Origin of the sequence: Paenibacillus thiaminolyticus (assembly GCF_007066085.1) — a bacterium.
In the GTDB taxonomy this organism is placed as follows: Bacteria; Bacillota; Bacilli; order Paenibacillales; family Paenibacillaceae; genus Paenibacillus_B; species Paenibacillus_B thiaminolyticus.
Map to the genome: position 1 here is coordinate 3,710,561 of NZ_CP041405.1, position 115,343 is coordinate 3,825,903.

Below are 115,343 nucleotides of genomic sequence, written 5' to 3' on the forward strand. Positions count from 1 at the left end.
CTGGCGATGACCTCCAGATTTTCTTTTATCGATAATTTGGAGGCCACCGCCGTTTCCTGCGGAGACACATTGATAATTTGTTTGACGGCATTCGAATTGGTGACCAGACTGTTCCCCATCATCAGGGCATCTCCGCTTGTAGGCTCGAGCAGACAGGATAACATTTTGATCGTTGTCGTTTTCCCGGCGCCGTTGGTCCCAAGCAGCGCAAAAAATTCACCTTGTCGGATTGTCAGATTCAGCGAATCAACTGCTGTCCGTTCTTTAAACTTTTTCGTCAGGCAGGTTATTTCGATTCCGTTCATTCACCTCCCTCCTTCTCCTGCGCGCCGAAAATTTTATTGGCTAACTCCGTAAACATATCGCCCTTCATAATGGCTATGCCTTGCTCCTCATCACCAAGAAGAAGCAGGGTATCGCCGGGTTCGATGCCAAAGATATCCCGCGCTTCCTTCGGAATGACAATTTGCCCTTTCTCACCGACTTTTGCTGTCCAAGCATGTTTGCCTTTCGGTCCTTTCATAGTTCAATTCCTCCAATATAAAATAGTTAGTCAAGTAAGTTTAGTTATACTTAGTATAACAAATCATACCTCTGTAAAAACGGAAAGTCAATCAGACTTTGCAAAAAGCGCCGCCGTTTACGCAATCATGCGGGTGAGCGTTAGTGTATACGGGATAGGGTAGCGTTCTTCCACTTCTGACGCGGCACATGATCCAGCGCCGGGTAACTCGGACGAAAGTCAATGCCGTGAAAACGGTCTTGATACAGTTAGGCTCATCTGTCGCGGGAGACACCCAGGCTTCCCGCCGGATAAGTTCCTTCAGCATCCTCTCACCCAGCAATGTATAGATTTGTGTCGATTTCGTCTCCGGAATCCGAGGGACAGATGGCAAGGCATTGGCAGCGCACTCCTTCCTTAATTGGTATGGTCAAAACGGTCTTAAAGTGGTATGTTGATACCAATCTAGCATGATACGATAGACCATGCCGCCAGAATGAGGATGAAGCGGAGGGGGGCGATACAGCCTATAGATGTCGCCGAGGGCATTGCCGCGCTGGAAGAAGCGGCGGCCGAAATACCGGAGCACGTTATTCTGCGGTACGGAACGCTCTATGGCCCGGACACCTGGTATGACAAGACGGGAGCGATCGCAAAAAAAGTTCTGGACAGGCAGTTGGCTGCCACCGACGGGGTCTCCTCCTTCCTGCATGTCGAAGATGCAGCCCATGCTGCCCTGTTGGCACTGGATTGGCCTGCGGGCCCAGTTAATATTGTGGATGACGAACCTGCGGCAGGAACGCAGTGGCTGCCTGTATATGCGGAGATGCTGCAAGCCCCTGCGCCGCAGTACGAGCCGGGAAGCAACCGGGGCGAACGCGGCACATCGAATGCAAAGGCACGGAGTGAGTACGGCTGAACCCCGCTGTACCCAACATGGCGAACCGGATTCAAGCAGAGCCTAGAATAACTAGAGTCTAGTCACATAAGAACCCGCACAGGCATTACCCTTAAGGCGGGTTCTTTCTTCTTCTTGTAAGCTCCTCTATCCCCGCTTCCTCTTTGATATGAGCCTTTTAAACAGCGGTCTTGTACGCTCGATTCGCTGGGGCCAGTCATGAACCGTCCCTGTCCTGCTGCTGGCCGGGGATTTCAAGGCTGGTTGCTCGCGCGATAAGATTTGATAACGTAGGAGGTAATAACGATCTGATGATCAAAAAATTGTTCAAGTGGCTGGCCTGGATCGTGCTCACGCCCGTTGCTGCGCTCGCCATTTTTCTCATCTATATGACAGCGGTTGATTATAAGCCCCCTGCTCAAGTAGAACTTCTAACCAATAATACCACCACCTCTACGCTGAAGCAGGGTCAGCCGTTCACCGTCACGACATTCAATCTCGGCTACGCAGGCCTCGACCAAGGGCAGGACTTCTTCATGGACGGCGGAACGGGATCCCGCTCCAGCAGCAAGGAACAAACGGAAGCCAACCTGCGGGCTATTGCCGATTTTCTACAGGGTAGCCGCTCCGATTTGTATATCCTGCAGGAAGTAGACGTTAATTCTTCACGCAGCCATCATATTAACGAGGTTCAGATGATTAGCGACAGCCTGCCGCGATATAGCAGCACGTTTGCCTATAACTATAAGGTGGCTTGGGTGCCCGTGCCGCTTACCCATCCGATGGGTGCGGTGCAGAGCGGATTGCTGACGTTATCCACATTCTCCAGCGCCTCTCATATCCGCTTCGATCTGCCGGGCAAAGAGAGCTGGCCTGTGCAGCTGTTTGAACTGGATCGCGCATTTATCGAGAGCCGCTTCCCTGTCGATAACGGCAGAGAACTCATATTGATTAACCTGCATTTATCGGCCTTCGACAAGGGCGGCACCATCCGCAAACAACAGCTTGATTTTCTGGAGAACTATATTCAGCAAGAAATGAAGAAGGACAACTATCTCATCATCGGCGGCGATTGGAACCACTCCTTGCCGGGAACCGACCACAGCCGCTTTCCCTCGCAGCAGGAATGGCCGCAGTGGCTGCAGCCCTTCCCCGATACCTTCGCTCCGGCTGGGTTTCAATGGGCGGTAGACCCGAGCACGCCTTCCGTCCGCACGCTGGACAGCGCGTATCGGCCAGGGGTTACCTTCCTCGCGGTCATCGACGGCTTCCTCGTCTCTCCGAATGTCGCAATCGTCGATGTGACCGGACACGATCTGAACTTCGAGCACAGCGATCATAACCCGGTGACCGGGAGATTTGTTTTGAAATAAACCTGACGAAAAAGAATGCCAGCGTTTCTGATGTTCGGAGACGCTGGCTTTTTTGCGGTTCCGATAGGCATTGGTGGAACAAGAACAACTTGGACAATTTAAATAGTGGCTTCCGCTTCTATTTTGCCAGCTTAATTTCCGGATGTTCTTTTGCTTCAAGTTTAATTGGACCTTCAAGCTTCCAGGACAAGATGCGTTTCCGCCGGAACGGGAATCAGCCGCCTGCCGGAAATGATGCAAAAATACAAGAATTCTACAGGGGCCGATCATTTGAAAAAGGAATCCTGCAAAAATGCAGGAATTTCACTCGGTTTCGCCTGAATATGTCGTCGTTTGAGGAAATTGATGTAGGTGTGCAGCAATTTCGTGCAATTTTCGCTGACTTAGCTTAAAATGCTGCACTTTTGCAGGAACTGGAGACTGGCGCTTTGCGCTGTGCTGCCGCCTTGGCAACGTTATGCCGTTGCCCTGTTTACCGCCGCTTCTTGGCGTTATGCTGCGCTAGCGCGGTCAGTCTGCGGCCAGTCGAGAGTGTTTACGGTGCTGTTTCGCTTCCCTTTGGGCCCGTTTATGCCGTGCATTCGCTCGGCAGCAATATTTTAGCCCGCCCCGAGCCGCTGAATACGGTCCTTCAAGAACTGCGCGAGTACCATGGGTAAAAAGAAAGGCCACCGCTTATACTTCCAAGAGCAGTGGCCCTCATAACTGCCGAAAAACAAAAAAACCGCATACCCGCGGTTTCATTGTTCGGCATTATATTCTTACCGTATGAGCCATAATGCCTTTGGCCTGCAGCGCAGCTTCCGTTTCCGGATTGGCCGGGCGGTAGCCTTTCTCCATCATCTCTCTAATGTACATCTGATTGTAAATGAATGAAAAAATAATACCCGGAATCCATGCTCCTAAACCAAGGGTAAAGAAACCAATAAAACAAGAACTAATGAACATAATAGCAGCCCATTTGAGATCACCGCGGAATAACGCAGGAAAAAATCCGAAAAAGAAAGTTGTCCAACTAAAGCCAAGTTTCACATTCTTGATAGCGCCTTGCGCATTCACTAACTGTACATGCATCGAGTATCTCCCCCACTGATGAAATATCTGACAATCGACACAATTATAGCCGCGAGCGCAAAATTTGTCGAGGAATTATTTACCTATCCACAAAATTATTCATGTTCTTATATTCTTCAACAGAGATTGGAACCGCTCCTTGCCGGGAATCGGTCATACCCGCTTTCCCACGCCGGAGAAGCCATGATCTGGCTTCTCCTGCATAGAGGAAAACCGAGGCCAACAAATCTATAGACCCGCCCAGACATCTTTCGCATACCTCCCGGATGTCTGCAGATTCTCCAACCATTTATCCGCTTCTTGTTCTTTACCCCCGTGGATAACCAGATATGCCTTCTTTAATTCGTGCTCTACATCTGGGGCCATTTTACTGCCGTCTCCACATACGTAAAGCCGCCCTTCGCCGTCGAGAATGCGAAGGATTTCGGACGCATTATTCGCCATCAGGTGCTGCACATAGGTTTTGGGCACGCCTTCCTTGCGAGAAAAAGCGGTATGGAGCGTAACCACTCCGTCCCTGTCATATTGTTCAAGCTCTTCACGGTAAAGAAAATCCGCTTCGTTCCTGCATCCAAAGTAAAGATGGGCTTCGCCCAGTGCTTGTCCTTCCCGCTTCATCGCAGCACGAGCTTGCAGAAACCCGCGGAATGGGGCTACCCCCGTCCCCGGCCCTACCATGATAATCGGTGTCTGTGGATCTTCGGGGAGTTGGAATCCAGAATCCGGTGTCCGGACGAACATGACAATATCGTCTCCCGGCCTGCGCTCTGCCAAGTAATTGGAGGCCACGCCAAGATATTCGCCTCGTCCGCTCCAGGCCTGGCCCCGGACGACACCAACCGTAATACTGGCATGTGCATGGTTCATCCGTGGGGAACTGGATATCGAATAATATCTCGGTTTAAGCGGAGGCAGGAGCTCCACGAACTTCTCGAACGGGATCTCGCACGCTTCATATTTTTCAACGAGATCCAGCATTGTAACCCGCTTTTTCAAGATTTGCTCCTCGTAGGTTCCCTCCTCTAACAAAGCTTCCACTTCACGCTTATGAGGAGGACACACCGTGAAAGCGGCCACTTCGCGTATTTGGGCCCGAGTTGCGGCTTCCTGTACCTCTACGCTTTGACTAAGCAGGTCAAGAAGAGAGATTGGCCGATCTAAAGGCAGATGGGTTGCACTGACTCCACTCGCTGTCAAAATCACTTGATCTTTTTCACGCAAACTAAACCGCCACAGAATGCGAGCAATATGATCTTTGCTGTTGCTCGGAAACACTCCAAGGTGATCGCCCTCCTGATAAGTCATCCCTTCCGGCAATTCAATCTCGATATGTCGTGTGCTTCGTTCGCTGCCAGGTTGCTGCAGTTCACGATTAGCCGCGATGGTCGAGTGAACCGCTTCGTATGATTGGGCGAGAGGAGTCTCTGTCAAGCCACTGACAAACTGAATGCTTAGTGTGCTCCGTTCTTTTTCCGCATTTTCATTCAATTTTAAATCAAAAGTCTTTATCGCATCGGCCCACATTTGACTTTTCCATGCTTCCAGCTGCTTTTCAAAGTCTCCGCTCGCATCGGCCTCCCCACGAGGGGAAAATCTCGTCGCTCCTTTCTCGGCAAGCTGTTCGTCAATAAGTCGGGGTACCGCCTGATACGTAGCCGCCCAATTGTGGTCCCCGCAACCAAATACGGCATAGTGAACACCGTGAAGCTCACCCGGTTCGACCTGTTCCAACCATTGCACAAACTGTTTTGCATTGTTGGGCGGTTTCCCGTTATACGAAGAGGTTATGATGATCAGAGCACCTTCCTGCGGCAAGTTGCCTAACCGCTCATTAAGGGTTGCCGCTTCGCTTCGGATCCCGTGTAATCGGGCAAGATCCGCCAGTTCCTTTGCAATGCGCTCTGCTGTTCCCATATCTGAACCGTAAAGAACGAGCAAGGGCCGATTATTGACTCCGATGATAGAAGCTGTCTCTCTTTTATTCTCCAGGACAGGAGCACCGCCAAGAGTGTCTACCGGTGGGAAGGGATACGGATTGATGAGTTTTTTATCCCTTACTTGCACACGGATCTTGAAGTCGGCTGGCTTCAGCGTCAAGGTTTGCTTTACTTTCAACTGATAGTTCAAATGATCCATCAGTTCAAATTGCTGAAGGATCAAGCCGAGAACTAAAGTCGCTTCGTGAAGCGCAAATTGCATCCCGATGCAGGCCCGTTGCCCATTCCCAAACGGTTTATAGGCATGGTTGGGAACTTTGGCCGGGTCTTCAAACCGCTCCGGCCGGAAGAGTTCCGCATCCTCCCCCCATGCTCCCTTATCCCGGTGAAGCTTGGGTATAATAATGGAAACGGCCTCCCCCTTTTGGATAGGATATTTCCCTCCAATCACGGTGTCCTCCTTGGCGAAAAGACTAAATTGGGGCGCGGTCGGCCATAAACGTAAAGATTCATTTAGAATCATTCGTACATATTTCAGCTTCAGAACCTGCTCATATGTAGGCAACGGGCCGGTTAATACTTCATCCACTTCCCTGTACGCCTTTTCCAGAACTTCCGGGTGCTTCAATAAAAAGTAAATCGCAAACGACAGCAACCCGCTTGTCGTTTCATGCCCCGCGATCAGGAACGTGATAATTTGGTATCGAATATTTTGATCATCCAGTTGTTGTCCAGTCTCGGGATCCTTGGCGGTCAGCATTCTGGCTAGTAAATCCGTTCCTCCCTGATCCCCGCTTGCTTTGCGCTCAGCGATGATTTTGTCGACTAAGGAAAACATCGACTGAATATCCCGCTCGTACTGACGTTTGCTGATTAGCATCAGCTTGTTCTGAATCGGCAGCCTGCTGCCATAATGCATAGCCTCATCCAGAGCTCGAACCATACTGACGATAAAAGGATTTGGGGTTTCTCTGTAGTAACTATTGAAACGATAGTCAAATCCGCATAAGCCAATGGTGTCTAGCGTGAGCCGCGTCATATCGTCCGCAACGTCAATACTTTCGTCCGGATTCAAGCGTGCCCATTTTTGCACAAGCTGCAAAGCGATGTCCAGCATCCTATCATGATAGCCCTTCATGGCTTGCAGGCTGAAGGAAGGCATCAGGATGTTGTGCGCTTTTGGCCAATTGGGTTCATCCGTCAGACTGGTGAACAGTCCGTCTCCCGCAAAATCACGTACTTTGAGCAAATGACCTATCGCTTTGTCAAAACGGGACTGATCACATACTTCGGCGACGAATTCAGGACCGGAGACGATAATTACGGATCTTCCCATTAACTCGAATCTAAAAATAGGGCCGTACTCATCAGCAAGTTTGCCGAAAGACAACGTCGGTGAATCCTTATCAATCAAGGGCAAATTCCCGAGAACGCCATAGGTTTTGGGCTGCGGTATCGGCATTAGCTCTTCCATATAGAAAACTCCTCTGCAATGACGTTAACCAATGTAACGGCAAGCTCTTTCGAATACCGTTAGCGAAGAAAATCGGAATTGGTGAGTTCCTCCCCACTAATCTCCCCAATACGGATGAATTAAATTATCGAATCGGGAAGATCAGCCTCCTGAACATCCCGCGGCGGTATAGGCTTAGTCATCCGGCATTACTTATCGAATACTACGCGAGGGAGTTTAACATACCCAAGCATGAAGCTGTGAACCATGTGAGACGGCTCAGCTATAATTTCCCTTCAAATACTTAACCCAAAGACCGTGTAATTCCGATTCGCTAACTCCAAATATACGTTTATAATCTTCCGGATGCCTAACAAAATCATTTAATTTTTCGTAACCGTACTCGAGAATCAAAAATTCTACAATGGTATAGGAATACGGGTATCCGTGCCTATATACGAATGCAGGTCCGTCTATCTCATCGAAGCTAGGGATTTGACCGCTGGAAATCAAGGGCGGGAGTACTTTGAGGGCATCAAGATCGGTCTGTCCGAAATAATTGGCAAGCCCTTCTTCCAACCACGTAGGCCTTGTACTGTCAATATGCGATAGTATGACGTGTATAAATTCGTGAACGCTCGAATTATACATAGCGGGCCGGTTTTTAGGGGACAGAATAAATAAAGTGTCTTCATTAAAAACACCAAGTGACCAAAAATTCGAAAATTGTCCGAGCGAATAAATGAAATGAATTTGGCTCGGAAATACGATAACCTTCGTTTTCGTCGTTGGCTCCACTTGAAGTGCTTCTGTTACACGTCCATAGTTCTGTTCAAGCCTATTCGCAAGCTGTTCAGCCTCTGCGTAATCCGCTTTAGAGTTGTAAACCATGAAATGCTCTGTTTCAAACTGTTTCTGATAAAAACTTGATAGTAATGAGGATAGATTCACATAAATAAAGCTGGAGGCAATCAGCATCATAACGGGAAGAGCTGCCAGCTTCCATATCTTTTGTGGAAATAGAGGAGCCCCCTTCGTTTTTTTAATTAGCCGATAAGATGCATACACGACAAGGGGTGTCCATAATGCACCGAATAGGGTCATGGCTTTATTGAACTCCCCAATCCAGAAAAATATAAAATAAGATGCTGTAGTCAACAGACAGGTGACACTGCCCGCCAAGCTTGAGCCACTGGATTTCCAGACCCACAACGTAAGCAGACCCGGTATTACTAAATTGGTGATAACCAAATCAATAACCAACATTCAATTGCCCCCGTTTGTAATGGACACTGCTAGCATCTACTCCATCACGACAATGTCGCTCCTATTTTTGAGGCCCTTGCCAGGCCGCTTGCCGACAATGCCCCCTTGATTTAAGTCAATGAACCATCATAACTCTCGGACTACAATCAAATCAATACAGAGTACTAGGAGGTTAATTGATGGTTACTTCAACAATACAACGAACGGATCAGCGAAAGACTGCTCTGGCGGCGGGCATATCGCTTATCATCATGACACTTGCTTCCTTTTTTGCGTATGGATTTGTCCATGCAAGCCTTGTGATACAAGGAGATGCCAGCGCCACATTTCATAACATCATGTCATCAAGTATGCTTTTCAAAGCCGAAATCTTCGGTTGGGTCATCATCCTGATTTGTGACATCGTGGTCGCCTGGGCTTTCTATATTTTCCTGGAGCCCATTCATAAAAGCCTGTCATTGCTCGGCGCGTGCTTCCGGCTTACCTATACGGCTATATTGGGAATCGCCATATTGAATTTAATATTCGTGTTGCTGCTCTCCAACAGTGCAGATTATTTATCGATATCCAACCAACTTCAAGCGCAGGCCATGCTGTATTTAAGAGCTTTTGACTCCATATGGTCGATTGGTTTAATCATTTTTGGCGGGCATTTGCTGATTGTGGGCTATGTGGCCTTGAAATCATGCGGTATACCCAAAATCATTAGTATCTTAATGCTCCTTGCTGGTGCAGGCTACATTCTCATTCACCTATGTAACGTCTTTCTCCCACAATACGATGGGATCAAAACAGTACTCACCTTTGTATTTACCGTGCCCATGATTGCAGGCGAATTGGGCTTTGGGTTATGGATGCTGATCAAAGGCGGGAAAGTCTCAATAACGGCCTGACATTCGCTTACTTATCGTCTTGGTGGACTCGCTTCTTGATTCTGCTCAAAGACTCCGGGGTGATTCCGAGATAACTTGCCAACTGATGTTGGGGCACGCGGTCGATTAAATGCGGTCGTTGCCGTAATAGTGACTTGAAGCGTTCTTCCGGTGTAGAGGCGATAAACGCAGCATATTCATCTTGGACTTGACCGAACTTTTCCTCGATCATCATGCGCGTCATCGATTCCAATTGACCGTATTTGTTATACATGTCCTTTTCAACAGCCAGGTCACCCACGACCAATACCGAGTCTTCAAGACAGGTAAGAGTGTACTCGAATGACTTATCTTGTTTATGCGAATTGAAAATCGAGATGGCTTGCTCTTCGGTGTAGAAATTGGATGTGACCTCTTTTCCCGCTTCATTAATCGAATACTGCCGTACGCATCCCTTCAACACGAAATAACATGTTGTGGGAACATCTCCTTGTCTAAGGAGAACTGTTCCTTTTTTATATTCTTCAACCACGATATCTTCAACGATAGCCCGTTGCTCTTCTTCGTTAAGGGATGTAAATCTAGTCATGTACTTGAACAATATTTCTTTCATGTTTTCTTTCCCTTTCATTTCGCAGATAAAGTCTTCATCTATTCTCCACTTTAGCACGATTTAGAATGCAGTTCACCGTCATTTTTATTATGAATAATACTTGGAAAGAACGAGAATAATTCAAATTAAGCATCCAGCAAAACCCTTTACAACTATAAAAATTAATGAAGATATACAATGTAACTTTAAAAAAATCAAAAAAAATCATTTCAATACAGTCCAATTTCAATTAAACTATAACTGTCTTCATGAGCTCTCAAAAATCAATAAAGACTTAGTCTTCCCCTCCATACAGCAAGCATCGAAAAGAGGAAAGGAAACAGAGAGGGTTGAACAGCTTTCCTTTTTGATACTCGAAAGCCAAATAAGAGACGAACTAGAGAAATTCACATCATCCTACAATCAGTTTCATATACTTACATACGGACTTGATGAGGCATACCAGATATCTGAAATCATACACTATTTGCCTAATCCAAATGATAACATCGCTTACTTCGTTGAGGATCTTTCCGACTTTATCTCCGGAGCTGAGTTAACTGAAGAGGATCGCGATGTAGTGGCACCTGAAATGAACGATGATGTTATGGATCCAGCCGCGTTTGATATCGGGATATATGAGGATGAACAGCAAAATTCATAACTTAACAGAATTGTGTTGGTAAACAAGGAGGGAATAGGCATGTTCATTGGTAAAAATCTAGCCAATTTACGGATCATGCATGGATATTCGCGAAAGCAGCTCTCCGAAATGTTAGGTGTTACAGAACAAGCCGTCTGGCAGTACGAGAACGCTTATACATCTCCGAAAATGCAGATCGTGAACGAGTTAAAACGAATTTTTAGCGTAAAAAGCAAATACTTTTATACGGAAGACATGCTTGCACGGTACATAACGCCTGATAATGTCGACGTAATGAACATCGCATATCGTTCAAAACTGTTGAATGTCATTTCGAAGACGCAGGCAGAAGCGAAGCATGTCGAATATTTAGATACTTTTGTCAACTATGTAACGGCCAAAGTCAGCCTTCCTACCCTAAAAATCATTAGGTTAAGGGACGAGGTTATTGAGTATTTAAATCATACAGAGGACGACAGATCTACTCAAATATATCATGTCGCTCATTTAGCGCGAAAAAGACTCGACTTATCGAATTCTAATAATGATGATCTCATGTTCCTGATCGAAAAGAGCGGAGTGTTCGTTTTTGAGAAGGCAATTGGCGAGGAGATTGATGCTTATAGCCTCTGGACCCAAAACGATCGCCCCTATATCATTCTAGGTAATATGAAACGCTCGGCTGTTCGGAGGAACTTCAATATCGCACATGAACTGGGTCATCTGTTGCTTCATTATCGCCTTGAGTTCGCGAACTTAGACCGGAAAGAGCACAAAATGATTGAGAATGAAGCGGATATATTTGCCGGAGCATTATTACTGCCGGAAGACGACTTCGCACTTGACATGAGGGATGTTTCCCATATCACAAATCCAGATGATTACTTAGATTTGAAAAAGAAATGGAAAACTTCGTTGCAAGTGTTGGGATATAGGGCAGCTAATCTTGGGATCATCGAGCCAAAAGATCATCGGAACTTTTACGCGGCAATGCACCGGAAAGGTTATTTAAAAATTGAACCGCTTGATGATGTCATTCCGATCCAGAAACCAATGAAAATCAAAACAATCATTGACTTTGTTTCCAAAAAGGGGCTCGTAGACATTGGTCAAATGATTGAGGACGATTGGAAAGTGGAAGTATCCTTCTTTCATCATATGACAGGAATTGATCCAAGCTTTTTTAATAAGTACATGACGAGAAACTTAGATTTCGGATTCCAGAATGTTATTAAAATACCTGAGCTGTGAATGAGCAGCATCCCCTTCAAGCCGTCACTCCAAAGAGCCTCAAGATATCATGAGGAAGCGAGTGAGCTTGAAGGGGATATTTTTATGGGATGAATAGTAATCAAGACGAAGGCCGCTTCACTCTTTCTATCTTTTGAACTGTCTACAAAACGGGTTGCAGTTCACTGTGTAGACCAAGCGTCCGCGCTTTTGCCGTACGAATGTCACGGATAAGCTCCGGGTTTTCTACTAAGGACACCCCATAAGAAGGAATCATTTCTTTTATTTTCGGTTCCCACTCTTTCATTTGCTGCGGGAAGCATTTTTCGATGACCTCAAGCATGACGGACACGGCGGTCGAAGCACCCGGAGAAGCACCGAGCAAGGCGGCTATCGATCCATCGGAGGCACTAACCACTTCCGTACCGAATTGAAGCGTCCCTTTACCGCCGGCAACTGTATCTTTGATAACTTGCACACGCTGACCCGCCACCAGCAGATCCCAATCCTCGCTTTTGGCGTTCGGGATAAACTCTCGCAACTCTTCCATGCGCTTTTCCTTCGATAGCATAACTTGCTGGATTAGGTATTTTGTCAACGACAGGTTTTTCGCACCTGCCGCCAACATCGTGAGCACATTATTCGGTTTTACAGAACCTATTAAGTCAAACATGGAACCGGTTTTTAAGAACTTCGGCGAGAAGCCGGCAAACGGCCCAAAGAGCAATGATTTTTGATTACCGATAAATCTGGTGTCAAGATGCGGAACCGACATTGGAGGTGCGCCAACCTTGGCTTTACCATATACTTTGGCATGATGCTGTGCCACTACTTCCGGATTATTGCACACCATAAATAACCCGCTTATCGGGAATCCTCCAATATGTTTTCCTTCAGGAATACCGCATTTTTGAAGTAAAGGAAGACTTCCTCCCCCGCCGCCGATAAAGACAAATTTAGCCGTATGGCGTTCGACTTCGCCTTTATCATTCCGTACTTTCAATTCCCACAAGCCGTCGCTAGTACGATTCATATCCTCAACGCGATGTTTGTAATGGATATCGACGTTTTTATTCTGCAAGTGATCGAATAATATGCGCGTTAAAGCGCCAAAGTTGACATCTGTGCCGGATTCGATTCGTGTTGCCGCTATCGGTTCATTGAAGGTCCGGTCTTTCATAATAAGAGGAATCCAATCCTTCAATTTTGCCGGGTCATCGGAAAATTCCATCCCGTGAAACAAAGGATTGTTTGAGAGCGCTTCAAAACGTTTTTTCAAAAACGCTACATTTTGCTCCCCTTCTACTAAGCTCATATGAGGCAATGGCATGATGAAGTCTTGCGGATTCCGAATCAGATTGCTTTTTACAAGATAAGACCAAAACTGCAGGGAAACCTGAAACTGTTCATTCACTTTTATCGCTTTGCTAATATCGATGGACCCGTCCGGTTTTACGGTTGTGTAGTTCAGTTCGCACAGCGCAGCATGCCCTGTTCCCGCGTTATTCCATTCGTTAGAGCTTTCCTCTCCTGCACTTGCCAGCTTCTCAAACACTGTTATTTCCCAGTACGGCACTAATTCTTTCAACAATGTCCCCAAAGTCGCACTCATGATTCCGGCACCAATTAAGATAACGTCTGTTTCGGTTTGTCTGCTGCTCATTTTTACCGCCCTTATACGCTGATATTTGAAGAAAAGATGTAGGCGCTCCTGCCTGCTCCCCCTTCACAGCAAGCCAGAGTGTGATCGGAATCATACACCTTTTCTAATATTACCTGATCATAGTATACCACTATCATTGAAAGATTAAGTTATTTACTATTATATGACAGTTACAAAGTAAATAAAAGCCAGTAAATTTCGGTGAGGATTTTGCGGTAAAGAATAGGAAACCGCTTACAATTCCACTCTCATCGAATGCATTTGCAGCCGATATAGCTATCAGTCTAGCACTTATTTCGGTGTCGAGCCATATGATAAGCATGCAAGTTACATTATTTTTATAGGAGGAGGACGATTTGTCTTTAGAGAAGTTTGTAGATGCATTACCTATTCCCTCCATCTTAAAACCAATTGATAAACGCGGCGGCATCCCATTCTATGAAGTCACCATGAAACAAGTCAAACAGAAGCTGCATCGCGATTTGCCGCCAACTACCGTGTGGGGCTACAACGGGATGTATCCTGGCCCCACATTCGAAGTTCGAAGAAATGACCCCATTTTGGTTAAGTGGATAAATAAACTGCCGTTTGAACACCTGCTGCCCGTGGATCGAACGATTCATGGAGCAGAACCAGACACCCCTTCTGTCAGGACGGTTGTACATTTGCATGGAGGCCGTGATTGGCCGGAAAATGACGGGTATCCAGAGGCGTGGTTTACGCGAGATTTTAAAAATGTTGGACCGAAATTCGTTCATAAAGTCTATTATTATCCAAACTGTCAACGCCCGGCAACGCTATGGTATCATGACCACGCCATTGGCATCACACGTTTGAATGTGTATGCAGGCCTTGCGGGCTTCTATCTCCTCAGAGATAAAAAAGAGAAAAAGTTGAACCTGCCTAGTGGAAAATTTGAAATTCCGCTCGTCATCCAGGATCGTTCGTTCTATCCAAATGGTGAACTGTTCTATCCTACCCAGCCAGGCCACGAGCCGCCTCCAGCACCACAGCCGCCTCCACCATTAGATCCGACATTGCCAAACCCATCCGTTGTCCCGGAGTTTTTCGGCGACACCGTTCTCGTCAACGGAAAAGTATGGCCATATCTTGAGGTCGAGCCACGGAAATACCGATTCCGCATCCTTAATGGTTCCAATGCTCGGTTTTACCGTATGCGATTGAGTTCTGGCCAAGATTTTGTCCAAATCGGTACAGATGGAGGGCTTCTGAAAAACCCGATCACCGTATCCCAAATCATCCTTGCACCGGCTGAACGAGTCGATATCATTGTCGATTTTTCACACCATAAAGGCCAAAGCATCATCTTAACCAATGACGCCCCAGCCCCATTCCCTGACGGCGACCCGCCTTCTCCGGACCTTGCGCAAATTATGGAATTTCGTGTCAAACAAAGACTCTCCAAGCCTGATAAAAGTGAAATTCCAAACAAGTTGAGTTGCCTGGAACAACTGAACCCTAACGATGCGATAACCGTTAGAAAAAACACCTTAATTGAAAGTACGGATGACTTCGGACGTTTGAAGCTTTTGATAAATAATTTGGAGTGGAATGAGCTGCCGCTTACGGAAACCCCGTACAATGGTACGGTAGAGATTTGGGAACTGTACAATACGACGCCTGACACCCATCCGATGCACGTGCACCTTGTTAATTTTCAAATTTTGAATCGTGCTGAGTTCACGGGCGATCCCAATGGTCCAGACCTGATCGTCGGACCACCGAAGCCACCCGATCCAAGCGAGAGGGGCTGGAAGGATACCGTTCGTGCCAATCCTGGGGAGGTTACCCGTATCATTGCCCGTTTTGGGCCATTTCCAGGAATCTACCCATGGCACTGTCACATCCTGGAACATGAAGACCATGATATGATGAGACCATACGAAGTTCTCGATAATCAGAGCTTTAACCCGTGTGAACCGATCCCCGGAGAATGTTCGGATGAATCATTCTCGCAATGCTTTGACTGCGACACACATCATGAACATGACGAGGATTGAACCAAACACTGCCTATTAGACATGCTATACCATCTTAGGACGTAAGCAAGCTTTAGAGGCCATCCTATGGCGGGATGGCCTTTTCGTTTTAGGCAGGCTTTACGTATCTGTAGAATTCATATCGTTCCCCCAATGAGGTACACCTTCTCCGTTACAGTCCCAGTGATTAACAGGCAACACCCCCATATTTCCTGCATAGTTATAGATCAGCGCGGCAAAAAGCCCCTTCCCAAGAAACACGGAAACGTTGGCCCTAAGTAACGGCATTAAGGAGGTGTTTTCAATGAAGTCGAAATATGTAAAAGAGTTTTTCTTTTTCCCCGATATCTGCATCATGTGCGGAATCTGCCTGGTCAGTTTTGGCTTTCTGATTCCGAACCTGGCAACCATTGGCTCATGGATTGCTTTTGCCATAGGCATGGCCGCTTATGCCGCTACCGAGTATTTCACGCACCGCTTCCTTTTTCACCTAAGAACTCCGAAGAACCCCTTCTTCTTAAAATTACTTAAGCGTTTACATTATGATCATCACTCCAATCCGCATGACCTGCATTTATTGTTTCTGCCTTTGTGGTACACTCTGCCGAATATCCTCATCGCGGGAACCATTGCCTACTTTATTTCAGCAAGCTTCGTGATTGCAAATGCTTTTATCGCTGGCGTGATCCTATTCCTCCTATTTTATGAGTGGAAGCACTATATCGCCCATCGTCCGATTACCCCCGTCTCCCCATGGGGCCGTTGGATGAAGAAAGTCCATTTATGGCATCACTATAAAAATGAAAATTACTGGTACGGCGTGACAAACCCGGTGTTTGATCTCGCATTGGGAACCTTTCAGGATCAAAAAAATGTCGAACTAAGCCAGACGGCCCGCAACCTTGAACAACGCGATAGTAAAAAACTCGACCTGTAAAGAAAAAACAACCCGCCAAACGCCAAAGTTTGCGGGTTGCTTCTATAAGCGGTAATCGAATTTTTCTTCTAAGATAGCCTCACGGAAAATCCAGTTCGTCATCGATGATGCGAAACATTTCCCTAGTCCGTGCCGGGTACCGGGCGTCCAGTTCCTCCCCCTGTTGATTCGGTAAATTTGATAGAATTCATCAACTCGAAGAAGTATTTTGGTTCATGAGTCTGATAGAGATTGAACCATGAATGTAATGTTTCTGGTGCAAATACATCCAGCACTTTCAACACATGCATCGTAAATTCCAACGGAGCTATTCCTGATGCCGTAACTAAATTCCCATCAGTTACTGCTGGTTCCATTTCATAATATTTTTCTCCATTATAATTGGGACAGATCATTTTCATATATTCTAGATTGTTGCTTGTATGCCTTCTTGAGTTTAGCACTCCCATCTTTGCAAGTCCCAGTGTTGCACCACAAATCGCCGCAACAACAGTACCTTCTTTTAAAGATGTAGAAGCTTTTTGCAATAAAGGTTCGTGAATTGCTTCTGTCCAAGTATTCCCGCCCGGAAGAACTAGAACATCAGTACGTTCCAAAATACACTCATCAATAGAAATACTAGGCAGTATTTTCAATCCTCCCATTGTAGTAACAGGATTCTTATCAACGCCTACTGTAACCACCTCTAAAGGCGCTAATTCCTTTTTGAAATACCTTCCCGAGTTGAGTTCCGCATTTAAATAACCTACCTCCCAGTCTGACATCGTATCAAATACATAAAGATACACTTTTTTTGTATGCAAGACACACACTCCTTTTGTAATGGATCAATCGATATACCCTAATATAAAAAAACTTTACTGACATCCTCCGTCAGTAAAGTTCATCAAGCTTGATAATAATCAATTAACTCATAAAGAACTTCAATAAGCTTTTGCTTCAAACTTAGTGGTTCAAGTACTTGAATAGATTTGCCGTAAGGTAAAAGTAAATACGGTACATACGTATGCATTGCTTCTTCTTCTAGTAGAAATATCGCTTTCTTTGAAGTCCGTTCTTTGAAATGATGCCCTAAAAACCAATGCTGGCATAAGTTATCCAACGCACTTGTCGTACCACCAACAACGAAAGGCATAAGTACTTGCTTATCTTCTACTTCGGGTAGCAGGCTTTTCATAAAAAATTCACCTGCCGAAAAAGGCTTTGGACGATTGAAGGTAATTTCTGTTTGCATAATACTGATAATTCGCCCTACTCTAAAACTGCGGATTTCATTCCTTAAATGACAAAATGCAGTGACATACCAGTTATTATTCCAATAAATGATTCCATATGGATCAACAATCCTGCGCTTGGGTTCCTCTTCACGACTTGTATGGTATTCAATTTCTACAGATGATTCGTTTACAATACCTTGCTCCAATTTCTTCAATATTGGCTCCATAGATGATTTTCCAGTTGGACTTATGACTTCAAGCCCATTTACATGTTGCTCGATCATTCTTTCCTGCTCTTGATTGGAATACATGGTTAGCTTTGATGTTGCTCGGTTTAATGCCTCCCCTAAAAAATATCCAGCTTCTTGGGCAAAAACAGCAGCATGCAGTAATGCGGTTTTCTCGTCAATATCAAAAAGAAGAGGACTTTTAATAAAATTATTCAACAGGGTATACCCACCATGATGACCTGTGTCCGATATAATCGGCACACCACTGGCAGAAAGTGCATCAATATAACGGTAAACCGTCCTTATATTCATCTCTAACTTTTCAGATATTTGTTTTGCAGTAATTTTCCTGCCTGAATTCAACATCCATAGAATCGCCATCATATTGTCAATTTTAGACATAATACTTTACCTCATTATTCCGCTCTATACGAACGTATTCAATCGAAATAAATTTATTTTGCTTAACACAGTTTGATTCCGCCAACCACCAACCACATAAAATTAAAACCGCTTATGTTTGCGGCGTTGATCCTCCCTTCCACTTCTCCTTCAATGCTGTCAAATCCTCTACGAAGAACCTTAGTAAATTAGGTCTCCTTCTTACGGCAAGCGGGTGATAGGTAAAGCTGATCGGGATACCCTGAAACTCATACCAGCTCCCTCGCAATTCCTTGACACTGGCATTCTCCTTCTGTGGGAAGACTGCTTCCGCCACGACATTCCCAAATCCAAATAATATCACCGGCTGCTTCTGAAGGATCTGTAACTGTAGATGGGGGAGACATGCTGCTCTGGCCTGCGGCTTATTGTAAGCACGCATCGGCCGGCATTTCAGCAAATAGGTGACATAAACCGAGTTCGTATCTATACCCGCTTCCCTCATGCCGAGTTGGAGTGTTTCCCGGGTGCCGCACAAAAACGAACTTCCTTGCCGATCCTCACGGGCTCCCGGATTATCCAGGATCATCATCAGCTTGGCTTTCGGATTTCCTTCACCCCAGATGACACGAGTCCGTTGCTTAGATAGCTCGCAAAGCTCACAATGCTGAATACCTTCGGGCGCTTGTTCTTCAGGCAAGATTACAAAGGGATGATCCATTTCCGTGTCACGCAGCTCCTTCCTTTCTTTTGTACGCAATGATTTCATTATGCCCACCCAAAGCAAAAATTTGCCTTTATTTATGAGGCGGTTCACCGTAACGTCTGAAATGGCGAAAAAAAGAGACTGTTATTTATACAGCCTCAGTGATGTGGTGGTACGTGTAAAAACCATATCAAAAATTAATGTTTACTAGACTTAATGATAATACGCCACCTTACTGTCAGTACAATCATAAGAATTGCGATAAATCTTCTTCGACAGTCATGTATTTCCTGGGTGGGAGATAAATACAATCAATACGTTTTCTCCAGAACCCATTCCTGCCATGGTTAAGACCAGGTAAATTCCCCCTTGAGCCCATTTGTCTTTAACAACGGTTCAAGCCGCTCCTCCATGATTTTGCTGTTAGTTCCGCCGCCGAAGGATGGGGTATACCACTTAGGAACAATGAGTGATGGATAGGTTCTCCTATTAATAAATCCACTTTCCTTCATAAGTTTGTCAGGCGTGTCCACACGAGCAAAATCAATATATTCGGCATCGTGTTTCACTAGCAATTCCAAGAAGCCATCCAAACACCCACTTAGTGCATCATGAGCTCCAAAATAATCAACAATTCGAATACATGTAGCAGATTCGTTCGCCACAATAAAATGCCTACAATGTCAGACGCTTCATTGCAAACTTTGGTTGCTTGATAGTGGTAGAGGGGATGGTGAAAATACGATCCGTTTTCCAATACATGTTAATCAATGCGACTACATCGTTGATTCAATCGACGGGGCAAATTTCAAATGTATTCTATCCTCAAGTTAAGGCAAGTACCTTGTGAATTGTGATTGACTCATAGGTCCTTAACCCATATAATTGAGAATATCTTGAACAGTTGTAAATGAGCGGATCGCATCACCCGACAGAGGTTTCTTGCATTCTTCCTCCATTATTACGATTAAATACAAGTTTGCCAGGAAGCCCCAACTCTCAATAGCATCCATCTGCGTCTCGGCCCGAATTGTTCCCGCTTCCACTTCAAGTAGTTGCGTAAACGAATATTGGATCATGCTCCGAGGCCTACACCGTAGAAGAATTTCAAGGGATTCATTTTAATAAGTACTGGTATATACCGCTAAAGCAATGTGTGTGATTAAATACCCCACTTTTTCGTATTTACAACAGCCTCAACTCTGCGCTTTACCACTATTCGTGATGGTTCACCGTAGCACCCTAACTGCAAACTCATTAGCTCCTCAATTTTCAGTGGCGTTTTGTGGAAGAACAGCATGAAGAACTGAAAACGAATACTAGTTACTCGATTGAAAATTCATGAATGTAGCCTGCTTCCCCATGTCCGGGAAATATAACAGAATCTATAGGTAAGGATTTCAAAAACGGCAACGTGATTTCTGCATATTTTTTTTTGCTTCCTCCAGGTAACCTTGTAATGGTTTGTTTCCCTTTTATAAGGCTATCGCCAGTAAATACAAATATATCATCTATTAAAATACATACACTTCCATCAGAGTGCCCCGGTGAATGAATAATTTCGATTTTGTGATTTTCCCAGTTAAAACACTTATAATCATTAAAAGTCTCATCCGCTTTACAGCTATATGGTTGGATATTTTCCCCTGATATTTTGGTCTCGGATGAGTAAAAAAATAAAAGTGCATCAAAATAGGCAGAAGCATTGCGTCTAGGATCAGACAAATTTTGTGCACATTGATCTATAGCAATTACCTTACCGTTAAAATTCCCCCTCACCCAGTTAACCCCAGATATATGATCATAGTGTTCGTGTGTGAGCAATACGATTACGTCTATAATGTTTTTATCCTTCAACAACTGTAATGCATCAGTATTCACGCAAGGGTCTATAATGAGGGCCTTATCATTTGAAATCAGAAGATACATTCTTGAGTCTATAAGATCAAATGAGAAACTATACAGTTCACAATCAATAATCTGAAATAAGCATTTCACAATAATTCATTCTCCCTAGCTCAATAGTCATTGCTCCCCAGGTTAAACCAGACCCAAATGCAGACAAGCAACATTGATAGGTGTTGTCAACGACGGCTTGTCCCAAGTTATGTACGATATTTATAGGGATGGATGCACCACTGGGATTCCCAAAATTCTCAACAATATTCATAGGAATCTTTTCATCGGGGATTTCCAGTTTATCCGCTAGTTTTTTCAGCATAAACTTATTAGGTTGGTGGAATAAAAACCAATCGATATCCTCTTTTCTTTGTTCAGCAAAATTTAGGGTTTCATCAATTAAAGCGGGGACTTCCGTCTGGACAAAAGTAAAAACTTCAGACCCTTTCATCTTCAAGTTGTCCAGACTGCGCAAGTTCCCATCATTGTCCAGATCCCTAAGGACTGCTGTTTCTTCAGAACTTGCCAATCTTGAACCTCCGGCAGGTATGATCAATGCATCTCTGCGGCTCCCGTCATTATACATAGTAAAATGAATATCCTTCGCATTGAGATCATTCTCCACAACAGCAATCCCTGCCGCATCTCCTATTAATGGATAACTGTTTCTGTCCTTCACAGATACTTTTTTGCTTAGCGTATCTGCTGTAAATAGAATAACCTTTTTATCCCCCAAGTGTTCCAATAACATAAAGGCTTGCATCAATCCATGTAAGAATGCAGCACAGCCCTGATTGGTATCAATGCAGATTACGTCATTCGCCAAGCCGCATTCACCGTGGATCACGTTGCTTACATGGGGCAGAAGGTAATCGGGTGTCGTCGTGACGACTATAATGCCGCCGATTTCATCCTTTTTTACAAGTTCTTTTTCCAACATATAATTTAAGCCAAAGACACAGAAATCAGAACTTGCTGTAGTCTCCTTCACGATCCGGTGTTTCTCAAACCCCATAATTTTTTTTAAACGTAGGGTCTGCTTTTCAGGAAAATTATAATTGTGGACCTCATCTTCAAACCTTATTTCGGTTTGTGGAAGTACACCCAACATACCTGTTATTTTCTTTCCCCGAAAAATGGTTTTCATATCGCTCCCCCATGTTTTCGAATTACATTAGCGATGGATTCAACGCTGATGAAATTTTCAGGAACAATAGCAAGCGCATCGATAATTACATCATATTCCTCTTCAATCATAGTCACCAAAGAAATGATATCGAATGAATCCAAAACCCCATCTTCAATAACTCCCTCATTGGAGATAAAGTCATGTTCTGGATACAGTTCATTTAAGAATTCATATATTTTTTTCATTTTCTAATTACTCCATTTCTTGGTTTAAACCTATCAGTTTTATTGATTCTCCGTCTTTACTAATTAATAGGTAGTTTTCATCTTCATTGACTATTAACTCATCTCTATTTTTACCTTGATTCAAGAACACCGTTTTATCCCAAGTATGTTTTACATTATTAATTATTACTTTTGGTTGTCCCATTCTTCGAAGAGCGCCATAATCCATAGCTCTCAAAAACGCTTTGATTTTATGGATATCCCAACTTATCTCCAAAAATCCACCATTGGGTATATCCTTGGATAAGTGTAACTTGCCTCTTAATTCCTCATTCTGCTTATAACTACTGATTCCCCCAATTAACAAATCATTTATAATCAATTTAAACGTATCGAAGGCTATCTGGTTTTGTAATCTTAAGAGTGATAACGATGAAAATGAATCATCCAATTGAATTTCCCTTTGAATAATGATTTCCCCTGCATCAATTCTCTCATCAACATAATGCCATGTGATTCCAGTCGTGCTGTCTTGTTCATAGATTGCCCAAGCCTCAGCATTCCTTCCAGGATGTTTGGGAAGTAATGAATTGTGGTAGTTGATGATGGACAAACACCGATTTCCGATAACCTCCGCAGGAATGATGTAATAACACCCTATTACAAATATAAGTGTACTTTTTCTAATCGCAGCTAAATCCAGAAAAATTTCTTCCTTGGGAACATCGATATACTTAATTCCATTACTCGCTGCTAAACTTTCTAGTGTGGATATATTTGTAATGTTTGTTTCATAAATCGTCATTGGAATAGTGATATGCATCTGAAGTAAATGTAAAATACAGTTGGAAGCAAGTGAACCCGAACCCATTACCATAACTTGTTCGTAGTTAAGATTCATGGATAAACTCCTTTAGTTTTAACCTGTCAATCTTACCGTTTGTATTCCGAGGTAATTCTCCTAATTTAATATAGATAGAAGGTATCATATACTTGGGCAAAACGGTTCCAATCCGTCTTCTCATATCAGCAACTGAAAGTTCTTGTTCGGATTCATAGTAAAAAATAATCTCTTTCTTTTCGAAGTTATATACAATACAACCATTTTCCACTAATTTTAACGTGTTTATAATCACATGTTCAATTTCGCCAAGTTCAATTCGATATCCGGAATGCTTAATGATGGAGTCCTTTCGTCCCTTAAAGATGAGTTCGCCTCTATCATTTTCTAAAACAATATCCCCAGTTCGATAGATGATTTCAGGATAAGAATGATTTAACGGGTTTTGAACAAAAGCCACAGCCGTCTTTTCCGGATTATTATAGTATCCCATAGCTAAGGAGGTCCCTCTAACACACAACTCTCCTTCTTCATTCACACCGCACAGCTTATTTTCTTCGTTCAGGATAAAAACATCGGTATTCTTGCAGGTAACCCCAATGGGAATCGGTTCATCATCGGATAATTCTCGATCCACAATATAATAAGTGCAATCCAGCGTGATCTCGATGGGGCCGTACAAGTTGATGAATCTTGCTTGTTTTAAATGCTTCTGCCAATAATTGAATTGTTTTGTAGGAAATACTTCACCCGCAAACCAAACTGATCTTAAAGAAGGCAATGAAATTCTGGACAATAGATCCATGTTTGCAATATTGACCATGATCGTGGGCACCCAGAAAATATACGTTGCCTTATGTTCCTGCAGTAATTGTAATAAACGAGCCGGGAATGCCGATAATCCGTCAGGCAAAATCAGGATTGTACTTCCAAGTGCCATTAACATGCACAATTCAAAGCTGTAAATATCAAAAACGCTGGGAGACAAACTTCCGATAACTTCGCCATCACTAATTCCTGTCGTATGGATCGCCCACTCTGTAAAATCGATAAAGCTTCTGTGATTCAATACCACACCCTTCGGCACGCCCGTCGATCCGGAAGTATTGATAATGCACAACGGATCGGTATCTATGATTTTCCCCAATATACCATCAAGCACATCTTGTGAATAAGTTTCGTTTCTAAGATCAATCTGGTCCATGTTCAGCACCTTCTCGCTGGGCCAGATACCCTCAAGCTTAGGCATAAATTTGTTATTGGTTATAATCAATTCCGGTTCAATTAACTTAATAATGTTGCTGATTCTTTGAACGGGCGTTTTCGTATCCAAGTTCATATATGCATTTCCGGAGAATATAATCGATATATTCGCTACAATCGTTTCTATTTGCTTGTCCAATAATACGGCCACCGGTTTGCGAATAATTCCGTTGACTTTTCGGTTTATGATCCCACTCAATTTTTTCGCATCCTCTGATAAATCAAGGAAGGAAATATTTCGATCTCCGTCGATAACAGCAGTTCTAGCCGGAACCCTTTCGGATGTAACCTTTAGGTAATCTAATAAGTTCGTATGCAAAATAGGAGCTCCTTTTTTCATAATACTCAACCATTAAGGAGGAGACATATCATTAGCAAGAAACTATTCTTTCTCCATTTTTACCTTTTATATATTCATGAACTAGATCTTCTGCTGTAAAAGGCTGCTCTAAAAAGTAATGGATATCATTTTCTAATTTTTTTCGAATCTCTCGATAAGCATCCTCTTTTGAAATACAAGTAATAGGCTTATTACCAATATGGGTCTTTTGTAAGAAACCATTTTCAAATAAATAATCCCCAAAATAATATGAACATGCTGGCTTTACACCAGCACACCCAGCATACAATATATAGTCATCCTCATATTGGTTTCCTTCTGCATCAATTATTGTTCCACTAAAATGCATATCAAAACGATAAGGAACTCTCATTATATCTTCAACATAATGAATGTAAGTAAAGCATTCGCCTATTTCCGCACCCAAAAAGAGAAACTTCACATTTTCTTGTTGATGTAGAATATCATAACCACTATTTTTACCGAGTGAGCTTTTTCCGACCTTTTCAAACATATTTGCTTTGTCTCCAACGGCTATCATCGACAAAATTGGATCAATAGATCGTACTACTCCCGGCTGATTCCTAATATATTCATTTAATGCTCCCATTGATGTTCTGCTATTTTTCACATCATATATTTCTTTGTTGCAGAAACTAAAGGTAAACGCAGGAAATACCAGCGTTCCAACATTTAATTCTTGCAATATTTCATATAAATAACCCAAATATTTCTTTCTCTTCAACTCCGGATTTAAAGTGCCAAATGCAACGTCCGTATGTACAAATAAGGTATCGCATTCATGAGCTCCTACTTCTTTCAGCTTATCTAAAATATCCTTCGTGGTATACCAAATTCCATTACTATCTTTAAATAGTCTCACATCATTCATAGTAGGCCTCCATCCGCATACATATTTCTTCCTGTGATGAATCTAGCCATATCGCTCAATAAAAATGCGCATACACTTGCAATATCATCAGGCTTACCCAAGCCGAGCAAGGATTGTTCGATAACTTTATTAAAATTTTCTTCGTTAGCATACTCTTTAAGTGTTTCTTGTACCATCTCCGTCATAATATTGCCTGCAATAATTCCATTGATTCGTATTTCTTTTTTAGCTAATTCGAATGCCAGGCTTGTTACAGCAGCATTCATTGCGGCCTTGGAAGCAATATATCCAGTCTCATATGCGCGCGGTTGTACAGATAATATGGAAGAGATACAGACGATACTTCCTCCGCTTGAATATTTCTTTTTAACATATTGCCTAACAAGCTCAATAAACGGAAAAAAATTCGTTTCCATCACATCAGATAAGCGTTTTTTATTAAGACTCTGTAAAGGCATTACATAGGGAATCCCCGCACAATGAACCATCCCGTTCAATTTTATTCCGTCTTGAACCATTTGATCGAAAAATGGACTCAATTCTTCTTCTTTTGATAGATCTAAAGAAAGAATCTGATGATTTCTCCCCACAAGCTGGAGCATGGTCTCATTTAATCGCTCTTCATTGCGGCCACTCAGTATAATTTGTGCACCTAGCTTTGATAAGTAAATGGCAGTTGCTCTTCCAATTCCAGACGAGGCACCGGTAACAAGTATCTTTCTCCCCGCAAAATCAAGAGGGTTAAAATTACTGTTCTCCATAATACGCCTCCTCAAAGTAACTATCAGAATAAACCATTGGAAGTACGTCCTTGGTTTCAACTTCGAAAGATACAACACCCCAAGAAAGCCCAATACCAAAGCCGGATGTGATTAATTTCAGCTTATCCGCGACAGCTTCTCTGCTGCATAAATTAACAATCGTAATCGGAATGCTTGCGCCATTTGTATTACCGTATCTGTCAATTGAAATCGGCAGCTTCGATTGATCGACCTTCAATTTTTTCCGAATATGGTTCAACATAAATAAATTGGCTTGATGTAAAACACAGTAATCATAATCATCCATAGACCCGTCAAATGTCTTGAAATACTCATCAAATGCCTGTGGTACTTCTGTAATCGTAAATTCAAAAACTGCCGCCCCATCCATTTCCGGCTTTGTAATTTCCCAATAGGATTCATTATCCTTAAGCGGCCTTCTAGTATTTCCTCCCGGTGTGATTAAAGCGGTGTATCCTTCACCATTTGAATGTAACAGGGAACGGACAGTTGTATTGCCTCTTTCAAGAAGAGTGGCAGAACCTGCATCTCCAAACAACATCTCATCTTTAATATTGGTTTCCTTGTTTTTTCTTAGGATATCCCCTGTCAGTAAAAGAATGCGATTTACAGCACCGCTTTGTATAAGACTTGAAGACAAAAACATTCCATAAACGTATCCGGAACAGCCTAAGTTAACATCAAAGGATAAACAATTTTTCGATAACCCAAGACGTTTATGCAAAACATGCGAAGTAGCAGGTTGAATATAGTCTGGAGTTTGTGATATAAAAATAATCGCATCTATACTTTCTGCTGAATATCCCTTATGGGCTAAAAGATTTTTTGCGGCTTCATAACATAAATCTGAGGTTGTTTGTTTCTCGTGAGTGACATGCCTATGTACAACTCCAGTGTTTTTAATAAACTTTTTAACGTCCTCTTCGCCTAATACTTCTGCATAATTGTTATTGTCCATTTGTTTGGATGGAACAGCACAAGCAATTCCGCTTACTAAGATATGATTAAACAATGCGCTTGGCATTGTGACTTTCCCCCTTTCACCTTACAATAGAAGCTACTTAAAATCGACCTGCATCAAAATACAGGTTTCTTCCCGTAATAAATTTAGCCATATCGCTTAGTAAAAATGCTATCGCACCAGCTACATCATTCGAAGGAATCAATCCAAGTAATTGCGGACTCGCCACCTGAGCCAAATGATCATCTACCGTGGCATTCTCCGGCATCACTACTCCGGGGAAAATAGTATTTACTCTAATATTCTTTTTTATTAACTCAAAAGATAATGATTGTGTTGCAGCATTGACAGCGGATTTGGATGCAGAATAGATAGTCTGACACGCTTCAGGTTGTACACTGGCAACTGAGGATACTGCCACAATACTTCCGCCATTCGTATATTTATTCTTTGCAAACTGTCGCACCATCTCTATATAAGAATAGAAATTTATATCCATGATTGCCCGCATTTTTTCACGGGTTAATTGTGGTAAAGGTATGATAGGAATTATACCTGCACTATAAACTAACCCATTCAATTTGACCCCATCAGATACAGCTTGCTCAAAAAGATCCCCCGCATTGTCAACTTCAGTCAAATCAGCATCTATCAGAATGTGATTTTTTCCGTTCAGAAGCTCTTTGGTTTCGTACAACCTTTCCTTATTTCTACCATGCAAAACTAGCGATGCACCCAAGCTGGATAGGTAGATTGCTGTTGTCTTTCCAATTCCGGATGATGCTCCGGTGACAAGTATTTTTTTGTTAGAGAAATCCAGCGGATTTATCATGTTTGCTTATTGTTCTCCCTCGTTTCACATTTGTAAAAAGTCCTACGCTTTCCCCTACACCTCTGTTATTATGAGAAACTGCCGCCATCAACAAATAGCCGGCGGCCAGTAATAAATTTTGACATATCACTGATTAAAAATGCACATGCACCAGCAACATCATCAGCCTCTCCCAACCCTAATAATTGGATTTTTCTCACATCATCCAGATCAGGGCCGATATATTCATCACGTAGAACCATTTCTGTACGAAGCAAACCAGGCAACACCGTATTGATCCTAATGCCCTTCTTGACCAGTTCAATGGATAACGTTTGAACGGAGATATCCATAGCCGCCTTGGATGCGGCATAACTCGTTTGGCATTGTCCAGCCCTATCCCCTGCAATTGATGAAATGCCCACAATACTTCCCGCATCACTATATTTCCTCTTCGCGTATTGACGGACAAGTTCAATAAACGTAAAGTAATTAATATTCATTTCCTCAAGCATCTTCATTCTAGTCAGCCCATTTAACGGTATTACTTTTGTAATACCCGCACAATGAACCAACCCATTCAGTTTTACGTCATCTTTCGTTGCCTGATCAAAAATTGAACCCATATCTTCCAATTCTGATAAATCGGCAATTATCTGAAGATGACCGCTTCCCGATAATTGCTGCATCGTATCATTCAGTCGCTGTTGGTTTCTTCCCGTAATGACTAATCTTGCTCCTAATTTTGATAAATATATGGCGGTTGCCCGTCCAATTCCAGAAGATGCTCCTGTAACGAGTATTTTTCTGTTTGATAAATCTAATGGATTAAAAGTACCTAGATTACCCACGATAGGCCTCCTCGTAATAATCACTGGTATATATCATAGGTAAAACATTTTTAGATTCCACTTCGAAACTGGTTACTCCCCACGATAGACCTACGCCAAATCCGGATGTGATGAGTTTAATCATCTCCGGAACCTGCTCTCTTTCGCATAAATCAACAATCCCCAATGGTATAGATGCACTGCTTGTGTTAGCATATCTATCTAAGGAAATTGGCATTTTTTCAAGAGGCAGCTTTAATTTTCTTGCTAGTTGTTTAAGAATTAATAAATTGGCCTGATGAAATACGCAATAATCATAGTCATGAATATCTCCGCCGTAAAGGTCGAAAAATTCTTTAAAAGCTCTTGGTATTTCAGTAATCGTAAATCCAAAAACATCTGCCCCCTCCATATGCATGGCTGTTTGTTTATAATAGTTTTTACCATCCATAATTGGATTTCTTACGGCTCCGCCTGGTATGATTAACGAACTGTAGCCTTCTCCATTGGCTTTCAGCAAGCATTTCATTTCCGTATTTCCACGCTCGATAATTGTAGCTGTTCCAGCATGTCCAAAAAGGATTACATCCTTAATGGAGGCTTCCGGATTTTCAACTGACATTTCTCCGGCTAGAAATAATATTCTCTTAATACTTCCACCTTGCAGCATGGTAGAAGCTAAATACAATCCATATACATATCCCGAGCAGCCCAAATTAATATCAAATGCTATACAATTCTTTGATAATCCAAGTCTTTTATGAATGACATGTGATGTCGCAGGTAGAGTATAATCTGGAGACTGTGTAAGAAAAATTAATGCATCTATGCTCTCCTTATCAATTTGTTTCTCTTTCATTAATTGTTCAGCTGCGACAAAGCACAAATCCGAAGTAGTCTGATTACCAGACACACAGTGACGTTCCTTGACTCCGGTCGTTTCTATAAATTTGTAAACTTCATTTTCCCCTAATTGGTCTATATAATCGGTAATTTTCTCAACCTTCTCAGGCACAGCACACGCTATGCCGCCAATATAAATATTATTAAAAGCAACATTTGCCACTAAGCTCTACTCCTTCTAGGTTAACGATTCTTTTCTTTCATTTTTTTGATAAAATGAAAAATGCTCCAAATCCTTTACTAGAGTGATGTTTGTTGAGTAACATCACTCAAAGAAAGATAGGAGCACCATCAAGGTTAAGCTAAATATCCAAGAGGATTGCTGTAAACTAAGCATCAAGGACATACCTTGAAAAGTTTTCCACTGAAGCCTCATTCCATTATATTTATAATATCCTGTACCGTTTTAAACTCTTTAATCATCGCTCCAGTTATTGTCTTATCAAAATGTTCATCAACAAGAGCGATTAAAGAGATTGCCGCAACTGAATCCCAATCTTCTAATGATTCAAGGCTTGTCGTTACCTCTAATGAACCTGGATCAAGATCTAACATATCCTCTAATAAGTTTAGTTTTGTTTGCAAATCCATATTAAAATCCTCCTTAATTGTCTGTCACCATACAATGACGTTAAAATACACGATATCGCAAATATCTACAAGCTTAATATCGGCAAATATTGTGAAAAATTTAATACTTACCTATCCTTTATAATAACTTTATTTTCGATTCAAACTCAAGTTATGATATAGCAATTGATATGTAGCCATTGTGCTTTACCGGATCATGTATCCATGATATTATCTCCCTGAATGGATAAGAGGGGTATGCCATATTGAAATGCTGTGAAATAGATGTCGGTGACCGAAATTGCGGAGATCAATTCGAAGAAACCCTGTAAGAACTTATATAACAAACTCAATAGCCAATCTGTCTTAATCAGAAGTAACGGTTTATACTCACTCGCCACTAGTTACTGTTGACAGCACTTTCATCGTAGATATATGCCTATATTCAATAATTACCCATTTCTATAATCAATCTGAATTCATGAAGAAGGGGTGTGAGGGAATAATGGAGATCAGGCTGTTTAAAAAAGATGAAACTGCTATGTACATGAAAGCAATCGATCAAATATGGAAGAAGGGGCACATTTTAAGTCGTGATCAGACTTTGCTTGATTTCATGTTTTATAACAATCCTATGCATGAAAAGTATATTGGAAAGGAAAACTATGGTGCCATAGGGGTGTGGGAAGATGGTAAAATTATAGGGATAGGTGGCTTGATGCTATATGAATTTAACGTAAATGGAAAAAGAGAGCTGTCATCTAACATAACAAATATTATAGTATTGGAAGAATATCGAAAATCCATGGCTGGTGTACTAATATATGGAAAAATCCTTGAATTATATCCTATTTTCTGCAGTTTTGGCGTAGGTCTTAGTAACTTTGCAATGCGTATTTCTCCACCTACGATTACAAAAGATTATGTTATGCAGCCTATACATAAACTAATACGGATGATTGGCATTTTTAGCAAGAAAAAAACCACCGAGGTATTATTGGAAGGCAATGAATATCTTTTGAGAAATTACAATGAAATTCAAAAATTCCCCCAGCATGGTAATAAAATAGTTAATCAGGACTTGGATGAAGAAAAATGGAATACATTTTACTATACGCATATCGCTCCCAAGACTATCGGTGTTTCACGTAATTATGAATTCCTTAATTGGAGATATTTAAACCATCCAACCTTTGAATATTTAGTGTATACCGTTCAAGACCAACTTGGAAATTATGAAGGCTTATTAGTCGCAAGGGTTGAAAGAATAGTCAATAATACTGCAAAAATTTTGCGTATTGTTGAATTTATTTCTAAGAATCAGGATGCTTCTATTACACTGGCTAACAAGATTGTAGAAATTGGATCTGAAAAGGATGTTCTTTTCGCAGATTTTTATTGCACGACAGATATGTTTAATTTTGGGCTAGAGTCAGTTGGTTTTAAGAAAGAATTTACATCAGAGGATGATCAGCTCGTCCTGCCATCCAGATTCCAACCCGTAGATTTGTCTGTTGTAAATTTAAATGCAGTTATGTCATTTTATGGAAAAAAGGTGCGAAGATTAAATCTTTTTGATAACAATATATATTTTACCAAAGGTGATTCAGACCAGGATAGGCCTAACTAAAAACGTATTGCATATACTAGGACTTGCATATGGAAGTATTACAGACCAACCATTTAGGACGATAACATTAGAAATCAAACCCATCAATGCAAAAAAAGGGGGACCCGCGGCTGAAGGCCTTTACTGTCCGGCCCTACAAAGGGCTTTGAATGGATCTTCACAGGTAACCCCTTTATACCATAACATTCCGCTTTTATAACGCTGTTTTATATTAACAGTCGATTAGATTCATTATATAGGATTCATTTGTCCGCAAAAATTTAGCCATCACTTGTGGTATGGTTCACCGTAACGGGGCTATCGGCGAAAAATACGAAAGGAGCTTGTCGCGGCGCATAGTAGCCCTTCAATATCCGATTCTTCATTCTTAATTCCACACAGAAAGCCGCCGAAGTAATCGGCGGCCTTATTATTGATGATTAAACTATCGTTCCCCGTTAACGTAATGAACTCTATCGAATGCCCAATACGCGCGCGGTAGCCCTCAGCGGTCTCATAGTCTTTCTTGTTTAACGTTTCGCTTAACATTCGCTTTAATTCTTCAATGTTATCGCGCTCATATGCATACCGCTGAAATTCAAGGTTAAATTGTGCTTCATCCAGCGTATTAAGGTTTGTAAAGAGCGCGGCGGTGTGATCGGGTCCAAATAGGTTTGCCTGCTGTCTATTCCTCGATTAAGTAGGATTGTGAGGCTTGTGATAACCTGCTGTTTCTCCATGCTTTTCCTCCATATGAAAATCGTATATCAATTCAGTGTACACAATTTCCTTTAAACATGATTATTTCCCAGTTTGAAATAGGAGTAATTCGTTACTATGGCTTTTACTGTTATCACTTATCGGATGCCCGTTGTGTGCATCACAAAGAGATCGAGCTAACCTTTGATGAGAAGATTGAGGAATATTTCCAAACTATTGCCCCTTCCGCTAATGAAGCAGAGGGGGCTAAGTGGAAGATTATGCTAGCAATCTAATTTTTTATATCGTATGATTCTTCATATACAATAAGATTTTGCAATAATGAGCTTCATAATATATATCTTATTACACTTTAAGGCGTACTGCGGATTATTTACCGTACGGGAGTTTTTTCGGAATGGAGAGACTATGAAAAAAAATATTGTCTTTATGATTGCATTACTTATACTGTTCACCGGATTCGCAACACCAAGTTATGCATTATCAGATTCGCAATCTGATTCAATACAAACATTGTTGGATGATGCAAGCCGTATATCAGGTGTACCGGGAATGTCAATCTCAATACTTGCGAACAATGAAGTGCTCTACTTTTCTTCCGGGTACGCAGATCGTGAAAAGGGACTGTCGGCAAGTGAAAATACTCTATATGAGCTGGCTTCGGTAAGTAAAGCCTTTACCGGCATGGGTATTCTGCTGATGGAAGAACAAGGGCTGCTGTCAATGTCAGACTCTATCCAGAAATATTTGCCTTGGTTTACGTTAAAGTATCAGGGGAAACACGTTGATATGCAAAGTATGACACTCAATAACTTTTTACACCATACTAGCGGCTTAACAAATGGCCGTCACACTCAAAACATTCCACAAGGCAATACGCCGGATATGTTGCAAAAAACCGTAGAAATGCTCGTAGATTCTGAATTGTCGTTCTATCCTGGTGAGCAGCATAATTACGGAACTGTTAATTATGACGTATTAGGTCTGGTTATTGAGATTGTGTCGGGGCAAAGCTATGAAGACTTTATGAGGGAACAGGTATTTCAACCGTTGGGTCTTCACCAGACGTATGTTTATAAAGAAGATGCTCAAGCCACCGGACAGTTGGCACAGGGCTACCGTTCTTCCTTTTTTATGACAACCCCATATAACGCGCCGGATTATTCCGGGAATAAACCCGCAGCCTACATCATTTCTAATACAAAAGATATGGCGCGTTGGATGGGCATACAGATGGGTATTGTGCAGGACATACCCGAAATATTCCATACGGTTATCGAGAAATCACATCAGGGTGATAGGTCTGTTCCGGCTGTCAACGAAATGTATTATGCGGCGGGCTGGTCGGTAAACGCCAACCAAACGATTATAGAGCACCCAGGGGGCAATCCCAATTTCGGAACCGAAATGGTCATACTGCTAAATGAACGAATAGCCATCTGCTTGCTGACCAACGGCGAAAATATCAATAGAAGCATGGTACTAAAAGTTAAAGATATATTAGACGGCAATCTGACGCAGTCATATGGAATAAGCGGCACACAGCTTTTGGACATCATTTTGTCGTCTACCACAATTATTCTTTGCCTATTGGCTGTTCTGTTCTTTCTCTTAGGATTACGCAGAAGGAAAACGAATGAGCGGCAGCCAATGACAAAAAAGCGAATAATCGTAACAGCTATTTTGCTGATTGCTACGATTGTCCAGTGTATAATATGCTATGCATTAGATTGGTCAGAGATACTTATTTGGCGAACATATAGTGTTCTTACAGCTTTGATTTCGTCGGCATTATTAACAGCAAGCATTACATGGTTTGTATACACTCACCGATATAATGCCTCGCTCCGAAAATAAGCATTTCATTCGTTCGCCTTATTGAAAAAACGCGAAGATTTCTTTAAATGAGAGAACAATATCAGAAAAAAGGAAGTGCCAGGCACAATGTCATTAAGATAAGGCGTGGAAACCATAATCAAGCACAAGAGCAGGTTATCGAAAAGATAGCCCGCTCTTTTTTTGAAAGAAAATCAAGACTTAACAGGTAGATGGATATGTGTGGCGAAGACCCTTGAAACACGAGGAGGCCACGTCCATGAATGAGTATGCGAATTCGCTAAAAAAAACGCTGACATCCCTCATACGAGAAATGGCAGCCGCACCAGCTCCTTATGTCAAAAACCCTGAAAAAGATTTTACCCGAAAGAAAAAGCTGCCCTTTGAAACGGTGATGCAACTCCTGATCTCCATGGGAGGGAACAGCCTATATAAGGAACTTTTGGAATCACAAGGCTATGACGTAAACACCGCAACCACTTCCGCTTTTGTCCAACAGAGGAATAAAGTGCTGCCGTCTGCTGTGGAATTCTTGTTTCACGCATTTACGCAATCGGTTACGGATATCAAGGACTACCGAGGGTATCGGCTACTTGCCGTTGACGGTTCGGATTTGCATATCGCAACTGACTCTGCGGACACGGACACCTATTTTCAAAGTCAACCGAACACGAAAGGCTATAACCTTCTGCATTTGAACGCTGCCTATGACTTGTGCAACAGACTGTACGTGGATGCCATTGTTCAGCCACGAAGGTTATGCAACGAGGGAAGGGCGCTGGCTGCTATGGTTCACCGTTCTCCAATCAAGGGCAAAACCATTGTGATTGCCGATAGAGGTTATGAAAGTTACAACAATTTCGCGCATCTTGAACGCAAAGGGTGGAACTATGTCATACGGGTAAAGGATTTGGATTCCAATGGTATTCTTTCGGGCTTGCGTTTGCCCTCTAGCGGAGAGTTTGATAGGAACGTTCATCTGACACTCACCAAAACAAACCAAAGAGGTCAAGGCTAATCCCGAGATTTACAAGTTCGTTCCTTCCACGTCAACCTTTGATTTTTTGGATTTGCATGAGAACTTGTTTTACCCGATTTCCTTTCGGGTGGTTCGTTTCGTCCTGCCGAGTGGCGCTTTTGAGACCGTCATTACGAATCTTACCGCCACGGATTTCCCACCGGGTGAAATCATGTCAATGTATAACATGCGATGGGGCATTGAAACCTCATTCCGGGCATTAAAGTACACTGTCGGTCTGACGAATTTTCATGCAAAGAAACGAGAGTCCATCACCCAGGAGATATTCGCAAGAATGATCCTGTACAATTTCGCTGAAATGATAACCTCGCACGTCGTCATTTCCCAAATGGAGAAACGGCACCCCTATCAAGTTAACTTCACGGTTGCCGTTCACGTGTGTAGACACTTCCTGCGCTCAAGGGACGATGAACCCCCGCCTGATGTTGAAGCGCTGATTCGCAAAAACATTTTGCCGATTCGACCCATTCGCCCAGGGCAGCAGAATACGCGCAAAATACGCTACAAATCAGTGGTTAGCTTCGTCTATAGAGTAGCATAATTTGTTTCATATGAACATTTTTTTAAGCGGATCATCCCTCCGCTTTGTTTGCTGTACACTTTTTTCCTTGCTTGTATACAAAAAAGAAACGGCACAGGGCTTTTTCCCATGCCGTTTCGGATTCCATTTTTATTTCCGCTCTTGTCTTGGAGCTAAACTTAATGACATTGGTGCCAGGCACCCCCAATTTTTCGCCCTACTTATGATAAGGTTCCCCCCGATTAATCTTCACCGCCCGGTAAATCTGCTCCACGAGCACCAGACGCATCAGTTGATGCGGCAGCGTCATGCGGCCGAAGGACAGCTTCGTCTGGGCGCGGCGCAGGACGGCACCGGACAGGCCATTGGAACCGCCGATGACGAAGACGATATGGCTTGTCCCATAGGTCGTCAGGCGATCGATATGGGAGGCCAGGTCCTCGCTCGACCAGAGCTGTCCGTCGATGGCCAGCGCCACCACATGCGCATCCGGCTTGATGTGGCCGAGGATGCGGTCGCCTTCCCGCTCCTTCACCTGCTCCACCTCGGCGTCGCTCATTTTCTCGGGCGCTTGCTCGTCAGGGACCTCGACCACCTGGAATTTCGCATAGGGTGCCAGCCGCTTGCTATATTCCGCAATCCCCTGCACCAAGTATTTCTCCTTCAGCTTCCCAACGCATACCAATTGAATGAACATTCGTCTCGCTTACCCCGTTTCGTTTTGTTTACTTTATCCAAAAGAGAACCATCGCCTCTTAAAGTTCCATCCTTGCTTCTAGTGTACCCGACAATTCCTCAGCCCGTCTATTCAGCGCCACCATTTATCCCCTCCCGCTCACGTTGATGTCGGCAGCACCCCATGAGCAGCTATAACTTTCCACGGCGCTTCCGCAAAAACCACCTCGATAGTCACCTCACCTCAAGCTCTGTTCCCGGTATCCTGACCGATTGGGAGAGTGACGATAAGACCTTGAGCATACCCACGAACCCCCGACCTTCATCTATTCTCCATAAAAAATACCAGTCATAAAAAAGACGCCCTCACACAGAGAGCGCCCAATCCAGACCTTCACTACCCTTTCCTGCTACTTAATATCTCACTCCTGTTCCTGAACCAGTGCCAACACCCGGTTCAAGAAGACCGCGACTTCGGCCCGGGTCGCGTAACTGTCCGGACGCAGCTTGCTTCCACTGCCTTGAATAAGCCCTTCCTCCAGCAAGGCGGCGAGCGCCTCCCTCGCATAGCCGGAAGTCTTCTCGTAATCGGTGAACTTGGTTAACACGGCCGGATCGCTCATCAGCTTCAGCTTGCCGATGTGCTCCAGCGCGCGGGCTATCATCGTGAACAAATCTTGGCGGGTGACCGCATATTGTGGACCAAAGAAACCATCCCGCTTGCCCCGCACCAAGCCCAGTTCCTTCGCGACCGCAATCGCGTCCGCATAATACGCGCCAGCGCCCACATCAGCGAAGCCCGAGCTGCTTCCCCCTTCGCGGCCAGCCGCTTGAAGCTCCAGCGCCCGCACGAGCATCACTATGAAGTCTGCCCGGGAAATCTCCGACTGCGGCACGAACCGTTTGCCGCCGATCCCGGTAATGATGCCTCTCGCGGCCAAAGCGTCAATCGATGTCCTCGCCCAGCCAAGCTGTCCGATATCGTCGAACTCATCCGCATAGAAGGTAACTGCCGCAACACCCAATGTGTTCACCGTAAAAGACACCATCCCCATCTTCGTATCATATCTCGCATTCGGAACCGCGGTAACTCGGCCGTCCGCATCTACTGTCCGGACCACGATGCGATGCGGCTGCGCCAGCTCCTGCGCAGTCGGCTCATATGGAACGGCGACAAGCACGCGTTCCCCAAGCTTCCCGGCGGACAGCGGCTTCCCGGCCGCCAGCAGCGATAGCTTAACCGCAGGGCGGTCGCCTGCCTGCGCAGCCAGCCCCGCCGGCCATGCGCTGCGGTCGGCTTGGGCGATGACGATGCCTACCGTCTTCGCATCGTCGGCCAACGCTCCTCCCGGCACCAGTCCCGACGGTGCCGTCACGGTCGCCTGCGGCGTCACGATCTCGTATTCCTGCCGCAGGCTCGAATCCGACACCGCCGCCGCAGGCAGCGACAGCGCGACGCCGGTCGCGTCCTTGTCCGCATCCACCTCAATGCGGACCCTCTTCACGCCGCGCCCATCCGGCGCGACGCCCTGCAGCGCCTGCTCCAGCATCGCAGCCGTCACCTCCGCCCGGGCGAGATCGCCGCCCGGATCCCGCTTCGCCTTCACGCCAATCCGGCCCGGCTCCACCTTCGCGGCCGGCTCCGGCGGCTTCGGCGTCACGCTCGGCTCCGTCCAGGAGCCGCCACTATCACTCGGCCGTTCCGGATCCGGCTTTGGCGGCTCCACGGCCGGCGTCACCGTCAGCCGGAAGTCGGCGTACTTCGACGCATCCGCCTGGCTCAAGGCGCGGATGACCGCCGTCCCTGGCTTCACGGCCGTAATCAGGCCGTGATCGCTAACCGTCGCTACGCCTTGCGGCACAGAGCGATACACCGACCAGATGACCGACGGATCAGCCGTCTCCGGCAGCACGGACGCGTTCAACTGCAAGGTCTCGCCCGCCTTCAAGGTGCCCTCCGTCCGGTCGAGCCGGACCTCGTCAACAATAATCTCCGGCAAGCGGTCAACCGTAATGATGCTATCGGCATAGACTGCCTCGACGACGCTCGTCGCCCGAACGACCGCCGTGCCGAGCGCATGAGCGGTCACGACACCGTCCGCCGTGACCGAAGCGACGCCATCGGCGGAAGAATTGTAGACGGACCACGTCACCGTCTTGTCACTCGCCTCGGCCGGCAGCACCGTCGCCTGCAGCTTCACACTCTCCCCGACGGCCAGCTTCGCCTGCGGCGGATCCAGCACGACCTCGGCCGGAGGGACCGGCTCCGTCGCGCCCTTGCGCAGCGTGAACTGATCGACCAGCCGGTCGCCGAGCGTCTTCACCGTGAACGTCAGCTCGCCGCCGCGAATCTCCACAGCGCCGTAAATCTGCGTCTGCTCGCCGTCCACCTTATACTGCCACTCACGCTCCGTCACGGCGTAGAACTTCGGTCCGGTCGAGCCGCCGACGACATACGTCGTCCCCTCGCCTTCGCCGACCGGCTTCCCGCCGCGCATCGGATAAGAACGGACATAGACATGGTCATGCCCGTTCATCGCCAGATCGACATGGAACTCGTCGAACGTCGACGTCCACGCCTCGCGGATATGGGCGGAGTCATAGACGCTGCCGTACGGACCGCGATGGAACGTAACGATCTTCCACGTCTTGTCCGTGGCGGCCAGGTCGCGGCGCAACCACTCCTTTTGCGCCTCGAAGTCATATTCGCTGTTCAGCACCACGATATGGGCATTGTGATAATCGAAGGAATAATTGCTGCCCTTGAGACTGTCGATTCCATTTTGCGGGTTATTGAAATGCGCGAGGAAATCGTCATTTTTCCGGGTGCCCGTCACCTCGTGGTTCCCGACCACCGAGACGATCGTCGTATCGGTCAATATATCCTGCGCTTCCTTGAACCACATATTCCACTCATTCTCCTTGAAGCCATCCTCCACCATATCTCCGGCTTGCAGAATGAAATCAAAATCCGGATGATCAGCGGCCGCTTTGCGAAGAATATCGCCCCACAGCTTGAAGCCGGCGGCATTGGAGGCCTGCGAGTCGCCGAAGAATAAGAACTTGGCCGGATCTTCCGCCGTTCCCGCCGTCCGGAACGAGCCCTCGCTCACATGGCTGTCGCCGTCACCGACACGATAGGCATACGCGGTGCCAGGCTCCAGCCCATCCACGACCGCTTTGTGCACGCGGACGGTACCGATATCCCAAGTGTGATAGAGGCTGCTCGTGCCGTTCACCTTGATGACGCCGGCTCCGTCAAAGCCGGAAAATCCGTCCTGCTTCGCCACCTCGACCATCGTCGCTTCCACGTTCGCATGCGTATGCCAGGTGAATCCGCGCGCCGTGGCCGGATTAGCGCCCATCGCGACACTGATATTGTACGGCTCGCTGTCGCCCGCAAGCGGCGATACCTTGAACTTCACGACCGGACTGTAGCGCTCATCCTTCATCGCCTGCAGCGCATATTCCTTCACCGTCTCGGTCAAGGCGCGGGTCGCAAGCTCGCCATCCGCATCGGTAACGCCAATCTCCTGCCCGTCCGCCGTCATCAGCCGGGCGCCTTCTACCGGCTGGCCCTGCTCATCGACGACGCCGAACACCGTCTCATTGCCTTGGGCGATGCCGTCCGGGTTCCAGGTCAGCCGCAGATGGTACTGCACCGCCGCCACGAGCGGCAGCCCGAAGAAATCGAAGTCGGCGTCATTCTGATCGGCGAACGCGATCGACCCCGATCGGAAATTCACCCGCAGCTCGCCCTCGGTGTTCGTCTTCACCCGGTACCGGATCTGGGCCAGCACATCGTCGTTGGACAAGGACAGATCGGATAGGCCGGTGAACCTGAGCCCCACCGCGCCGCTGGCCTGATCCGCCGTTGACGCAAGCTGCCCATCCTGGAGCTTGGCCCCAGGCACGACCTCCAGCCCTTCCGCCTGCGCCGGATCGAACTCGAACGCGATGCTTGCCCGGCGGATGCCGGAAGTGTGGAGACCGGTAACATCGACCGTATACGTGCCGCCGGCGTACACATTATCCGGACCGGTATACGTTAATTTCGGAGCACCCGTATCGATCTCGAACCTCCACTCCTTCTCTGTCGGGTTGCCAGACAGATCCTTGACCCGCACCTTCACCGTATGCACGCCGTCCGCAAGCGGCACCGACGGGATATACGTGATTTTGCCCTTAGGCGGGTACAGACTATGCGGCACGAGCTTCCCGTCGACCATCATCCGGATCGACTCGGGATCGATAAGCGTCGTGCCCGGATGGGCCACCGGATCATACCCGGCATCCTCGGCGTACACATGAATCTCCGGCGTCGCCGTATCCACCGTGCTGCCGTCAGCCGGGGCGAAGTCCTTCAAGATCGGCGGATCCAGATCATCATCAGCCGGCCCGTACAGCGCCCGAATCTGATCGATATAAATAACCCCTGCCGTCTTGTTGTCATTCTTCGTCTCCATGTACCGGATAGGGCGATCCATCGTTAACGGCAGCGGCCTTCCCTTCGGCACCTCCGCCTCCAGGTAGCGCCATCCGACGAAATCAACGCCGACCTTCTCTTCCGTGAAATCAAGGGCCACTGCCGCATTGTTGCCGTCGCGGATCTGGCCGCGCAGCCAGTGTGCCTTGCCGTCGCCGTAGACCCAGACACTGATCTTCTCCGGATACCCCGGAATCTGGATGCGCGACGCATCATCCTTCACGGCCAGGTAGGCGCCGGATATGCCAACTGTATCGGTGAAATCATATTCCAGCTTGGCCGAGGAAGAACCGAAGCGGACGAAATCCTCGTTCGTCTCTGGACTGACGCGGACACTTTGGTACCGGTCCCCGCTCGTCGTCAAATACCGGGCCATGCCCGATTCGAAATCTTCCAAAATGACCGGAGGCAATCCGACATTAACCTCCATCGAAGCTTCAATACCTCCGTAAGCGGCGACAATACGTCCGCTCTTGTCCGTGTCGTCGGTTGCCATGAAGACGCCGTCCTCATCGATCGTCCCGATCGGGCCTTCCACTCGCCAAGTGAAGCGGTTGTTATCGGCCGCGATCTCCTGCCCGTCCCGCAGGGCGCTCACCTGAAGGGCAGCCTTCTCGCCGGAAGCGAAGGTGCGTACAGCTTCCGGGAAGCGCAGTTCGGTCAACTCCTTCACCACCTCGACCTCCCCTTGACCAGTCAAGCCGCCGAGAGCGACCTTCACCACGGCGGTTCCAGCAGACTCCCCAGCCGTGAACAAGCCGTCCGGATCGATGATTCCCCGTGCCGGATCGACGCTCCATTGCGGCGCACCCGCAACTTGAGCCGGGTGGCCGTTCCCATCGATGCCCGCCGTCTTGAACGTGTAGGATGACCCGGCCAGCACCCGCTCCAGATTCGGCTGCACCACCAGCCGCGCCTCCTCGCCCTCCGGCGCCTTATTCACGAGCAGCAGCCCGTTGGCCGTCTTCCGCTCTCCGCCGTCTGACGGACGGTTCAAGATGCGGCGCTCCGGCACGCCCGGCAGCCGCGCCACGAACGTGGAGGAGCCGCCGCCATCGAGACAGAGCGCGTTGACGACGCCGATGTCCTTCATCACCTTCGCCAGGTCATCATACGACACGCCCTCGCTGAAGCCCGGCGCCCGGCCGTCAATCTCGATCATGACCAGCGAGCCGTCAGCCTTCGTGCCGATGGCCACGCGCGGATTGAGCGCCTTATCGCTCTGCGGCTGCACCTCGCCGTCCTTCAGCAGCTGGGCCACGCCGCCGATGGCCATTTTCACGTCGCGCCACGCTTCCTCCAGCTCGAAATCGATCGTGACTTCATCTCCAACCTGAAGTCCCTGCAGCAGCTCGCGGTAAGATCCCGACGCCGACAAGACCGCCTTGCCCTCGGCGAGCGGCGTATCGCCCGCATGCAGCCGCAGCTCGGACACCTTGAGCTTGAGCGTCTGCCCGCTCTTCACCTCGCCTGAGAGCACGTCCAGCACCACCTCGTCCCCAAGCTGATTCGTCATCGTCGACGTATGGAAGGCGGACGTGTACAGCATCAGCTTGTCTCCCGTGCCGCGCATGCGGTTGATATCCGATAGTTCCACATCCTTGCCGCCGATATGCAGCGTCCGCTTGAGGGTTGGACTCAACCCATAGATGGTCGTGCCGTCTTCCTTCAGACCGAAGGCGTACCAGCTGGCGGGCTCGGGCGGACTGACGAGAATCTCGCCATCCCCCATGAAGAGGCCGAGCGGCACGCCGGTGGACATATCATAGAAATCGCCATTGATGGCCGCAATCACCCGATTCCCCTGCTTGTCCGCATCGCTCGCCATCTTGGTCACCCCCTGCATGCCGTACACTTTGCCGTCCGTCGTCCCCGGCTGCAGATCGAGCGCCTCATTCTTCGGATCGAATTCGATGAAATGCACCTTCTCCAAGCCTTGCGGAAGCTTCATGTTGTACCAGTTGTACGTGGCTCCCGGGCCAATCTCCATCTGCCTCCGATCCAGCACCTGCCCGAACTCGGTCTGCGGCAGCCCGGCAGCCAGAGCTTGTCCGGCTGGAGCGAGCAGCGACCAGATCAGGCACAGGCTCAGAAGCAAGGCCGGCCTCTTTCGTTTCCATTTCATCCCTCATCCATTCCTCCTAAAATAAAATTTCAGAGAGCTCCCTTAAGACCCTATATGTATGCGGCCGAGAGCAGCGATATGTGTTTCATTCAGCTCGTATGTCCTTCTAAATTGTCAAAATTAGCAGAATGTCCCCACCTGCCTTTCGCACTGCAATCTGATTTCAAATTAGCACAAAAAACCCGCTCCCGGGCCGTTCGAAGCCCATTCTTATCAAAATCTTATCAATTCGTCGGGCTCGCTCTGCATGCTTCAAAATTAAAATAACAAAAATAATGTTAATTTTATTATAATATGTACTTACTTTTAATAAGTAATGGTGGTAAAATAGGACCATCAACGATTTTCGAGGAGGACGGTTCACAATGACACAAGATTTCGAAGCTATCATCAAAGAAAGACGATCCGCCAATAAGTTTATAGAGAACATGGCTATCTCCGAGTCGGAGCTGGAAGAGATCTTCTCGCTGGTTAAGTTCGCTCCGTCCGCATTCAATTTGCAGCATGCACATTACGTTACCGTAACGGATGGAGAGCTCAAGGAGCAGCTGTACGAAGCAGCGAACAAACAGTACAAGGTGAAGACGGCTTCCGGCGTCATCGCCGTGTTGGGAAGCACGGAAGCTCATCTGAAGGCACGGGAGCTGAACGAAGGGTTGGTCCATCTCGGCGTGCTGAGCCAGCAGGAAGTGGACATGATGGCAGAGGATACAATCCAATTCTATGAAGAACGGGGAGACACGTTCAAGCGGGATGAAGCGATTCGCAATGCCAGCCTGTCCGCTATGCAATTCATGCTCGCGGCCAAAGCCAAAGGGTGGGATACCTGCCCGATGATCGGCTTCGATCCGGACATGGTGCGGGCGATACTGAATATTCCCGACAAATACATCCCGGTCATGCTGATCACGATTGGCAAGCAAGATACGTCCAGCCTGCGGCCGCGCGGTTACCGCAAGCCGGTGCGGGAATTTGTGACTCAGCAGCGCTTTTAACCGGGACTATTCGATCACGAGCCACAGGCGGGAAGCTTTATTTCAATACATATCCACGCCACATAGCCATGCCAAAAAGGGACTTTCCCATAGGCATTGAATCATGACGCAGGGCAAGACGGGACAAGAGAGACTAGAGGTGGAGAAGACGGCGGCGGGACTGGCCGCTATCTGATACCATTCTTGCAAATGGTCAGGCAGGTGGAAAAACCCAGTTTTTTACGAAGGGGTGGAGATGTCTATTTAACTTGGCACTCAGAGCGTTTTAAGTCGATTTTTTCAACGGAGAGACGAGATCCACCATATAAAAAATGAAGTGGTGAAAATTCCCATGGACTTCTCAACGGCCTGATTTTACGGGATCCAAGAGACCGCGTCGGATCCTGGGGGCATCATCGCATTCTGGAGGCATCATCGCATTCTGGAGGCATCGTTGCCTCCTGGGACTTGAACATGTGGAGGGAATTGTTGCTATTTTACAGGAATTTCGACTCAATGAGTCCACATCCCGAGGAATTGCTGCAAATCTACATCATTTTAGGCCTTTTTGCTTCAAGTCGAAGCGAAACGGGTGAAATTCCTGCCGTTTTGCAGGATTCCCTTTCTGGTCAAGTCGTCCATATCGAATTGCTGTATTTGCGCAGGATTTCGCTTACCGAGTAGGCGTGTCTGGAGAAAAGTCGCGCTGTGGAGCAGGGTGGGGCTGTCCCACTGCAGTTAAAACCTACTTATGGAACAGCCCTTCCTCTAACCTCGTTCGATTCATATTTCCCCGCCGCCTTCCCGGCTTCCGCCAAGAAGGTTCAAGAGCCGCTGCTGCAGCCTTTACTCTCCGGCGCCCGATAGCCGCGATGATCCCCTTTCCGCAGACGGTGCTGGCGCAGCCACTCCTCGAGGGCGCCCGAGCCAAAGAGGACGCCGATCAGGATGAGCACGAAGCCCGACATTTGCACAATCGTGACGGCCTCGCCCAACAGGAGCGATGACCCAATCAAGGCGAAGAACGGATTCAGATTGATGAAGATCGACGCCTTTGCGGCACCGACCTGGCCGATCGCGTAATTGTACGTCATATGCCCGACGGCCGTGGCGATGACCGCCGAACCGAGGAACACCGCCCACAGCCCGATATCGGTCTGCGCCATGCTGGCCATCCCCTCCGGCTCCAGCACCAGACTTAACGCGTACAATCCGAAAGACCCGAAAAACAGCATATATCCCGTCATCAGCCGCGGATCGAGCGTGGCTGACATCTTTTTAATCAGAATAAAGCTTATCGCCTGCGCCAGAATGGCCAGGAATACATACACATCCCCGATCGAGACGCCGCTCATCCCCGAGCTGCCATGCGTAACGATGAAGGCGACGCCGGACAAGCCGAGGACGATGCCGGTCATATTGAACCAGGTCATCCGGGTGCCCAGGAACAGAATTGCCATCAGCGTCGTTAATAACGGCCCCAGGCCGAGAATCAAGCCGCCGTTGGAAGCCGACGTATTGGCCAGGCCAAGCGACAAAAAATAATGATGCCCCACCACATTGAACAAGGAGGCGACCAGTACATAACCCCATTCCTTGCCCCGCAGCAGCCGCAACTGTCGCATCGGAATGAGCAGCAGGAACACGCTCAGCGCCGCCGTCATAATGCGGAATGCGGTCATCGTGACCGGCATGAAATTCGACACCAGCACCTTCGTCGCGATGACGTTCAAGCCCCATGCGACCATCACACCGACCAGCATAAGATAGATGGCGTATTTTTTCACGCGAACACACTTCTTTCTGTCTGACTTCGGAAGAATCATGAATGGTTTCTTCAGTAACTCATCTATCCTCTCATATCCGCGCCATTTGTCAAGATCGCGGAACGCCTCCCATTTTCCATGAAGACATTCCGTGCACACGCAGCAAGCGCATACATTTACCACGTATACGGATCGATTCCTCCGACCTCGCCTTCCCTTCCGCATGATTGCATTTCCTTTGGCAAATACTGAAAACATTACCTTGGAAGCGGAGGCCATCATGAGACATATTTTTTCGATTTATGCGAACGACCTGAAGCGAATTGGATCCAATTGGGCCGCCACCGTCATCATTCTCGGCTTGAGCATTCTTCCCTCCCTGTATGCGTGGTTCAATATTGAAGCGTCATGGGACCCGTACAGCAATACGCGCGGCATCAAGATCGCGGTCGTCAACCTCGATCAAGGGGCAGAAATTATGGACAAGCCCGTCAATATCGGGAACGAGGTCGTTGACAATCTGAAGACCAATACCCTTATCGGCTGGACCTTCGTCGACAAGGACAAAGCAATGAGGGGCGTAAGCCACGGCGATTACTACGCCACCATCATCATTCCGGAGGAGTTCTCCGCCCGTATCGGTTCCATCCTGTCGAAGGAACCGATCAAGGCCGAGATTCTCTATTTTGTGAATGAAAAAATAAATGCGGTCGCTCCGAAAATTACGTCCAAGGGCGCCACCGGCATCATCGAGGAGGTCAGCGATAACTTCGTCAGAACGGCCAACCGGACGATTTTCAAAATCTTCAATGAACTCGGGGTTGAGCTGTCCAATGAGCTTCCGACGATTGAGAAGGTGAAGAGCCTCGTGTTCAAGCTGGAAGCATCGTTCCCTCGCTTCTCGGATGCGGTGAACACCGCGATGCAAGACGTGAATACGGCGAACCGGATCGTCAATGAAGCGCTGAAGAATCTGCCTACCGTCGCTCAACTGGCGAAGGACGCGCAGCAATTCTCCTCCAAGCTCGCCGATCTGCTCCAATACAGCCGGCAAGGGATAGAGACCATCTCCCCGTTCATTAAGCAGGACTTGAGCACCCTGCAGCAGGCAGCCGAATCGGTGAATCAGGTTACAGCGATTCTCCAGGACATCACCGCCGATCCGTCACTGGCCAGCACAGGGCTCGGCCGGCTGTCGGAGAAGCTGGGCGCCGCAGTAAAGATTGCGGACAGCACGGCGGACTGGTTCAACCGGCTCAGCCAAGCGGTCACCGGCGGCAAGCTCCACGGCGTCACCGACAGACTGCGGCAGCTCTCGGACAAGCTTGCCCAGCAGGTCGCGACCGTCAACGAGATGAAAGCGGCCGTCGATCGCGGCGAAGAGGTCGGCGCCGATCTGCTGGACCATCTGAATCGGCTGTCCCAGGATGCCGGAGCGATCGCGGGAGACTTGCTGAACCGGTACGACAGCGAGATTAAGCCTGCCATGCTCCAGGGCGTGGACAAGGCGGCCGAGGATATCGCCAAAGTGCAGCAGGTACTTCAGGATGCCATCAAGAATATTCCGGACATCGAGACGTTGTTGAAGGATGCTTCGAAGGTGACCGCGATCGGTACCGAGCAGATTCCGGCGATTCAAAAGAACCTGCCAGCCGTCCAAGCCAAAATTACGGAATTTGCGGACAAAATTCGTGCGTTCGAGGAACAGGGCGATATTACTGAGATTATCGATCTGTTGAAGAACAACTTCGAGAAGGAGAGCGAGTTCTTCGCGGAGCCGGTCATCCTGAAGGAGAACAAGCTGTTCCCGATTCCGAACTACGGATCGGCCATGTCTCCGTTCTTCACGACGTTGTCCTTGTGGGTCGGAGCACTGCTGCTCGTCTCGCTGTTGACGGTGGAGGTGCATGAAGAGGATACGCATTACACGAAAGTTCAAATCTATTTCGGCCGGTACTTCACCTTCTTGACTATCGCCCTGCTCCAGTCGCTATTCGTGACGACCGGCGATATTTATCTGCTGAAGACCTATGTGCTGCATCCGGGCTGGTTCGTCGCCTTCGGCCTCATCATCAGCGCCGTCTTCATGCTTGCCGTCTACACGCTGGTCTCGGTCTTCGGCAACGTAGGGAAGGCTCTTGCCATCGTGATGCTCGTCCTCCAGCTCGCCGGCTCCGGAGGCACCTTCCCGATTCAGACGACACCGCCTTTTTTCCAGGCGATTCATCCGTTCCTGCCGTTCACCTACGCGATCAGCATGATGCGGGAAGCGGTCGGTGGCATTCTATGGGATATCGTGCGGCGCGACATCATCGTGCTGACGGTCGTCGCCGGCCTCTTCCTCCTTATCGGCCTCGTCCTCAAAAGCCCGATCAACAAGGCTAGCGCGGGGCTGGTGCGCAAAGCGAAGGAGAGCAAGCTGATCCATTGACCTGTAATTTCCACCATACCGGGGAGGTCTTTCCCACCAAGGCCTCTTTATTCCCGCATCCCCCCCTGTTACAATGAGAGAGGCAGCAAGAAAAATGGGGGCGTGACACAAATGCGCTTTTTTCATCATGCAACGACAGAGATTCGAAGCTGGAACCGCAATATCCAGCTGTTTTTTATTGCCAATCTTCTCTATCAGATCGGAACCGGCATGTTCTCCGTTCTGTACAATCTATATATCCAATCACTCGGCTATAACGATCAGATGAACGGGACCATCATCAGCTTCCAGTCCTTGGCGACGGCGATCCTGTTCATCCCGATCGGACTGCTTGGCGACCGATCCAGCCGCAAGCGGATTCTGATTGCCGGGTCATTGGTGACCGGCATCAGCTTCATGCTGCGGGCCTTCGCCGAAGCGCCGCTCAGCCTGCAAGTACTGGCCGTCTTTACCGGCATATTCGCGGCCTTTTTCCAGGTGATCGCGATTCCTTTCCTGGCGGAAAATACGCCGAAGGAGCAGCGTCTGAAGCTGTTCAGCTATCATTCCTCCATGGTGCTGGCCGCGCAGGTGCTGGGGAGCATGGGCGGCGGCTATCTGGCCGACGTCCTGCAATCGTTCGGCTGGAACAAGATCATCAGCCTCCAGTCGGTGCTGCTCATCGGCGGCGCCGCCAGCTTCGCGGCCTTCCTGCCGCTGCTGCTGGTGAAGGAGAGCAAGCGGGCCGCTCAGAAGCCGGAACCCGCTCCCGCTCCGTCATCCGTGCTGGCGTCCGAACCGGCGCCCGCCGCGGCGAAGCAGCAGGAATGGAAGGTCATCCGCCGCCTGACGTTCTGCCAGCTGCTCGTCGGCCTCGGCTCTGGCTTGGTCGTGCCGTACTTGAACCTGTATTTCACGAACCGGTTCTCGGTCTCGCTGACCGCCGTCGGATTACTGATCTCGCTCGGCCAGGTGATGACCATCGTCTCGATGCTCATCGGCCCGACCCTTGTCAACCGCGTCGGACAAGTGCGCGCCGTCGTCTTATTTCAGCTGATGTCCTTGCCGTTCCTGCTGCTAACCGGATTCACGAACCTGCTGCTTATCGCATCCATTAGCTTCCTGTTCCGGCAGGCGCTCATGAACGCGGCCAATCCGATTCAATCCGCCATCATGGTCGACCGCATATCGGATTCGAGGCGTGGTATCGCTAACTCCCTTACCCAGACCGCCTTCATGCTCGGGTGGGCCAGCATGGGCTCCGTCCAGTCGTACCTCGTTACCTCGTACGGCTACTATTGGGGCTACGCGATGACCTTCTCCATCACCGGCGTCCTCTACGTGACCTCGGCCATATGCTACTTCTTCATGTTCCGGGAGGACCGCCCGAACCGCACGGGCCGATTCCGCCGCCGGCCCCGCACCGGCAACGCTCCCGCCCTGTAAGCGGAGCGAATGCAACCAACCGGAGATATCGTCTCCGGTTGCTGCTTTTTGGCGCGGGCCCGTATTCCCTGCCTGTTTTGCCTATCCCGTCGGCTCAGCGGCTTTATCACTGCTGTGGGGTTCTCTCTTTACCTCAATTTTCAGCTCAGTCTTCACTCCAACCTTCACCTCTCTCTTCACCGGTATTCCTGCTCTTACGGTTACTCTCCCACTCGCTCAGGCCCGTCGCCAGCTTTCATTTCGGCAAAACCTGAATTTGCGATGAATAGCCCAATAGCCCTGAACGACGGGGATATTGAACAAAAGGGCCGCCACCCCTGCCTCCCCAATTCCTTCCCTTTCCCACATCCTGTGCAGCGCCGCTTCTTGTGGATAACCAGATTCACCGGCTTCGGCCACCTTATCCACATGTGGACAACCTCCCTCTGGTTTACTTATCCCGTTTATCCACAGCGATACGCACAAAAAAACAAGGGCTGCCGAACTCCCGGTTCAGCGCCCTTGCTCTTCCGTGCTGCTCACGATATTTTTCTCCTGTCCTCACACGATTAGAAACTTGGCCTCCCGCTCACAATTCATGCAGCATTTGATCGGCTTCTGCCAATCGCTGAATTCGACCTCGTCCAAATCAACCAGATCGGGAGCATCCTCGTACTCATCTACGAATTTATCGATTGCCAATTCTACGTGTTCTTTACAGACGACATACATGCATGTTCCCTCTTTCTTGCCTAACCTGCTGTCAGTATTGGAAAAGTCATTGCTCCGATTGCGGTGCCCCCAACGAGTTCACATCGCCGCAGACAGGCACCGTTCTCTTGTCATTGTGTCCCGATTATTCCGGCTTATCCGCCAATATCACGGTCACCGTCATAAGCACGCCGTCGCGATAGAACTGAACGTCCATGCTATCGCCAATATGCTTCTTCTCGTACAAATATTTGCGCAGCTCCAATGTCGAACCGATCTCCTGCTTATCGAACCGGACGATGACATCGTTCAGCTTCAAGCCGGCCTGCTTGGCGGGACCGGATGCTTCCAGCACGATTACGCCCTCCCTCACGTCCTTCGGGAGCCGGATGTCCTCGCGCTGTTCCTCGGTAATCGGCGCGTACGGATTGGTGACATCAACGGTATAGACGCCAAGGTACGGCCGCACCACCTTGCCGGCGTCCATAATCTGATTCACCGTATCCATCACTTCATTGATCGGAATGGCGAAGCCCAATCCTTCCACGCCTGTAGTCGCTATCTTCATCGTGTTGATGCCGATCACTTGGCCGTTCAGATTGACAAGCGCCCCGCCGCTATTGCCTTCATTGATCGCGGCATCGGTCTGAATCACCATCTGCTCCCAGTCGTATACCCCGTCCTGGTTCAGCGAGACCGGAATCAACCGGTTCGTATACCCGACGATTCCAGCCGTCAGCGACCCGCCGAAGCCGAGCGGATTGCCGAGGGCAATGACTGTCTCGCCGCGCCGAATCGTGCCGGAATCGCCGATCTCGGCGACGGCCGTCACGCCGGCGGCGTCAATCCGGACCACCGCGACGTCCATCACGCGATCCTTGCCGACGAGCTCGGCGGTCTTGCGCTGTCCGTTGTCCAGCACAACCTCCAATTCGTCCGCGCCTTGAACGACGTGCTCGTTCGTCAGCACATACGCCTTGCCTCCGTCCTTCTTGAAGATGACTCCGGAGCCGAGATTCATATCCTGTGCCACGCCGTCTTCATCGCCGATCTGCTTCTGCTTGTTGACCATGCTGACGACGGCCGGACTGACCTTGTCCGCAGCCTGGACGATCCGCTCGTACGGATCGTTCGTCATCACATTTCCGGCGACGGCCACGGCCGGAGAGCCTGCCTCTCCCGAGCCGATCAGCCAGCTGTACAGCATGATGGCGACGAACGCACTGATGATTGAACTGACCACGGCGACCTGCGCCGTGGACCACTTGCCGCTTCCTGACCGTCGAATCCGCTTCCAGCCGTCACGGGGAGCTGTGGCACGCCGATACCACCATCTGCGCTCGATCCGCCGTCTCACCCTCGGTGAGAAAAAATCATCCTCAAACAAGCTCATCCGAACCCACTCCCCTCAACCCCGGGCTCTCGCCACGTTCGGCTGCTGCTCCGACTCTATGCATCCTACTACCCATTACACAGGAATGCCAGGCTTTCAAACGGTCAACACTATATATGAGATGCCTGCAGCGGACACTTCATGCATCAGGCATGTCATCATTTCATTTCCTCGTACATATTCTATCATACATCGTTCACGTTGAGAGAAAAGAGACGGCATTGTAACTCTTTACCATCCTATTCCCTTTTGAAGGAGGAAATGCACATGAAAACAGCCTCTTCCGCTTGGTCGGACATAAATATTGTGGGGCAGCTTGCCGATTTGAAGGAAGACCAGTACCGCCTTACGCTCGCCTTGTCCACCTTGATGGAACTGCTGATCGAGAAAGGGCTCATCACCGATGAGGACATCGCGCGCAAAGCACATGAAGTCGATCGGTGGCTTACAGACGAACCGGAGACTTCTCGTTAACCTTATCCCATGCGGTCGGACGGTCATAATACGTATCTTTCAACTGGAACTCGCTCTCTTTGAAAAAATGGCCCTTGCTTTCCATCACGTCCTGCACCGTCAACCGGGCCAAATCCTGCATATTGTGATCCAGGCTCAAATGCGCCAAATATGTACGGCGCGTGTTGCCCGTGACGACCTCGCACAGCGCCTCGCCCGCCGCTTCGTTCGACAAATGGCCGAGATCGCTCAATATGCGTCGCTTGATGTTCCATGGATACCGCCCGACGCGAAGCATCTCGACATCATGATTCGACTCCATGACGAGCACATCGGAATCGGCGATCGCGTCACGGACCTTATCGCTCATATAACCCAAGTCGGTCGCCACCGACAGTTTCGTCTCCCCCTCGAAAAAGCGATACGCTACCGGCTCGGCCGCATCATGTGAGATGCCGAACGACTCCACGCGCAGATCGCCGAAGTCGCGGGCTTCGCCGGTCTGCATGACGATGCGGTTCTCCTCCGCGATATTGCCGACATGCTTCTCCAGCGCGGCCCACGTCTTCTCGTTGGCATAGATGGGGAGATCGAATTTCCGCGCAAACGCGCCCAACCCTTTAATATGATCCGAATGCTCGTGCGTGACGAAGATCGCGTCAATTTGCTTGCCGGAGAGTCCCTGCTCCTCCAGCAGCTGCTCGGTCCGCTTGCAGCTCAGACCGACGTCGATCATCACCGCCGCATCGTCATTTTGGATTACGGTCGCATTCCCCGTCGAACCGCTCGACAACACTGAAAATCGTAAACTCATTTCTCGTTCTCCTTCTTTCCCGCTTCCGAACTGTCCACCGCTCCATTCATCGCGTTCACATAGTACACTTCGCCATTTTCGAGCAAAATCCGCCAGGAAGGCGCCGCCACCTGGGTATCGGCCTCGAAGAGCTGGCCATGATAGCCCAACTGAATATCCTTCACGATCGAGCCGGGCGCCAGCACATTGTCGATCACGCTCTGCAGCGCTTTGGACGCGGACAAAATCTTTTGCTCCTGATTGACCTTAGGCTCGATCAATTCTACATATTGCTGCCGGTAGGCCGTAATCTTCTGGCTGCGGGTACTCAACTCAAGCGTTACATCGAATATGGGCAGCCCGTTCGCCAGCCGCTGGTGAAGCAGGAAGGTATCGACGCTTCCGCTGAACGAATCATATCGGTACATTTCAATATGGGGAATCTCTCCCTGCAGCCCGCGCACCAGATCCTTCTCCGCGAAAATAATGGTGCTGTCCTGCGGATCCTCGAGCGGCACCGGTTCCGGGTCACGCCGGACGAACCGGTACGTAATCTCGCGCAGCGCCGGGGTTTCCGCCGGTATTTTGGACGTAACCTGAATTCTCTTCACATCCATCATCTGGCGCGTCTCCTCAGATAGCGATGTCCAGTCCAGATCGGAATGGAGCTGCTCGCGAATATCCTGCCACAGCTGGTAGCCGAGCACGATATTCAGCAACAGGAACGCGTATATCAAAATATTTTTGGCCCTACTCCAGTCCATGCCGATCCTCCTTTGCGCTTCATGATTCCGGTTCCGCATCGAGCAGGATTCGCCCTATTGCAGCAGCGTCGTGGATCCGTCATTGAACTTCACCTGCCACGTAGGCACCAAGTGAATCGTCTCCTGGCTGTAATGCGGCACGTAGACGGGATCGACGCTGACGATCTCATTCAGCCGCCCGAGCGTCTTCAGCTTGTCCAGCAAAGCGTCGCCGGCCGGAAGCTTGCGTATCTCCTTCTCCGCGGAGCGATTGAACAGCTGAATGAGCGATCGCTCGTAACTAGTAACCGTTCCTTGCTGTATCGTGACCTGCATATAGCCGAAATGGAATTCCGGCGTGCTGATGACCGGATACGAGCCCCAATATTGCTCGAACCGCATGACGACCCCGCGTTCATTCACCCCGCCGAACGATCCAGCCTGTCTCCCGTTCGGGTTCGGCAGCGTGAAGCGGTATTTCCCGTTCCATCCGCCATGCTGGTTGATGAAGCGAACCGCCGATGTCGCATCTGCTGCGACATCCTGCCTCCCTTCCGTCGTCACCGCCGGATCGGAATAGATAATCCAATTCTCTCCCCGGTTAATCTCCAGGCCGCGCTTGGCGTCGGTATAAATCTCGGAGTTGCCGGCGACGATATTTTTCGTCAAGGTTGGGTCAAAGAATAGACTGCGCTGCATCTGCTCCACCGTAATCTGTTCGTACGGCAGCTCCACCTCCACCGCCTCCAGCGGTTCCTCCGGCAGATAGAACATGCCGCCGACCATGCGGTACGGTGTCCAGGTGCGGCCGAATTCGACCTGCTGCGTGACATCCTGCACCGTAAGATCGGCCCGTGTCGATTCATAGACGGCGTCTCCCTTCGCATTGAAGAAGTACACCCTCACCTCGTTCGATTCGGGATTCGCATACACCCACATCCGCTTGATCGTCTCCTCCAGGAAGGTGGTGTCATCCCCAAGCGGAAATACCCGCTGCAGCAGCTTCGCCGGAACCGGCGAGTTGAATCTCAGCTCGATCCCTTCATTCTGCTTCCGTACCCGTTCCCATTCGACCGATGAGACCGGACGGTATTGGAAGTCGTCATACGTCCGCCCCTGCAGACGCTTCATGATAAAATTGTAGAACGTCGTTCCCGGATACAGCATCGTATGCTTGTCTTCTCCCAAGTGAAGAATCATCTGTTCCGGGAAAACGAGATTTTCCAGCCGTTCCTCCGGTCCGAGCGGCTCCGCTTTGATATAGTCGCTGGTCGTCTTCTTCTCAAAATTATAATACGGCATGCTGTACATCAGGAAGAAGCTTTGGAGGAGACTAAGCAGCACAAGCACAGTGAGTACTATCGTCTTCAGCCGCTCAATCATACGCTTGGGTCACTCCCTTCGGCCGACACCGGAAGAGTGAAGGTCACCTTCGTGCCTTCATTCCATTCCGACTCGATTCGAATATCCCCGCCATGCGCCCGCACAATTTCCCGGGCAATGGACAACCCCAGACCGGTTCCTCCCATATTTCTTGATCTTGCCTTATCGACGCGGTAGAAGCGTTCGAAGATACGCTCCAGATCCTTTTGCGGAATACCCATACCGTTGTCGCTCACGTTCACCTCAACGCTCGGCTTATCTTCCCGGAAGAGGGCGGACAAGGTGACTTCGCCGCCATCCGGCGTATATTTCAACGCATTCGACACGAGATTGTCGAGCAGTTGATCGATCTGATCGCGGTCGATGACGACCGGAGCGTTGGTTCCCTCGACCGATGCCTTCGCCGTTATCCGCTTCTTGCGGAATTGGAACGAGAAGCGGTCCAGCACATCCTCCAGCATCTCGGCAATATCGGTCGGCTGCTTGCGCATAATCGCCTGCTTCGAATCAAGCCGCGACAGATGAAGCAGATCCGTCACGAGCCGGATCATCCGCTCCGTCTCATTGCGGATGACGCCGACGAAGCGCTCGGAGAGCTCCTTCTCCTCCAAAGCGCCATCCTCCAGCGCTTCCGCATAGCTCTTGATCGTCGTGAGCGGTGTGCGCAGCTCATGCGACACATTCGCGACGAATTCGCGGCGCGATTGCTCCAGCTTCTCCTGCTCGGTTACATCCTGCAGGACGACAATCGAGCCGGTCATGCCTTCGCCGCGGCGATGAATCGGGGTGAACGAGATACGAAGCACCGTATCGCTGCCCGGCTGGGCCGCTTCATCGTCCCCGCTCGCCGGGAGCAGCATCCCGTTGTTCTCACTGCTGACGAGCTGCTCGACCTGCTGATCGGGAATGCTGAGCAGCCCGGCGATCGACCGGCCCAAGGCATCGGCTTCCGGGATCCCCAGCATCAAGCAAGCCCGGCGGTTCACGAGAATGACTTGTCCTGCATCGTCCGTCGCGATAACGCCGTCGCTCATATTGGTCAGGATCGAAGCCAGCTTCTCCTTCTCTTCCTCATTCGCATTGAGCGCTTCCTGCAGCCGCCGTGTCATATAGTTGAACGCCTCGCTCAGCTGTCCGATCTCGTCCGTGCCGAGCACCGGGACTTCGCCATCGAAGGTCCCCTCCGCCACCTTCGTCGCCTGCTTCGTTATCTCCTTGATCGGCTGCGTAATCGTATGAGCGAGAATGATGCCCAGCACCGCCGTCAAGCCGAGCGCGATCGCCATCCCCGAGAAGAAGATGCGGTTGATTCCGTTAATCGTCTCGTACAGTTCCTTCATCGACGCGACGATATACAAGGCGCCGACGAGCTTCCCGTTCGAGTAGACGGGTTGGGCCACAATCTGCTTGCGCACGTTCTTGTCGTCGATGATGACTTCCTCGTTATAGCTGATGCCCTGCAGCGCGCGGTTCACGACCGGCTCCGTATTTTTACGGCCGACATATTCCATATTCGTCTGGGACGAGGTCGTCAATACCCGGCCCGTCGCATCCAGCACCTGAATCTCCATGCCGTTCATATTGATGAAGTTGCGCACGAACCGATCGATCTCTTTAATCGTATTCGGATTGTCTACCGTGTCGTCGCCCTTTAACGTCTGGCCCGTATACAGAGACAGCAGCCCCGCCGTATTGCGCAGATCCCGGGAGAAATTCAGCGTCAACGAATTCTTCATCGAGCTGACGAAGTACACACCGATTAATTGCATCGCGATCAGAATGAGCAATACGTAAATAATGATCAGCTTCGCCTGGATGGTGCGAAAAAAACGGCCGATCCCCCACTTCATTTAGAAGCCCCCGTTACGCGGGTTGCGCATCATATAACCGAGGCCCCGCCGCGTAATGATATATTCCGGCTTGCTCGGATCATCCTCGATCTTCTCGCGCAGGCGGCGAATCGTCACGTCTACCGTACGGACATCGCCGAAGTATTCATACCCCCATACGGCCTGGAGCAGATGCTCCCGGGTCATGACCTTCCCCGCATTCCGCACCAGATAATGAAGCAGCTCGTACTCCCGGTGGGTCAGATCGAGCATTTCCTTGTTCTTGTACACGACATACATGTCGGTATCGATCAGCAGCTCATGCAGCCGCATGCCTTGCTTCTCGCCGTTATCCGTACTCTGCTCATCGGCCGCGGCCAGAGCGGATGCCTTGTTCTGCCGCCGCAGATGCGCCTTGACCCGCGCCAGCATCTCGCGCGTGCTGAACGGCTTCGTCACATAGTCATCCGCGCCCATTTCCAGCCCCAGCACCTTATCCAGCTCCGTATCCTTCGCCGTCAACATAATGATCGGCATATGAAGATGCTGTCTGATCTCCCGGCATACATCCATTCCGTCCTTCACCGGCAGCATCAGATCAAGCAGGATCAGGTCCGGCTTCTCCGACAACGCCAGCTCGACCGCCTTACCGCCATCGAAGGCGCAGATGACCTCGTACCCTTCCTTTTCCAGATTGAATTTGAGAATATCCGCTATCGGCTGCTCATCATCCACCACGAGAATTTTCCCGTGCATGAAGCCACACCTCTCTCTATCTTGAAAATGTCCCCTGTTATGATCGGTTCCAACTTGCCATGAATTCGATAGAATCAGTTCCACACTATCCATGTCCCTCTATATTACCATATTTGCCGGCACATCCCGAATGTCAACCCCGGATTGGACAAATTTTATAAATTGTTCTCCTTTGTCTGTTTTCCTTCCGGCTCTGCCATGGATGCACCAAAAAGAGGCGGGAGTACTTCTCCCGCCTCGGTATCGTTCATAGTAGGTTGTTCAACTACTCGAATTATAAATATTTTAAAGGGTTCTGGACTTCGTCGTTCACATGGATCTCAAAATGAAGATGCGTGCCCGTCGAATTGCCCGTATTGCCCATCACGCCGATATCTTGTCCCTTTTCCACAATATCGCCGACATTCACGCCAATTGAGTTGAGATGACCGTATAGCGTCTTGTAGCCGTTATTATGGTCGACGATGATGGCATTGCCATAGCCGCTCTTCTGTCCGGCAAAAACAACGACGCCTTCGTCCGCTGCCATGATGGAGCGATCGGACGATACGAGATCGATCCCTTTATGCGTCCGGCCCCAGCGGCTGCCGAAGCCGCTGGTCAGCGTAGCGCCGTTGACAGGCCAATCGAAGGTTCCTGATCCTTCGCCGCGGACCACCTTCGTTCCACGCAAAATAATCTCGGGAACGGAAGGCTCGATAACCTCCTGCTCAATCCACTCTTCATGAGTCAGCTTGCCGTTATCCTTCGTCAGACGGTACGACATCCGCTTCAAGCCCTGCTTGCCCTTGCGCACGACCTTCGACTCGCCGGCGCGCATGTCCGGATCCTCCTTAATGATCCGCTGCGGCTCCGTCACCAAATATTCGCTGTATGCTTCTACGGTCTTCACCGTAATCATCGGCTTCGCATCGGTCAGATCCAACTCCTGCCCCGGCTTCAGCACTTCTTCCCCGACATTCGGGTTGTTGCGGTAGATCGTCTCCAGCGGCACATTCTGCTTTTTGGCGATTGAAGAGAGCGTCTCGCCCTCCTTCACCGCATATTTGACCGGCTTGGAGACGCCAGTCGTCAGCATCCGGAGCGCCTCCTCCGGCTTCAGCACCTGCTGCGGATCGGTATTGCTCTCCTCCATGCTTACCCGCTCGCGGAACTCGACCGACTCCACGCGGGACATTGCCTTCGTCGCATTCGCGGAACGAACCGGCGCGGCCAGCACTTTGACCTCCTTGGCCGACGTGCCTGCGCCCGCCTTGCCGGAATACTTCGACTTAATCTGGGCGAGAATCTTCTCTGCCGTCGCTTCATCCTTCACGATGCCGATGTTCTTGCCGTTCACCTTGAGCTGGACGCCGGCCGCATACGGCTTCAGCGCACTATCCAGCTTGGCAATCGTCTCTTCCGTCGCCGGCTTCGCCTTGAAGCCGGAGTCCGGCTCCGTGCGGATATTCTTCGTATCGATCTGAATATGCGCGTTCGGATATTTCCCTTGCTCTTCCTGCTGCTTCTTCGCATAGAACGACTCCAGTTCGTCCACATTGGAGACCGTTCCCAACCATTCACTATTGTTATATACGTGAAAATACGTTACCGTATTGGCATGAACATAGGCGGTTCCGCCCCAAATCGAAGCAGCGATAAGCGCCACTCCTCCCAGAGTCAGACCGAGTTGCTTCTTATGAGCAGCGATCCACGGCTGGGCGGATTCCGGCATCATCCGACGCCACGCTGCCTTTATTTGTTGCCACCGGCTGGCTGAGTCCGAATGCTTCTCATCCGTCCGGTGCTCGCTATCGTAACGTTCCATGTCAGTCTCCTTTTTGATTCACATCTGATATCAAGACTTCTGCGCCGATTACAACGGGACATCGAACGGTGGCCATACATGCCTGTATGCGGTGTACCGGCAAGGCTCGATTCCCTGTATCCGTATCCATTCTGTCTCTGCATCATGCTGCGGACCCCGACAAATGGTTAAAGTTTTGTCATCTTTTTTCCACCTTTTCTACTGTAACATAGGTCGAAAGAACAATGCAACTGACGAAAAAAATGGGCAAAATTAAGGAGCTTTCCGGTTTTTAACGAAAAAACACGGTTACGGCGCACCTGCTATGCAAGATGCGCCATAACCGTGTTTTTTATTCATGAATTGGCAAGCTGCCGCTCCTCGATTTAGCAGCCCGGCCGGTGAAGATCTAAGGCGTCCCTTCTGGATCGCCCGCTTGGCCCTTTGTTTCTGATGAAGTAGGCGGCTCTTCCCCCGTGTCAGGCTTGCCTTTCAACCATTCGAGTATCTGACCGTATTCCTCGTCATTCAAATATTTCGCCAATATCTGCTCGGCTTCGGTCAACTCCGCCGCCGTCAAGCCGTCCTCCATCAGCGTGGACAACCGCTGCATCTCCTCTTGGGGCAGCTTCTTCATCAAAGCCGCGAACAACTGCTCCTTGCCGGATGCCGGAATCTCCTCTTTATTGCGTGTCAACGCATCGGGGGAGATGACGACCCGCTCCCGCTCAGCCGCTTCGGCGGAAGAGATTCCGCCCATCACAGGCAGCGCTCCGTCACCAGGCTCCTCCTTTGGCGGATCGGATGTTTCCTTACCTGCTGCCGGGGCTTGCGGAGTCTGCGGCTTCTGCTTGCTGTTATCCGGCTGCGCCTTGCCGCCGCCTCCGAACAGCTCCCCCCACATCGTGGTGAGCGTGAGAGAAGGCCGCTCAATCGGAATCTGGAACGTGTTCAACGCCGATTGAATATAGCGATCGACGACGACCGCCGTCGTGGCTATTGTGATGAAGCCGGATAATACGCTGACCATCACGATGATGGCGATCAGACGGAAAATGCGTAGCGTCATACGCATAGATGATGCCTCCCAGCCAGCTACCCGTCGTCTAGCAATGGAAGAGAGAACGGGTAGAGTTGCATTTGTGTTACTTCCTAGTATGCCCACAAATGCACAAAAAAAACCGGCCGTTCCTCTCGGGAACAACCGGTTAGCATTACTTCTCTTCATTCATTAACTTAACGATAGATTGGGCGAACTTGGTTCGTCTGTTCGCGATTGCGCCCGACCGAGAAAATCGAGATCGGAATGCCTGTCAGCTCCGATACCCGCTTCACATAGTTGCGGGTGCTCTCCGGCAGATCTTCCATCGTCTTGCATTGCGAGATGTCTTCCATCCAGCCTGGCATTTCCTCGTAGATGGCTTCGCATTCCCCGAGCATGTTCAAGTTCGCGGGATAATGCTCAATCACCTGGTCGCGGTATTTGTAAGCCGTGCAGATTTTGACCGTCTTCAAGCCAGTCAGCACGTCCAGCGAGTTCAGGGACAACCCGGTAATGCCGCTTACCCGGCGCGCATGGCGCACGACGACGCTATCGAACCAGCCGACACGGCGGGCACGGCCGGTAACGGTGCCGTACTCATGTCCCGCTTCGCGGATGAAGTCTCCCGTCTCGCAGTTCAGTTCGGTCGGGAACGGACCGTCGCCTACACGTGTCGTATAAGCCTTGGCCACGCCGATAACCTCTTCGATCTTGGAAGGTCCCACTCCCGAACCGATGCAGACGCCGCCTGCCGTCGGATTCGAAGACGTAACGAACGGATAGGTGCCTTGGTCGATATCGAGCATGACCCCTTGCGCCCCTTCGAACAGCACCTTTTGGCCGGCATCGATCGCGTCGTTCAGGACGACGGACGTGTCGACGACATACTTGCGGATCGCATCCGCATATTGCAGATATTCGTTCAGCGTCGCTTCAATATCCAGTTCTTCGCCGCCGTACATTCGGATCAATTCGTTCTTCTCTTTCGCGAGATGGCGGAATTTCTCTTCAAATACGTCCTTGTCGAGCAAGTCGACGATGCGAATGCCGTTGCGCGCGGCTTTGTCCATATAGGCAGGGCCGATCCCTTTGCGGGTCGTCCCGATTTTGTTCGGTCCTTTGCGTTCTTCCTCCAACCCGTCCAACACCATATGATATGGCATAATGACATGCGCGCGATCGCTGATGCGGAGATTGTCGGTCGAGAAGCCATTATCGTGAATATATCCAATTTCTTCGATTAACGCCTTTGGATTGACCACCATGCCGTTTCCGATGACACAGATTTTGTCCGTGTAGAAGATTCCGGATGGTATTAGGCTCAGCTTATACTTTTTATTATTGATTAGGATCGTGTGCCCCGCATTGTTACCGCCTTGATATCGCGCTACTACATCTGCGCTTTCGGCGAGGAAATCGGTGATTTTCCCTTTCCCCTCGTCACCCCATTGGGTTCCTACGACGACTACTGTAGACATTTTCATACCCCCGTCGGGTGTTCACACACCAATTTTCGCTGCATTCTTCCGAAGGCAGCATTTTAAGTGTATCAGCGTTAGAAGATGAAGTCAATAAAAAAGCGAACGTTACGTACCGGCCACATATCAATGTTCGGAAAAGTAACGCTCGCACGCTATGAATTCCATTAAATGTCTAACCTGTAGGCATTTCATGATGATTGCGTTCGTAGCTTACGAATTTATTGAAATTTTTGAGGAAGACGAGCTCGACGGTTCCAACCGGACCGTTCCGCTGCTTGGCGATAATGATCTCGATGATGTTCTTTTTCTCGGTTTCCTTGTCGTAGTAGTCATCGCGGTACAGGAACGCGACGATATCGGCATCCTGCTCAATCGAACCGGATTCCCGCAAGTCGGACATCATCGGGCGCTTATCCTGGCGCTGCTCCACGCCCCGGCTGAGCTGCGAGAGGGCGATGACAGGAACCTCAAGCTCCCTGGCAATCTGCTTCAGCGTCCGGGAGATCTCGGATACTTCCTGCTGCCGGTTCTCTCCCGGCTTGCCGCGGCCATGAATGAGCTGCAGATAGTCAATCAGAATCATACCCAGCCCGCGCTCTTTCTTCAGGCGCCGGCACTTCGCCCGGATATCGGCGACGGTCACGCCCGGCGTGTCATCGATATAGACTTCGGCCTCGGACAGCGCCGCAATCGACATCGTCAGCTTCTCCCAATCGTCATCCTCCAGTTGTCCGGTGCGCAGCCGGCCCGCATCCACGTTCGACTCCGCGCAGATCATCCGCTGAACGAGCTGTGAGGCGGACATCTCCAGACTGAAGATCGCCACCGTCTCCTTCGCCCGCACGCCGACATTCTGGGCGATATTGAGCGCGAACGCGGTCTTCCCTACCGAAGGACGAGCCGCCACGATAATGAGGTCGCTTCGCTGGAAGCCGGAGGTCATCTTGTCCAGATCGGGGAATCCCGACGGAATCCCCGTCGTCCCGCCCTGATGCTCGCTCAGGAACTCGACCCGCTCGTAGACATCCATCAGCACATCCTTAATCGCGATGAAGCCGCTGGACGAACGGCGATTCGATATTTCCAGAATCCGCCGCTCCGCATCGCTTAGCAGGCCGGAGACATCCTCGCCGCCGGAATAGCCTTCGCTCACGATCTGGGTCGCGGTCCGGATAAGGCGGCGCATCATCGACTTCTCTTCGATGATCTGCGCATAGTAATCGACATTGGCCGCGGTCGGCACCGCGTTGGCCAGCTTCGTCAGATACGAGATGCGGCCGACATCCTCCAGCTGCTGCTTCGCCTGCAGCTTGGCCGTCAGCGTAATCAGATCGACAGGCTGATTTTCCTCGCCGAGTTCAATCATCGCCTCGTAGATCATTTGGTGAGCCGGATCGTAGAAGTCCTCCGGCTGAATCCGTTCCATCGCCGTAATCAAGGCTTCGGATTGCAGCAGAATCGCCCCGAGTACCGCTTGCTCCGCCTCCAGATTTTGCGGCGGAATTCGATCAACGAACAAGTCGTTCATCTTATTCCTCCGTGACGTGAACCTTCACTGTCGCCTTTACATCCGGGTGCAGCTTTATGGTTACATTCGTATAGCCGAGCGAACGAATCGGTTCGTCCAGTTCGATCTTACGCTTATCGATTTTGAGCTTCATCTTGCTGAGCGCTTCCGCGATCTGCTTCGTCGTAATCGCCCCGAACAGACGGCCGCCTTCTCCGGCCTTCGCCGACAGCGGTACCGTCGTCTCATTCAAGGTCGCAGCGAGCTTCTCCGCATCCAGTTTCTCCTGCTCCTTGCGTTTCTGCTCCGATTTATGCTGTTGCTCCAGGGTCTTCAGATTGCCGTCCGTCGCCGGACGCGCAAGTCCCTGCTTGAACAGGAAGTTCTGCGCATATCCTTCGGAGACTTCCTTGATTTGCCCCTTCTTGCCTTGTCCTTTAACATCCTGCAACAAAATGACTTTCATTCGAACAACCCCTCTTCCGCATCAATTTCTTCGAGCACGCGTCTCAGCTTGGCTTCCGCTTCCTCCAGCGGACACGTCAACTGCACGGCCGCATTGGTCAGATGGCCGCCTCCGCCCAGCCGCTCCATCACCACCTGGACATTCATTTGCCCGAGCGATCGCGCGCTAATCCCGATGAGTCCGTCCGGACGTTCGCTAATGACGAACGATGCCAGCACATCGGTCATATTCAACAGCGTATCAGCTACCTGCGCGATGAGCAACTGTGAATATTTGCGTCCTGGCTCCGTTACCGCGACCGCAATATGCCCGTACAGCATTTCCGCGCGCCGGATAATCTCGGCCTTCTCGATATACTCATCGAGATCCTGCTTCAATACGCGCTGCACGAGCAGCGGATCGGCGCCTTGACGGCGGAGGAAGCTGGCCGCATCGAAGGTGCGCGAACCGGTCCGCAGCGTGAAATGCTTCGTGTCCACCGTTATCCCCGCCAACAGTGCCGTCGCTTCCAGCGCGCTCAAGTTAATCCGGTTATGGATATATTGCAGCAGCTCCGTGACGAGCTCGGCCGTGGATGACGCATACGGCTCCAGATAGACAAGCACCGCATCATTGATGAATTCTTCGCCGCGCCGATGATGATCGATGACGACAATCCGTTCCGAGCGCAGCAGCTTCGGCTCTTCCACCAAGGAAGCTTTATGCGTATCGACCACGACGACCAGGCTGGCCTCGGTAATCATCTCGACGGCTTCGCCCCGGGTAATGAACCGGGACCAGAGAATCTCATCCCTCCGCAGCTGAGCCACCATCCGGTCGATGGACGGATTGCTGTCCTCCAGTACGATAAACGCCTCCACCTCAAGCATCCGGCACGCATGCAGCACGCCGATTGCCGAACCAATCGCATCCGTATCCGGCACTTTATGCCCCATAATGAACACGGCGTCGCTCTGCTGGATGAAGTCGCGCAGCGCATGCGCGATGACGCGGGCACGCACTCGCGTCCGCTTCTCGACCGCGTTCGACTTGCCCCCATAGAAAGACAGCCGCTGGCCCATGCGGACAGCAACCTGATCCCCGCCCCGGCCCAAGGCGATGTCGAGGCTCGATTGAGCCATTCGGCCGAGCTCGGCAATGCTGTCTGCTCCGGCCGCAATCCCCATGCTGAGCGTAACCGGGAGCTTATTGCCGAACAGCACCTCTCTCACTTCGTCCAGAATCGCGAACCGCGTCTGTTCCAGCGCCTTCAAGGTCTGTACATCCATGATCAGGAAGTACCGCTCGGAAGAAAGCCGCCGAATCAGAATCCCGTTCTCTGCCGCCCATTCCGTAATCTGGCCGGCGACCCGCGCGATAAGCCCGGTCCGCTGCTGGTCCTCCATGCCTTGGGTCGACTCTTCCAGATTATCCATAATGACCGTTCCGACGGCGATCCGTTCTTCCTCGTACCGCTTGCGGAGGGTCCATATCTCGGTAATGTCCGTGAAGTAGACGACCCGCTCCCCAGGCACGATATCCGCATGGACGATGCGTCCGCCGATGAACAGCTCCTGTGAGTGCTCCGAATCCTTGCCGGACTGGAACTGAGGGAAGACCTCCCCGAGTTCCTTGCCGGCCAGTACGTCCTGCTCCACAAGCTGCGCTACATAAGCATTATGCCATTCGATGACCCGGTTCTCGCTATACAGGAGAATGCCGTAGGGCAGATCGACGATGGCGCTCTCTCCGGCCCGCTTGACGCGAAGCCCCAGCGTGGTCAGATACAATTCGGTTTCTTGCCGGAATTTGTGTTCCGCCGCCAGCGAAGCCACGGCCAATGCGGCAATTCCGGCGAAGGCAAGCAAGCCGACCATCCAGTTGTAATAAGCGAGGACGCCCGTGACCACGACCAGCAGCACGAACGTCCAGATGATATGCTTGAAATACCAGCGTTGGAACAACATTTTAGGCATAGCTTCTCACCCTACGCTTTTGGCTTGGACATGGCCTGTCGAAGCGGAAAGGCCAGATCCACGATTCCGATTATTCGCAAGATGCCATGGAGCATCGGCACAAAGATGACGGCAATGGTGATAACGACCGGAATGACCTTGTTCCATTTGCGCGAATGCGCCAAGAAGAACAGGAAGCCGATGCCTTGGACCATGAAAGCAATTTGAAGCAGCGGGACCAGGTTGATCAGGATCAGAGTCAGGAAGCTTCCCGACGACTTCTGCACGACCAGATCCAGAATGATCGTAATTAAGTAGTACCAGATCAAGGCCCGCGGCAGCATCCACTGCCGGACCGGCTTCAGCTTCTGCACCGGGATGCCCTGCGCCGTCAGCAGCGCCCGGCTAATCGCATACGTGATGGTACCCATATAGAGCGCGCCGATAATCAGCATGAACGGGATCATCTGGCTGAGCAGGATAACGAATTGCTCCTTCATCTCCTGCGTCAGATCCGCCGGGAACAGCGAAGTCTGCTGCAATCCGGCCATGCTCTCGTTCATCACTGACATAATGTACTGATACACATTGAAGTCGAATGCGAGCTTGGCAAGCGCCAACAGCAGCAGCGATTCCACGAGGAATGTGGCCGTTCCCGCGACATATACGTTCAAGGCCGGTCTCTTCTGCTTGAACATATGACCGAATACGATTCCCGGAATCATAAAATATACACCCGTCAGCGCGCCTGCCATCCCGAAGCCGCCGAGCAGAAAATAAACAATCAATAACAATGCCGCCCCATGCAGAATAAATCCGCGCAGGGATTGTGTTGCGTAGAGCATGACAAACGGCACCGCCATAAGACTCATCGTCAACACCATAATCGGTTGTAGGATGGATAATAACAATACGAGCGCCGCAACCGCCCATGCTAACGATGACCAGCGATATTTCAACCTATTCACCTCTTGAGAAGCTCTTCTTCCCTCTTGGTTCTATCCCGTTCGTCACGCAAGAACCGGGGCTAACTTCCTTATTTTTTCCCTGTCCCCAATAAAACCGTCATTCTTCATTATACCATATTTACTTGATATTCATGGCTTTCGACGTGAACTGCTCGCAATATTCAATAATTTGGCTGCGCCGGACAATGCCGATGAAGCGGTTCATATCGTCAACGACCGGAACGAAGTTCTGCACCTTGGCCAAGTTGATCAGATCCTCCATATTCGAATCGATGCGCACCGTTTTATGGCGCACATTCAAGGGCACATCCTTCAGCACAAAGCGCGATGCGTTCTCGAAGGTGATGCTCCCATTCGAATTCTTCATATGCCACAGCAGGTCTCCCTCGGTAACCGTCCCCACGAATTCCCCTTCATCATTCAATATGGGAACGGCGGTATAGCGATGATGCTCCATTTTTTCCAAGGTTTGACGCAAGGTGGCGCTCACCGTCAAACATACGACTTCATGTTTGGGTGTCAAGAAAAAAGCAATATTCATCCGCGTGGTCTCCTCCTCATGTCAAGCAGGGGCCATTTTTCTCCCTAAGATTAAATTAACACATTTCCCTTATCAAAAACAAAGAGTCAGCCGCATTCACGACTGACTCTATCCGTTTTAATCTTCCTTCACTTCACGCGGTTCCATCAGATCGGCCTTCTTCGTGTTCGGATCCAGCCAATTATCAAGGAGCGTCTTCACATAATCCATATCTTCTTCATCGACCATATAGTACCACACATTGCTCATCATCTTGCCGTCGCCATGCAGCATGTAGCTGCTCATTTGCGGCGTATCCGACTGCGTGAACATCGTTTTCGCCAGGTCAATCATGAATTTGGGACGAATATCGGTCGAGAAATTATTACCCATAATTTGAATAAGTTCTGGAATTCGGCCGATTTTGTCCATTTCGATTGCCCGGTGCATGACGGCATTCAAGAAGATGCGGTGGCGCATCGTCCGGTTCATGTCGGAATCCTCACGATAGCGGACGTAGTATAATGCTTCCTGTCCGTTGTAGATTGGCTTATTGGCCTCGATCCGGAATTTCTCATGGTTCGGATCCTTGTTCACAATGTCTTCCTTAATCGGAAGCTCTACGCCATCCAATGCATCGACGACATCCTTCAAGCCCTCGAAGTTAATGGTCGCGTAATGATCGACTTTATGCTTCAGCAGGTTCTCCACTGAGTCCATGCTCATCTTGGCCTGCCCGTAGGCGTATGCATGGTTCAGCTTCGTCTCGAACCCTTTGCCGATAATCTCGGTGTACGTATCGCGCGGAATCGACAACAGCAGCACTTTATTATCTTCCGGCCGCACGACGGAATAAATGATGGTGTCCGAACGCCCCACTTCATTGCCGCGGGCATCGATGCCTAACAGCAATACCGAGAACGGCTCGGTAACCTTCCGGATAACTTCCTCTTTTCCTTCAATCGGTTTGTACGAATTCTCCAGTGTCTCCTCCACATGCCCCGACAGGAACATGTCGAACGCCAAGACGGCGATCTGTTTGCGGAAGAAAAATCCTCCGAATCCGATGATGGCGATGACCAGGAAGGCTATCCACCATTTTTTATATTTTTTCATGCTATCAACTTCTTCCTTTTTGATGAATTTGTAGCGCCCTGCCCGCTGCCTTGTTTTCTCTTTGCTGTACTTTCTTGGGCAAGTTCGTTTGCCGCACCCCTTTGCCGGATGATTACACAACTGATCAACAAATGAAACATCGCTTCTTCCACCGCGTCTTCCCCATTAAGACGCAATTCGCGCGATGCATTCCTTTAGCATATTATGCTCCGGGACACGCCCTTGATGAATGGCGCATCCTGCCGATCGACACTCGTTCAATCCGGTTCCCTCTTCCCGGTGAAGCCAAGAAGCGGAAGCCTGCCTTCACTTATGTTCGGCTTACCCCTAGCTGCTCATGATCCGATTTATCTATTTTTTACCCTGTCGCATGAGTTGGAACCATGAGGTATTGCATTGGATCTTACCATACAATGTCGAATTACAGAAAACAACAAGTTTTATTTTACATGTATTTGATCAAAAAATAAAATACAGATTCGTCACAGTTATGGTGTATATATTGAAAATATGGGAATAATTAATAGATTTTTAAGGAGAAATTTATAATTTTTTTGAGGTCAGACATGTAAATGAAGACATAAAAAAACAGCCGAGTCGTCGACCCGGCTGCTCTCTTGGATTACTCCGTTGTGTATGGCAGCAACGCTACTTGACGGGAGCGTTTGACCGCTACAGTCAACAAACGTTGATACTTTGCGCTTGTTCCTGTTACACGGCGAGGCAGAATTTTACCGCGCTCGCTGATGAATTTCTTCAACAGATCCGTGTCCTTGTAATCGATGTGCGTAATTTTGTTCGCAGTGAAGTAGCACACTTTACGGCGCTTGTTGCGTCCTTTACGGCCGCCAAAACGACGCTCGCTGCGTTCGCCGCCTTCATTTTGCTTGAAGCTCATTCCATTCAGTCCTTTCCCTATTAAAATGGCAAATCATCATCAGATATATCGATCGGTCTGCCGTCGTCAGAGAATGGATCCGCTGCCGGACCGCGGGACTGGGACTGGGGCTGGTTAGAGCCTCCTCCGCCATATGGCCGTGAGTTATTGTTCGGCTGTCCGCCGCCATAACCTCCGCCCATATCATCACGACTTCCTCCGCTGTCGCGGTTGGACTCCAGGAATCGTACGTTATCGGCGATAACCTCCGTAACGTAAACGCGCTTCCCTTCATTGTTGTCGTAATTGCGGACTTGGATTCGGCCTTCCACTGCCGTCAGCCGACCTTTACGCAAGTAATTGGCGCAAGTCTCTGCCAACTGCCGCCATGTAACCACGGGAATGAAATCCGCCTCGCGCTCGCCGCTCTGATTCGAGAACGGACGATCGACCGCCAACGTAAATTGCGTCACAGCAACTCCGGATGGCGTATAGCGCAATTCAGGGTCACGGGTTAGACGACCAATCAAGATCACGCGATTCAACATGTAATCCCCTCCTTCGACGTATCCTTACGAAATACGATGGTTGGCAATTAAGCCACGTCTGTTGTTACGAGATGTCGGATAACTTCGTCGGAGATCTTCAATTGACGCTCCAACTCGGCAACCACTGCAGGTTGTGCAGTGAAGTTCACGAGAACGTAGATACCGTCGCGGAACTTCTTGATCTCATAAGCAAGGCGGCGTTTGCCCATCACGTCGTGCTTCGTAATTTCCCCGCCTTCGTTAGAGATGACGCCTTGGAATTTGTCGACTGCAGCTTGGACAGCTTCTTGCTCGATGTCTGGACGAATGATGTACATCAATTCGTATTTGCGCATTTCACGTTCACCTCCTCTTGGACTTCAGGCCCCTGATCGGTGTGTCAGGAGCAAGGAGCGAGAAAACTCGCACTAAATAAATATATCAAAAACAGGGCTATGGTGCAAGCCATTCCTTTGCTGTCTTGACATTTTTCATCCCGGTTTATCGTCGCCCCATGTAAGATGGGTTCCATGCGAGCCGCTTCTCTCCTACATTTCTCCACTCATGAATCTGTAACCGGACGCGAACAATACCATTGAAGAAGAGACAATTCTGCCGATGTCAGGAGGTGGAAAGGATGGGTGAACGCACCGAATTCGAGCCGGGAGACAAAGCGCCGAACGACGGTATCTACATGGAGGTAGGCGAAGCCAGCTTCCATACCGAGATCCAGGATCCGAAGCAGATTCGATTGAAAAAAGGCGAGACGTTTCCGGAGACGACCAACAAAGATCGCAAATGGAAAAAGAAATCACACGCTCTTACACACTAAAATCTTTTTCCTCCGCATAAAATCGGCATGAACAGCCATAATAACGACTGACGGTGCAAAGCGAGGTGGGTTCCGTTGAACATTGCAGCGAAACAGCCAAGTGATGACGCACACTTTACGGTAACATCATAAGAGAAGCGAGGGGATGTGCCAAAGACACTTTAGTCTGAATCACAAATCTTGTATGGTCTGCCATATTATGATGAACCTGAGCCATCTGAAGAAGTGAAGTAAAGAAAGTCTAATCATGCACCGTCAACCAGGAAAGGACTCTGCAGCTGCAGAGTCCTTTCATTTACGTACGTTTGCTGTGGGCCAGAGCCACGGATTCGCACAAATGCCAAATAAAGTAGACGTATAATAATCGCTATGCTATCATATAAATAAGAAAAAGAGCCGTGCTGCAACACGACTCTTTCGCAATAGCCGCTTCAAAGGCGGTGGCTTACAACCAAGGTAATACCTGAATAGGCCGTGACCTTAGCTTGGGGGCGGCCTATTTTTTTGTGTGCAGGTATATCAGCAGCGTCACGACAAACGTCAGCAACGCGAATATCCAAAGTCCAAATTGGAACATAACGGATAGCGCTTCGTATACGCTCACTGGCATCACCTCCCTTCCGGGAGATTAGCCGACCGCCCATAAAGCCATTCTATTGCATGGCAATTATATCCTATTTATTGGACGGGGTAAACCATATTGATGTCATAAATAAAATACCTCCTACGCTTAATCACGTAAGAGGTTCCGTATCAGTTAGCCGTTAGGCAAGCAGCCAACGCGCTAACGTATGTATTAGCCATTAATTCCGGTATCATACCAGTAGGTGGAACTAAAGTGAAAGTGGCGGAAAGGGTGGGATTCGAACCCACGCACGCTTTGACACGCCTAGCTGATTTCGAGTCAGCCCCCTTGGACCTCTTGGGTACCTTTCCACAGCACAATTCATTCTACCACATGGAATTTAAAAATGCAAGATGTTTTGCTCCACTTTTTTTAAGTCTCCGTCTCTGCCGAACGAAGCACTTTTTTCATGCTTTTTTCGAACTTGGCCCGCGGAATGAGCACGCTGTGTTTGCAGCCTACGCATTTAATGCGAATATCCATCCCCATACGGATAATTTCCATTTCATTCGTGCCGCATGGATGCGGCTTTTTCATTTGCACGATATCTCCCAATTCAAATTGCTTACGTTCCATTCGTCGAAATCCCCTTTCCTTCATAGTTTTCGATCACTGCCGCTTCCTCCTCTTTCCGGTGCTCCGACTTTCTGACCTCCAGATTGATGAGTCTGGACACCTGCGCCTGGGTGAACGGCTTGCATTCCGCGATGATGCGTATCGTTGTCTCGGTGCGGGTCATCGTCTGAATGCCGAGCACTTGCGGCTGTCTAATCACATTTGGCTCGTGCTCCGGTAAAGCTGCCAATATCTTCTCCATTCCCTGAACCGCCGTATCGACATCCTCATCCGCGGCGATGACGACATCCACCACCGCTAAAGAATTGCTGATCGAGTAGTTGGTTACGTCCGTAATGCTTCCATTAGGGATAATATGTATCTCCCCTGTCCAGCTGCGTATCCGCGTAGACCTTAGCCCGATCATTTCAACCGTGCCCTGGAACTGTCCGACCTTGACAACGTCCCCTACGGCGAATTGATCCTCGAAGATGATGAAAAATCCAGTCATCACGTCCTTGACCAAGCTCTGCGAGCCGAAGCCGATCGCAAACGTAACGACCCCTGCCCCTGCCAGCAGCGGCGCCAGATTGACGTTGAACTCCATTAAGATGAACATAATCATCGTGAAGTTCAGTGTCAATGAGGTGACGTTTTTGAGCAGCTTCACAATCGTGAGCAGCCGGCGCGGGTTCAGCGTAAGACTGCCCCTTCCCTTCTTGCTTATGGTTCGGTCAATCATGCGGAATAGCACCTTGATTGCAATCCGGGAGATGAGAATAATGAGCACGATCCGAATGGACTTGATAAGAAGCCATTCCCATGTGGAAGGATCCGTTATCCAGTCCATCATCTGATGCTGCCATTTCTGAAATATGCCGACCGTCTGTTCGATGTTCTGCTCCATCATGTTGGTATCTGCCGGTTCTGCCATCAGCATCGTCTCACTCCTCTACCGATTCTATCAATTGAATATATTGACCTTCCTGCTTATAGAATATCCCGCGAATCTCAACCCGCTCGGTTCGAATCAGCGTACGGACCGCCTCCAGATCGTCAGGCTGGAACTGAATGGACAGCGCGCATCCTGCCGTTATCTGCGCCGGCGTCGGACAAGTGTCAATGTCCAAATCGAGATACTCCATCAGCATTTCCATTCGCAGTGCATGCTGGGTAGAATCAAAGGCCAGCAGCCATTCTTCCGCTTCGATTCCATTCATAACGGCGCATCCTTCCTTAACAGTATGATTTCCTTCTTGCGAGTATAAAACTCCTCTTTCATCCATATACTAGTTACTACTATTTCGTAGAAACGGAGGTTGCGCCGTGAGTTATTCTCTCTTCAATTCTCCCGCTCCAATAGATTGTCCGCCGTGCAAAGTGGATTATAACACACCGGAAGCGCTGACGACGCTGGTCCGTTCCTGCCGCGAACACTTGCGTATGCGCGCGCCTTATCAATCGCTGACGGTTGTATGCATTGGGACCGATCGTTCCACCGGAGATTGTCTTGGCCCGCTTGTCGGCACGTATCTGGGCAAGGTAGCCACTTCCCAGTACCGTGTCTTCGGGACGCTGCAGCAGCCGGTCCATGCCATGAATTTGCAGGACAAGCTGGATGAATTGCGGCAGAAGGATCCGACGACCTTCATCTTGGCCGTCGATGCTTGCCTTGGCCAGAGCAGCAGCGTTGGCGCCGTTCAGATCCAGCATGGTCCTGTCCAGCCGGGCGCAGGGGTGAACAAACAATTGCCCCCGGTCGGCGACATGCACATAACCGGCATCGTCAACGTCGGAGGCTTCATGGAATATTTCGTGCTCCAAAATACTCGGCTTCATCTGGTCATGAGCATGGCCGAACTGATCGGAGAAGTGATTCATCAATCGATAGCAGGGATAACCCCGGTCAACTAATCTCTGTCTGCCTTCGCCGAGGCGGATTGTCCACGGCTGAGTGCCGCCGCTTCAAGGGCTTGCTTTTCTTCTGGTGATAAGGAATACGTGGATTGGCCTTTCTCCACGGGCTTCGCGTATACATAGGAGTGATCCCGGCCATGAATGCCTGTCAGCACAATGCCGTCTTGTTCATCATTGATCCAGGCAACCGAGAAGCTCAGTTCGCTCCCATGCTCTGCAAAGGCGTTGTAACGCTGAATGCCGACATGGGACTTCATTCTGGCCGCGGCTCCCTCCAGCTCCTGAATGCGCCGTTGATGCTGCTCGATTCCGCTCCGCAACCGGTTCATGTCATCATGCATGCTGGACAGCACCAGATCGAGCTGCTCGACTCCGCTCTCCCCCATGATGGACATGTATTTCCGCCTCAGCTTACGAAGCTTCACGCCCTGAATCCATACTAATAAAAGTAACATAAGAGATAACCCTGCCGTACACAGTACGACCAGCGGTAACCATTCATTCCACAATTCATTCGTCATAGGTTTCTGTTCTCTCCTGCCTCTAGCTTATCCGATGCATAACCAATGTAGAGCTTCCGTTACCTTTTCGATATCTGCCTCTGTCGTATTCCAACCGACACTAATGCGCAGAGCGCCGGACTCCAACGTCCCCGCTGCCCGGTGGGCCGCAGGAGTGCAATGGTATCCCGCCCTCACCGCAATGCCGAATTCGCGATCGAGACGATGAGCCAGGACGGAACTATCGATACGATCACTGATCAGCGATACGATTCCCGTCCGTGGCTGCCCGAGCGCAGGTCCAAGAACATGCAGGCCTGGCAGCCGTTCGATCGATTCCATCAGCTTCTGAGCCAGTTCCCACTCCTTCTTATACCTGGCCTCCACCGTCTCCTGCAGTACATATCGTACCCCTGCTTCCAATCCGGCGATACCGATCGTATTTGGCGTCCCCGCTTCATAACAGTCCGGCCGTGTGGCAGGGTGAACCGCTTCATCGGAATAGCTTCCCGTGCCGCCTTGTACGAGTGGATGGACATCGAGATCCGGGTCAATGTATAGCCCGCCGGTTCCCTGTGGTCCAAGCAGACCTTTGTGGCCGGGAAAAGCAAGCATATCAATCCCAAGCGCCGCCACCGAGATAGGCAGCAGACCTGCCGACTGGGCAGCATCCACAAGCAGCTTCGCGCCATAATCATGCGCAATGTCCGCAATCTCCCCTACCGGCTGAATGGAACCGAACAGATTGGAGCTATGATTGCAGATGACGAGCCGGGTATGAGGCTTCATGGCCTGCCGAATCTGATGAAGATCAACCGTTCCGGATGCATCCGCTTCGACATAAGTGACCTGAACCCGATGATGGCGCATCAGCCAGTCCAGCGGACGAGTAACCGAGTTATGTTCCACACCGGTTGCTACAACATGATCCCCTGGCCGGACGTAGCCATGAATGGCGGTGTTCAACGCCATCGTCGTGTTGGCCATCCAGGCAATATCTACCGGGTTAGCCACCTGGAACAGCTTAGCCACCGCTATTCTCGCATGAAGAATGCGCCTGCCTGCCTTCACGGACATCCGATGCCCGCCTCTTCCCGGATTGCCTCCTTCTTCCAGCACCGACCGCTGCATCGCTTCCATGACGCATGCTGGCTTGGGCCACGAGGTGGCTGCATGATCCATATAAATGATTGGAGGCGCATCCTCTCTTCCGCGCATCTCATCCACCTCATTCTACCTATAACTTTACCTGATCCCGGCATGGCCAAATAGAACATTTTTGTAACCTTTTCTATCCCAATATCTCCCTGGAAATCAACCATTTCAAGTCGGAATCTATCAGGCAAAACCTTGTCTCAAAAAGAAAAAAACTGGCATTCTTAGTTTAATCCTTTGGGCAAAGGATGACAACCAAGTGGCCAGCTTTTTGCAAAAATTATTATTTGGAAGAAACGGTCTGCAGCAATTCCAGCAATCGTTCTAAATCCTGCTTGCTGAAATACGCAATCTCAATTTTTCCTTTGTCTTTATTTTGCTTAATCCGGACCGTGGTGCGGAATTGTTCGCGCAGGTTCTCCTCTACTTCATGCAGATATGGATCATGGCGAACAGCCTTCGGTTTGTCTGCGGGTTTATTTTTCTGATGAAGCTGCTGTATCGCTTCTTCCAGTTGTCTGACGCTCCAGCCTTGATCAATCGTCGACTTCGCAAGCTGCTTCACTTTCGTCGTATCTTTTACGCCTACGATAGCGCGTGCATGTCCCATCGATAGTGTTCCACGTGAAACATATTCCTTTACTTCTTCCGGAAGCTGAAGCAATCTTAGGAAATTAGCAATATGCGAGCGTGATTTGCCCACCTTTACAGACAGCTCCTCCTGCGTAAGCGAGAATTGATCCATCAGACCTTGGTAGGCGAGCGCAAGCTCGATTGCATTCAGATTTTCCCGCTGCAGGTTCTCAATGAGAGCAATTTCCATCACTTGCTGATCGGAAAAGCTTCGTATCACCGCCGGTATCGTTGACAACCCGAGCAATTGCGAAGCCCGGTAACGCCGCTCCCCTGCAATGATTTCGTAGCCTTTGACGACGCTTCGAACAATAATCGGTTGAATGACACCATGCTGCTTAATCGACTCGGCCAACTCCTGAATCGACTGTTCATCGAAGTTTTTGCGCGGCTGATAAGGATTTGGGCGCAATTGCTGCAAGGAGACTTCCGTAACCTTATCATCATCGTTCACGGATAAGGAAGGAATGAGCGCATCCAAGCCACGTCCTAAACGCTTACTCATATGAAATCACTTCCTTCGCAAGTTCCAAATATACCTCGGCGCCTTTCGATTTCGAATCATAGGTCATAATCGACTGTCCATGCGACGGCGCTTCGCTCAAACGGATATTCCGAGGAATGATCGTTTGATACACCTTTTGCTGGAAATACTTCTTCACCTCTTCGATGACTTGAATGCCCAGATTCGTACGAGCATCCAGCATCGTCAACAGCACGCCCTCAATTTGCAAGGATGTATTGAGGTGTTTTTGCACCAGTCTTACTGTATTGAGCAGTTGGCTCAAGCCTTCTAAGGCATAGTACTCGCATTGAATCGGAATAATGACGGAATGAGAAGCCGTCAGCGAATTAATCGTCAAAATCCCTAAGGACGGCGGACAATCAATCAATATATAATCATACAAATGGGCCACAAGCTGCAATGACTTCTTCAGCCGGACTTCCCGTGAAATCGTCGGCACCAGTTCAATCTCGGCACCTGCCAATTGAATCGTAGCCGGTATAATATGCAAGCCTTCGACCATCGTAGGAACGATCGCATCTTTGGGATGGACGTCATTAATGATGACATCATAAATGCAGTTGGCTACATCCGCTTTATTAATCCCTACTCCGCTTGTCGTATTGCCCTGCGGATCGATATCTACCAGTAATACCCGCTTACCTAGCAACGCCAAACCCGCACCCAAATTCACCGTCGTCGTGGTCTTCCCGACGCCGCCTTTCTGGTTGGTAATGGCAATGACCTTAGCCATTCCTCTTCACCTCAATGTTGATTCTTTCTGCCTTCTCCAGCTGCATCGAGACTTCAATTGCTTTCCTATGCAATAAAAAGAGCGGCGTCTTGGCTGCCGCCCTAACGTTCCGCCATGCGAACAACACCAACGTCTTCATCCGATTGTAAGCAATGGTAGACATGCAGCACATGATTGGACTTCAAGACGTGATTTTATCGTTTCGGAATTTTAATCACAATTTCGTAATGATCCTCATGATCCTTCTCATCCGTTTTAATCTTCAGGCCGGATCCGGATACCATATCAATCGACTGGCGAATCGTGTTCAAGGCCAAGCGCACATCTTTCGTGAACGAAATACGTTTCGTCTTTTTGGCCTTATTGACTTCTTTATAGAAAGCGACTCTCGCTTCCGTCTGCTTCACATTTAGTTCTTTCGTAATGATCTCATTCAAGAGCTTGAGCTGCCATTCTTCCGAATCAAGACTCAACAGTGCCCGGGCATGACGTTCCGTCAACTTGCGTTCCATCAGAGCTCTCTTGACTGCTTCAGGAAGTTGAAGCAACCGAATTTTGTTGGCTATCGTCGATTGGCTCTTGCCTAATCGCTGCGCCAGGCTTTCTTGTGTCAGATCATGGAGATCGATCAGCTTCTGGTAAGCAACCGCTTCCTCAATTGCGGTCAACCCTTCTCGCTGCAAATTCTCAATCAGGGCGATGGACGCCGCTTGGGAATCGTTAATCTCTCGAATGATCCCCGGGATGGTGTCCATACCCAGCTTCTTCACTGCTCGCCAACGCCGTTCCCCGGCAATAATCTCGTACTTGCCGTTACGCTGCCGAACCACGATCGGCTGAATCACACCATGGGTCTTGATCGTCTGACACAATTCATCAATTCGTTCATCATCAAAAATGGTACGCGGCTGATAAGGGCTGGTGACAATCTCGTTCACCGGAAGCTGTTTGACCTCATCCAGCGCTCCCCGCTCTGCAAAACCGAATAACCGAGACAGTTGTTCTTTCATATCCGATAATACCACCTAACTTCAAAATAATGCCAGACACTTGAAGAAGCGGCAGTTGCTCTGCTCCATCGGATTGTATAATCCGTAATCCATACCTACATGAAAAGCCTACCCGTGCTATATCCATGCTGATGCATGTCTACAGCTATCCTCTATCCTATCTATTCTCCAAGCAGGCACCTATTTCCTGCAAGTAGAGAACATAAACGAAAAATTTGTTCCACGTGGAACAAATCACCAATTCCATTGGCACCCATTTCTGCTCTACTTTACATGATACCATGATGTTCCTGCGTTTCATAGATATTCTCGGAGCTGAACGGAATCATAAATAACAGATTTCAAACAAAGATAGTTGGACTATCAAATAGAAGTAATTGCTTACTGAATTTGGGATAGTCCAGGATGAAAAAAGCGATCCCCAGCACTAACCCACTGAGAATCGCTTCCGCTTTTATCGTTTTTCAACAAACACTTTAAACGCCATTCCGTAATCTTTCTGGAACTTCGGTCCGTATTTATCACTCATTATTGCTGCAAGATGATTAGCTTCCGCTTCATCCGCCAAGGAGCCAAGCTCAATGTAAAATTGATCGCCGTTCTCCTTCAGCATGCGTATGCCGTTCTCTTCGTACAGTCCTTCTTCCACAATGCCAAGCTTCTCACCGTTCGTGTAGGTTTCGGTTCTTACCGAGTAGAGCGTCTTCTCTTCCGCCTCTTTATCTTCGGACAGCGTCAGTACGATATGCCCTGGATCGGTATATTCCTGCACCTCATATTTCACCGGTTTACGGAACTCCAGTACAAAGCGATAAGAGGAGTCGTCCAGCGTAATAAGCTGGTAAGCATCGGCTACCAAATCACTCTTTTTCAGTTCGTCAAAGCTTTGCTCATCAAGATAGCGGACACCGTTAACTGTAAAGGTCAATGTATAAGGCTTCTCTTTGTAGGAAATCTGATAATTTGGCGCTACCGGCTGAACAGCCTCCCCTTCACCGCCGTCGCCTTGCACGAAGCTGAATGCAATTTGCTCATGCTCCTTTTCTTTTTTCAGCACGACTGGCTGCATCTTGCTTCCGTCCGTAATTGCGCCGCCGCCAGCCTGTCCATCGTTAAATTGCAATATCTTCACTAGCTTCCCTACTACCGGCCAATGCGATGCCGCTGCGGCAAAGCCCGGCAGCGTATTAACCGCAGCAGTAAATAAAATGACAACCGCTGCCGCTCCAGCAAGCCCCTTCAAGAACCATTTTCCAGATCTTTTATTCATTTGTTGCTCTCCTCCTTTATGTTCCTTCAAATGTTGATTGGCCCGTTCCATAGCCGACCGTATAACGGTGTCCAACTCAGCCGGAATTTCCGTTTTTTCATACTCCTGCCGAAGATTATTCAATCGATTATTCAAGTCCCTCAACCTCCTCCAAATCGATTTTCAGTTTTTCCAGTCCCCGATAAAGCCTTGACTTCACTGTACTGAGAGGCAGTTCCAAAATTTCTGCGACATCCTCCAACGTCATATCCTCGAAAAACTTCAAAATAATAACCTTTTTATACTTTGGATCTAATCTCTCTATTGCTTGCCTGACATCAAACATCTCTTCGCGATTCGATTCTGGCGGATTAACCATCGCATCAAGAACACCATCCTCCATCGCTACAACCCGTTTCGACTTTCGCAGCGCATCATGGGCGCAGTTAATGGCAATCCGAAATAACCAGGTTTTAAGAAATTGCGGTTGTCTCAGTTGGCCGACTGAAATTATCGCCTTATAGACCGTTTCCTGAACGATGTCCAATGCCTCCTCACGGTTTCTGACAAAGCTGAAGGCCAATCGGTACAGCCTTTCCTTGTTTTCTTCTATAAGCGTATATAGTTCGTGGCTCCCCTCAACGGAATGATTCGGGACACGCGCGCGCATATTGTCCTCTCCTCCTAAACAAAAGCTGCAATTGTTTGTTGTGCAAATTAGACAAGCCAACGGTTCAAAATGTTTCATGTTGTCGAAAAAAGAATTTTTGCTTCCTTTGAGCGAAATATCATATCGTTCGCTATAACGCGGTCAACCCCAGCAGCTCGCACTGCTAGGGTAATTTGACTACTATGATCCTTTCTACTGCCTGCAAAGATCAGCCTTTATTTTCTGACAAAGTTCCCCGAATGGCAAGCTGAACTGCATGTTGCCATTAAAAATGTAATTGTCGAATCCGGGGAAGCCACTCGGAAATTTAGAGCTTACAAAGACGAAACGGAAGATCTATTTGGCGATGTAATGAGTTGAGACGTTTGCTTAAAAGGTAAACATACGACAAAAGGAGCCGGCAAATACCCAATGTCATTAAGATAAGGCGTGGAAACCATAATCAAGCACAAGAGCAGGTTATCGAAAAGATAGCCCGCTCTTTTTTTGAAAGAAAATCAAGACTTAACAGGTAGATGGATATGTGTGGCGAAGACCCTTGAAACACGAGGAGGCCACGTCCATGAATGAGTATGCGAATTCGCTAAAAAAAACGCTGACATCCCTCATACGAGAAATGGCAGCCGCACCAGCTCCTTATGTCAAAAACCCTGAAAAAGATTTTACCCGAAAGAAAAAGCTGCCCTTTGAAACGGTGATGCAACTCCTGATCTCCATGGGGGGCAACAGCATATATAAGGAACTTTTGGAATCACAAGGCTATGACGTAAACACCGCAACCACTTCCGCTTTTGTCCAACAGAGGAATAAAGTCCTGCCGTCTGCTGTGGAATTCTTGTTTCACGCATTTACGCAATCGTATATGGACATCAAGGACTACCGAGAGTATCGGCTACTTGCCGTTGACGGTTCGGATTTGCATATCGCAACTGACTCTACGGACACGGACACCTATTTTCAAAGTCAACCGAACACGAAAGGCTATAACCTTCTGCATTTGAACGCTGCCTATGACTTGTGCAACAGACTGTACGTGGATGCCATTGTTCAGCCACGAAGGTTGTGCAACGAGGGAAGGGCGCTGGCTGCTATGGTTCACCGTTCTCCAATCAAGGGCAAAACCATTGTGATTGCCGATAGAGGTTATGAAAGTTACAACAATTTCGCGCATCTTGAACGCAAAGGGTGGAACTATGTCATACGGGTAAAGGATTTGGATTCCAATGGTATTCTTTCGGGCTTGCGTTTGCCCTCTAGCGGAGAGTTTGATAGGAACGTTCATCTGACACTCACCAAAAAACAAACCAAAGAGGTCAAGGCTAATCCCGAGATTTACAAGTTCGTTCCTTCCACGTCTACCTTTGATTTTTTGGATTTGCATGAGAACTTGTTTTACCCGATTTCCTTTCGGGTGGTTCGTTTCGTCCTGCCGAGTGGCGCTTTTGAGACCGTCATTACGAATCTTACCGCCACGGATTTCCCACCGGGTGAAATCATGTCAATGTATAACATGCGATGGGGCATTGAAACCTCATTCCGGGCATTAAAGTACACTGTCGGTCTGACGAATTTTCATGCAAAGAAACGAGAGTCCATCACCCAGGAGATATTCGCAAGAATGATCCTGTACAATTTCGCTGAAATGATGACCTCGCACGTCGTCATTTCCCAAATGGAGAAACGGCACCCCCTATCAAGTTAACTTCACGGTTGCCGTTCACGTGTGTAGACACTTCCTGCGCTCAAGGGACGATGAACCCCCGCCTGATGTTGAAGCGCTGATTCGCAAAAACATTTTGCCGATTCGACCCATTCGCCCAGGGCAGCAGAATACGCGCAAAATACGCTACAAATCAGTGGTTAGCTTCGTCTATAGAGTAGCATAATTTGTTTCATATGAACATTTTTTTAAGCGGATCTTCCCTCCGCTTTGTTCGCCGTGCACTTTTTTCCTTGCTTGTATAAAAAAAGAAACGGCACAGGGTCTTTCCCATGCCGTTTTAGATTCCTATGTTTTCGGCTCTTGTCTTTGAGCTAAACTTAATGACATTGGGCAAATACCGGCTCCTTTCCTCTTCCATTGACACCCATTTCCGCTCTACTTTACATGATACCATGATGTTCCTGTGTTTCATAGATATTTTCGGAACCGATATGATAATGGATTATCTATACGAGAAACGATCAAACATACTGTGATCGTTACGTCAAAAAGCGACCTATGTACACAGGCCGCTCATTTACATTTTCCCGATTCATCCCCGCGAATCTTCCCCTCGCAATATAACTTATAGTGGGTGTTGTTACTCACTTCCGCAGCAATCGCTTCTGTGACAGGAACGCCCTTTATCGAATATAGATTGGTGCCAACGGGATATTTGTTTGAGAACGTATCTTTATATGATTTCAAAAAAGATTCATCATCACTGTATTTTTCAACTGTGCCAATTTTTTCGTCGATCTCCGTTACCATCTCTTCTGTTGCTTGATACATATAACCGTTCCATATGACACCAATGATTTTCCATTCATTGCTTGATGTCGGCAGCTTTTCTTGAGAAGAACATCCTGCTACAAATAGGGACAATATAAAGGTCAGGTATAAGAAATAACGCATGCATATCCCTCCTTATATAACGTATTTAATAACGAGTAACTTTTAGCCGCAAACGTTTAGTATTTTTGAAATCACACGATGGGTGGTAATTTCATTTACTGACGTGCTTGGTGAGGAAAACTGAAAACAAGTTGGAAACGTTTTATACCTTTCCATAATAACTTCGAGGTGTCTTAAAGATGCATGGCAAGGATTATGGCTGCAAAATCTATTCACGGATTATTTTAACTCCCCTGATCCATTCCCATTAATCATTCCCTCACAAATTAATTTATGATAGGTGTTGTTTTTTACTTCGGCTGCTATCGCTTCATCCACAGGAATGCCCTTTATCGAATATAGATTGGTGCCAACTGGGTATGTGTTAGAAAATGTATCCTCTATGGATCTCAGAAACGACTCCTCATCACTGTACTTTTCAATCGTACCAATTTTGTGATCGATGTCCATTACCATCTCTTCGGTTATCCGATACAAGTATCCGTTCAAGGTAACGGAACTGATTCGCCAATCACCACTTGAACTGGGAAGCTTCTCTTCCGAAGTGCATCCCGTTATGATTATGGACATCATAATGACGAAACAAAAAAATAACGCATAATTGACATCCCTCCTAATTGTAAGACGATACATCTTTCCATTTGTTGCAAAAAAGTGTGATGAGATCTCATCACACTTTGAAAAATCAGTTTATTTTAATTCCGACAAGTTATTGACACTAATTAATTTTGGGCTTGCATTAACTGGGGGGATTACTTTGCTGCCTTGTAATTTAAACTTACCTTGATAAGCTCCTAAAATTACATATGCATCATTATCAATAGGTCCTTTATATTTTTTTAAAAAGACTATTGCTCTTTCCCCGGTAACAAATGAAGGATTTTCTTCAAAGATATAGCGTTGGTTATTATAAATACCGCCCGTTTCTAATATGGTCAAATTGTTATTTGGAATAACCCCTTTTTCGATATTCTTCACATTCGCCTTGGCTAACGAGAAAACAACACCACCATACATTGTGCTTCTTACAGCTTCAATATCTACTTCTGCAACAACCTCAGCTAATGAATGTAATTCATCAAGAGATTTATATTGGTAAACCACATCACCAGACATTTTTATTTCTTCTATAGAAGATGCATTTATATTTTCCCCTATTGAAAAGATTAAAAGTGATATAAAAAATAATCCAGCAAAGAGAATTAAAAAAAAGCGCTTATCATAAGTTTTCATACTAACCCTCCTAAAAGCTTTTTCCAAAATAATTAAATTTGCGGATAATTTATAGTCCATACAACCTTTTTACACCAGTAATATCACCACTATTTGGTATAGAAACCGTTCTCCCATCTATTAATGGGCACATGATCTGGGATGTATCAGTTACATGAGATAATCCTAAACTGTGTCCAATTTCATGTGCCGCAATACCGCGATTATATTCAAAACTGTAATTATCCATATAGGTTCGATTTAATTGTATTGATACACTTGCAAATGTTGATCCCCCCGGTACAGTTGGAACATACGTCGCTTGACCAATCCAATCAATATTACCGTATGAATATGATTGCACATAAATTTGACAGGAGCTTTTTGTATCTGAAAACATTATTTTATTATTTAAGCCTGATGTCCACTTAGAGAATGCATCATTAGAAATTGAACTATATGTTTCCCCAGAACTTGTCTTATTTTTTGTAGATGGATCCATGCACACATTTAAATTCGAAACTTTCCCCCATTTATACCCATTATATGAGTAAGAGGAACTGGAAGCATATGCGAGAGAACAGATAAAAGTGTTTAACAGTAATACCAAGACAATAACTTTAAAAAATTTCATCCTTATATTCCTCCCCAATAATTTTTTTAATTTCTCTCCTAATCAGTCTCTTTTTCTGAATTTCCAAGAGGTACTCATCAAGTTTCTGACTAAGTTGCACTACATCGTAATCTGTAAACTTCTTTCCGCTTTGAACGGCTTGTTTCAGCATATGTCGCGTTCTCTCAATCTTAAGCAATAAAACTTCATCAGCATCACTTATTTCGTTTATAGGGCTATCAAAATAAAAACGCTCAATAGGCTCTACCACCTTTCCTATCGATCTGTAATTACTAGTACCTGCTCCATATCCTTGATCTACAAATGGCAGCCCGGTGTTTGTTCTATTTTCTAAGGATAAAAAGCAGGTTGCTGTCATCAACAAATGCTGTTAATTGTCATTGTATAGAAGCCTTCTTAAATACTAGATTCTGCAATTTCGAGGAAGTTTTCGACTATTGTCGACATATTTGTAAAACAAAGAAAAATAAAAAGAGCCTTTAATATCTAAGGCTCATCAGAATCCAATATATCCTCTCCACTGTTAATCAGGATTGTTACCATGGAACGTAAACGTCATCACCACCACCGTAAAATGAAATATTCTTTTCTTTATACGCGTTGTATTCATTTGAGTGTGACCAGGGACCAATAAAGTCACCCCCGACAGAGGCTAAAGTGATTTCCTGTTTATTAAGTTTATAGCCAAATGATAAAGGCATCAAAAACAGAAAAACTGCCATAACAGTCAGAATCAGTTTAGTGACTGCTTTTTTCATTCCAACCCCTCCTCATTTTTTAATTCGGCAAAGAGTTTCTTTATGTTATCTTCCATTTGGGAGCTATGATTATCTTTTGATATTTGAAAAATGAATTCCAAGCATTCATAGGTATGTTTAGGCATACTAATTTTTGAAAAGGTGATCGCACTCTTTATAAAGCAACTCAGGGCTTCATCGCTTTTCCCAATCATGATCATGTATTTTCCTTTATTAAGGAAGTAGTGAGCATATCCTGCCTTTGATATAGGGTTACTTAAATCCTTAGGGTGAAAATCCGGTTCATGATGGAGTAATATTTCTACAGGGCCTACATCGTCGGAAGAAAGATACAGCTCAATAAGTGTGTTAACGATATTAATTTTATAGAAAGACGTTTTCAGGCATTCCTGTAATTGAGTAATTGCTAAATCTGTTTTTCCCTTGCGCTGATTAAGTTTTGCTGTCATAAAATCAACATTCTCTTTAACAAAAGGAAAGTTGAATAAGCTGAATGTTTTCAAGTATTTTTCTGCTAACTCAAACTTTTCCTGATGGAAATAAGAAGAACAAATCAACAATGTTGAGTAAGCCTTAAAGCTGCTCTCCGATTCATCCTCAATAATAGCCCGCTTGCACAGTTCGATACATTCATTGAACTTACGTAAGTTGTAGGCATGAACGCCCAACTTATAGTACAGAGTGATTCGCTCATCGGTGGTCAAGAATTCCTTATACTGCAAAATGTACTTTCCCGATTGAAATGTTTCTTCCAACTTGCTGAAATCATCACGTTCCACTAAATACTTCTGAAACGTCCCTTGCGCAACAAAAGATTGCATTCCATGGCTCCTGGCATAACCAATCAATACATCCAACAAGGCCAATTTCGTTTCGGTATTGTCGAGAACTTGCTGTACATTGAGCAAGAGTTTGGCTGCTATTGCTTCGCTATTTTCATCTTCGGATTCTAACAAGCATGAAGTGAGCTTTGCGCTTAGGGATGCATTGTGGAGTGAAAAAGAGTCGTAAAGCAGCGTAAATAATGTTTCGGAGCGGGGATTTGTTAACATGAATGGATCCAGCACTTCGTCGAGGGGAATCTCCAAAACCGATATAATCGGCTGGATGGTTTTAAAGTCGGGCCGCCGAATTTCTCCATTCTCGATCTTGGAAATACTCCCGCTGCTCACTCCTGACAATTCGGCCAAATTAGCCTGCGTCATCCCCCGCTCTTGTCGATAGCGTTGAATCAGTTCCCCCAAGGTTGAGAACTCCAGATTGACGGAACTCACGCCCTCACCTTCCTTATAATGGAATTATTTATATCTATACATTACCATTTCATGATTGTTTTGTAAATGAAATAGGCATAACGACAATTAACGAAGATTCAACCCAAGGTCAACTAAAGGGGAGTCCGTACACTTCGGCAAGGCGATGGCTGACTTGCATATTAAAGCACATCAAGGCACACCGCAAGCCAAGGGACGGGTGGAACGTCTCTGGCAAACGTTCCAGGATCGATTGGTGATCGAACTGCGGCTTCTTGGCATCAAGACGCTGAAAGAGGCTAACGCGGCTTTGCTTTGCCCGGCTTATTGCAGAAGCACAATGACAAATTTACCGTCCAGCCTAAAATAGCGGAATTGGCTTACCTGAAACTTGATCCGTCCATCGATTTACATCATGTGTTCACGCTTCGCCATTATCGGAAACTGGGACTGGCAACACCCTCTTGTACAACGGAAAGTGCTATAACCCTTGTCCAGCCTGCTTCCCTTCGTTTGGAGGCGAAAGCGACGGTTGAAGTACGAGAGACGCGAACTGGGGAAATATTGCTGTGGCACCAGGATCAGCCTTGGGAACTGAAAGAAACGCAGAAGCCTCAGCGCAAACCGGCTGCATCAAAAAAGGCGAGTTCTGCGTCGCAACGCAAACCCGCCCAGAATCATTCGTGGAAAACCAAGTATGATAACACTAAAAAATAAGCGTACCACAATAAAACAGTTCGTTCCAAGGTGCAATGTATTCACAACATAATAGCTATGCAGAGGTCACCTGGTAAGGCTGATCTCTGATCACACATTTGTCCGGATAAAATATACGCCTAAACTGTTTTGTGGGACAGACTCCTAGGATTTAAGCAAAATAATGGAAAACAGGGAATAGATAAGGATGGAGAATGTCAACGAACAAATCAGTTTATAAATGATTATGTTTTGATTGTTCTTTAATTTCTCTAATAGTGATATAAAGGTAAGACAGAAAATAAAAGATACAATAAAGGAGGTACTATGAAGAAAACTTATCACGTTATCGTCTCCTTCTTATTTAGTCGAATTACTCGTCTTTTTGCTTCCAATACCAAAGTCGCCTTTGTCTGGACTTTCGTCATACGCACTACTTGGACTAATACTAGTTTTTATCCTGCTTACTACTAAAATATTGAGTAAAATTGCTTAAAGCCATCAATTCGTTATCGAATGTCTGGGACTCACATCATCATTACCTTATAATGGAATATAATTGTTTATACATTACCATTTCATGATTGTTATGTAAATAATAATGAGATATAAGTAATATAGTACATATTTAAAAAGGGCTGATCGTATGGAATGAACACGTGCACGCATCTCTCAGAAACGCCAAGTTACGATACCTCCAAAATATTTCGAACAAGCAGGAATTAAAGACGAAGTGGAGTTTTGTATCAAGGGGAGCGTCATCATGATTCGCCCTGTATGCGAACATACAGGCCATTATTCTTTCGCTGATCTCATATTAGAAGACTTGATCAAAGAAGGGCTTTCCGGTGATGAACTATACTGACAAAAGCGAACGGCAAGCCAAACTCCATATTGCCATAGAAAATGGAATTGCCGAATACGGGGAAGCCGCTCGAAAGTGTAGAGCTGACAATGACGAAACGGAAGACCTATTGGGCGAGATTAGCCGCAATTCATCAGCTTCCCGATAATAGGCGGTCGTATTCCATTCCGTTAGAACTAATTCCTTGTCGGACAGGCCTTGCCCGGCCAGTAGCCTCATCTCCTGCGGAAGCATGTTCTCCAAATAATCCGGATTCGGAGAGCCCCTGAACTCCTCTAATATTTTGCGGTACGGATGCAACGGAAACCGCAGCAGAGTCGTAGGTTGCCGATGGCTTTTTCATCTGCTTCACTAAGGCTGCAGGAATCTCCCGTACCCAGTCATTCACTCCACCAAAGCTGCAGTATCATCCGCACCTCCGATCATCCACTCCGCTAATGCTGCAGTATCTCCCGTCATTCTAGTCATCTGATCCACCAATACTGCAAGAATGCAGCAATTTCATTGGCACGAGTATGCGAAAATAGAATTGCTGCAAAAATACAACAATTACCCTACGGTAAGGCGCAGATAGCGTTCAAAATGGCGAAATGATGCCGTTTTGCAGGATTTTCTCGGAATTTAGCCTCTTGAAGCTAAAAATGCTGCGCCTTTGCAGCATTTACATGCGCGTACCATCTTGTTCCATACTTCCGTCCGAGCTGCCCATCTATTCGCACCATGACAGACCATCTAGCTTCACGCAGGGACCAGCTTGCCCTAACCTAACCTGCCCTGCCTTCCCCGGCCCCGCCTATCATAAGAAAAAGACTGTCGACAGGACTTTGTCGACAGTCTTGAGGAGCCGGCACACACACCGGCTCCTTTCATCTTACTGTATCGGCGCCTTCAACGGCATTCCCGGTTTGCGCGGGTATGCTTTGGGCGTCGATCCTTTTTTGGCAATTAAAATGATATGGCGCTCCGATTCCTCCACCGGCAGGGTGAGCTTATGATCCGCCAGGAAGGAGCCGTGCAGCACCTGCAGGCTCTTCGCCGATTCGGCGATCTCCTCGGCCGGATTCGTCCCCTTCATCGCCGCGAACAGGCCGCCTGTCTTCACGAACGGAAGACAGAATTCATTCAGCACATTGAGGCGGGCTACGGCGCGAGCCGTTACGAGATCGAACCGATCCCGGTATTGCGGCTTACGCGCCACCTCCTCCGCCCGGCCATGAATGCATTCGACCCCGGTCAGCCCCAGCTCTTGCACCAGATGATTCAAGAACTGAATCCGCTTGTTCAGCGAGTCCACAATCGTCAGCTGGACATGCGGGAACAGGATGTGGAGCGGAATGCCCGGGAACCCTGCCCCCGAGCCGATATCGGCCATGGCGGCGACATCCTCCATGTTGACATGGGCCGCCAGCAGCAGCGAATCATAGAAATGCTTCTCATATACTTTATCCCGCTCGGTAATCCCGGTCAGGTTCATCTTCTCGTTCCATTCCACCAAGATATGGAAATATTGTTCGAACTGCTCCCGCTGCCGTTCCGTGAGCGTCCATCCGTGCCCGGCCAGCCAGCCGGCAAACTGTTCTTGTACGGCATCCATAAGCTTGAATCTCTCCGTCCCTCATATGACATCCCGCCCTCAGCGAGCAGAGCAGGCCTAGCCGTTGCGGATTTCTTCCTGCTTCGCCGCCGTCACGCGGTTGTAATGCTCGATATAGACAAGCAGGATAGAAATATCTGCCGGCGTCACCCCCGAGATCCGGGACGCCTGGCCGATCGAGATCGGCCGCACCTTTTCCAGGCGCTGCTTCGCTTCGGAAGCGATGCCCTGCACATCCTGATAGTCGATACCGGCCGGAATCATCTTCTTCTCCATCTTCTGCAGCTTCTCCACATGCAGCAGCTGCTTCTCGATATAGCCGGCATATTTGATCTGAATCTCGACCTGCTCCTTCATCTCCTCGTCCAGCTCATACGGAGATGGGAACAGCTTCTCCACCTGAGCGTAGGCCACTTCAGGACGACGCATTAGCGTAATCGCGTCGCAGCCGTTCACCAGCGGGGCCGATCCCGCTTCGGCGAGCATCGCCTGCACCGCTTCATCCGGCTTCACCTTCGTCGCGCGCAGCCGTTCCATCTCCCGCTCGACGAGCTCCATCTTGCGTTGGAATGCCGCATAGCGCTCTTCGCTAATCAAGCCGATCTCATAACCGATAGGCGTAAGGCGAATGTCCGCATTGTCATGACGGAGCAGCAGACGGTATTCGGCCCGGGACGTCAGCAGACGGTAAGGCTCCATCGTACCCTTCGTCACGAGATCGTCAATCAAGACGCCGATATAGCCTTGCGAACGGTCCAGGATGACCGGCGGCTTGCCCTGAATCTTGCGCGCCGCATTAATGCCGGCTATAATACCTTGGGCCGAAGCCTCCTCATAGCCAGACGTTCCGTTGATTTGTCCGGCCGTGTACAGGTTCTCGACCAGCTTCGTCTCCAACGTCGGCCACAGCTGCGTCGGCACGACCGCATCGTATTCGATAGCATAGCCCGTGCGCATCATTTCCGCTTTTTCCAATCCGGGAACCGAGCGGATCATCTGAAGCTGAACGTCCTCCGGCATGCTGGTAGACAGCCCTTGAACGTAATACTCCGACGTATTTTTCCCCTCCGGCTCCAGGAAAATCTGATGCTTCGGCTTGTCGGCGAAGCGGACGATTTTGTCCTCGATCGATGGACAATAACGTGGCCCAGTCCCCTCGATGACTCCCGAGAACATCGGCGCCCGGTGCAGGTTCTCGTTAATAATCCGATGCGTCTCCTCCGACGTGTAGGTTAGCCAGCAGGGCAGCTGCTCATTATCGGACGAGGTCGTCTCATAGGAGAAGAACTTCGGATGCTCATCCCCCGGCTGAATCTCCGTCTTCGAGAAATCGATGAACTGCTTATTAATGCGCGGCGGCGTTCCGGTCTTGAACCGCACCATCTCGAAGCCCAGCTTGCGCAGGTTCTCCGACAGCTTGATCGAAGGCTGCTGGTTATTCGGACCGCTCTCGTACATCAACTCGCCGATAATAATTTTGCCGCGCAAATACGTCCCGGTCGTCAGAACGACCGCCTTCGCCGTATAGCGGGCTCCGGATGTGGTCTCGACGCCGACGCATTTGCCGTCTTCCACGAGCAGTTCCTCCACCATGCCCTGACGAAGCGTCAGATTCGGCGTCGATTCCACCGTTTCCTTCATCGCCTGCTGGTACATCACCTTATCCGCCTGCGCGCGCAGCGCGTGCACCGCCGGCCCTTTTCCTGTATTCAGCATGCGCATTTGAATGAATGTTTTGTCGATATTGCGGCCCATCTCGCCGCCTAAGGCGTCGATCTCGCGCACGACATGGCCTTTGGCCGGCCCCCCGATCGACGGGTTGCACGGCATGAAGGCCACCATATCCAGATTAATCGTCAACAGCAGCGTATTGCAGCCCATCCGGGCTGTCGCAAGCGCCGACTCGCAGCCCGCGTGTCCGGCTCCGATGACGATAACATCATAGTGTCCTGCATCGAATGGCATCGTATCCCTCCTCTATTCCCATCTTCGACCCGCTTCTTATTTGCCGAGGCAGAATTGAGAAAATATTTGATCAATCAGCGAATCGCCGACGGCATCGCCGATAATTTCACCTAACTGCTCCCAGGCCGACCGCACATCGATCTGAATCATATCGATCGGGATGCCTTGGCGGGAAGCGTCTATCGCATCATCAAGCGCCTGGAGCGCCTTCTTCAGCAGCGCAATGTGGCGCACGTTGCTCACATACGTCAAATCTCCGGATTCGATGCCGCCGCTGAAGAACAAGGTCGAGATCGCCTGCTCCAAGGCGTCTACGCCCTCCTGCTCCTTCGCCGACATGCGGACAATGGCATCTGCGCCGAACGTGTTTTCCAGTTCGCTTATATCAATATGTTGCGGCAGATCCATTTTATTCACAATCACAATGACTTGTCTACCCACAAATTCCTTCATCCATTCCCGCTCATCCTCATGCAGCGGCTCGTTGTTATTCACAACGAAGAGGATCAGATCTGCCTCCAGCAAGGCGCTGCGGGAACGCTCCACGCCGAGGCGCTCGACGATATCCGTCGTCTCCCGGATACCGGCCGTATCCAGCAAGCGAAGCGGAATGCCGTTAATGGTGACGAACTCCTCGATCACGTCGCGCGTCGTGCCCGGAATATCCGTCACAATCGCCTTATTATCCCGGGCCAGCGTATTGAGCAGCGAGGACTTCCCTACATTCGGCCGCCCCACAATCGCCGTCACAATGCCCTCTCTTAATATTTTCCCCTCGGACGCCGTCTTTAACAGCCGTTCAATCTCTTTTTTGACTTGACCGCATTTGTCCTGGATGAACGCGCTCGTCAATTCTTCCACGTCATGCTCCGGATAATCGATATTCACCTCGATATGGGCCAGCGTCTCGATCAGCGTATGGCGCAGCGCACTAATTTTCTTCGACAGATGGCCCTGCACCTGCTTCATCGCCACCGAGAAAGCCCGATCCGACTTCGACCGTATCAGGTCAATGACCGCCTCCGCCTGCGACAAGTCAATGCGTCCGTTCAGGAAAGCGCGCTTCGTGAATTCCCCTGGCTCCGCCGGACGAATCTCCTGCTCCAGCAGCAGATCCATGACCTTGCGAATCGAGATCATCCCTCCGTGCGTATTGATCTCGACAACATCCTCCGTCGTGAACGAGCGCGGCGCCCGCATCACGTTCACCAGCACCTCCTCGACCCGCTCCCCGGTCTTGGGGTCGACGATATGGCCGTAATGAATCGTATGCGTCTCCGCCTCGGTCAGCTTAACCTTGGAACGGAACAGCTTCTCCACTTCGCTCAGCGCGCCTTCCCCGCTCACCCGAATCACCGCGATTCCGCCCTCGCCAAGCGGTGTCGAGACGGCTGCGATCGTATCATACATCATGTGAATTCCCTCCTGTCTTCGCACATGCTTCTATCCTGTACGTATCCCGAACATTGAATTTTGTTAAAAAAAAGCAATGATTACCCCCGACATAGGCGCAATCATTGCGTTCGTGCTTGAATTCCACGTCTATATAATAGAGAAAACTCCAATCATACCATGCGGATTATTTCACGGAAATAACGATGCGCCGGTTCGGCTCCTCGCCCTTGCTGTAGGTCTTCACTTTCGGATGATCCTGCAGCTTGGCATGAATGATCTTCCGCTCCTGCGCCGTCATCGGCTCCAGCACGACATCGTGGCGGTTGCGAACGGCCTTGTTCGCCAACCGGTCAGCCAGCGCTTCCAGCGTCTTCTTCCGCCGCTCGCGGAACTGCTCTGCATCAAGAATAATACGAAGGTGGTGCTTAGAATAACGGTTAGCGACCAGACTCGTCAAATATTGCAGCGAATCCAAAGTCTGGCCCCGGCGCCCGATAATGAGTCCAAGATCAGGTCCGCTGATGTCGAATGTAACGGTATCCTTGCGCTTATGCACCGATACCTCCACTTCCAATCCCATCGCGCGGGCCGCATCGATAATGAACCGGCTCGCCTCTTCGATCGGATCGGGGCCTTCCACCCCGGCTTCTGCGGCCGCGGCATCAACGGACGACACCGCCGCCTCTTCCGCCGGCTCTGACTTCGCTTCAGCGGAAGGGCTTGGGGCCGGGACAGGTGCCTCCGGCTTCTCAAGCAGCGTAAGCTCCACGGTAGCCGGTCGCACCCCAATCAATCCGAACAAGCCGCGCGAGGGCTTCTCCAATACGCGGACGGTGACTCGATCTTCCGCCACCTTCCATTGTGCCAATCCGTTGTTTATTGCATCTTCGATCGTTTTTCCCGATACAATGAGCGTGTTCATTTCGCCGGACTGACCTCCTTATCATTGTTACGATAAAGGAAAAAGTTCTGCACAATCGTGAACAGGTTGCTATATACCCAATACAGCGGCAAGGCCGCCGGGAAGTTAATCGACATGACAAAAATCAAGATTGGGAACACGTACAGCATGAACTGCATCGGATTCGGCCCTTTTTGCTGTGCGGTCATCATCTTCGTCTGAATGAACGAGGTCAATGCAGCGATGATCGGAAGCACGTAGTACGGGTCGGTTTGTCCCAATTTGAGCCATAAAAACGTATGCTCGCGAATTTCCGAGTTCAAATAAATCGAGTTGTACAGGGCGATAAATACCGGCATCTGAACAATCATCGGCAAGCAGCCGGCCAGCGGATTCACATTATGCTGTTGGAACAGCTTCATCGTCTCTTCTTGCTGCTTTTGCGGATTGTCGCCATACTTCTTCTTAAGCTCGGCAAGCTTCGGCTGCAGCTTCTGCATCTCCTTCGAGCTGCGCATCTGCTTCACGGTGAGCGGTAAAATAAGAGAACGGACGATGATGGTAAGCAGCAGTATGGCCAGGCCATACTCTCCCTTGAACCAGGTTGCAAACGTATCCAGAGCTAACGAGAAATAATAGACGACGTTGCGCTCCCAGAAGTTCCCCTGCAGCAGGTCCTCTGTCTTCAATGTCGTGGTCGATGTCGTACATCCGGTCAGTACGACCAGCAACAGCACGGATAACGCCACGAAGAGCCATTTTCGATTATGCAACAACTTCTTCAGCGACAATAGCAAAAACTCCTCTCTTGAACCATCCGATTCCAAAGTAAATATATCATATTTCAAACGCTAAAGGAAACGGCCCAAGCCGCTCTATTCTTGCCTATTGCTTGAACACGGATCCCTTGCGCATCACATGCTGCACGCTCTTCGTCAATTGATCGTAATTCATCTCCGTCGCGCCTTTGCGAACGATGAAAATCAAATCGACATGATCGATAACCCGATCGGCCTCCCGTCTCACAATCTCCTTAATCATTCGCCGCATGCGGTTGCGCATGACCGCATTGCCGATCTTCTTGCTGGCGGAGACCCCTACGCGGAACCGCTCCACCTGCGGACGATGGAAAACATATAAGACCAGCTGATGATTTGCGAAGGAACGGCCGTATCGGTATACCCGGGAAAAATCGGATCGGTCCCGCAACCGGTACTTTTTCTGCACGTGCTTACTCCTGCCCTTCTTACGAAGCCTGCAATAATCTCTGCCGGCATTCCATTAACCAAGTATGTGCTTCCGCCAGGCGGAATAAACGCTCCCTGACCGCAGCCCGAACAGCGGATGATTCGGAAGCAAGCAAAAACGGCCATGATGCCCCCTTGCCGTCAGCCGGCCGTATCTGTCAGGACATTCATGGCTTGTTCTATACTGCTTGCAGACCGCCATCCTTCTTGACCCTCATATCGCGGATTGAACATGAACAGGCTCTCTATTATAAATAGATGCGATTGAATCGCATCGGTCCCCTTAAGAAAAAAAGACCACCGTGGTGGTCTTGCATTCACGCGTCTTATGCGCTCAGTACTTTTCTGCCTTTTTGACGACGAGCAGCAATAACCTTACGGCCGTTTTTCGTGCTCATTCTTTTACGGAAACCGTGAACTTTTTTGCGTTTGCTCACATTTGGCTTAAATGTTGGTCTCAACGTAGCGCACCTCCTCGAATGAGATATGTCATGGGAGTCCCATTGATTGCGTCAGTTCACACTTTCGCACAAAATTCCTTTTTACATTTAAACAGAATACCTCTTAAAAGTCAATGATAACGTTCGGCATCTCCTTCCTCTTTCTCCTTTTCTAATAGAAATAAGTCTGTCTTCGGGACTTATCCGCAGCCCTGATTCGCGATTCCGCCGCCACGAAGTTATTCACATGTGCAAAACCGTTGAGAAATCGACAGATTTCCATGACGACTTGTGCACAATAATTTATACACAGTGGCCGCTCTTGTCGAATGACAACAAGTTATAAACAATATCTAGTGGTGTACATAATTTTTGTACACAAGTTATTGAATTTGTGGATAATTATCGCGGTATCATTGAAAAACAAGGCTTCTTCTGCTATGATTATATTGTTTTTCGGTTGTGAATAACCATTGTGGATATTTATTTATCAACAACCTGTGGATAAAGTTGTGAACAACTCGAATATAACGTTTATATATTGTTCGACATCTTCTTGATATTGTGGATAATATATTATTCGAATCGCTATATCTCGACATCATGCACGTTCGCTTTGCGGTAACGCGCAAGCCGAACGCCGTCATAACATGTCAGCATAGACCCCGACAATGCGCCCTTCTTTAATAAGGGCTTTCTGTGCCTTGGAGAGCCCTTATCGCGTCTTGTCGGGGCCCTTGTCCTTTTCATGGAGCGGCGAAGCACGCCGGTTTTCGCGTCACCTGACGACGCAGAAGGTTTGAAGGAGTGAAACGATCTGTGGAGCGCCAAGCGAACGCACATTGGCAGGAAATATTGTCCGTCATCCAGACCAAGCTTAGCAAACCAAGCTTCGATACCTGGTTCAAAGCCACTCAAGCGGTCAAGTTTACGGACACGCAGCTACTGATTACCGCACCGACCACATTTGCGGTGGAATGGCTTGAGAGCCGTTATACGAAGCTGGTTAGCTCAACTATCTTAGAAATTACGGGCAATCAGGTGGACGTCAAGTTCATCATCGAGGAGGCGGCCCTTGCGGAACCTGACATTCCGCAGCCACAGAGTCCTCCGGCCCGTCCTGCCGTTCAGGATGAGCCGGCTTCCACCATGCTCAACCCCAAGTATACGTTCGATACATTCGTCATCGGCTCGAACAACCGTTTCGCCCATGCCGCTTCGCTCGCGGTGGCGGAAGCGCCGGCCAAAGCATACAACCCGTTGTTCCTGTACGGGGGCGTCGGTCTGGGCAAGACCCACTTGATGCATGCGATTGGGCATTACATTTTGGAGCATAATCCGGCGAGCCGCGTCGTATACACCACATCCGAGAAGTTCACCAATGAATTCATCAATGCGATCCGGGATAACCGGGGGGAGAGCTTCCGCAACAAATACCGGAATGTCGACATTTTGCTCGTCGACGACATTCAGTTTCTCGCCGGCAAGGAATCGACGCAGGAGGAATTTTTCCATACCTTCAATGCGCTTCATAACGAAAATAAACAGATCGTCATCTCAAGCGATCGTCCGCCCAAAGAGATCGAAACGCTGGAGGAACGGCTTCGTTCCCGGTTCGAATGGGGCTTGATCACCGATATTCAGCCCCCTGATTTGGAGACGAGAATCGCGATTCTGCGCAAAAAGGCAAAGGCGGAGAACCTCGATATCCCGAATGAAGCGATGGGCTATATCGCGAATCAGATCAACACGAACATTCGTGAGCTGGAAGGGGCACTGACCCGGGTCGTCGCGTTCTCGACGATGACGAACCAGGATATAACTACCCATCTGGCAGCGGAAGCGCTGAAGGATATTATCCCGTCCAGCCGTCCGCGCATGATTACGATACAGGATATCCAGCAGAAGGTAGGCGAGTTCTACGGGCTGAAGATGGAGGATTTCAAGGCGCGGAAGCGAACGAAAGCCGTCGCGTTCCCGCGGCAGATCGCCATGTATCTATCCCGCGAGCTGACCGACTACTCCTTACCCAAGATAGGGGAAGCCTTCGGCGGCCGGGACCATACGACCGTCATCCATGCGCACGAAAAAATTACCCAGAACGTACAGCAAGACCAGGAATTATACAAAGTGATTCAGAACCTGATCGACAAAATCAAAAATCCGACGCTGTGAACAACATAAAAAGCCTATGCACAATCTATACACATGTGGATAGGCTTTACTTTATGCGTGTTCCAGGTAGTTATCCACATATTCAGTGCCCCTACTATTACTATTATTATTTAAAAGATTAATATAGATCATCATATAACAACGCAAGCAAATTCCGCTTCTCATGAATTGCAATGCTACAATAGGCGTTAAGGAGTGACGACATGAAAATTTCCATACTAAAAAATGAACTGAATGAAGCGATACAAAATGTATCAAAAGCGATTTCCAGCCGGACGACGATTCCGATTCTGACCGGGATTAAGATGGACGTGACCTTTCAAGGAGTGACCTTGACGGCCAGCGATACCGACATTTCGATTCAATGCTTCATTCCGGTGGAGGATGACCGCCAGACGATTGTCCAGGTTGACAAGCCGGGGAGTGTCGTGCTGCCGGCCAAGTTTTTTGTCGAGATTATTAAGAAGCTGCCGTCCCAAGACATCGAGATCGAAGTCAAAGATCACTTCCAGACCTTCCTCCGTTCCGGTTCAACCGACATCCAGATGGTCGGCCTCGATCCGGAAGAATATCCGGTGCTGCCAAGCATCGAGGAGAATCAGGTTATTCGCGTGAACGGCGATTTGCTGAAAACGATGATTAAGCAGACGGTTTTTGCCATTTCCACCAACGAGACGACGCCAATCTTGACTGGCGTGCTATGGAATTTGCAGGAGGGCGACCTCAAGTTCGTCGCTACGGACCGCCATCGGCTGGCCAGCCGCATCGCTGATATTCAAGCCGAAGAAGATATCCGCTTTAACAATGTCGTCATTTCCGGCAAGACGCTCAATGAATTGAGCAAGATCATTCCGGATCAGAACACGATTGTCGATATCGTCGTGGCCGACAATCAGGTATTGTTCAAGATCGACCGCGTTCTGTTTTATTCACGTATTTTAGACGGCACTTATCCGGATACTTCCAAGATTATTCCGCAGCAGTATAAAACAGAACTGGTTTTGGATACAAAAAAATTGACGGATGCGATCGACCGGGCCTATTTGCTGTCACGCGAGGAGAAGACGAACATTGTCCGTCTGCAGACCAAGGAAGACGGCACGATCGAGATTTCATCGAGCTCCTCAGAGCTGGGCCGGGTCACCGAGCAGTTGGATGTCAAGGAATTCAACGGGGAACCGCTGCGCATCGCGTTCAACTCCAAATATATGCTCGATGTGTTGAAGGTTGTGGAATGCGAGCATATTTTCATCGGATTTACGGGCGCTATGAGTCCGATTATCATTAAACCAACGGAGAAGGTGAACAGCCTTCATCTCATCCTGCCATACCGGACGACCAATTAACCGGAGACAGGCAGGGGAGCGCAGCCGCAGGGAGGCTGCCAAGGAGGATACGATCATGAACGAGATTACGATTCATACGGAATATATTACGCTCGGGCAATTCCTGAAGCTGGCAGACTGCGCTTCGACCGGGGGACATGCCAAGGTGATCCTGGCCGAGAATCAGGTCAAGGTCAACGGAGAGCCGGAATCCCGCCGGGGACGGAAGCTGTATGCGGGGGATACCGTGAATGTGGAAGGCTGCGGCGCTTTCCGCGTCACTTCCGCGCAGGAGGCATAGCCGGTGTTCGTCAAATCCGTGGCGCTGAGGCAGTACCGCAATTATGAGGGCTTGGAGCTGGATACGAACAACCGGGTCAACATCTTCGTCGGCAATAATGCCCAGGGCAAGACCAATTTGCTGGAAGCCATCTTCGTGCTTGCTCTGACCAAGTCGCATCGTACTTCGAAGGACAAGGAACTGATCGGCTGGGAAGCGGATCAAGCCTCGCTCAAGGCGCTGGTGGAGCGGAAGTACGGCCAGGTCCAGCTCGATCTGAGTATTTCCAAGCAGGGGAAGAAGGCCAAGCTGAACGGGCTGGAGCAGAAAAAGCTGAGCGGCTTTATCGGCGCACTCAATGTCGTGATGTTCGCGCCGGAGGATTTGGAGATCGTCAAGGGCTCTCCAGGCATCCGCCGGCGCTTCCTCGATATGGAGATCGGCCAGGTCCAGCCGAGCTATTTGTACCATTTGCAGCAATATCAGAAGGTTCTGATTCAGCGCAACAACCTCTTGAAGCAGATGTGGAGCAAGCCCGGCGCACAGCCGGATGCGATGCTCGAGATTTTTAACGAACAGCTCGCGGTTAATGGTGTTAAAGTTGTAAGGAAAAGGAAACAATATTTACTAAAGCTGCAAGGTTGGGCCGAGCAGATTCATGCAGGCATCACCAATGGGCAGGAAGCGCTTCAGATTGAGTATGTGCCGTCCTTTGCGGCGGCGGAAGAAGATGACGCTGTTTTATTTGAACAATTTATGTTAAAGTTAACACAAATGAAAGACCAGGAGGTGCGGCGCGGCATAACGCTTGTCGGGCCGCATCGGGACGATCTCGCCTTTTTCATTAACGGCAAAGAAGTGCAAACGTACGGCTCGCAAGGTCAGCAGCGAACAACGGCCTTATCCTTGAAGCTGGCTGAGATTGAGCTGATGCATGAAGAAATCGGTGAATATCCCGTGCTGCTGCTGGACGATGTGTTGTCCGAGCTTGATACGCACCGCCAGACGCAGCTCATTGAGACCTTTCAGAGCAAGGTCCAGACGTTCATCACGACGACGGGCATCGAAGGCATCAACATCGGCCGGCTTCAGGATGCAAATATGTTCCACGTGGAAAACGGGCAAGTCATGCGTTAAGGGGGAGTCCGATTGTATATTCACCTGGGTGGAGAAAAGGTCATTCGTTCTTCGGAACTGGTCGCTATTTTCGATGTTTCCATTGAGAAATCATCCAAGCTGTCCAAGCAGTTCGTGGCGAATGCCCATAAGGTCAAAAACGTGGAGGCGATAGGCGAGGAGGAAGCCAAGTCGATCGTCGTCACGAAAGGAAAAGTTTACTTTTCGCCCATTTCATCTACTACGCTGAAGAAGCGGGCGCGTCATTACAACGAGTAGGCATACGACACTTTCGCTTGCCGGACCGATCTGGGGCCGAAGCGCGCCGGAATGGCCTGCAGGCCGCATTGTATAGCGGATGAACCAGCGGCGGAACTGAAAAATAAGAAGTAGGTGAGGGCATGTCATTGAATCAAAACACTTATGATGAGAGCCAGATTCAGGTCCTGGAAGGCCTGGAAGCGGTTCGTAAGCGGCCGGGGATGTATATTGGTTCCACTAGCGTCAGAGGGCTTCATCATTTGGTATGGGAAGTGGTCGACAACAGTATTGACGAGGCGTTGGCCGGTTACTGTACGAAGATTCAAGTGATCGTGCATGAAGATAACAGTATCACGGTCATTGATAACGGGCGCGGGATTCCGGTCGGTATCGAGCAGAAGATGCAGCGTCCGGCCGTAGAGGTCGTCATGACGGTGCTTCACGCCGGCGGGAAGTTCGGAGGCGAAGGCTATAAAGTGTCCGGAGGTCTGCACGGCGTAGGGGTGTCCGTCGTCAATGCGTTGTCGGAGAGCCTTATCGTTACGGTCAAGCGGGACGGTCATATCCATCAGCAAGAGTACCGCCGCGGTGTGCCTCAGTATGATCTCAAAGTGCTCGGTGACACCGATGAGACAGGAACGACGATTCGCTTCAAGCCGGATCCTGAAATCTTCACGGATACGCTCGTCTATGATCATGAGACGCTTGTCTCCCGGATCCGCGAGCTGGCGTTCCTGAATAAAGGTATCGAAATGGTGCTCATGGACGAGCGGAACAACCAGACGGAGACATTCAAATACGACGGAGGGATTATTGAATTCGTCGAATATTTGAACCGCAACCGGGAAAAAATGCATGAGCCGCCGATCTATGTTGAGGGGCAGAAGGATTATATTACATGCGAGATCGCCCTTCAGTATAACGACAGCTATACGGAAAATATATATTCATTCGCCAATAATATTCATACGCATGAAGGCGGAACCCATGAGTCCGGATTCAAGAGTGCATTGACGCGGATCATTAACGAATATGCCCGCAAAATGAACCTGATGAAGGATAATGTGTCCAACTTGAGCGGGGATGATGTGCGGGAAGGGCTGACAGCGATCGTCTCGGTCAAAATTCCGGAGCCGCAATTCGAAGGCCAGACGAAGACGAAGCTGGGGAACAGCGAAGTGCGCAGTATCGTCGAGTCCTTGTTCGCCGAGCGGCTGATGGAATTTATGGATGAGAATCCGGCCATCTCGCGGAAAGTGGTCGAGAAGGGATTGCAGGCGGCGCGCGCCCGGGATGCCGCACGCCGTGCCCGGGAATTGACCCGCCGGAAGAGCGCGCTTGAGGTCAGTTCGCTTCCGGGCAAGCTAGCAGACTGCTCCTCCAAGGATGCCTCCCAGTGCGAACTGTTCATCGTCGAGGGGGATTCTGCGGGCGGTTCAGCCAAGCAGGGCCGGGATCGCCACTTCCAAGCGATTCTTCCGCTCAAGGGGAAAATCTTGAACGTCGAAAAATCCCGCCTGGACAAAATTTTGTCCAATGCCGAAATCCGGGCGATTATTACGGCCCTCGGCACCGGGATCGGCGAGGACTTCGATCTGGAGAAGGCCCGTTATCACAAAATTATTATTATGACGGATGCCGACGTCGACGGCGCCCATATTCGGACGCTGCTTCTGACGTTCTTCTACCGCTACATGCGGAGACTGATCGAAGCTGGATATGTCTATATCGCTCAGCCGCCGCTCTTCAAGATCGAGCGGAACAAGGTGGTCCGGTATGCGGACAGCGAGAAGATGAGAGACGAGATTATTGCTGAATTCGGCGAGGGCGTCAAAGTCAACGTGCAGCGTTACAAAGGTCTCGGCGAGATGAATGCCGAGCAGCTGTGGGAGACGACGATGGATCCCGAGAGCCGCTCCATGCTTCAAGTATCCTTCGAGGATGCGAAGATGGCGGACGAAGTGTTCGACACATTGATGGGCGATAATGTGGAGCCGCGCCGCGACTTCATTCAGCGCCACGCCAAATTTGTCAAAAATCTCGATTTTTAAGCGAAAGCATGCAAGCCCCGGTCCCTGCAAGGACCGGGGCTTTTGTGCGCTGCATTGCCTGGGCGGGCAGACGACCGACTGTTTGCCTGCCGCGTGGGGCACGTTCAAGAGGAGCGCTTGCGGCGGCGCAGGCGGCCGTAGGCGATGCCATATTTGCGGATGCGGCGGTAATTGCACTGGCTGAAATTCATGTTGCGGAACACGGTGATATCCGGCTTCGTGTTGACTTCGAATATCCACGGTTGGCGGTCTTCATCCAGCCCGACATCCAACCCGATTTCCTTGAGGCCGGGGAAACTTTTTTCCAGTTCCGCCGCCGTCTCTATCCCCAACTGCTTCAGCAAGGCGATCATCCGGACCTTTTCTTCCTCCGTCATGTTGTCTTTGAGGAGCGGGTTAATATCAGCCAGCTTCCCACCGCTATTGAAGTTGGTGACAACATTGCTGGTGCCGGCCACCTTGCCGAATACGGCCGTCGTCTCCCAGTGGCCTTTCGGGCTCATTTGCGTCAGCACGCGAATGTCGAAATTTTTGTCTTGATACTTGAGAAGATGAATTCCCTTCTGAATCAGATAGGGCTTGGATCCGATTCGTCTGGCGACCGCGCGGTGCAAGTCTTCGAATGTGGCGTAACGGAACACCTGCGTGCCTGCCATCAGATGATACTCCTCTCCCTCCCGGACCACCCGCATGACGCCATGACCATGGGTACCCCGGTTCGGCTTGACATAGACCATGGCATGCGCCTCGAGCATGCTCTCCAGATGGTTCTCCGTGAAGGGACGCGTCTCTGGAATGAACGCATTGAGCTCGGCGGAGCGCTGCAAGGCCAGCGTCTTTTTCAACTTACTGGCAACACGTCGTATGGCCATTCAACCATCCTTTCCGATGAACCTGATTGCGTCATCTTTTCTAGTAGTCAAGTATGGTATAATAAAGGATATGTCGGCGAAGGCCGATTGGAAAAGAACAAAAGCCCATTTTGCGAAAGGAATTGTTCGGTTTTTGGTGTCATTTGGCGTAACGTTTAATTGTACATCTTTTGTGAAAGTAATATAATGAAAATAGCGTAGATATGGGCTTGGTGAATAATAGGCAGCCCACTAGGATGGCTGATCTTATTCACACAGGGAAACGGTTCGATCCCGATCAGGGCAATGGAGCCGTTTTCGCTTGCTAAGCAAACTCATTGCTATTTGCCATACATTGTGGACGCTGTGAACAAGAATGATGAGGAGGTCCAGCATGGCGGAAGAAAAACAATCGCAAATTAAAGATCGCGACATCGGCATGGAGATGCGGGAATCTTTTCTCGATTACGCGATGAGCATCATTGTCAGCCGTGCGCTGCCGGATGTTCGCGACGGACTGAAGCCGGTTCACCGCCGGATATTGTATGCGATGTCTGAACTCGGCATGGCGCCGGACAAGCCATATAAGAAGTCGGCAAGAATTGTCGGGGAAGTCATCGGTAAGTATCACCCTCACGGTGATTCAGCGGTCTATGAGACGATGGTGCGCATGGCGCAGGACTTCTCTCTGCGTTATATGCTGGTCGACGGTCACGGGAACTTCGGTTCGATAGATGGGGACTTCGCGGCAGCGATGCGGTATACAGAAGCGCGTCTGTCTAAGATTGCGATGGAGCTGCTGCGTGACATTAATAAAGATACAGTTGATTTCGCCCCGAACTATGATGGGGAAGAGACGGAGCCAGTCGTGTTGCCGGCGCGGTTCCCGAACCTGCTTGTCAATGGGGTCTCGGGGATTGCGGTCGGCATGGCGACCAACATTCCGCCTCATAATTTGATCGAGGTCATTGATGGCATTCAGGCGCTTATCCGCAATCCGGAGATTACGCCGCTCGAGCTGATGGATTATATCAAGGGGCCGGATTTCCCGACAGCCGGACTGATTCTGGGCCGCGAAGGGATTCGCCAAGCGTATATGACCGGGCGCGGTTCGGTTACGATGCGGGCGAAGGCAACGATTGAAGAGCATAACGGCAAAGCCCGCATTCTCGTTCATGAGCTGCCTTACCAAGTGAATAAGGCGAAGCTGGTCGAGAAGATTGCCGAGCTGGTCCGCGAGAAGCGGGTCGAGGGCATTACGGATCTGCGCGACGAATCCGATCGCAACGGCATGCGGATCGTTATCGAGCTGCGCCGGGATGTCAATCCGAGCGTCGTGCTGAACAATCTGTACAAGCATACGGCGCTGCAGTCGAACTTCGGCATCAATATGCTGGCGCTCGTTAATCAGGAGCCGCGCGTATTGAACCTGCGCGAGATGCTCTACTATTACCTGGAGCACCAGGTTGAAGTCATTCGCCGCCGCACTGAGTTCGATCTGCGGAAGGCGGAAGCTCGCGCTCATATTCTGGAAGGGTTGCGTGTGGCGCTTGATCACCTCGATGAAGTGATCGCGCTCATCCGCGGTTCCCGGACAGCCGATATCGCGCGCGAAGGCTTGATCAGCCGCTTCCAGCTGTCCGTCGAGCAGGCTCAAGCGATTCTCGATATGCGCCTGCAGCGCTTGACCGGTCTGGAGCGGGAGAAGATCGAAGAAGAATACGCCGAGCTGATGAAGAAGATTGCCGAATTGAAGGAAATTTTGGCAAGCGAACAGCTGGTGTTGAATATTATTAACGACGAATTGGAAGAGGTAAAACAAAAATATGGCGACGAGCGCCGTACGGAGATTACAATCGGCGAAGACAGCATTCTCGACGAGGATCTAATCCCGCAAGAGGATGTTATCATCACGATTACGCACAGCGGCTACATCAAGCGCCTGCCGGTTACGACGTACCGCAGCCAGAAGCGCGGCGGACGGGGCGTGGTCGGAATGGATACGAAGGATAACGACTTCGTCGAGCATCTGTTCGTCACCAATTCCCACCATTACTTGATGTTCTTCACCGACAAAGGCAAGGTGTACCGCATCAAGGCGTATGAGGTGCCTGACTTGAGCCGCACTGCGCGCGGGACGCCGATCATTAACCTGATTCAGATCGAGCAGGGAGAATCGATCAACGCCGTCATTCCGGTGAAGGAATTCGAAGCGGACAAGTTCTTGTTCTTCGCTACCCGCCACGGTATCGTGAAGAAGACGCCCCTGGATGATTACGTCAATATCCGCAAGGGCGGGCTGATTGCCATCAACCTGAGAGAAGACGATGATCTTATCGGGGTTCGCCTGACGGATGGGGAGCAGGAGATCATTATGGGGACATCGAACGGGATGTCGATTCGTTTCCCGGAAAAAGATGTCCGTTCCATGGGACGCTCCGCTACCGGCGTCAAAGGGATTACGCTCGACGATGACGACTTCGTCATCGGTATGGACGTCGTCAGCGAGGACAATGATGTCCTTATCGTCTCCTCCAAAGGCTACGGCAAGCGAACGCCAATGAGCGAGTACCGCATCCAGAGCCGCGGAGGCAAAGGAATCAAGACGATTAACGTGACGGTTAAAAACGGCCCTGTCGTCGGCTTGAAGGTCGTCCAGCCGGAAGAGGATCTGATGATCATCACCTCGCTTGGCACCATTATCCGGATGAGCATGGCAGGCATCTCACAGATGGGACGCTATGCGCAAGGGGTCAAGCTCATTAATATCCGGGAGGATGACAGTGTAGCTACCGTCAGCCGGTGCGACAAGAATGAAGAACAGGATGAGATGGAAGATATGAACGAGGAGCCGGGAAGCCAGGAGAATGGACCTGACGCGGATTCTGCTGCAGCCGATACATCCGGCGGCCCAGACAATCCTTCATCCTAATTTGACACGAAGGGGCGTATATCCACAAGATGCGCCCCTTCTACTGTATCAGACGGTTATCACATCGCAGAATTGCTTTCCTGATGCAGTCATTATAATGAACCTCTATCCCGCGGCCGGTTCAGAGCGATCCGCTGCGGCAGAGGTTTTCTTCTTATTTTACGAAGGATCAGGAGCGTGGAATGGACAGATGGTGTTAATTCCAGTATCGCAAGCCAAGCCAGGAGATCGGCTCGATCAAGATGTGCGGACGATGCTCGGCGGTGTGTTGATGTTCAAAGGCCGAAGACTCAGCGTTCAGGATATGGAAGTGCTGAAGGCATTTTTGGTGAAGACGGTCGATGTTGAAGGAGAACCAGAGCCGGAATTGGCCGAAGCGGCATTCGGCAACTCAGCGGCTATGCCGGCCAGGGACAAATCCGAGGATGCGGCGGCAGAAGACAGAGAGGGGGGCGGGACGGCCCCGAACGCGAAGCCGGCAGGTTTTGTGGAATTATGGATGCAGATGGTTCAATTGTTGAAAAATGTATTCCATACCGCAAACATGACGAAGCTTCCGATTCTGGAGCTGCGCCAGCAGATGGAATGGCTGTTGGCTCGCGCGGATCATTACTCGCCGCTGTTCCTTCATCCGGATATTAAGGAGCTTATCGCCGATGAAGAAGACGATTATTTGTATCATAAATCGATTGCGGTCGCGTTGACATCACATCTGCTTGGCCAATGGAGCGGACAGCCGGCCAAGGAAGGCATGCAAATTGCGCTTGCCGGCTTGCTGCATGATATCGGCAAGACCCGGGTTGATGATGATATCGTCAACAAGCAGGGCGCTCTGACGGATAGCGAGCGGGCCGCAATGAAGCGGCATGCCCATTATGCTTATGATATTTTGCGCCATACGCCAGGCTTGAACGAAGGGGTGAAGCTGGGTGTCCTCCAGCATCACGAACGAATGGACGGGAGCGGGTATCCGCTGGGCGTCCCGGGAGAGAAGATTCATCCTTATGCCAAAATCGTCGCCGTCGCCGATATGTTCCATGCGATGACGCTGAATCGGGGCTACAAACGCGCCGCTTCTCCATATGTTGTGCTGGAGCAGCTGAAGGAAGAGTCGTTCGGCAAGCTGGACCCGCAGCTCGTGTCAACGTTCATCCAAAAAGTGACGCACTTTCAGCAGGGCAGCGCTGTGCAATTGAACGACGGCCGGGTAGGCAAGATTGTCTTCACGGAGGAGCGTCATCCTACACGCCCGTGGGTGTCGGTGGATGGGCAGATCGTGCATCTGTCGGAGGAGCGTCATCTGTGGATTAAGAAAGTATTGACCGGCTGATTGCCTAAGCTGATTATCTAATAAGATAGTTCTGTTCAGATAGAGTCTCTTTGCCCAGGGACTCTATTTTTGTCTTGTTCCCCACGTATAGTTAATGTGTTATGGTCAAGCTAGGCACGGCAGAACAGGCTGCAATAAGCGCATGAATAAGGCGTTGGTAAGCGGGGAATGGTAAAGCTTTAAGAAATCTTTAAATAAATTTAAAAAAACACTTGCATTCCGATTCTAGCCGTGATATATTATAAAAGTCGCCGCTGAGAGATGCGGGACAACAAGAAAAGAAACAAGATTGTTCTTTGAAAACTGAACAACGAGTGATGTTTGTGCAAGAGGTCATTTTGACCTCGTCAGCAATAGAATGAGCAAGTCAAACTACTTTTATGGAGAGTTTGATCCTGGCTCAGGACGAACGCTGGCGGCGTGCCTAATACATGCAAGTCGAGCGGAGCGACGGTTTCCTTCGGGAAACCATTAGCTTAGCGGCGGACGGGTGAGTAATACGTAGGTAACCTGCCCTTAAGACCGGGATAACTCACGGAAACGTGGGCTAATACCGGATAGTCGATTTCCTCGCATGAGGGAATCGGGAAAGGCGGAGCAATCTGCCACTTATGGATGGACCTACGGCGCATTAGCTAGTTGGTGGGGTAACGGCTCACCAAGGCGACGATGCGTAGCCGACCTGAGAGGGTGATCGGCCACACTGGGACTGAGACACGGCCCAGACTCCTACGGGAGGCAGCAGTAGGGAATCTTCCGCAATGGACGCAAGTCTGACGGAGCAACGCCGCGTGAGTGATGAAGGTTTTCGGATCGTAAAGCTCTGTTGCCAGGGAAGAACGCTATGGAGAGTAACTGTTCCATAGGTGACGGTACCTGAGAAGAAAGCCCCGGCTAACTACGTGCCAGCAGCCGCGGTAATACGTAGGGGGCAAGCGTTGTCCGGAATTATTGGGCGTAAAGCGCGCGCAGGCGGTCATGTAAGTCTGGTGTTTAAACCCGGGGCTCAACTCCGGGTCGCATCGGAAACTGTGTGACTTGAGTGCAGAAGAGGAAAGTGGAATTCCACGTGTAGCGGTGAAATGCGTAGAGATGTGGAGGAACACCAGTGGCGAAGGCGACTTTCTGGGCTGTAACTGACGCTGAGGCGCGAAAGCGTGGGGAGCAAACAGGATTAGATACCCTGGTAGTCCACGCCGTAAACGATGAATGCTAGGTGTTAGGGGTTTCGATACCCTTGGTGCCGAAGTTAACACATTAAGCATTCCGCCTGGGGAGTACGGTCGCAAGACTGAAACTCAAAGGAATTGACGGGGACCCGCACAAGCAGTGGAGTATGTGGTTTAATTCGAAGCAACGCGAAGAACCTTACCAGGTCTTGACATCCCTCTGACCGTCCTAGAGATAGGGCTTCCCTTCGGGGCAGAGGTGACAGGTGGTGCATGGTTGTCGTCAGCTCGTGTCGTGAGATGTTGGGTTAAGTCCCGCAACGAGCGCAACCCTTAACTTTAGTTGCCAGCATTGAGTTGGGCACTCTAGAGTGACTGCCGGTGACAAACCGGAGGAAGGTGGGGATGACGTCAAATCATCATGCCCCTTATGACCTGGGCTACACACGTACTACAATGGCTGGTACAACGGGAAGCGAAGCCGCGAGGTGGAGCGAATCCTAAAAGCCAGTCTCAGTTCGGATTGCAGGCTGCAACTCGCCTGCATGAAGTCGGAATTGCTAGTAATCGCGGATCAGCATGCCGCGGTGAATACGTTCCTGGTCTTGTACACCGCCCGTCACACCACGAGAGTTTACAACACCCGAAGTCGGTGGGGTAACCGCAAGGAGCCAGCCGCCGAAGGTGGGGTAGATGATTGGGGTGAAGTCGTAACAAGGTAGCCGTATCGGAAGGTGCGGCTGGATCACCTCCTTTCTAAGGATTACGTCTCCTGCGACGGAGACATACAGGGAGCATAAGCTTCCACACACAAACATCACTCGTTTTCAGTTTTGAAAGGATAATCCCTTTCACTTGTACCTTGAAAACTGAATCGCGAAAGTAAAGCTTAGAATCATCCTTATAAATAATGATGGTTTAAAAAGGCCACTTTGGGGACTTTTTAAACTACCTTGCTAGGTTAAGCTAGTAAGAGCACACGGAGGATGCCTAGGCGCCAGGAGCCGACGAAGGACGTGGCGAACGACGAAATTGCCTCGGGAGCTGTAAGCAAGCATCGATCCGGGATGTCCGAATGGGGAAACCCGGCTGCTGTAATAGGCAGTCACTCACACCTGAATACATAGGGTGTGAAGAGGCATACGAGGGAACTGAAACATCTAAGTACCCTCAGGAAGAGAAAACAATAGTGATTCCGTCAGTAGCGGCGAGCGAACGCGGAAGAGCCTAAACCGGAGAGCTTGCTCTCCGGGTTGTGGGACGTCTCACATGGAGTCAGAAAGGTGTTTATTAGACGAAGAGGTCTGGAAAGGCCCGCCAAAGAAGGTAAAAGCCCTGTACTCGAAAGTAAATGCCCTCCGAGACGGATCCCGAGTACCGCGGGACACGTGAAACCCCGTGGGAATCCGGCAGGACCATCTGCTAAGGCTAAATACTCCTGGCGACCGATAGTGAAGCAGTACCGTGAGGGAAAGGTGAAAAGCACCCGGAAGGGAGTGAAATAGAACCTGAAACCGTGTGCTTACAAGAAGTCAGAGCCCTTTTTATGGGTGATGGCGTGCCTTTTGTAGAATGAACCGGCGAGTTACGTTTACGTGCAAGGTTAAGGTGAAAAGCCGTAGCCGCAGCGAAAGCGAGTCTGAATAGGGCGAATGAGTACGTAGACGTAGACCCGAAACCGTGTGATCTACCCCTGTCCAGGGTGAAGGTGCGGTAACACGCACTGGAGGCCCGAACCCACGAATGTTGAAAATTCGGGGATGAGGTGGGGTAGCGGAGAAATTCCAATCGAACTCGGAGATAGCTGGTTCTCCCCGAAATAGCTTTAGGGCTAGCCTCGGAGGAAGAGTCGTGGAGGTAGAGCACTGATTGGGTGGGGCCCGCCAAGGGTTACCAAGCTCAGTCAAACTCCGAATGCCATGGACTTATTATCCGGGAGTCAGACAATGGGTGCTAAGGTCCGTTGTCAAGAGGGAAACAGCCCAGACCATCAGCTAAGGCCCCTAAGTGTACGTTAAGTGGGAAAGGATGTGGAGTTGCCCAGACAACCAGGATGTTGGCTTAGAAGCAGCCATCATTTAAAGAGTGCGTAATAGCTCACTGGTCGAGTGACTCTGCGCCGAAAATGTAACGGGCTAAACGTACCGCCGAAGCTATGGATTGATGCTTTGCATCAGTGGTAGGGAGCGTTGTGTACCGGGTTGAAGGCAGACCGGAAGGACTGCTGGACTGTACACAAGTGAGAATGCCGGTATGAGTAACGAAAAGACATGTGAGAATCATGTCCGCCGAAAGCCTAAGGGTTCCTGGGGAAGGCTCGTCCGCCCAGGGTAAGTCGGGACCTAAGGCGAGGCCGAAAGGCGTAGTCGAAGGACAACAGGTTGAAATTCCTGTACCACCGTAGCCGTTATGAGCAATGGGGGGACGCAGAAGGATAGGGACGCGAGCTGATGGATGCTCGTCCAAGCAGTGAGGCTGGTCAGTAGGCAAATCCGCTGACCGTAAGGCTGGGCTGTGACGGGGAGGGAAAATTACAGTACCGAAGGTCTTGATTTCATGCTGCCAAGAAAAGCCTCTAGCCAGGTAAAGGTGCCCGTACCGCAAACCGACACAGGTAGGCGAGAAGAGAATTCTAAGGCGCGCGGAAGAACTCTCGTTAAGGAACTCGGCAAAATGACCCCGTAACTTTGGGAGAAGGGGTGCCCCGGTAGGGTTAATAGCCCGAGGGGGCCGCAGTGAATAGGCCCGAGCGACTGTTTAGCAAAAACACAGGTCTGTGCGAAGCCGTAAGGCGAAGTATACGGGCTGACGCCTGCCCGGTGCTGGAAGGTTAAGGGGAGTGGTTAGCCGCAAGGCGAAGCTATGAACCGAAGCCCCAGTAAACGGCGGCCGTAACTATAACGGTCCTAAGGTAGCGAAATTCCTTGTCAGGTAAATTCTGACCCGCACGAATGGCGTAACGACTTGGGCGCTGTCTCAACGAGAGATCCGGTGAAATTTTAATACCTGTGAAGATGCAGGTTACCCGCGACAAGACGGAAAGACCCCATGGAGCTTTACTGCAGCTTGATATTGGACTTTGGTACGGTCTGTACAGGATAGGTGGGAGCCTGAGAAGCCGGAGCGCCAGCTTCGGTGGAGGCGCCGTTGGGATACCACCCTGATCGTATCGGAGTTCTAACCTGGGACCGTGGAACCGGTTCGGGGACAGTGTCAGGCGGGCAGTTTGACTGGGGCGGTCGCCTCCTAAAGAGTAACGGAGGCGCCCCAAGGTTCCCTCAGAATGGTTGGAAATCATTCGAAGAGTGCAAAGGCAGAAGGGAGCTTGACTGCGAGACCTACAAGTCGAGCAGGGACGAAAGTCGGGCTTAGTGATCCGGTGGTACCGCATGGAAGGGCCATCGCTCAACGGATAAAAGCTACCCTGGGGATAACAGGCTTATCTCCCCCAAGAGTCCACATCGACGGGGAGGTTTGGCACCTCGATGTCGGCTCATCGCATCCTGGGGCTGAAGTAGGTCCCAAGGGTTGGGCTGTTCGCCCATTAAAGCGGTACGCGAGCTGGGTTCAGAACGTCGTGAGACAGTTCGGTCCCTATCTGTCGCGGGCGTAGGAAATTTGAGAGGAGCTGTCCTTAGTACGAGAGGACCGGGATGGACGTACCGCTGGTGTACCAGTTGTCTCGCCAGAGGCATAGCTGGGTAGCCAAGTACGGAAGGGATAAGCGCTGAAAGCATCTAAGCGTGAAGCCCCCCTCAAGATGAGATTTCCCACATTGGTAAGACCCCTTGAAGACGACGAGGTAGATAGGTTGGAGGTGGAAGTGCAGCAATGCATGGAGCTGACCAATACTAATCGGTCGAGGGCTTATCCTAAGTAAGATGATTCGCAAGACAAACTTTCGCATTCAGTTTTTAAGGTACAATACCTTATCTGTTTGGTGGCGATAGCGGAGGGGTTCCACGCGTACCCATCCCGAACACGACCGTTAAGCCCTCCAGCGCCGATGGTACTTGGACCGCAGGGTCCTGGGAGAGTAGGACGCTGCCAAGCAGACAAAGACCACTGACTTTCTGTCGGTGGTTTTTTTCTATATCTACGGAAGAATGCAGGGAATGCGGCGAACCGGAGGACGGTGAACCGGACGAACATGTCATCGCATCCTGAGGCATTGTTGCACTCTAGGGCGTCATTTGAGGCATCTTGAGGCATTGTTGCTTCCACGGGGCGTCATTGAGGCATCATCTGAGGAATCATCAGAGAGGCATGTTTGCATTCAGGGCGTCATCTTATGCTAGAGGCATCATCGCATCCTGGAGACGTCATTGCTTCCTGGGCTGACCTCATGGGCTGATCTTCTGGGGCTGAGCGTGTGAGGGAATTGCTGCGTTTTTACAGGAATTTCGGCACAATGAGTCCACATCCTGAGGAATTCCTGCGAATCTACATCATTTTAGTCCATTTTGCTCCAAGTCGAAATGAATCGGGGGAAATTCCTGCAGTTTTGCAGGATTGCCCTTTTGGTGAAGCGGTGCCTATCGAATTGCTGCATTTGCGCAGGATTTCGCTTACTGAAGAGGCGTGTCTAGTGAAAAGAGGCATCACCGGGAACCAAGAGGCAGCGTCGTATCCTGAAGGCGTCGTTGCTTTCTGGGCTGACCTCGTGTGCTGGCCTCCTGGGGCTGAGCGTGTGGAGGGAATTGCTGCGTTTTTACAGGAATTTCGGCCCAATGAGTCCACATCCCGAGGAATTCCTGCAAATCTACATCATTTGAGTCCATTTTGCTCCAAGTCGAGGTGACTCGGGAGAAATTCCTGTAGTTTTGCAGGATTGCCCTTTTGGTGAAGCGGTGCAAATCAAATTGCTGCATTTGCGCAGGATTTCGCTTACTGAAGAGGCGTGTCTAGTGAAAAGAGGCATCACCGGGAACCAAGAGGCAGCGTCGTATCCTGAAGGCGTCGTTGCTTCCTGGGCTGACCTCGTGTGCTCACCTCCTGAGGCTGAGCGTGTGAGGGAATTGCTGCGTTTTTACAGGAATTTCGGCCCAATGAGTCCACATCCTGAGGAATTCCTGCAAATCTACATCATTTGAGTCCCTTTTGCTCCAAGTCGAAGTGAATCGGGGGAAATTCCTGCAGTTTTGCAGGATTGCCCTTTTGGTGAAGCGGTGCCTATCGAATTGCTGCATTTGCGCAGGATTTCGCTTTCCGAATAGGCGTATCTAGAGAAATCATGCAGTTTTGCCAGGTTCAATCTACCGATAGGCGTATCTAGGGAAATCGTGCGGTTTGCAGGATTTCGCTTACTGAAGAGGCGTGTCCAAAGAGAAATCATGCAGTTTTGCCGGGTTCAATCTACCGATAGGCGTATCTAGGGAAATCGTGCGGTTTGCCGGATTTCACTTACCTAATAGGCGTGTCTAGAGAGTTCGTGCATTCTGCGGGAGTTCCCTGTTAAGAGGCGCGTGTATACATAAATACTGCGGTTATGCAGGATTTTTCGGGCGAGCCGCTGACATTAGCATAATCCCCCCTAACCCCGGCATAGGAGAAGGCATGAACGCAACCCTTAACCCTTAGCT

The 115,343-nt window shown here is 49.3% G+C and carries 99 protein-coding genes, 1 tRNA gene, 3 rRNA genes and 2 pseudogenes (1 of these 105 cut by a window edge); 31 read left to right on the forward strand and 74 right to left on the reverse strand.

Annotation, left to right across the window (positions count from 1 at the left end; translation table 11 throughout):
- Nucleotides 1–305: the 5' portion of an ABC transporter ATP-binding protein gene (locus FLT43_RS16470; protein ID WP_087440334.1), read on the reverse strand. 427 nt of this gene lie to the left of the window's left edge; 305 of the gene's 732 nt are visible here — the first part of the coding sequence; its start codon is at nt 303–305; its stop codon lies beyond the left edge, outside the window.
- A complete protein-coding gene (locus FLT43_RS16475) occupies nt 302–523 on the reverse strand; it encodes an AbrB/MazE/SpoVT family DNA-binding domain-containing protein (RefSeq protein WP_087440333.1) in 222 nt (73 codons plus the stop codon). Before FLT43_RS16475 ends, FLT43_RS16470 begins: the two co-directional genes overlap by 4 nt.
- Before the next feature lie 523 nt (nt 524–1,046).
- Here FLT43_RS16475 and FLT43_RS16480 point away from each other — a divergent pair.
- From FLT43_RS16480 to FLT43_RS16490, 3 genes and pseudogenes are all read left to right on the forward strand, one after another.
- Nucleotides 1,047–1,421 (forward strand): annotated as a pseudogene (locus tag FLT43_RS16480) (Rossmann-fold NAD(P)-binding domain-containing protein); the annotation flags it as partial.
- A gap of 290 nt (nt 1,422–1,711) precedes the next feature.
- On the forward strand, nt 1,712–2,773 hold the full coding sequence (locus FLT43_RS16485) for an endonuclease/exonuclease/phosphatase family protein (RefSeq protein ID WP_087440331.1): 1,062 nt from the start codon (nt 1,712–1,714) through the stop codon (nt 2,771–2,773).
- A gap of 89 nt (nt 2,774–2,862) precedes the next feature.
- On the forward strand, nt 2,863–3,165 hold the full coding sequence (locus tag FLT43_RS16490) for a hypothetical protein (RefSeq protein ID WP_127510921.1): 303 nt from the start codon (nt 2,863–2,865) through the stop codon (nt 3,163–3,165).
- Nucleotides 3,166–3,526: 361 nt separating this feature from the next.
- On the opposite strand, the gene FLT43_RS16495 is transcribed toward FLT43_RS16490, so the two are convergent.
- From FLT43_RS16495 to FLT43_RS16505, 3 genes are all read right to left on the reverse strand, one after another.
- Nucleotides 3,527–3,847: a hypothetical protein gene (locus FLT43_RS16495; protein WP_087440330.1), complete on the reverse strand. Its 321-nt coding sequence runs from the start codon at nt 3,845–3,847 to the stop codon at nt 3,527–3,529.
- A 228-nt stretch (nt 3,848–4,075) separates the two neighbouring features.
- Nucleotides 4,076–7,258 (reverse strand): bifunctional cytochrome P450/NADPH--P450 reductase, encoded by a 3,183-nt coding sequence (locus tag FLT43_RS16500; protein WP_087440329.1) that lies wholly within the window; start codon nt 7,256–7,258, stop codon nt 4,076–4,078.
- A gap of 258 nt (nt 7,259–7,516) precedes the next feature.
- Nucleotides 7,517–8,503, reverse strand: coding sequence for a gluzincin family metallopeptidase (locus FLT43_RS16505; RefSeq protein ID WP_115057798.1), 987 nt, complete (start codon nt 8,501–8,503; stop codon nt 7,517–7,519).
- Between the two features lie 179 nt (nt 8,504–8,682).
- On the opposite strand from FLT43_RS16505, the gene FLT43_RS16510 reads away from it, so the two are divergent.
- Nucleotides 8,683–9,396 (forward strand): DUF4386 domain-containing protein, encoded by a 714-nt coding sequence (locus tag FLT43_RS16510; RefSeq protein ID WP_087440328.1) that lies wholly within the window; start codon nt 8,683–8,685, stop codon nt 9,394–9,396.
- Between the two features lie 7 nt (nt 9,397–9,403).
- On the opposite strand, the gene FLT43_RS16515 is transcribed toward FLT43_RS16510, so the two are convergent.
- The gene (locus tag FLT43_RS16515; RefSeq protein WP_087440327.1) at nt 9,404–9,988 is read right to left on the reverse strand and encodes a Crp/Fnr family transcriptional regulator; all 585 of its coding nucleotides are present in this window, start codon (nt 9,986–9,988) and stop codon (nt 9,404–9,406) included.
- Between the two features lie 244 nt (nt 9,989–10,232).
- On the opposite strand from FLT43_RS16515, the pseudogene FLT43_RS16520 reads away from it, so the two are divergent.
- Together FLT43_RS16520 and FLT43_RS16525 are read left to right on the forward strand one after the other, a co-directional pair.
- Nucleotides 10,233–10,631: pseudogene (locus tag FLT43_RS16520) on the forward strand (spr1630 family ClpXP-sensitive toxin); the annotation flags it as partial.
- 39 nt (nt 10,632–10,670) lie between these two features.
- A complete protein-coding gene (locus tag FLT43_RS16525) occupies nt 10,671–11,861 on the forward strand; it encodes a spr1629 family repressor/antitoxin (protein ID WP_087440326.1) in 1,191 nt (396 codons plus the stop codon).
- A 142-nt stretch (nt 11,862–12,003) separates the two neighbouring features.
- Here the strand turns inward: FLT43_RS16525 and mqo are convergent, their stop codons facing one another.
- Nucleotides 12,004–13,518 (reverse strand): malate dehydrogenase (quinone), encoded by a 1,515-nt coding sequence (gene mqo, locus FLT43_RS16530; RefSeq protein WP_255321580.1) that lies wholly within the window; start codon nt 13,516–13,518, stop codon nt 12,004–12,006.
- 341 nt (nt 13,519–13,859) lie between these two features.
- Between mqo and FLT43_RS16535 the strand changes: the two genes are divergently transcribed.
- Both FLT43_RS16535 and FLT43_RS16540 read left to right on the forward strand, forming a co-directional pair.
- Nucleotides 13,860–15,524: a multicopper oxidase family protein gene (locus FLT43_RS16535; RefSeq protein ID WP_087440324.1), complete on the forward strand. Its 1,665-nt coding sequence runs from the start codon at nt 13,860–13,862 to the stop codon at nt 15,522–15,524.
- 283 nt (nt 15,525–15,807) lie between these two features.
- On the forward strand, nt 15,808–16,440 hold the full coding sequence (locus tag FLT43_RS16540) for a sterol desaturase family protein (RefSeq protein ID WP_087440323.1): 633 nt from the start codon (nt 15,808–15,810) through the stop codon (nt 16,438–16,440).
- A gap of 122 nt (nt 16,441–16,562) precedes the next feature.
- Here the strand turns inward: FLT43_RS16540 and FLT43_RS16545 are convergent, their stop codons facing one another.
- The 16 genes from FLT43_RS16545 to FLT43_RS16620 all read right to left on the reverse strand — a co-directional run bounded on the left by FLT43_RS16545 (nt 16,563) and on the right by FLT43_RS16620 (nt 30,440).
- Entirely contained in the window at nt 16,563–17,243 is a 681-nt protein-coding gene (locus FLT43_RS16545) for a type 1 glutamine amidotransferase family protein (protein WP_087440322.1), read from the reverse strand.
- 83 nt (nt 17,244–17,326) lie between these two features.
- Entirely contained in the window at nt 17,327–18,289 is a 963-nt protein-coding gene (locus tag FLT43_RS16550) for a helix-turn-helix transcriptional regulator (RefSeq protein ID WP_087440321.1), read from the reverse strand.
- A 112-nt stretch (nt 18,290–18,401) separates the two neighbouring features.
- Nucleotides 18,402–19,037, reverse strand: a complete 636-nt coding sequence (locus tag FLT43_RS16555; protein WP_373994930.1) for a uracil-DNA glycosylase — start codon at nt 19,035–19,037, stop codon at nt 18,402–18,404.
- A 284-nt stretch (nt 19,038–19,321) separates the two neighbouring features.
- Nucleotides 19,322–19,555 carry a hypothetical protein gene (locus FLT43_RS16560; protein WP_127510920.1) on the reverse strand — a complete coding sequence of 78 codons (234 nt, stop codon included), beginning with the start codon at nt 19,553–19,555 and terminating at the stop codon, nt 19,322–19,324.
- Between the two features lie 742 nt (nt 19,556–20,297).
- Nucleotides 20,298–20,972 (reverse strand): MBL fold metallo-hydrolase, encoded by a 675-nt coding sequence (locus tag FLT43_RS16565; protein WP_087440317.1) that lies wholly within the window; start codon nt 20,970–20,972, stop codon nt 20,298–20,300.
- Entirely contained in the window at nt 20,947–22,020 is a 1,074-nt protein-coding gene (locus FLT43_RS16570; protein WP_087440316.1) for a 3-oxoacyl-ACP synthase III family protein, read from the reverse strand. Before FLT43_RS16570 ends, FLT43_RS16565 begins: the two co-directional genes overlap by 26 nt.
- Nucleotides 22,017–22,247 carry an acyl carrier protein gene (locus tag FLT43_RS16575; protein WP_087440315.1) on the reverse strand — a complete coding sequence of 77 codons (231 nt, stop codon included), beginning with the start codon at nt 22,245–22,247 and terminating at the stop codon, nt 22,017–22,019. The genes FLT43_RS16570 and FLT43_RS16575 overlap by 4 nt, the downstream gene beginning before the upstream one ends.
- 7 nt (nt 22,248–22,254) lie before the next feature.
- Nucleotides 22,255–23,127 (reverse strand): formyltransferase family protein, encoded by an 873-nt coding sequence (locus tag FLT43_RS16580; protein WP_087440314.1) that lies wholly within the window; start codon nt 23,125–23,127, stop codon nt 22,255–22,257.
- Complete coding sequence (locus tag FLT43_RS16585) at nt 23,117–24,649, reverse strand: amino acid adenylation domain-containing protein (protein ID WP_087440313.1); 1,533 nt, start codon at nt 24,647–24,649, stop codon at nt 23,117–23,119. The genes FLT43_RS16580 and FLT43_RS16585 overlap by 11 nt, the downstream gene beginning before the upstream one ends.
- Nucleotides 24,650–24,701: 52 nt before the next feature.
- Nucleotides 24,702–25,562 (reverse strand): AAC(3) family N-acetyltransferase, encoded by an 861-nt coding sequence (locus FLT43_RS16590; protein ID WP_087440312.1) that lies wholly within the window; start codon nt 25,560–25,562, stop codon nt 24,702–24,704.
- Nucleotides 25,559–26,323 carry an SDR family NAD(P)-dependent oxidoreductase gene (locus tag FLT43_RS16595; RefSeq protein ID WP_087440311.1) on the reverse strand — a complete coding sequence of 255 codons (765 nt, stop codon included), beginning with the start codon at nt 26,321–26,323 and terminating at the stop codon, nt 25,559–25,561. The genes FLT43_RS16590 and FLT43_RS16595 overlap by 4 nt, the downstream gene beginning before the upstream one ends.
- Nucleotides 26,310–27,368 (reverse strand): 3-oxoacyl-ACP synthase III family protein, encoded by a 1,059-nt coding sequence (locus tag FLT43_RS16600; protein WP_087440310.1) that lies wholly within the window; start codon nt 27,366–27,368, stop codon nt 26,310–26,312. Before FLT43_RS16600 ends, FLT43_RS16595 begins: the two co-directional genes overlap by 14 nt.
- Before the next feature lie 37 nt (nt 27,369–27,405).
- Nucleotides 27,406–28,137: an SDR family NAD(P)-dependent oxidoreductase gene (locus FLT43_RS16605; protein ID WP_087440309.1), complete on the reverse strand. Its 732-nt coding sequence runs from the start codon at nt 28,135–28,137 to the stop codon at nt 27,406–27,408.
- Between the two features lie 68 nt (nt 28,138–28,205).
- Nucleotides 28,206–28,967 carry an SDR family NAD(P)-dependent oxidoreductase gene (locus tag FLT43_RS16610; RefSeq protein WP_164776396.1) on the reverse strand — a complete coding sequence of 254 codons (762 nt, stop codon included), beginning with the start codon at nt 28,965–28,967 and terminating at the stop codon, nt 28,206–28,208.
- Nucleotides 28,960–30,012, reverse strand: a complete 1,053-nt coding sequence (locus tag FLT43_RS16615) for a 3-oxoacyl-ACP synthase III family protein (RefSeq protein ID WP_087440307.1) — start codon at nt 30,010–30,012, stop codon at nt 28,960–28,962. The genes FLT43_RS16610 and FLT43_RS16615 overlap by 8 nt, the downstream gene beginning before the upstream one ends.
- Before the next feature lie 209 nt (nt 30,013–30,221).
- A complete protein-coding gene (locus tag FLT43_RS16620) occupies nt 30,222–30,440 on the reverse strand; it encodes an acyl carrier protein (protein ID WP_087440306.1) in 219 nt (72 codons plus the stop codon).
- Nucleotides 30,441–30,924: 484 nt separating this feature from the next.
- On the opposite strand from FLT43_RS16620, the gene FLT43_RS16625 reads away from it, so the two are divergent.
- The 4 genes from FLT43_RS16625 (at nt 30,925) to FLT43_RS30535 (ending at nt 36,164) form a co-directional block, all read left to right on the forward strand.
- The gene (locus tag FLT43_RS16625; protein WP_087440305.1) at nt 30,925–32,049 is read left to right on the forward strand and encodes a hypothetical protein; all 1,125 of its coding nucleotides are present in this window, start codon (nt 30,925–30,927) and stop codon (nt 32,047–32,049) included.
- A 1,107-nt stretch (nt 32,050–33,156) separates the two neighbouring features.
- A complete protein-coding gene (locus FLT43_RS16630) occupies nt 33,157–34,605 on the forward strand; it encodes a serine hydrolase domain-containing protein (protein WP_087440302.1) in 1,449 nt (482 codons plus the stop codon).
- A gap of 238 nt (nt 34,606–34,843) precedes the next feature.
- A complete protein-coding gene (locus FLT43_RS29725; protein WP_221936160.1) occupies nt 34,844–35,602 on the forward strand; it encodes a transposase in 759 nt (252 codons plus the stop codon).
- 52 nt (nt 35,603–35,654) lie between these two features.
- Entirely contained in the window at nt 35,655–36,164 is a 510-nt protein-coding gene (locus tag FLT43_RS30535; RefSeq protein ID WP_340162468.1) for a transposase, read from the forward strand.
- A 196-nt stretch (nt 36,165–36,360) separates the two neighbouring features.
- Here FLT43_RS30535 and rlmH read toward each other — a convergent pair whose 3' ends face one another.
- Both rlmH and FLT43_RS16645 read right to left on the reverse strand, forming a co-directional pair.
- Nucleotides 36,361–36,840, reverse strand: a complete 480-nt coding sequence (gene rlmH / locus FLT43_RS16640; protein ID WP_087442718.1) for a 23S rRNA (pseudouridine(1915)-N(3))-methyltransferase RlmH — start codon at nt 36,838–36,840, stop codon at nt 36,361–36,363.
- A 400-nt stretch (nt 36,841–37,240) separates the two neighbouring features.
- Entirely contained in the window at nt 37,241–43,429 is a 6,189-nt protein-coding gene (locus FLT43_RS16645) for a phosphodiester glycosidase family protein (protein ID WP_087442717.1), read from the reverse strand.
- Between the two features lie 365 nt (nt 43,430–43,794).
- On the opposite strand from FLT43_RS16645, the gene FLT43_RS16650 reads away from it, so the two are divergent.
- Nucleotides 43,795–44,424 (forward strand): nitroreductase family protein, encoded by a 630-nt coding sequence (locus FLT43_RS16650; protein ID WP_087442716.1) that lies wholly within the window; start codon nt 43,795–43,797, stop codon nt 44,422–44,424.
- A gap of 803 nt (nt 44,425–45,227) precedes the next feature.
- On the opposite strand, the gene FLT43_RS16655 is transcribed toward FLT43_RS16650, so the two are convergent.
- Nucleotides 45,228–46,190, reverse strand: a complete 963-nt coding sequence (locus FLT43_RS16655) for a DMT family transporter (RefSeq protein WP_087442715.1) — start codon at nt 46,188–46,190, stop codon at nt 45,228–45,230.
- Nucleotides 46,191–46,449: 259 nt separating this feature from the next.
- Between FLT43_RS16655 and FLT43_RS16660 the strand changes: the two genes are divergently transcribed.
- A complete protein-coding gene (locus tag FLT43_RS16660; protein ID WP_087442720.1) occupies nt 46,450–48,600 on the forward strand; it encodes a YhgE/Pip domain-containing protein in 2,151 nt (716 codons plus the stop codon).
- Nucleotides 48,601–48,711: 111 nt separating this feature from the next.
- Complete coding sequence (locus FLT43_RS16665) at nt 48,712–50,025, forward strand: MFS transporter (RefSeq protein ID WP_087442714.1); 1,314 nt, start codon at nt 48,712–48,714, stop codon at nt 50,023–50,025.
- 216 nt (nt 50,026–50,241) lie between these two features.
- Here FLT43_RS16665 and FLT43_RS16670 read toward each other — a convergent pair whose 3' ends face one another.
- From FLT43_RS16670 to FLT43_RS16680, 3 genes are all read right to left on the reverse strand, one after another.
- Nucleotides 50,242–50,433 (reverse strand): hypothetical protein, encoded by a 192-nt coding sequence (locus FLT43_RS16670; protein ID WP_087442713.1) that lies wholly within the window; start codon nt 50,431–50,433, stop codon nt 50,242–50,244.
- 132 nt (nt 50,434–50,565) lie between these two features.
- Nucleotides 50,566–50,736, reverse strand: coding sequence for a CxxH/CxxC protein (locus FLT43_RS16675; protein WP_087442712.1), 171 nt, complete (start codon nt 50,734–50,736; stop codon nt 50,566–50,568).
- Between the two features lie 124 nt (nt 50,737–50,860).
- Nucleotides 50,861–52,108 (reverse strand): S1C family serine protease, encoded by a 1,248-nt coding sequence (locus FLT43_RS16680; RefSeq protein WP_087442711.1) that lies wholly within the window; start codon nt 52,106–52,108, stop codon nt 50,861–50,863.
- Between the two features lie 267 nt (nt 52,109–52,375).
- On the opposite strand from FLT43_RS16680, the gene FLT43_RS16685 reads away from it, so the two are divergent.
- Nucleotides 52,376–52,582 carry a hypothetical protein gene (locus FLT43_RS16685; protein ID WP_087442710.1) on the forward strand — a complete coding sequence of 69 codons (207 nt, stop codon included), beginning with the start codon at nt 52,376–52,378 and terminating at the stop codon, nt 52,580–52,582.
- Here FLT43_RS16685 and FLT43_RS16690 read toward each other — a convergent pair.
- The 18 genes from FLT43_RS16690 to rpsF form a co-directional block, all read right to left on the reverse strand.
- Nucleotides 52,554–53,375, reverse strand: a complete 822-nt coding sequence (locus tag FLT43_RS16690) for an MBL fold metallo-hydrolase (RefSeq protein WP_087442709.1) — start codon at nt 53,373–53,375, stop codon at nt 52,554–52,556. The two genes, FLT43_RS16685 and FLT43_RS16690, sit on opposite strands and share 29 nt — an antisense overlap.
- Complete coding sequence (gene yycI, locus FLT43_RS16695; protein WP_087442708.1) at nt 53,372–54,118, reverse strand: two-component system regulatory protein YycI; 747 nt, start codon at nt 54,116–54,118, stop codon at nt 53,372–53,374. The genes FLT43_RS16690 and yycI overlap by 4 nt, the downstream gene beginning before the upstream one ends.
- 54 nt (nt 54,119–54,172) lie before the next feature.
- On the reverse strand, nt 54,173–55,480 hold the full coding sequence (locus tag FLT43_RS16700) for a YycH family regulatory protein (protein ID WP_087442707.1): 1,308 nt from the start codon (nt 55,478–55,480) through the stop codon (nt 54,173–54,175).
- Nucleotides 55,477–57,330, reverse strand: coding sequence for a cell wall metabolism sensor histidine kinase WalK (walK, locus tag FLT43_RS16705; RefSeq protein WP_087442706.1), 1,854 nt, complete (start codon nt 57,328–57,330; stop codon nt 55,477–55,479). Before walK ends, FLT43_RS16700 begins: the two co-directional genes overlap by 4 nt.
- Entirely contained in the window at nt 57,331–58,065 is a 735-nt protein-coding gene (gene yycF, locus FLT43_RS16710; protein ID WP_087442705.1) for a response regulator YycF, read from the reverse strand. It abuts the gene before it with no gap.
- Nucleotides 58,066–58,339: 274 nt separating this feature from the next.
- Entirely contained in the window at nt 58,340–59,872 is a 1,533-nt protein-coding gene (locus FLT43_RS16715; protein WP_087442704.1) for a peptidoglycan DD-metalloendopeptidase family protein, read from the reverse strand.
- Between the two features lie 388 nt (nt 59,873–60,260).
- Nucleotides 60,261–60,926 carry a spore coat protein gene (locus FLT43_RS16720; protein ID WP_087442703.1) on the reverse strand — a complete coding sequence of 222 codons (666 nt, stop codon included), beginning with the start codon at nt 60,924–60,926 and terminating at the stop codon, nt 60,261–60,263.
- 161 nt (nt 60,927–61,087) lie between these two features.
- Nucleotides 61,088–62,371, reverse strand: coding sequence for an adenylosuccinate synthase (locus FLT43_RS16725; RefSeq protein WP_087442702.1), 1,284 nt, complete (start codon nt 62,369–62,371; stop codon nt 61,088–61,090).
- A 175-nt stretch (nt 62,372–62,546) separates the two neighbouring features.
- Nucleotides 62,547–63,902 carry a replicative DNA helicase gene (gene dnaB / locus FLT43_RS16730; RefSeq protein ID WP_087442701.1) on the reverse strand — a complete coding sequence of 452 codons (1,356 nt, stop codon included), beginning with the start codon at nt 63,900–63,902 and terminating at the stop codon, nt 62,547–62,549.
- Nucleotide 63,903: 1 nt separating this feature from the next.
- A complete protein-coding gene (gene rplI, locus FLT43_RS16735) occupies nt 63,904–64,347 on the reverse strand; it encodes a 50S ribosomal protein L9 (RefSeq protein ID WP_087442700.1) in 444 nt (147 codons plus the stop codon).
- The gene (locus FLT43_RS16740) at nt 64,344–66,302 is read right to left on the reverse strand and encodes a DHH family phosphoesterase (protein ID WP_087442699.1); all 1,959 of its coding nucleotides are present in this window, start codon (nt 66,300–66,302) and stop codon (nt 64,344–64,346) included. Before FLT43_RS16740 ends, rplI begins: the two co-directional genes overlap by 4 nt.
- 11 nt (nt 66,303–66,313) lie before the next feature.
- A complete protein-coding gene (locus FLT43_RS16745) occupies nt 66,314–67,240 on the reverse strand; it encodes a DUF2232 domain-containing protein (RefSeq protein WP_087442698.1) in 927 nt (308 codons plus the stop codon).
- Nucleotides 67,241–67,367: 127 nt separating this feature from the next.
- Nucleotides 67,368–67,790: a CBS domain-containing protein gene (locus tag FLT43_RS16750; RefSeq protein WP_087442697.1), complete on the reverse strand. Its 423-nt coding sequence runs from the start codon at nt 67,788–67,790 to the stop codon at nt 67,368–67,370.
- A gap of 117 nt (nt 67,791–67,907) precedes the next feature.
- Nucleotides 67,908–68,885 carry an LCP family protein gene (locus FLT43_RS16755; protein WP_087442696.1) on the reverse strand — a complete coding sequence of 326 codons (978 nt, stop codon included), beginning with the start codon at nt 68,883–68,885 and terminating at the stop codon, nt 67,908–67,910.
- On the reverse strand, nt 68,882–69,037 hold the full coding sequence (locus FLT43_RS29385) for a hypothetical protein (protein ID WP_164776589.1): 156 nt from the start codon (nt 69,035–69,037) through the stop codon (nt 68,882–68,884). Before FLT43_RS29385 ends, FLT43_RS16755 begins: the two co-directional genes overlap by 4 nt.
- Before the next feature lie 470 nt (nt 69,038–69,507).
- Entirely contained in the window at nt 69,508–69,783 is a 276-nt protein-coding gene (gene rpsR, locus FLT43_RS16760) for a 30S ribosomal protein S18 (RefSeq protein WP_087442694.1), read from the reverse strand.
- Nucleotides 69,784–69,803: 20 nt separating this feature from the next.
- Complete coding sequence (ssb, locus tag FLT43_RS16765) at nt 69,804–70,310, reverse strand: single-stranded DNA-binding protein (RefSeq protein WP_087442693.1); 507 nt, start codon at nt 70,308–70,310, stop codon at nt 69,804–69,806.
- Between the two features lie 47 nt (nt 70,311–70,357).
- On the reverse strand, nt 70,358–70,645 hold the full coding sequence (rpsF, locus tag FLT43_RS16770; RefSeq protein ID WP_006678724.1) for a 30S ribosomal protein S6: 288 nt from the start codon (nt 70,643–70,645) through the stop codon (nt 70,358–70,360).
- A 281-nt stretch (nt 70,646–70,926) separates the two neighbouring features.
- Here rpsF and FLT43_RS16775 point away from each other — a divergent pair, with 281 nt between their 5' ends.
- Complete coding sequence (locus tag FLT43_RS16775; RefSeq protein ID WP_006678725.1) at nt 70,927–71,121, forward strand: YjzC family protein; 195 nt, start codon at nt 70,927–70,929, stop codon at nt 71,119–71,121.
- A gap of 496 nt (nt 71,122–71,617) precedes the next feature.
- On the opposite strand, the gene FLT43_RS30880 is transcribed toward FLT43_RS16775, so the two are convergent.
- From FLT43_RS30880 to FLT43_RS16800, 5 genes are all read right to left on the reverse strand, one after another.
- The gene (locus tag FLT43_RS30880) at nt 71,618–71,731 is read right to left on the reverse strand and encodes a putative holin-like toxin (protein ID WP_275100803.1); all 114 of its coding nucleotides are present in this window, start codon (nt 71,729–71,731) and stop codon (nt 71,618–71,620) included.
- A 235-nt stretch (nt 71,732–71,966) separates the two neighbouring features.
- Nucleotides 71,967–72,057 (reverse strand) — tRNA-Ser (locus FLT43_RS16785).
- Nucleotides 72,058–72,118: 61 nt separating this feature from the next.
- A complete protein-coding gene (locus FLT43_RS16790; RefSeq protein WP_087442692.1) occupies nt 72,119–72,322 on the reverse strand; it encodes a DUF951 domain-containing protein in 204 nt (67 codons plus the stop codon).
- A complete protein-coding gene (locus FLT43_RS16795) occupies nt 72,312–73,241 on the reverse strand; it encodes a mechanosensitive ion channel family protein (RefSeq protein WP_087442691.1) in 930 nt (309 codons plus the stop codon). The genes FLT43_RS16790 and FLT43_RS16795 overlap by 11 nt, the downstream gene beginning before the upstream one ends.
- Before the next feature lie 4 nt (nt 73,242–73,245).
- Complete coding sequence (locus FLT43_RS16800; protein WP_087442690.1) at nt 73,246–73,521, reverse strand: putative Se/S carrier protein; 276 nt, start codon at nt 73,519–73,521, stop codon at nt 73,246–73,248.
- A 106-nt stretch (nt 73,522–73,627) separates the two neighbouring features.
- Here FLT43_RS16800 and yyaC point away from each other — a divergent pair, with 106 nt between their 5' ends.
- A complete protein-coding gene (gene yyaC / locus FLT43_RS16805) occupies nt 73,628–74,215 on the forward strand; it encodes a spore protease YyaC (RefSeq protein ID WP_164776587.1) in 588 nt (195 codons plus the stop codon).
- Here yyaC and FLT43_RS16810 read toward each other — a convergent pair.
- From FLT43_RS16810 to FLT43_RS16840, 7 genes are all read right to left on the reverse strand, one after another.
- The gene (locus FLT43_RS16810; protein WP_087442689.1) at nt 74,212–74,739 is read right to left on the reverse strand and encodes a DUF4446 family protein; all 528 of its coding nucleotides are present in this window, start codon (nt 74,737–74,739) and stop codon (nt 74,212–74,214) included. The genes yyaC and FLT43_RS16810 overlap by 4 nt on opposite strands.
- A gap of 27 nt (nt 74,740–74,766) precedes the next feature.
- Complete coding sequence (locus FLT43_RS16815; RefSeq protein WP_087442688.1) at nt 74,767–75,936, reverse strand: aminotransferase class V-fold PLP-dependent enzyme; 1,170 nt, start codon at nt 75,934–75,936, stop codon at nt 74,767–74,769.
- A 220-nt stretch (nt 75,937–76,156) separates the two neighbouring features.
- The gene (locus FLT43_RS16820) at nt 76,157–77,011 is read right to left on the reverse strand and encodes a ParB/RepB/Spo0J family partition protein (protein WP_087442687.1); all 855 of its coding nucleotides are present in this window, start codon (nt 77,009–77,011) and stop codon (nt 76,157–76,159) included.
- Nucleotides 77,004–77,765, reverse strand: coding sequence for a ParA family protein (locus tag FLT43_RS16825; protein ID WP_087442686.1), 762 nt, complete (start codon nt 77,763–77,765; stop codon nt 77,004–77,006). The genes FLT43_RS16820 and FLT43_RS16825 overlap by 8 nt, the downstream gene beginning before the upstream one ends.
- Before the next feature lie 194 nt (nt 77,766–77,959).
- Nucleotides 77,960–78,775, reverse strand: coding sequence for a nucleoid occlusion protein (gene noc / locus FLT43_RS16830; protein WP_087442685.1), 816 nt, complete (start codon nt 78,773–78,775; stop codon nt 77,960–77,962).
- A 454-nt stretch (nt 78,776–79,229) separates the two neighbouring features.
- On the reverse strand, nt 79,230–80,180 hold the full coding sequence (locus tag FLT43_RS16835; protein WP_087442684.1) for a DUF4179 domain-containing protein: 951 nt from the start codon (nt 80,178–80,180) through the stop codon (nt 79,230–79,232).
- Nucleotides 80,173–80,694 (reverse strand): sigma-70 family RNA polymerase sigma factor, encoded by a 522-nt coding sequence (locus FLT43_RS16840; protein ID WP_244194199.1) that lies wholly within the window; start codon nt 80,692–80,694, stop codon nt 80,173–80,175. The genes FLT43_RS16835 and FLT43_RS16840 overlap by 8 nt, the downstream gene beginning before the upstream one ends.
- A gap of 562 nt (nt 80,695–81,256) precedes the next feature.
- On the opposite strand from FLT43_RS16840, the gene FLT43_RS16845 reads away from it, so the two are divergent.
- Nucleotides 81,257–82,396, forward strand: coding sequence for an IS4 family transposase (locus FLT43_RS16845; RefSeq protein ID WP_221936162.1), 1,140 nt, complete (start codon nt 81,257–81,259; stop codon nt 82,394–82,396).
- A 534-nt stretch (nt 82,397–82,930) separates the two neighbouring features.
- On the opposite strand, the gene FLT43_RS16850 is transcribed toward FLT43_RS16845, so the two are convergent.
- The 7 genes from FLT43_RS16850 to FLT43_RS16880 form a co-directional block, all read right to left on the reverse strand.
- Nucleotides 82,931–83,311, reverse strand: coding sequence for a hypothetical protein (locus FLT43_RS16850; RefSeq protein ID WP_087443436.1), 381 nt, complete (start codon nt 83,309–83,311; stop codon nt 82,931–82,933).
- A gap of 219 nt (nt 83,312–83,530) precedes the next feature.
- Nucleotides 83,531–83,761 (reverse strand): hypothetical protein, encoded by a 231-nt coding sequence (locus tag FLT43_RS30210; protein ID WP_244194255.1) that lies wholly within the window; start codon nt 83,759–83,761, stop codon nt 83,531–83,533.
- Nucleotides 83,762–84,001: 240 nt separating this feature from the next.
- A complete protein-coding gene (locus tag FLT43_RS16860; protein ID WP_087443438.1) occupies nt 84,002–84,544 on the reverse strand; it encodes a hypothetical protein in 543 nt (180 codons plus the stop codon).
- A 49-nt stretch (nt 84,545–84,593) separates the two neighbouring features.
- A complete protein-coding gene (locus tag FLT43_RS16865; RefSeq protein WP_087443439.1) occupies nt 84,594–85,157 on the reverse strand; it encodes a matrixin family metalloprotease in 564 nt (187 codons plus the stop codon).
- Nucleotides 85,144–85,515: an aspartyl-phosphate phosphatase Spo0E family protein gene (locus FLT43_RS16870; protein ID WP_087443440.1), complete on the reverse strand. Its 372-nt coding sequence runs from the start codon at nt 85,513–85,515 to the stop codon at nt 85,144–85,146. The genes FLT43_RS16865 and FLT43_RS16870 overlap by 14 nt, the downstream gene beginning before the upstream one ends.
- A gap of 178 nt (nt 85,516–85,693) precedes the next feature.
- Nucleotides 85,694–85,915: a hypothetical protein gene (locus FLT43_RS16875; protein ID WP_087443441.1), complete on the reverse strand. Its 222-nt coding sequence runs from the start codon at nt 85,913–85,915 to the stop codon at nt 85,694–85,696.
- Entirely contained in the window at nt 85,912–87,189 is a 1,278-nt protein-coding gene (locus FLT43_RS16880; RefSeq protein ID WP_087443442.1) for a helix-turn-helix domain-containing protein, read from the reverse strand. Before FLT43_RS16880 ends, FLT43_RS16875 begins: the two co-directional genes overlap by 4 nt.
- A gap of 294 nt (nt 87,190–87,483) precedes the next feature.
- Here FLT43_RS16880 and FLT43_RS29735 point away from each other — a divergent pair, with 294 nt between their 5' ends.
- Complete coding sequence (locus FLT43_RS29735; RefSeq protein WP_181823467.1) at nt 87,484–87,885, forward strand: hypothetical protein; 402 nt, start codon at nt 87,484–87,486, stop codon at nt 87,883–87,885.
- Nucleotides 87,886–89,600: 1,715 nt separating this feature from the next.
- Here the strand turns inward: FLT43_RS29735 and rsmG are convergent.
- From rsmG to rpmH, 7 genes are all read right to left on the reverse strand, one after another.
- The gene (gene rsmG / locus FLT43_RS16890; RefSeq protein WP_087443445.1) at nt 89,601–90,323 is read right to left on the reverse strand and encodes a 16S rRNA (guanine(527)-N(7))-methyltransferase RsmG; all 723 of its coding nucleotides are present in this window, start codon (nt 90,321–90,323) and stop codon (nt 89,601–89,603) included.
- 57 nt (nt 90,324–90,380) lie between these two features.
- Nucleotides 90,381–92,288: a tRNA uridine-5-carboxymethylaminomethyl(34) synthesis enzyme MnmG gene (gene mnmG / locus FLT43_RS16895; protein ID WP_087443446.1), complete on the reverse strand. Its 1,908-nt coding sequence runs from the start codon at nt 92,286–92,288 to the stop codon at nt 90,381–90,383.
- Between the two features lie 36 nt (nt 92,289–92,324).
- On the reverse strand, nt 92,325–93,701 hold the full coding sequence (gene mnmE, locus FLT43_RS16900) for a tRNA uridine-5-carboxymethylaminomethyl(34) synthesis GTPase MnmE (RefSeq protein ID WP_087443447.1): 1,377 nt from the start codon (nt 93,699–93,701) through the stop codon (nt 92,325–92,327).
- Nucleotides 93,702–93,867: 166 nt separating this feature from the next.
- The gene (gene jag, locus FLT43_RS16905) at nt 93,868–94,605 is read right to left on the reverse strand and encodes an RNA-binding cell elongation regulator Jag/EloR (RefSeq protein WP_087443448.1); all 738 of its coding nucleotides are present in this window, start codon (nt 94,603–94,605) and stop codon (nt 93,868–93,870) included.
- The gene (locus tag FLT43_RS16910) at nt 94,602–95,375 is read right to left on the reverse strand and encodes a YidC/Oxa1 family membrane protein insertase (protein WP_087443449.1); all 774 of its coding nucleotides are present in this window, start codon (nt 95,373–95,375) and stop codon (nt 94,602–94,604) included. The genes jag and FLT43_RS16910 overlap by 4 nt, the downstream gene beginning before the upstream one ends.
- 94 nt (nt 95,376–95,469) lie before the next feature.
- A complete protein-coding gene (gene rnpA, locus FLT43_RS16915; RefSeq protein WP_006678659.1) occupies nt 95,470–95,811 on the reverse strand; it encodes a ribonuclease P protein component in 342 nt (113 codons plus the stop codon).
- A 346-nt stretch (nt 95,812–96,157) separates the two neighbouring features.
- Nucleotides 96,158–96,292, reverse strand: a complete 135-nt coding sequence (rpmH, locus tag FLT43_RS16920; protein ID WP_087443450.1) for a 50S ribosomal protein L34 — start codon at nt 96,290–96,292, stop codon at nt 96,158–96,160.
- 798 nt (nt 96,293–97,090) lie between these two features.
- On the opposite strand from rpmH, the gene dnaA reads away from it, so the two are divergent.
- From dnaA to gyrB, 6 genes are all read left to right on the forward strand, one after another.
- Nucleotides 97,091–98,446, forward strand: coding sequence for a chromosomal replication initiator protein DnaA (gene dnaA / locus FLT43_RS16925; RefSeq protein WP_087443451.1), 1,356 nt, complete (start codon nt 97,091–97,093; stop codon nt 98,444–98,446).
- Nucleotides 98,447–98,649: 203 nt separating this feature from the next.
- On the forward strand, nt 98,650–99,792 hold the full coding sequence (gene dnaN / locus FLT43_RS16930) for a DNA polymerase III subunit beta (RefSeq protein ID WP_087443452.1): 1,143 nt from the start codon (nt 98,650–98,652) through the stop codon (nt 99,790–99,792).
- Nucleotides 99,793–99,847: 55 nt separating this feature from the next.
- The gene (yaaA, locus tag FLT43_RS16935) at nt 99,848–100,072 is read left to right on the forward strand and encodes a S4 domain-containing protein YaaA (RefSeq protein WP_087443453.1); all 225 of its coding nucleotides are present in this window, start codon (nt 99,848–99,850) and stop codon (nt 100,070–100,072) included.
- A 3-nt stretch (nt 100,073–100,075) separates the two neighbouring features.
- Entirely contained in the window at nt 100,076–101,188 is a 1,113-nt protein-coding gene (recF, locus tag FLT43_RS16940; RefSeq protein ID WP_087443454.1) for a DNA replication/repair protein RecF, read from the forward strand.
- 12 nt (nt 101,189–101,200) lie between these two features.
- Nucleotides 101,201–101,446, forward strand: a complete 246-nt coding sequence (gene remB, locus FLT43_RS16945; protein WP_006678665.1) for an extracellular matrix regulator RemB — start codon at nt 101,201–101,203, stop codon at nt 101,444–101,446.
- Nucleotides 101,447–101,568: 122 nt separating this feature from the next.
- Nucleotides 101,569–103,479 (forward strand): DNA topoisomerase (ATP-hydrolyzing) subunit B, encoded by a 1,911-nt coding sequence (gene gyrB, locus FLT43_RS16950; RefSeq protein WP_087443455.1) that lies wholly within the window; start codon nt 101,569–101,571, stop codon nt 103,477–103,479.
- A 104-nt stretch (nt 103,480–103,583) separates the two neighbouring features.
- Here the strand turns inward: gyrB and FLT43_RS16955 are convergent, their stop codons facing one another.
- Entirely contained in the window at nt 103,584–104,351 is a 768-nt protein-coding gene (locus FLT43_RS16955; protein WP_087443456.1) for a YheC/YheD family protein, read from the reverse strand.
- A 373-nt stretch (nt 104,352–104,724) separates the two neighbouring features.
- Between FLT43_RS16955 and gyrA the strand changes: the two genes are divergently transcribed.
- The 5 genes from gyrA to rrf all read left to right on the forward strand — a co-directional run bounded on the left by gyrA (nt 104,725) and on the right by rrf (nt 113,814).
- Nucleotides 104,725–107,262, forward strand: a complete 2,538-nt coding sequence (gene gyrA / locus FLT43_RS16960; protein ID WP_087443457.1) for a DNA gyrase subunit A — start codon at nt 104,725–104,727, stop codon at nt 107,260–107,262.
- Between the two features lie 190 nt (nt 107,263–107,452).
- On the forward strand, nt 107,453–108,592 hold the full coding sequence (locus tag FLT43_RS16965; RefSeq protein ID WP_087443458.1) for an HD-GYP domain-containing protein: 1,140 nt from the start codon (nt 107,453–107,455) through the stop codon (nt 108,590–108,592).
- Nucleotides 108,593–108,969: 377 nt separating this feature from the next.
- Nucleotides 108,970–110,517: ribosomal RNA gene (locus FLT43_RS16970) — 16S ribosomal RNA — on the forward strand.
- 203 nt (nt 110,518–110,720) lie between these two features.
- Nucleotides 110,721–113,636: ribosomal RNA gene (locus tag FLT43_RS16975) — 23S ribosomal RNA — on the forward strand.
- Between the two features lie 61 nt (nt 113,637–113,697).
- Nucleotides 113,698–113,814: ribosomal RNA gene (gene rrf / locus FLT43_RS16980) — 5S ribosomal RNA — on the forward strand.
- The 16S, 23S and 5S rRNA genes sit together here, the layout of an rRNA operon.
- The last annotated feature ends 1,529 nt before the right edge of the window (nt 113,815–115,343 follow it).

What these genes read in the sequence shown, in the direction of transcription:
- FLT43_RS16690 (WP_087442709.1), bottom strand. Translation starts at nt 53,375, where the DNA reads ATGAGTTTACGATTTTCAGTGTTGTCGAGCGGTTCGACGGGGAATGCG.
- FLT43_RS16570 (WP_087440316.1), bottom strand. Translation starts at nt 22,020, where the DNA reads ATGAAAACCATTTTTCGGGGAAAGAAAATAACAGGTATGTTGGGTGTA.
- rplI (WP_087442700.1), bottom strand. Translation starts at nt 64,347, where the DNA reads ATGAAAGTCATTTTGTTGCAGGATGTTAAAGGACAAGGCAAGAAGGGG.
- FLT43_RS16515 (WP_087440327.1), bottom strand. Translation starts at nt 9,988, where the DNA reads ATGAAAGAAATATTGTTCAAGTACATGACTAGATTTACATCCCTTAAC.
- yycF (WP_087442705.1), bottom strand. Translation starts at nt 58,065, where the DNA reads ATGCACGGGAAAATTCTCGTGGTGGATGATGAGCAGCCGATAGCGGAT.
- FLT43_RS16525 (WP_087440326.1), top strand. Translation starts at nt 10,671, where the DNA reads ATGTTCATTGGTAAAAATCTAGCCAATTTACGGATCATGCATGGATAT.
- FLT43_RS16680 (WP_087442711.1), bottom strand. Translation starts at nt 52,108, where the DNA reads ATGAGCTTGTTTGAGGATGATTTTTTCTCACCGAGGGTGAGACGGCGG.
- rlmH (WP_087442718.1), bottom strand. Translation starts at nt 36,840, where the DNA reads ATGTTCATTCAATTGGTATGCGTTGGGAAGCTGAAGGAGAAATACTTG.
- FLT43_RS16580 (WP_087440314.1), bottom strand. Translation starts at nt 23,127, where the DNA reads ATGAATCTTAACTACGAACAAGTTATGGTAATGGGTTCGGGTTCACTT.
- mnmE (WP_087443447.1), bottom strand. Translation starts at nt 93,701, where the DNA reads ATGATGTATGATACGATCGCAGCCGTCTCGACACCGCTTGGCGAGGGC.
- FLT43_RS16775 (WP_006678725.1), top strand. Translation starts at nt 70,927, where the DNA reads ATGGGTGAACGCACCGAATTCGAGCCGGGAGACAAAGCGCCGAACGAC.
- FLT43_RS16740 (WP_087442699.1), bottom strand. Translation starts at nt 66,302, where the DNA reads ATGCCTAAAATGTTGTTCCAACGCTGGTATTTCAAGCATATCATCTGG.
- FLT43_RS16790 (WP_087442692.1), bottom strand. Translation starts at nt 72,322, where the DNA reads ATGGAACGTAAGCAATTTGAATTGGGAGATATCGTGCAAATGAAAAAG.
- FLT43_RS16845 (WP_221936162.1), top strand. Translation starts at nt 81,257, where the DNA reads ATGAATGAGTATGCGAATTCGCTAAAAAAAACGCTGACATCCCTCATA.
- FLT43_RS16825 (WP_087442686.1), bottom strand. Translation starts at nt 77,765, where the DNA reads ATGGCTAAGGTCATTGCCATTACCAACCAGAAAGGCGGCGTCGGGAAG.
- FLT43_RS16550 (WP_087440321.1), bottom strand. Translation starts at nt 18,289, where the DNA reads ATGTCTAAAATTGACAATATGATGGCGATTCTATGGATGTTGAATTCA.
- FLT43_RS16625 (WP_087440305.1), top strand. Translation starts at nt 30,925, where the DNA reads ATGGAGATCAGGCTGTTTAAAAAAGATGAAACTGCTATGTACATGAAA.
- FLT43_RS16955 (WP_087443456.1), bottom strand. Translation starts at nt 104,351, where the DNA reads ATGGCCATACGACGTGTTGCCAGTAAGTTGAAAAAGACGCTGGCCTTG.
- rpsR (WP_087442694.1), bottom strand. Translation starts at nt 69,783, where the DNA reads ATGAGCTTCAAGCAAAATGAAGGCGGCGAACGCAGCGAGCGTCGTTTT.
- FLT43_RS16665 (WP_087442714.1), top strand. Translation starts at nt 48,712, where the DNA reads ATGCGCTTTTTTCATCATGCAACGACAGAGATTCGAAGCTGGAACCGC.
- FLT43_RS16840 (WP_244194199.1), bottom strand. Translation starts at nt 80,694, where the DNA reads ATGCGCGCGCGTGTCCCGAATCATTCCGTTGAGGGGAGCCACGAACTA.
- FLT43_RS16870 (WP_087443440.1), bottom strand. Translation starts at nt 85,515, where the DNA reads ATGACAGCAACCTGCTTTTTATCCTTAGAAAATAGAACAAACACCGGG.
- FLT43_RS16860 (WP_087443438.1), bottom strand. Translation starts at nt 84,544, where the DNA reads ATGAAAACTTATGATAAGCGCTTTTTTTTAATTCTCTTTGCTGGATTA.
- FLT43_RS16590 (WP_087440312.1), bottom strand. Translation starts at nt 25,562, where the DNA reads ATGAATGATGTGAGACTATTTAAAGATAGTAATGGAATTTGGTATACC.
- FLT43_RS16510 (WP_087440328.1), top strand. Translation starts at nt 8,683, where the DNA reads ATGGTTACTTCAACAATACAACGAACGGATCAGCGAAAGACTGCTCTG.
- FLT43_RS16965 (WP_087443458.1), top strand. Translation starts at nt 107,453, where the DNA reads ATGGTGTTAATTCCAGTATCGCAAGCCAAGCCAGGAGATCGGCTCGAT.
- FLT43_RS16850 (WP_087443436.1), bottom strand. Translation starts at nt 83,311, where the DNA reads ATGCGTTATTTCTTATACCTGACCTTTATATTGTCCCTATTTGTAGCA.
- FLT43_RS16815 (WP_087442688.1), bottom strand. Translation starts at nt 75,936, where the DNA reads ATGCGCGGAAGAGAGGATGCGCCTCCAATCATTTATATGGATCATGCA.
- FLT43_RS16500 (WP_087440329.1), bottom strand. Translation starts at nt 7,258, where the DNA reads ATGGAAGAGCTAATGCCGATACCGCAGCCCAAAACCTATGGCGTTCTC.
- FLT43_RS16720 (WP_087442703.1), bottom strand. Translation starts at nt 60,926, where the DNA reads ATGCGTATGACGCTACGCATTTTCCGTCTGATCGCCATCATCGTGATG.
- FLT43_RS16700 (WP_087442707.1), bottom strand. Translation starts at nt 55,480, where the DNA reads ATGATTGAGCGGCTGAAGACGATAGTACTCACTGTGCTTGTGCTGCTT.
- FLT43_RS16505 (WP_115057798.1), bottom strand. Translation starts at nt 8,503, where the DNA reads ATGTTGGTTATTGATTTGGTTATCACCAATTTAGTAATACCGGGTCTG.
- FLT43_RS16820 (WP_087442687.1), bottom strand. Translation starts at nt 77,011, where the DNA reads ATGAGTAAGCGTTTAGGACGTGGCTTGGATGCGCTCATTCCTTCCTTA.
- yaaA (WP_087443453.1), top strand. Translation starts at nt 99,848, where the DNA reads ATGAACGAGATTACGATTCATACGGAATATATTACGCTCGGGCAATTC.
- FLT43_RS16685 (WP_087442710.1), top strand. Translation starts at nt 52,376, where the DNA reads ATGAAAACAGCCTCTTCCGCTTGGTCGGACATAAATATTGTGGGGCAG.
- FLT43_RS16575 (WP_087440315.1), bottom strand. Translation starts at nt 22,247, where the DNA reads ATGAAAAAAATATATGAATTCTTAAATGAACTGTATCCAGAACATGAC.
- rpsF (WP_006678724.1), bottom strand. Translation starts at nt 70,645, where the DNA reads ATGCGCAAATACGAATTGATGTACATCATTCGTCCAGACATCGAGCAA.
- FLT43_RS16715 (WP_087442704.1), bottom strand. Translation starts at nt 59,872, where the DNA reads ATGGAACGTTACGATAGCGAGCACCGGACGGATGAGAAGCATTCGGAC.
- dnaN (WP_087443452.1), top strand. Translation starts at nt 98,650, where the DNA reads ATGAAAATTTCCATACTAAAAAATGAACTGAATGAAGCGATACAAAAT.
- FLT43_RS16555 (WP_373994930.1), bottom strand. Translation starts at nt 19,037, where the DNA reads ATGAAATCATTGCGTACAAAAGAAAGGAAGGAGCTGCGTGACACGGAA.
- FLT43_RS30210 (WP_244194255.1), bottom strand. Translation starts at nt 83,761, where the DNA reads ATGGACATCGATCACAAAATTGGTACGATTGAAAAGTACAGTGATGAG.
- FLT43_RS16750 (WP_087442697.1), bottom strand. Translation starts at nt 67,790, where the DNA reads ATGAATATTGCTTTTTTCTTGACACCCAAACATGAAGTCGTATGTTTG.
- FLT43_RS29725 (WP_221936160.1), top strand. Translation starts at nt 34,844, where the DNA reads ATGAATGAGTATGCGAATTCGCTAAAAAAAACGCTGACATCCCTCATA.
- gyrB (WP_087443455.1), top strand. Translation starts at nt 101,569, where the DNA reads ATGTCATTGAATCAAAACACTTATGATGAGAGCCAGATTCAGGTCCTG.
- FLT43_RS16650 (WP_087442716.1), top strand. Translation starts at nt 43,795, where the DNA reads ATGACACAAGATTTCGAAGCTATCATCAAAGAAAGACGATCCGCCAAT.
- FLT43_RS16485 (WP_087440331.1), top strand. Translation starts at nt 1,712, where the DNA reads ATGATCAAAAAATTGTTCAAGTGGCTGGCCTGGATCGTGCTCACGCCC.
- FLT43_RS16620 (WP_087440306.1), bottom strand. Translation starts at nt 30,440, where the DNA reads ATGGATTTGCAAACAAAACTAAACTTATTAGAGGATATGTTAGATCTT.
- FLT43_RS16660 (WP_087442720.1), top strand. Translation starts at nt 46,450, where the DNA reads ATGAGACATATTTTTTCGATTTATGCGAACGACCTGAAGCGAATTGGA.
- FLT43_RS16795 (WP_087442691.1), bottom strand. Translation starts at nt 73,241, where the DNA reads ATGCTGATGGCAGAACCGGCAGATACCAACATGATGGAGCAGAACATC.
- FLT43_RS16475 (WP_087440333.1), bottom strand. Translation starts at nt 523, where the DNA reads ATGAAAGGACCGAAAGGCAAACATGCTTGGACAGCAAAAGTCGGTGAG.
- FLT43_RS16540 (WP_087440323.1), top strand. Translation starts at nt 15,808, where the DNA reads ATGAAGTCGAAATATGTAAAAGAGTTTTTCTTTTTCCCCGATATCTGC.
- yycI (WP_087442708.1), bottom strand. Translation starts at nt 54,118, where the DNA reads ATGGACTGGAGTAGGGCCAAAAATATTTTGATATACGCGTTCCTGTTG.
- FLT43_RS16645 (WP_087442717.1), bottom strand. Translation starts at nt 43,429, where the DNA reads ATGAAATGGAAACGAAAGAGGCCGGCCTTGCTTCTGAGCCTGTGCCTG.
- jag (WP_087443448.1), bottom strand. Translation starts at nt 94,605, where the DNA reads ATGAACACGCTCATTGTATCGGGAAAAACGATCGAAGATGCAATAAAC.
- FLT43_RS16865 (WP_087443439.1), bottom strand. Translation starts at nt 85,157, where the DNA reads ATGAAATTTTTTAAAGTTATTGTCTTGGTATTACTGTTAAACACTTTT.
- walK (WP_087442706.1), bottom strand. Translation starts at nt 57,330, where the DNA reads ATGAAGTGGGGGATCGGCCGTTTTTTTCGCACCATCCAGGCGAAGCTG.
- FLT43_RS16875 (WP_087443441.1), bottom strand. Translation starts at nt 85,915, where the DNA reads ATGAAAAAAGCAGTCACTAAACTGATTCTGACTGTTATGGCAGTTTTT.
- FLT43_RS16495 (WP_087440330.1), bottom strand. Translation starts at nt 3,847, where the DNA reads ATGCATGTACAGTTAGTGAATGCGCAAGGCGCTATCAAGAATGTGAAA.
- FLT43_RS16630 (WP_087440302.1), top strand. Translation starts at nt 33,157, where the DNA reads ATGAAAAAAAATATTGTCTTTATGATTGCATTACTTATACTGTTCACC.
- FLT43_RS16675 (WP_087442712.1), bottom strand. Translation starts at nt 50,736, where the DNA reads ATGTATGTCGTCTGTAAAGAACACGTAGAATTGGCAATCGATAAATTC.
- rsmG (WP_087443445.1), bottom strand. Translation starts at nt 90,323, where the DNA reads ATGGATGCCGTACAAGAACAGTTTGCCGGCTGGCTGGCCGGGCACGGA.
- FLT43_RS30880 (WP_275100803.1), bottom strand. Translation starts at nt 71,731, where the DNA reads ATGCCAGTGAGCGTATACGAAGCGCTATCCGTTATGTTCCAATTTGGA.
- ssb (WP_087442693.1), bottom strand. Translation starts at nt 70,310, where the DNA reads ATGTTGAATCGCGTGATCTTGATTGGTCGTCTAACCCGTGACCCTGAA.
- FLT43_RS16800 (WP_087442690.1), bottom strand. Translation starts at nt 73,521, where the DNA reads ATGAATGGAATCGAAGCGGAAGAATGGCTGCTGGCCTTTGATTCTACC.
- FLT43_RS16595 (WP_087440311.1), bottom strand. Translation starts at nt 26,323, where the DNA reads ATGGAGAACAGTAATTTTAACCCTCTTGATTTTGCGGGGAGAAAGATA.
- noc (WP_087442685.1), bottom strand. Translation starts at nt 78,775, where the DNA reads ATGAAAGAACAACTGTCTCGGTTATTCGGTTTTGCAGAGCGGGGAGCG.
- FLT43_RS16605 (WP_087440309.1), bottom strand. Translation starts at nt 28,137, where the DNA reads ATGATAAATCCGCTGGATTTCTCTAACAAAAAAATACTTGTCACCGGA.
- FLT43_RS16810 (WP_087442689.1), bottom strand. Translation starts at nt 74,739, where the DNA reads ATGACGAATGAATTGTGGAATGAATGGTTACCGCTGGTCGTACTGTGT.
- dnaB (WP_087442701.1), bottom strand. Translation starts at nt 63,902, where the DNA reads ATGAACGACTTGTTCGTTGATCGAATTCCGCCGCAAAATCTGGAGGCG.
- FLT43_RS16755 (WP_087442696.1), bottom strand. Translation starts at nt 68,885, where the DNA reads ATGAAAAAATATAAAAAATGGTGGATAGCCTTCCTGGTCATCGCCATC.
- FLT43_RS16725 (WP_087442702.1), bottom strand. Translation starts at nt 62,371, where the DNA reads ATGTCTACAGTAGTCGTCGTAGGAACCCAATGGGGTGACGAGGGGAAA.
- mnmG (WP_087443446.1), bottom strand. Translation starts at nt 92,288, where the DNA reads ATGCCATTCGATGCAGGACACTATGATGTTATCGTCATCGGAGCCGGA.
- gyrA (WP_087443457.1), top strand. Translation starts at nt 104,725, where the DNA reads ATGGCGGAAGAAAAACAATCGCAAATTAAAGATCGCGACATCGGCATG.
- FLT43_RS16600 (WP_087440310.1), bottom strand. Translation starts at nt 27,368, where the DNA reads ATGCCAAGCGCATTGTTTAATCATATCTTAGTAAGCGGAATTGCTTGT.